At 72.3% G+C, this 113093-nt stretch carries 96 protein-coding genes and 3 tRNA genes (1 of these 99 only partly in view); 46 read left to right on the top strand and 53 right to left on the bottom strand.

Going from position 1 to position 113093, the window contains the following annotated elements:
• Positions 1 to 136, bottom strand: the start of a protein-coding gene (gene mnmA / locus EDC57_RS09060; RefSeq protein WP_123401537.1) for a tRNA 2-thiouridine(34) synthase MnmA. It extends 959 nt beyond the left edge of the window; 136 of the gene's 1095 nt are visible here — the first part of the coding sequence; its start codon is at positions 134 to 136; the stop codon falls past the left edge of the window.
• A 2-nt stretch (positions 137 to 138) separates the two neighbouring features.
• The gene (locus EDC57_RS09055; protein ID WP_123401536.1) at positions 139 to 588 is read right to left on the bottom strand and encodes an NUDIX hydrolase; all 450 of its coding nucleotides are present in this window, start codon (positions 586 to 588) and stop codon (positions 139 to 141) included.
• 134 nt (positions 589 to 722) lie between these two features.
• On the opposite strand from EDC57_RS09055, the gene icd reads away from it, so the two are divergent.
• The 3 genes from icd (at position 723) to clpA (ending at position 4858) form a co-directional block, all read left to right on the top strand.
• Entirely contained in the window at positions 723 to 1979 is a 1257-nt protein-coding gene (icd, locus tag EDC57_RS09050; protein ID WP_211331946.1) for an NADP-dependent isocitrate dehydrogenase, read from the top strand.
• 280 nt (positions 1980 to 2259) lie between these two features.
• Positions 2260 to 2577, top strand: a complete 318-nt coding sequence (gene clpS, locus EDC57_RS09045; protein WP_123401874.1) for an ATP-dependent Clp protease adapter ClpS — start codon at positions 2260 to 2262, stop codon at positions 2575 to 2577.
• A 22-nt stretch (positions 2578 to 2599) separates the two neighbouring features.
• Positions 2600 to 4858 (top strand): ATP-dependent Clp protease ATP-binding subunit ClpA, encoded by a 2259-nt coding sequence (gene clpA, locus EDC57_RS09040; protein ID WP_123401534.1) that lies wholly within the window; start codon positions 2600 to 2602, stop codon positions 4856 to 4858.
• Between the two features lie 45 nt (positions 4859 to 4903).
• Here clpA and infA read toward each other — a convergent pair whose 3' ends face one another.
• The 3 genes from infA to aat form a co-directional block, all read right to left on the bottom strand.
• Positions 4904 to 5122 (bottom strand): translation initiation factor IF-1, encoded by a 219-nt coding sequence (gene infA, locus EDC57_RS09035; protein WP_123401533.1) that lies wholly within the window; start codon positions 5120 to 5122, stop codon positions 4904 to 4906.
• 74 nt (positions 5123 to 5196) lie between these two features.
• Positions 5197 to 5949 carry an arginyltransferase gene (locus tag EDC57_RS09030; protein ID WP_245995202.1) on the bottom strand — a complete coding sequence of 251 codons (753 nt, stop codon included), beginning with the start codon at positions 5947 to 5949 and terminating at the stop codon, positions 5197 to 5199.
• Positions 5946 to 6638 (bottom strand): leucyl/phenylalanyl-tRNA--protein transferase, encoded by a 693-nt coding sequence (aat, locus tag EDC57_RS09025; RefSeq protein ID WP_123401532.1) that lies wholly within the window; start codon positions 6636 to 6638, stop codon positions 5946 to 5948. The genes EDC57_RS09030 and aat overlap by 4 nt, the downstream gene beginning before the upstream one ends.
• Before the next feature lie 108 nt (positions 6639 to 6746).
• On the opposite strand from aat, the gene EDC57_RS09020 reads away from it, so the two are divergent.
• A complete protein-coding gene (locus tag EDC57_RS09020; protein ID WP_123401531.1) occupies positions 6747 to 8189 on the top strand; it encodes an HDOD domain-containing protein in 1443 nt (480 codons plus the stop codon).
• A gap of 67 nt (positions 8190 to 8256) precedes the next feature.
• A complete protein-coding gene (locus EDC57_RS09015; RefSeq protein ID WP_123401530.1) occupies positions 8257 to 8958 on the top strand; it encodes an LOG family protein in 702 nt (233 codons plus the stop codon).
• Here EDC57_RS09015 and EDC57_RS09010 read toward each other — a convergent pair.
• Complete coding sequence (locus tag EDC57_RS09010) at positions 8945 to 10507, bottom strand: bifunctional aminoglycoside phosphotransferase/ATP-binding protein (protein WP_123401529.1); 1563 nt, start codon at positions 10505 to 10507, stop codon at positions 8945 to 8947. The two genes, EDC57_RS09015 and EDC57_RS09010, sit on opposite strands and share 14 nt — an antisense overlap.
• Before the next feature lie 83 nt (positions 10508 to 10590).
• On the opposite strand from EDC57_RS09010, the gene EDC57_RS09005 reads away from it, so the two are divergent.
• The 5 genes from EDC57_RS09005 to EDC57_RS08985 all read left to right on the top strand — a co-directional run bounded on the left by EDC57_RS09005 (position 10591) and on the right by EDC57_RS08985 (position 14942).
• On the top strand, positions 10591 to 11097 hold the full coding sequence (locus EDC57_RS09005) for a hypothetical protein (protein WP_123401528.1): 507 nt from the start codon (positions 10591 to 10593) through the stop codon (positions 11095 to 11097).
• 11 nt (positions 11098 to 11108) lie between these two features.
• Positions 11109 to 13013 carry a DNA repair helicase YoaA gene (gene yoaA / locus EDC57_RS09000; RefSeq protein ID WP_123401872.1) on the top strand — a complete coding sequence of 635 codons (1905 nt, stop codon included), beginning with the start codon at positions 11109 to 11111 and terminating at the stop codon, positions 13011 to 13013.
• Positions 13013 to 13690 (top strand): tRNA (adenosine(37)-N6)-threonylcarbamoyltransferase complex dimerization subunit type 1 TsaB, encoded by a 678-nt coding sequence (tsaB, locus tag EDC57_RS08995; protein ID WP_123401527.1) that lies wholly within the window; start codon positions 13013 to 13015, stop codon positions 13688 to 13690. Before yoaA ends, tsaB begins: the two co-directional genes overlap by 1 nt.
• Positions 13687 to 14508, top strand: a complete 822-nt coding sequence (locus EDC57_RS08990; protein ID WP_123401526.1) for a hypothetical protein — start codon at positions 13687 to 13689, stop codon at positions 14506 to 14508. Before tsaB ends, EDC57_RS08990 begins: the two co-directional genes overlap by 4 nt.
• Positions 14509 to 14591: 83 nt before the next feature.
• On the top strand, positions 14592 to 14942 hold the full coding sequence (locus EDC57_RS08985; protein WP_123401525.1) for a hypothetical protein: 351 nt from the start codon (positions 14592 to 14594) through the stop codon (positions 14940 to 14942).
• Here the strand turns inward: EDC57_RS08985 and EDC57_RS08980 are convergent, their stop codons facing one another.
• The 36 genes from EDC57_RS08980 to EDC57_RS08810 all read right to left on the bottom strand — a co-directional run bounded on the left by EDC57_RS08980 (position 14943) and on the right by EDC57_RS08810 (position 62501).
• Positions 14943 to 17786, bottom strand: a complete 2844-nt coding sequence (locus EDC57_RS08980) for a sensor domain-containing protein (RefSeq protein ID WP_170165090.1) — start codon at positions 17784 to 17786, stop codon at positions 14943 to 14945.
• Between the two features lie 320 nt (positions 17787 to 18106).
• A complete protein-coding gene (locus EDC57_RS08975) occupies positions 18107 to 18397 on the bottom strand; it encodes a hypothetical protein (protein WP_123401523.1) in 291 nt (96 codons plus the stop codon).
• 3 nt (positions 18398 to 18400) lie between these two features.
• Positions 18401 to 18652, bottom strand: coding sequence for a MoaD/ThiS family protein (locus EDC57_RS08970; RefSeq protein ID WP_123401522.1), 252 nt, complete (start codon positions 18650 to 18652; stop codon positions 18401 to 18403).
• Complete coding sequence (locus EDC57_RS08965) at positions 18649 to 19911, bottom strand: NAD(P)/FAD-dependent oxidoreductase (protein WP_123401521.1); 1263 nt, start codon at positions 19909 to 19911, stop codon at positions 18649 to 18651. Before EDC57_RS08965 ends, EDC57_RS08970 begins: the two co-directional genes overlap by 4 nt.
• Positions 19912 to 19962: 51 nt before the next feature.
• A complete protein-coding gene (locus EDC57_RS08960) occupies positions 19963 to 21813 on the bottom strand; it encodes an aldehyde ferredoxin oxidoreductase family protein (protein WP_123401520.1) in 1851 nt (616 codons plus the stop codon).
• 16 nt (positions 21814 to 21829) lie between these two features.
• Positions 21830 to 22306, bottom strand: a complete 477-nt coding sequence (locus EDC57_RS08955; protein WP_123401519.1) for a 4Fe-4S dicluster domain-containing protein — start codon at positions 22304 to 22306, stop codon at positions 21830 to 21832.
• Between the two features lie 140 nt (positions 22307 to 22446).
• On the bottom strand, positions 22447 to 22767 hold the full coding sequence (locus EDC57_RS08950) for a non-heme iron oxygenase ferredoxin subunit (protein WP_123401518.1): 321 nt from the start codon (positions 22765 to 22767) through the stop codon (positions 22447 to 22449).
• Positions 22768 to 22777: 10 nt separating this feature from the next.
• Positions 22778 to 23125, bottom strand: coding sequence for an SUF system Fe-S cluster assembly protein (locus EDC57_RS08945; RefSeq protein ID WP_123401517.1), 348 nt, complete (start codon positions 23123 to 23125; stop codon positions 22778 to 22780).
• A gap of 4 nt (positions 23126 to 23129) precedes the next feature.
• Complete coding sequence (sufU, locus tag EDC57_RS08940; RefSeq protein ID WP_123401516.1) at positions 23130 to 23573, bottom strand: Fe-S cluster assembly sulfur transfer protein SufU; 444 nt, start codon at positions 23571 to 23573, stop codon at positions 23130 to 23132.
• The gene (locus EDC57_RS08935; protein WP_123401515.1) at positions 23570 to 24829 is read right to left on the bottom strand and encodes a cysteine desulfurase; all 1260 of its coding nucleotides are present in this window, start codon (positions 24827 to 24829) and stop codon (positions 23570 to 23572) included. Before EDC57_RS08935 ends, sufU begins: the two co-directional genes overlap by 4 nt.
• Entirely contained in the window at positions 24826 to 26142 is a 1317-nt protein-coding gene (gene sufD, locus EDC57_RS08930) for a Fe-S cluster assembly protein SufD (RefSeq protein ID WP_123401514.1), read from the bottom strand. The genes EDC57_RS08935 and sufD overlap by 4 nt, the downstream gene beginning before the upstream one ends.
• A 10-nt stretch (positions 26143 to 26152) precedes the next feature.
• Positions 26153 to 26917 (bottom strand): Fe-S cluster assembly ATPase SufC, encoded by a 765-nt coding sequence (gene sufC, locus EDC57_RS08925; RefSeq protein ID WP_123401513.1) that lies wholly within the window; start codon positions 26915 to 26917, stop codon positions 26153 to 26155.
• 31 nt (positions 26918 to 26948) lie between these two features.
• On the bottom strand, positions 26949 to 28397 hold the full coding sequence (sufB, locus tag EDC57_RS08920; protein ID WP_123401512.1) for a Fe-S cluster assembly protein SufB: 1449 nt from the start codon (positions 28395 to 28397) through the stop codon (positions 26949 to 26951).
• A 14-nt stretch (positions 28398 to 28411) separates the two neighbouring features.
• The gene (locus EDC57_RS08915) at positions 28412 to 28876 is read right to left on the bottom strand and encodes an SUF system Fe-S cluster assembly regulator (RefSeq protein ID WP_123401511.1); all 465 of its coding nucleotides are present in this window, start codon (positions 28874 to 28876) and stop codon (positions 28412 to 28414) included.
• Positions 28877 to 29125: 249 nt separating this feature from the next.
• The gene (lon, locus tag EDC57_RS08910) at positions 29126 to 31531 is read right to left on the bottom strand and encodes an endopeptidase La (protein WP_123401510.1); all 2406 of its coding nucleotides are present in this window, start codon (positions 31529 to 31531) and stop codon (positions 29126 to 29128) included.
• A gap of 21 nt (positions 31532 to 31552) precedes the next feature.
• Positions 31553 to 32875: a nicotinate phosphoribosyltransferase gene (locus EDC57_RS08905; RefSeq protein ID WP_245995200.1), complete on the bottom strand. Its 1323-nt coding sequence runs from the start codon at positions 32873 to 32875 to the stop codon at positions 31553 to 31555.
• Positions 32872 to 33483, bottom strand: coding sequence for an isochorismatase family protein (locus EDC57_RS08900; protein WP_123401509.1), 612 nt, complete (start codon positions 33481 to 33483; stop codon positions 32872 to 32874). The genes EDC57_RS08905 and EDC57_RS08900 overlap by 4 nt, the downstream gene beginning before the upstream one ends.
• Positions 33484 to 33558: 75 nt before the next feature.
• Positions 33559 to 34989 carry an RtcB family protein gene (locus tag EDC57_RS08895; protein WP_123401508.1) on the bottom strand — a complete coding sequence of 477 codons (1431 nt, stop codon included), beginning with the start codon at positions 34987 to 34989 and terminating at the stop codon, positions 33559 to 33561.
• Between the two features lie 58 nt (positions 34990 to 35047).
• A complete protein-coding gene (locus EDC57_RS08890) occupies positions 35048 to 35470 on the bottom strand; it encodes an archease (RefSeq protein ID WP_123401507.1) in 423 nt (140 codons plus the stop codon).
• Positions 35471 to 35914: 444 nt separating this feature from the next.
• Positions 35915 to 36292, bottom strand: coding sequence for a DUF488 domain-containing protein (locus tag EDC57_RS08885; protein ID WP_123401506.1), 378 nt, complete (start codon positions 36290 to 36292; stop codon positions 35915 to 35917).
• Positions 36293 to 36751: 459 nt separating this feature from the next.
• A complete protein-coding gene (locus EDC57_RS08880; RefSeq protein WP_123401505.1) occupies positions 36752 to 37867 on the bottom strand; it encodes a DUF4236 domain-containing protein in 1116 nt (371 codons plus the stop codon).
• Between the two features lie 13 nt (positions 37868 to 37880).
• Complete coding sequence (locus tag EDC57_RS13400; RefSeq protein WP_211331944.1) at positions 37881 to 38114, bottom strand: DUF2188 domain-containing protein; 234 nt, start codon at positions 38112 to 38114, stop codon at positions 37881 to 37883.
• A gap of 117 nt (positions 38115 to 38231) precedes the next feature.
• Entirely contained in the window at positions 38232 to 40034 is a 1803-nt protein-coding gene (locus tag EDC57_RS08870) for a DUF262 domain-containing protein (protein ID WP_123401870.1), read from the bottom strand.
• Positions 40035 to 40182: 148 nt separating this feature from the next.
• Positions 40183 to 40965 (bottom strand): hypothetical protein, encoded by a 783-nt coding sequence (locus EDC57_RS08865; protein WP_123401503.1) that lies wholly within the window; start codon positions 40963 to 40965, stop codon positions 40183 to 40185.
• Positions 40962 to 42968, bottom strand: a complete 2007-nt coding sequence (gene pglZ / locus EDC57_RS08860) for a BREX-3 system phosphatase PglZ (RefSeq protein WP_123401502.1) — start codon at positions 42966 to 42968, stop codon at positions 40962 to 40964. The genes EDC57_RS08865 and pglZ overlap by 4 nt, the downstream gene beginning before the upstream one ends.
• The gene (locus EDC57_RS08855) at positions 42961 to 45792 is read right to left on the bottom strand and encodes a helicase-related protein (RefSeq protein ID WP_211331943.1); all 2832 of its coding nucleotides are present in this window, start codon (positions 45790 to 45792) and stop codon (positions 42961 to 42963) included. Before EDC57_RS08855 ends, pglZ begins: the two co-directional genes overlap by 8 nt.
• Before the next feature lie 103 nt (positions 45793 to 45895).
• Positions 45896 to 47395 (bottom strand): hypothetical protein, encoded by a 1500-nt coding sequence (locus EDC57_RS12650; RefSeq protein WP_148051446.1) that lies wholly within the window; start codon positions 47393 to 47395, stop codon positions 45896 to 45898.
• A gap of 3 nt (positions 47396 to 47398) precedes the next feature.
• Positions 47399 to 50518, bottom strand: coding sequence for a DNA methyltransferase (locus tag EDC57_RS08850; RefSeq protein WP_123401500.1), 3120 nt, complete (start codon positions 50516 to 50518; stop codon positions 47399 to 47401).
• 70 nt (positions 50519 to 50588) lie between these two features.
• Positions 50589 to 51992, bottom strand: coding sequence for an ATP-binding protein (locus EDC57_RS08845; protein ID WP_123401499.1), 1404 nt, complete (start codon positions 51990 to 51992; stop codon positions 50589 to 50591).
• 51 nt (positions 51993 to 52043) lie between these two features.
• Positions 52044 to 55775 carry a DUF6079 family protein gene (locus EDC57_RS08840; RefSeq protein ID WP_123401498.1) on the bottom strand — a complete coding sequence of 1244 codons (3732 nt, stop codon included), beginning with the start codon at positions 55773 to 55775 and terminating at the stop codon, positions 52044 to 52046.
• Between the two features lie 3 nt (positions 55776 to 55778).
• Complete coding sequence (locus tag EDC57_RS08835) at positions 55779 to 58898, bottom strand: AAA domain-containing protein (protein WP_123401497.1); 3120 nt, start codon at positions 58896 to 58898, stop codon at positions 55779 to 55781.
• A 10-nt stretch (positions 58899 to 58908) separates the two neighbouring features.
• Positions 58909 to 59397 (bottom strand): BREX-3 system P-loop-containing protein BrxF, encoded by a 489-nt coding sequence (gene brxF, locus EDC57_RS08830; protein ID WP_123401496.1) that lies wholly within the window; start codon positions 59395 to 59397, stop codon positions 58909 to 58911.
• Between the two features lie 376 nt (positions 59398 to 59773).
• Positions 59774 to 59849 (bottom strand) — tRNA-Asn (locus tag EDC57_RS08825).
• A gap of 71 nt (positions 59850 to 59920) precedes the next feature.
• Positions 59921 to 60541, bottom strand: a complete 621-nt coding sequence (locus EDC57_RS08820) for a LysE family translocator (RefSeq protein ID WP_123401495.1) — start codon at positions 60539 to 60541, stop codon at positions 59921 to 59923.
• An 86-nt stretch (positions 60542 to 60627) separates the two neighbouring features.
• The gene (locus EDC57_RS08815; RefSeq protein WP_123401494.1) at positions 60628 to 61167 is read right to left on the bottom strand and encodes a GspH/FimT family protein; all 540 of its coding nucleotides are present in this window, start codon (positions 61165 to 61167) and stop codon (positions 60628 to 60630) included.
• Between the two features lie 149 nt (positions 61168 to 61316).
• Positions 61317 to 62501, bottom strand: coding sequence for a pyridoxal phosphate-dependent aminotransferase (locus tag EDC57_RS08810; protein WP_123401493.1), 1185 nt, complete (start codon positions 62499 to 62501; stop codon positions 61317 to 61319).
• A gap of 57 nt (positions 62502 to 62558) precedes the next feature.
• On the opposite strand from EDC57_RS08810, the gene uvrB reads away from it, so the two are divergent.
• The 13 genes from uvrB (at position 62559) to EDC57_RS08745 (ending at position 73696) form a co-directional block, all read left to right on the top strand.
• Entirely contained in the window at positions 62559 to 64613 is a 2055-nt protein-coding gene (gene uvrB, locus EDC57_RS08805) for an excinuclease ABC subunit UvrB (protein ID WP_123401492.1), read from the top strand.
• A 57-nt stretch (positions 64614 to 64670) separates the two neighbouring features.
• Positions 64671 to 65054: a hypothetical protein gene (locus tag EDC57_RS08800; protein ID WP_123401491.1), complete on the top strand. Its 384-nt coding sequence runs from the start codon at positions 64671 to 64673 to the stop codon at positions 65052 to 65054.
• 75 nt (positions 65055 to 65129) lie between these two features.
• Positions 65130 to 65705, top strand: a complete 576-nt coding sequence (locus EDC57_RS08795) for a c-type cytochrome (protein ID WP_123401490.1) — start codon at positions 65130 to 65132, stop codon at positions 65703 to 65705.
• A gap of 119 nt (positions 65706 to 65824) precedes the next feature.
• Positions 65825 to 65901 (top strand) — tRNA-Val (locus tag EDC57_RS08790).
• Positions 65902 to 66254: 353 nt separating this feature from the next.
• Entirely contained in the window at positions 66255 to 68180 is a 1926-nt protein-coding gene (gene thrS / locus EDC57_RS08785; RefSeq protein ID WP_123401489.1) for a threonine--tRNA ligase, read from the top strand.
• A 3-nt stretch (positions 68181 to 68183) separates the two neighbouring features.
• The gene (gene infC / locus EDC57_RS08780; RefSeq protein ID WP_211331974.1) at positions 68184 to 68717 is read left to right on the top strand and encodes a translation initiation factor IF-3; all 534 of its coding nucleotides are present in this window, start codon (positions 68184 to 68186) and stop codon (positions 68715 to 68717) included.
• A 76-nt stretch (positions 68718 to 68793) separates the two neighbouring features.
• Positions 68794 to 68991, top strand: coding sequence for a 50S ribosomal protein L35 (rpmI, locus tag EDC57_RS08775; RefSeq protein WP_123401487.1), 198 nt, complete (start codon positions 68794 to 68796; stop codon positions 68989 to 68991).
• A gap of 13 nt (positions 68992 to 69004) precedes the next feature.
• A complete protein-coding gene (gene rplT, locus EDC57_RS08770) occupies positions 69005 to 69367 on the top strand; it encodes a 50S ribosomal protein L20 (RefSeq protein WP_123401486.1) in 363 nt (120 codons plus the stop codon).
• 100 nt (positions 69368 to 69467) lie between these two features.
• The gene (pheS, locus tag EDC57_RS08765) at positions 69468 to 70484 is read left to right on the top strand and encodes a phenylalanine--tRNA ligase subunit alpha (protein ID WP_123401485.1); all 1017 of its coding nucleotides are present in this window, start codon (positions 69468 to 69470) and stop codon (positions 70482 to 70484) included.
• 22 nt (positions 70485 to 70506) lie between these two features.
• A complete protein-coding gene (gene pheT / locus EDC57_RS08760; RefSeq protein ID WP_123401484.1) occupies positions 70507 to 72885 on the top strand; it encodes a phenylalanine--tRNA ligase subunit beta in 2379 nt (792 codons plus the stop codon).
• A gap of 5 nt (positions 72886 to 72890) precedes the next feature.
• Complete coding sequence (locus EDC57_RS08755; protein WP_123401483.1) at positions 72891 to 73211, top strand: integration host factor subunit alpha; 321 nt, start codon at positions 72891 to 72893, stop codon at positions 73209 to 73211.
• Positions 73195 to 73551 carry a MerR family transcriptional regulator gene (locus EDC57_RS08750; RefSeq protein WP_123401482.1) on the top strand — a complete coding sequence of 119 codons (357 nt, stop codon included), beginning with the start codon at positions 73195 to 73197 and terminating at the stop codon, positions 73549 to 73551. The genes EDC57_RS08755 and EDC57_RS08750 overlap by 17 nt, the downstream gene beginning before the upstream one ends.
• 68 nt (positions 73552 to 73619) lie before the next feature.
• Positions 73620 to 73696 (top strand) — tRNA-Pro (locus tag EDC57_RS08745).
• A 58-nt stretch (positions 73697 to 73754) separates the two neighbouring features.
• Here the strand turns inward: EDC57_RS08745 and recD are convergent.
• Genes recD through recC form a run of 3 tightly spaced genes read right to left on the bottom strand, consistent with a single transcriptional unit; the run spans position 73755 to position 82293 of the window.
• A complete protein-coding gene (gene recD / locus EDC57_RS08740; protein WP_123401481.1) occupies positions 73755 to 75581 on the bottom strand; it encodes an exodeoxyribonuclease V subunit alpha in 1827 nt (608 codons plus the stop codon).
• Positions 75578 to 79078 carry a UvrD-helicase domain-containing protein gene (locus EDC57_RS08735; RefSeq protein WP_123401480.1) on the bottom strand — a complete coding sequence of 1167 codons (3501 nt, stop codon included), beginning with the start codon at positions 79076 to 79078 and terminating at the stop codon, positions 75578 to 75580. Before EDC57_RS08735 ends, recD begins: the two co-directional genes overlap by 4 nt.
• The gene (recC, locus tag EDC57_RS08730) at positions 79075 to 82293 is read right to left on the bottom strand and encodes an exodeoxyribonuclease V subunit gamma (protein ID WP_170165087.1); all 3219 of its coding nucleotides are present in this window, start codon (positions 82291 to 82293) and stop codon (positions 79075 to 79077) included. The genes EDC57_RS08735 and recC overlap by 4 nt, the downstream gene beginning before the upstream one ends.
• Positions 82294 to 82410: 117 nt before the next feature.
• On the opposite strand from recC, the gene EDC57_RS08725 reads away from it, so the two are divergent.
• Positions 82411 to 84552: an LVIVD repeat-containing protein gene (locus EDC57_RS08725; protein ID WP_123401478.1), complete on the top strand. Its 2142-nt coding sequence runs from the start codon at positions 82411 to 82413 to the stop codon at positions 84550 to 84552.
• A gap of 20 nt (positions 84553 to 84572) precedes the next feature.
• Here EDC57_RS08725 and EDC57_RS08720 read toward each other — a convergent pair whose 3' ends face one another.
• Positions 84573 to 84944: a hypothetical protein gene (locus tag EDC57_RS08720; RefSeq protein WP_123401477.1), complete on the bottom strand. Its 372-nt coding sequence runs from the start codon at positions 84942 to 84944 to the stop codon at positions 84573 to 84575.
• A 137-nt stretch (positions 84945 to 85081) separates the two neighbouring features.
• On the opposite strand from EDC57_RS08720, the gene EDC57_RS08715 reads away from it, so the two are divergent.
• Complete coding sequence (locus EDC57_RS08715) at positions 85082 to 86944, top strand: sulfatase-like hydrolase/transferase (protein ID WP_123401476.1); 1863 nt, start codon at positions 85082 to 85084, stop codon at positions 86942 to 86944.
• Between the two features lie 3 nt (positions 86945 to 86947).
• Here the strand turns inward: EDC57_RS08715 and EDC57_RS08710 are convergent, their stop codons facing one another.
• The 4 genes from EDC57_RS08710 to lexA all read right to left on the bottom strand — a co-directional run bounded on the left by EDC57_RS08710 (position 86948) and on the right by lexA (position 88870).
• Positions 86948 to 87292 (bottom strand): hypothetical protein, encoded by a 345-nt coding sequence (locus tag EDC57_RS08710; RefSeq protein ID WP_123401475.1) that lies wholly within the window; start codon positions 87290 to 87292, stop codon positions 86948 to 86950.
• 204 nt (positions 87293 to 87496) lie between these two features.
• A complete protein-coding gene (locus EDC57_RS08705; RefSeq protein WP_123401474.1) occupies positions 87497 to 87826 on the bottom strand; it encodes a cupin domain-containing protein in 330 nt (109 codons plus the stop codon).
• Entirely contained in the window at positions 87823 to 88224 is a 402-nt protein-coding gene (locus EDC57_RS08700) for a hypothetical protein (protein ID WP_148051445.1), read from the bottom strand. The genes EDC57_RS08705 and EDC57_RS08700 overlap by 4 nt, the downstream gene beginning before the upstream one ends.
• Before the next feature lie 46 nt (positions 88225 to 88270).
• The gene (gene lexA / locus EDC57_RS08695; protein ID WP_123401472.1) at positions 88271 to 88870 is read right to left on the bottom strand and encodes a transcriptional repressor LexA; all 600 of its coding nucleotides are present in this window, start codon (positions 88868 to 88870) and stop codon (positions 88271 to 88273) included.
• Between the two features lie 130 nt (positions 88871 to 89000).
• Between lexA and EDC57_RS08690 the strand changes: the two genes are divergently transcribed.
• The 5 genes from EDC57_RS08690 to EDC57_RS12820 all read left to right on the top strand — a co-directional run bounded on the left by EDC57_RS08690 (position 89001) and on the right by EDC57_RS12820 (position 95070).
• Positions 89001 to 91394, top strand: coding sequence for a DEAD/DEAH box helicase (locus tag EDC57_RS08690; RefSeq protein ID WP_123401471.1), 2394 nt, complete (start codon positions 89001 to 89003; stop codon positions 91392 to 91394).
• On the top strand, positions 91381 to 92514 hold the full coding sequence (locus EDC57_RS08685; protein WP_123401470.1) for a ribonuclease H-like domain-containing protein: 1134 nt from the start codon (positions 91381 to 91383) through the stop codon (positions 92512 to 92514). Before EDC57_RS08690 ends, EDC57_RS08685 begins: the two co-directional genes overlap by 14 nt.
• Before the next feature lie 32 nt (positions 92515 to 92546).
• Positions 92547 to 93839, top strand: a complete 1293-nt coding sequence (locus EDC57_RS08680) for an O-acetylhomoserine aminocarboxypropyltransferase (protein ID WP_123401469.1) — start codon at positions 92547 to 92549, stop codon at positions 93837 to 93839.
• A 10-nt stretch (positions 93840 to 93849) separates the two neighbouring features.
• Positions 93850 to 94650 carry an alpha/beta fold hydrolase gene (locus EDC57_RS08675; RefSeq protein WP_123401468.1) on the top strand — a complete coding sequence of 267 codons (801 nt, stop codon included), beginning with the start codon at positions 93850 to 93852 and terminating at the stop codon, positions 94648 to 94650.
• A 270-nt stretch (positions 94651 to 94920) separates the two neighbouring features.
• Positions 94921 to 95070, top strand: a complete 150-nt coding sequence (locus tag EDC57_RS12820; protein ID WP_170165086.1) for a hypothetical protein — start codon at positions 94921 to 94923, stop codon at positions 95068 to 95070.
• A gap of 1 nt (position 95071) precedes the next feature.
• On the opposite strand, the gene EDC57_RS12815 is transcribed toward EDC57_RS12820, so the two are convergent.
• Positions 95072 to 95239 carry a hypothetical protein gene (locus EDC57_RS12815; protein WP_170165085.1) on the bottom strand — a complete coding sequence of 56 codons (168 nt, stop codon included), beginning with the start codon at positions 95237 to 95239 and terminating at the stop codon, positions 95072 to 95074.
• Between the two features lie 101 nt (positions 95240 to 95340).
• Here EDC57_RS12815 and sixA point away from each other — a divergent pair, with 101 nt between their 5' ends.
• The 10 genes from sixA to EDC57_RS08625 all read left to right on the top strand — a co-directional run bounded on the left by sixA (position 95341) and on the right by EDC57_RS08625 (position 103883).
• The gene (sixA, locus tag EDC57_RS08670) at positions 95341 to 95802 is read left to right on the top strand and encodes a phosphohistidine phosphatase SixA (protein WP_123401467.1); all 462 of its coding nucleotides are present in this window, start codon (positions 95341 to 95343) and stop codon (positions 95800 to 95802) included.
• A 6-nt stretch (positions 95803 to 95808) separates the two neighbouring features.
• The gene (locus EDC57_RS08665) at positions 95809 to 96690 is read left to right on the top strand and encodes an alpha/beta hydrolase (protein ID WP_123401466.1); all 882 of its coding nucleotides are present in this window, start codon (positions 95809 to 95811) and stop codon (positions 96688 to 96690) included.
• Positions 96691 to 96887: 197 nt separating this feature from the next.
• Positions 96888 to 98036: a hydrogenase small subunit gene (locus tag EDC57_RS08660; protein WP_245995197.1), complete on the top strand. Its 1149-nt coding sequence runs from the start codon at positions 96888 to 96890 to the stop codon at positions 98034 to 98036.
• A gap of 12 nt (positions 98037 to 98048) precedes the next feature.
• Positions 98049 to 99038 (top strand): hydrogenase 2 operon protein HybA, encoded by a 990-nt coding sequence (gene hybA, locus EDC57_RS08655; RefSeq protein WP_123401465.1) that lies wholly within the window; start codon positions 98049 to 98051, stop codon positions 99036 to 99038.
• Positions 99035 to 100174, top strand: a complete 1140-nt coding sequence (gene hybB / locus EDC57_RS08650; protein ID WP_123401464.1) for a Ni/Fe-hydrogenase cytochrome b subunit — start codon at positions 99035 to 99037, stop codon at positions 100172 to 100174. The genes hybA and hybB overlap by 4 nt, the downstream gene beginning before the upstream one ends.
• Before the next feature lie 47 nt (positions 100175 to 100221).
• Complete coding sequence (locus EDC57_RS08645; protein WP_123401463.1) at positions 100222 to 101925, top strand: nickel-dependent hydrogenase large subunit; 1704 nt, start codon at positions 100222 to 100224, stop codon at positions 101923 to 101925.
• A gap of 3 nt (positions 101926 to 101928) precedes the next feature.
• Positions 101929 to 102411 (top strand): HyaD/HybD family hydrogenase maturation endopeptidase, encoded by a 483-nt coding sequence (locus EDC57_RS08640; RefSeq protein ID WP_123401462.1) that lies wholly within the window; start codon positions 101929 to 101931, stop codon positions 102409 to 102411.
• 5 nt (positions 102412 to 102416) lie between these two features.
• On the top strand, positions 102417 to 102671 hold the full coding sequence (locus EDC57_RS08635; RefSeq protein ID WP_123401461.1) for a HypC/HybG/HupF family hydrogenase formation chaperone: 255 nt from the start codon (positions 102417 to 102419) through the stop codon (positions 102669 to 102671).
• Positions 102652 to 103161, top strand: a complete 510-nt coding sequence (gene hybE, locus EDC57_RS08630) for a [NiFe]-hydrogenase assembly chaperone HybE (protein WP_170165084.1) — start codon at positions 102652 to 102654, stop codon at positions 103159 to 103161. Before EDC57_RS08635 ends, hybE begins: the two co-directional genes overlap by 20 nt.
• Positions 103158 to 103883 carry a HoxN/HupN/NixA family nickel/cobalt transporter gene (locus tag EDC57_RS08625; protein WP_211331942.1) on the top strand — a complete coding sequence of 242 codons (726 nt, stop codon included), beginning with the start codon at positions 103158 to 103160 and terminating at the stop codon, positions 103881 to 103883. Before hybE ends, EDC57_RS08625 begins: the two co-directional genes overlap by 4 nt.
• Before the next feature lie 11 nt (positions 103884 to 103894).
• Here the strand turns inward: EDC57_RS08625 and EDC57_RS08620 are convergent, their stop codons facing one another.
• Positions 103895 to 105343 carry a nickel-dependent hydrogenase large subunit gene (locus EDC57_RS08620; RefSeq protein WP_123401459.1) on the bottom strand — a complete coding sequence of 483 codons (1449 nt, stop codon included), beginning with the start codon at positions 105341 to 105343 and terminating at the stop codon, positions 103895 to 103897.
• Positions 105340 to 106386, bottom strand: coding sequence for an NADH-quinone oxidoreductase subunit B family protein (locus tag EDC57_RS08615; protein WP_123401458.1), 1047 nt, complete (start codon positions 106384 to 106386; stop codon positions 105340 to 105342). Before EDC57_RS08615 ends, EDC57_RS08620 begins: the two co-directional genes overlap by 4 nt.
• Before the next feature lie 253 nt (positions 106387 to 106639).
• Here EDC57_RS08615 and EDC57_RS08610 point away from each other — a divergent pair, with 253 nt between their 5' ends.
• Genes EDC57_RS08610 through hypD form a run of 6 tightly spaced genes read left to right on the top strand, consistent with a single transcriptional unit; the run spans position 106640 to position 113019 of the window.
• Positions 106640 to 107587: a hypothetical protein gene (locus EDC57_RS08610; protein ID WP_123401457.1), complete on the top strand. Its 948-nt coding sequence runs from the start codon at positions 106640 to 106642 to the stop codon at positions 107585 to 107587.
• Complete coding sequence (gene hypA / locus EDC57_RS08605; protein WP_123401456.1) at positions 107580 to 107921, top strand: hydrogenase maturation nickel metallochaperone HypA; 342 nt, start codon at positions 107580 to 107582, stop codon at positions 107919 to 107921. Before EDC57_RS08610 ends, hypA begins: the two co-directional genes overlap by 8 nt.
• A gap of 1 nt (position 107922) precedes the next feature.
• Positions 107923 to 108702, top strand: a complete 780-nt coding sequence (gene hypB, locus EDC57_RS08600) for a hydrogenase nickel incorporation protein HypB (RefSeq protein ID WP_123401455.1) — start codon at positions 107923 to 107925, stop codon at positions 108700 to 108702.
• Positions 108703 to 108749: 47 nt separating this feature from the next.
• Positions 108750 to 111065, top strand: a complete 2316-nt coding sequence (gene hypF, locus EDC57_RS08595) for a carbamoyltransferase HypF (protein WP_245995195.1) — start codon at positions 108750 to 108752, stop codon at positions 111063 to 111065.
• Entirely contained in the window at positions 111056 to 111286 is a 231-nt protein-coding gene (locus EDC57_RS08590) for a HypC/HybG/HupF family hydrogenase formation chaperone (protein WP_123401454.1), read from the top strand. Before hypF ends, EDC57_RS08590 begins: the two co-directional genes overlap by 10 nt.
• On the top strand, positions 111283 to 113019 hold the full coding sequence (hypD, locus tag EDC57_RS13360) for a hydrogenase formation protein HypD (protein ID WP_342768979.1): 1737 nt from the start codon (positions 111283 to 111285) through the stop codon (positions 113017 to 113019). Before EDC57_RS08590 ends, hypD begins: the two co-directional genes overlap by 4 nt.
• Positions 113020 to 113093 lie beyond the last annotated feature (74 nt).

Below are 113093 nucleotides of genomic sequence, written 5' to 3'. Positions count from 1 at the left end.
CGCCGGCGCTGCAGCTGCCGTCCTCCTCCACCCAGTTGCGCATGAAGACGGCGTGCACCTCGTGCCCGGCGCGCAGGGCGAGCAGGGCGGCCACCGCCGAGTCGACGCCGCCCGAGAGGCCGACCACGACCCGCATGCTCAGCCCTCGATGTCGCGAAGGAGCGTGAGCGGGTGGCGTGCGCCGCGCAGGTGGTCGTCGATGCAGGCGAGCACCAGCGGGCTGCGCAGCCGGTCGGCGGCGGCCGCGATCTCGTCGCGGCGCATCCAGACCGTGCGCAGGATCCCGGCGTCGAGGGGGCGGCGCGGGGCGTCGGTGTCGAGGCTGCCGGCGAAGGCCACGCGCAGGAAGGTGCGCCCGTTGCCGGGGTGGCGCCAGCGGTAGATGCCCACCACCGCCTCCGGCCGGAACGGCCACCCGGTCTCCTCCAGGGCCTCGCGCGCGGCGGCCGCCGCCAGCGGCTCCCCCTCGTCCAGGTGGCCGGCCGGCTGGTTCAGCACGCGCCGGCCCTCCGCCTCCTCCTCCACCAGGAGGAAGCGGCCCTCGCGCTCGATGACGGCGGCGACGGTGACGTGGGGGCACCAGCGCATGGCGCGAAACATACCACAGCGGCCGCGGGGAGGCGTGGCGCCACTGCGGGATTATGCCCATATAACGTTTGCTGATGGGCGGGCCGGTGATACAATCGCGGCCTTCCGGTTTTGGGCCACTTCGGAGAGCAGCGGTGAGCTACGACAAGATCCAGGTCCCCGCCGACGGGGAGCGCATCGGCGTCCGTGACGACTTCAGCCTCGAGGTGCCGGACCGGCCCGTCATCCCCTTCATCGAGGGCGACGGCATCGGCGTCGACATCACGCCGGTGATGCGCCGGGTGGTGGACGCGGCGGTGGAGAAGGCCTACGGCGGGCGGCGTGCCATCGCCTGGATGGAGATCTACGCCGGCGAGAAGGCCAACCGCGTCTACGGCGAGGGCGTGTGGCTGCCGGACGAGACCCTGGAGGCGGTGCGGGAGTTCGTGGTCTCCATCAAGGGGCCGCTGACCACCCCGGTGGGCGGCGGCATCCGCTCCCTCAACGTCGCCCTGCGCCAGGAGCTCGACCTCTACGTCTGCCTGCGTCCGGTGCGCTACTTCCGGGGCACCCCGAGCCCGCTGCGCGAGCCCGAGAAGACCGACATGGTGATCTTCCGCGAGAACTCGGAGGACATCTACGCGGGCATCGAGTGGCCGGCGGAGTCGCCTGAGGCGCGGCGGGTGATCGAGTTCCTGCGCACCGAGATGGGGGTGGAGAAGATCCGCTTCCCGCAGACCTCGGGCATCGGCATCAAGCCGGTCTCGCGCGAGGGCACCGAGCGGCTGGTGCGCAAGGCCATCCAGTATGCCATCGACAACGACCGCGCCTCGGTGACCCTGGTCCACAAGGGCAACATCATGAAGTTCACCGAGGGGGCCTTCCGCGACTGGGGCTACGCGCTGGCGCGGCGCGAGTTCGGCGCCGAGCCCATCGACGGCGGGCCGTGGTGCCGCTTCACCAACCCGCGGACCGGGCGCGAGATCGTGGTCAAGGACGTCATCGCCGACGCCTTCCTGCAGCAGATCCTGCTGCGTCCCGAGGACTACGACGTCATCGCCACCCTCAACCTCAACGGCGACTACATCTCGGACGCGCTGGCGGCGCAGGTGGGCGGCATCGGCATCGCCCCCGGGGCCAACCTCTCCGACAGCGTCGCCATGTTCGAGGCCACCCACGGCACCGCTCCCAAGTACGCGGGCCAGGACAAGGTCAACCCCTCGTCGCTGATCCTCTCGGCGGAGATGATGCTGCGCCACCTGGGCTGGACCGAGGCGGCCGACCTCGTCCTCCGCGGCGTCGGCGGGGCCATCGCGGCCAAGACGGTGACCTACGATCTTGCGCGCCTCATGGAGGGGGCGACCCAGGTGAGCTGCTCGGGCTTCGGCGAGGCCGTCATCGCCAACATGTAGGCCCCGGCGGCGGGCCCGAGGGGGCGCCGGGCGGCGCCCCCTCGGGCGGATGCGTATCCACCCCTCCACCCGTTTCGCCGCCGGTCCGTCCCTTCGTTCCCCACCGCGCGGCCGATCCTCGGCTCGTTTCGCGCGCCTTCTCCCACCCCGGCCGGAACCGGCGCCGGCCCCGGCCGCGCCGGGCGCGTCAACTTTCCGCCCCTGCGGCGGTCCAATGGCGAGGGAACCCGCCCCGCCCGGAGGGTTGGGCGGGAACCCGGTTGGGCTAAAATCGGTGGGCATGGAGCGGCGCAAGCACCAGGGCGACGAGGGCCTCGCCGTCCAGGAGGCCAAGCCGAAGCTCAAGCGGCCACCCCTCTACAAGGTGGTGCTGCTCAACGACGATTTCACGCCCATGGATTTCGTCGTCCACGTGCTGGAGGTGTTCTTCGGGATGAGCCGGGAGAAGGCGACGCAGGTGATGCTCCACGTGCACACGCGCGGCAAGGGCGTCTGCGGCGTCTTCACCTACGAGATCGCCGAGACCAAGGTGGCGCAGGTCAACGAGTACTCGCGCCGCCACCAGCACCCGTTGCTGTGCACCATGGAGGAGGCGTGAGCCGCCTCCGGAGTCGAGAACCATGCTGAGCAAGGAGCTGGAGCTGACCCTCAACCGGGCCTTCCGCGAGGCCCGGGAGAAGCGCCACGAGTTCCTCACGGTCGAGCACCTGCTCCTGGCGCTGCTCGACAACCCCACGGCGGCCGACGTCCTGCGCCACTGCGGCGCCGACATCGAGCGGCTGCGCGGCGAGCTGACCGAGTTCCTGGAGGAGACCACGCCGCTCATCGGCCCCGGCGACGAGCGCGAGACCCAGCCGACCCTGGGCTTCCAGCGGGTGCTCCAGCGCGCGGTCTTCCAGGTCCAGTCCTCGGGCAAGAAGGAGGTCACCGGCGCCAACGTGCTGGTGGCCATCTTCAGCGAGCAGAAGTCGCAGGCGGTCTACTTCCTCAGCCGCCAGAACATCACCCGCCTCGACGTCGTCAACTACATCGCCCACGGCATCTCCAAGGTCCACGGCGAGCAGGATCGGGAGGATACCCCGGGCGGCGACGAGGAGGGCGCCTCCGAGGGGGCGGCGCGGCCGCTGGAGCAGTACGCCACGAACCTCAACGAGCTCGCGCGCCAGGGCAAGATCGACCCCCTCATCGGGCGCCGCGCCGAGATCGAGCGCACCATCCAGATCCTCTGCCGGCGGCGCAAGAACAACCCCCTCCTGGTGGGCGAGGCCGGCGTCGGCAAGACCGCCATCGCCGAGGGGCTGGCGAAGATGATCGTCGACGGCGAGGTCCCGGAGGTGCTGCGCGGGAGCACGATCTACGCCCTCGACCTCGGCGGCCTGGTGGCCGGCACCAAGTACCGCGGCGACTTCGAGAAGCGCCTCAAGGGGGTGCTGGCCCAGCTGCGCAAGGACCCGGGGGCGATCCTGTTCATCGACGAGATCCACACCGTGATCGGCGCCGGCGCCGCCTCGGGCGGGGTCATGGACGCCTCCAATCTCATCAAGCCGCTGCTCGCCTCGGGCGAGATCCGCTGCATCGGCTCCACCACCTACCAGGAGTACCGCGGCATCTTCGAGAAGGACCGCGCGCTGGCGCGGCGCTTCCAGAAGATCGACATCGCCGAGCCCTCGGTGGAGGAGACGGTGCAGATCCTCAAGGGCCTGAAGCCGCGCTTCGAGGCCCACCACGGCGTGCGCTACACCCACCAGGCCCTGCGCGCGGCGGCCGAGCTCGCCCACCGCTACATCAACGACCGCCACCTGCCCGACAAGGCCATCGACGTCATCGACGAGGCCGGCGCCCGCCAGCACCTGCTGCCGCCGTCGCGCCGGCGCAAGGTGGTGGGGGTGCGCGAGATCGAGACCGTGGTCTCGCGCATCGCGCGCGTGCCGGCCAAGACCGTCACCACCTCGGACAAGGAGCTGCTGCGCAACCTCGAGCGCGATCTCAAGATGGTGATCTTCGGCCAGGACGAGGCCATCGAGACCCTGGCCAACGCCATCAAGATGTCCCGCTCGGGCCTCGGCAGCCAGGACCGCCCCATCGGCTCGTTCCTCTTTGCCGGGCCCACCGGGGTGGGCAAGACCGAGGTCACGCGCCAGCTCGCGCGCATCATGGGGGTGGAGCTGATCCGCTTCGACATGTCCGAGTACATGGAGCGGCACACGGTCTCGCGCCTGATCGGCGCGCCGCCGGGCTACGTGGGCTTCGACCAGGGCGGGCTGCTCACGGAGGCGGTGACCAAGCATCCGCACGCGGTGCTGCTGCTCGACGAGATCGAGAAGGCGCACCCGGACGTCTTCAACCTGCTGCTGCAGGTCATGGACCACGGCACCCTCACCGACAACAACGGGCGCCGGGCCGACTTCCGCAACGTCGTCCTGGTGATGACCACCAACGCCGGCGCCGAGCAGATGAGCCGCCGCTCCATCGGCTTCGCCGAGCAGGACCACAGTACCGACGGCATGGAGGCGATCCGCCGCCTCTTCACCCCCGAGTTCCGCAACCGCCTCGACGCCATCGTCCAGTTCCGGCCCCTCGGCCGGGAGCACGTGGCGCGGGTGGTGGACAAGTTCCTCTTCGAGCTCGAGGCCCAGCTCCAGGAGAAGGGGGTCACCATCGAGGTGGACGAGGCGGCGCGGGCGTGGCTCGCCGAGCACGGCTTCGACGAGAAGATGGGTGCCCGGCCCATGGCCCGCGTCATCCAGGAGCACATCAAGAGGCCGCTCGCCGAGGAGCTGCTCTTCGGCCGCCTGAGCGACGGCGGTCATGTGCGGGTGCGGGTCGAGGGCGAGGGGCTCGGCTTCGAGATCGAGGGTGCCGCGGCGGACGTGCACTGACACGCCCGCCGCCGCCGCGGCGCGGACGCCGGTGCCGGCGCGCGCTCAGCGCAGGCGGTAGACGATGCGGCCCTTGGTGAGGTCGTAGGGGGTGAGCTGCACCACCACGCGGTCGCCGGTCAGGATGCGGATGTAGTGCTTGCGCATCTTGCCCGAGATGTGGGCCGTGACCACGTGGCCGTTGTCGAGGCGGACGCGGAACATGGTGTTGGGCAGGGTCTCGATGACCTCGCCCTCGAGCTCGATGTGATCCTCCTTCGGCATGCCTCCTCCGTCGGCTGCGCCGGCAAGGCGCGCATTATAGGTTGCGCCGGCGGAGGCAGCCAAGGGCGGCGGGCTCAGCGCGGCCCGTCGCCGCCTCGGTCGGGCGCGAGCGGAACCCAGCCGCCGGGCCCGAGCCGCTCGAGGGGCCGGAAGCGCGCCTTGTAGCCCATCTTGGCGTGGCCCTCGATCCAGTAGCCGAGATAGACCCAGGGCAGGCCCTGCTCGCGGGCGAGGCGAAGCTGTTCCAGGATGGCGAGGGTGCCGAGGCCGCGCGGCGCCAGCGCCGGGTCGTAGTAGGTGTAGACGGCGGAGAGGGCGTCGGCGGTGCGGTCGGTCACCGCCACGGCGACGAGACGCCCCGCGAGGCGGAAGGCCAGCTCCACGGTCTCGGCCCAGGGGGCGAGCAGGAGCTCGCGGTACTCGGCGGCATCGGCGCAGGCCATGGTGCCGCCGGGATGGCGCCAGGCCAGGTAGCGGTTGTAGAGATCGAGGTGCTCGGCGTCCGCGGCCGCAGGGCCGAGGGTGCGCTGCAGGTCGCGGTTGCGCTCGAGGGTGCGCCGCGCCCAGCGGCGCGGGCGGAAGGTCCCGGCCGGGACCCGCACCGGGACGCAGGCGTCGCAGCCGAAGCAGTGCGGGCGGTAGAGGAAGGCGCCGCTGCGGCGGAAGCCGAGGGCGAGCAGCCGCCCGTAGCGCGCAGGCTCCAGCCCCGGGCCCGGGTCGGTGAAGAGGTGCGTGGCCTTGCGATCCGGCAGGTAGCCGCAGGGCTGCGGGCCGGAGAGGAAGAGCGGCGCGGGCAGCAGGGCCGCGAGCTCGGCGGGGCCGGTCACGGCAGGGCCTCCCAGGTGTCCGCGGGGGCCGGCAGCGCGCAGAAGCGCTCGAGCAGGGCCGTGAAGGCGCGCCGCGGGAGCGGCTCGGCGCCGAGCCGCAGCAGGTGCGCCGAGGCCACCTGGCAGTCGATGACGGGGAAGCCGCAGCGGTGCAGCCGCGCGGCGAGGCAGGCCAGCGCCACCTTGGACGCGTCCGGCCGGCGGCTGAACATGGACTCGCCGAAGAAGACGCGGCCGATGGCGACGCCGTAGAGACCGCCCACGAGGACGCCGTCCTCCCACACCTCCACCGAGTGGGCGTGGCCGAGGGCGTGGAGCCTCCGGTAGGCCTGCGCCATCTCGGGCGTGATCCAGGTGCCGTCCTGGCCCGGCCGGGGGGCGGCGCAGCCGGCGACGACGCCGGCGAAGTCGCGGTCCAGGCTCACCCGGTAGCGCCCCGAGCGCAGCCGCTTGCGCAGGCTGCGGCCGAGATGCAGCCGCTCCGGGAAGAGCACCAGGCGCGGGTCGGGCGACCACCACAAGATCGGTTCGCCGGGACCGTACCAGGGGAAGATGCCGCGGCGGTAGGCGGCGAGAAGGGTGGCCGGCGCGAGGTCGCCGCCGGCGGCGAGGAGGCCGTTGGGCTCGGCGAGCGCCCGCTCCACATCCGGAAACCGCACACCGCCGCCCGTGCCGAGCCAGGGAATCATCGCCGGATCCCTTGCAAAGCGCCCGCCCCTTGACCACGCTTGCCATGGTAGCGCAGGCGGGGTCCCCCGGGGGCGGGCCTGCGCGCGTGGCGGGAGGAACCGGGAGGTATGGTGGCCGCAGGCACGCCGCCGCAGTACCTGGCCCCGGCGGTGCAGGCGGAGCTCGACCGCCGCGACGTCGCCTACCGGGTGGTCGCCCGCGGTGGGGCGGGTCTGGCCGCGCTGGCCGAGGCGGGGCGCGTGCCGGCGGAGCGGGCGGTGCGGGCGGTGGTGCTGGCGGACCGCGCGGGCTGGCTGCTGGCGCTCCTCCCGGTGCAGTACCTGATCGATTTCCACGTCCTGCAGACGCGGCTCGGCCGCTGGCTCTCGCCGGTGCCGGCGGGTCTGGCCTCGGCGCGCTTCGGCGACTGCGATCCCGGCGTGGTGCCGACCCTGGGTGCGCCCTACGGGCTGCCCCTGCTGGTCGAGAGCTCGCTGCAGGGCGAGGAGGAGGTCTTCCTCGAGGGCGGGCGGCGCGGTGTGGTGATCGCGGTGAGCGGACCCGACTTCGCGCGGCTGACGGCCGAGGCGCAGGTGCTGCGCTTCGCCTGGCCGCCGCGGATCTTCCGGCGGATCGCGCAGGCTCAGCCGGGCCAGCGGGTCGCCGAGGTCGCCGACTTGCGGCCGGAGCGGCGGGTCGCGGCCCTGCTCGCCCGGGTGCGCGAGCTGCCGGCGATGCCCGAGATGGGGGCGCGGCTGCTGGCGCTGCGCCGCGATCCCAAGGCCAACGCCCGGGATCTCGCCGCGGTGGTGGAGCTCGATCCGAGCCTCGCCGCGCAGGTGATGCGCTACGCCCGCTCGCCCCTCTACGGCTACCGCGGCCGCATCGAGACCGTGCACGACGCGGTGGCCCGGGTGCTCGGCTTCGACTTCGTGCTCTCGCTGGCCCTCGGCCTCGCCCTCGGCCGGACCCTGCGGGCGCCGCGGGAGGGGCCGCTCGGGCTCGCCGCCCTGTGGCGCGGGGCGGTCTACACCGCGGGGCTGTGCCAGCTTCTCGCGCCGCTGCTGCCGGCCAAGATCCGGTTGCTTCCGGGGCTCGCCTACCTCGCGGGGCTGCTGCACAACTTCGGCATCCTGGTCTGGAGCGAGCTCCTGCGCCCGGAGTACTTCCTCATCCACCGCATGATGCAGGCGCGTCCCGAGGTGCCGCTGCCGGTCCTCGAGCGGGAGGTGCTCGGCATCGGCGAGGATGCGGCCTCGCACGAGCTCGCCCACGCCCGTCTCGGGGCGCGCCTGCTCGCCCAGTGGGGGTTGCCGGAGGAGGTGGTGGTGGCGGCGCGGGAGCATCACAACGAGGGCTATCGGGGCGAGCACGCGGTGGCGGCCAATCTCGTCCTCGCCGCCGCCTCGGCCCTGCGCCGGGAGGGGATCGGCGACGCCGCCGACCAGGAGCCGCCCCCGGCGGTGCTCACGGCCCTCGGGCTCGAGCGGGCCCAGGTCCTCGAGCAGGCGGCGCGCCTGCTCGCCGCCGCCCCCGAACTGGACGCCTTCGCGCGCAGCCTCGCCGCCTGAGCGGCTTGTCCCCCGCGGCCCCCGGGCGGTATAAGGCGCCCTTTGCCGCACCGGAGGGAACGTCGCCGTGGAGGACCTTCGCACCTCGGAGACCTGGCGCATCTTCCGCATCCAGGCGGAGCTGGTGGACGGGATCGAGACCCTCAGCGGCCTGGGGCCGGCGGTCACCATCTTCGGCGGCGCCCGCCTCCCCGAGGGCTCGCCCTACTACGAGGCCGCCGTGCGCGTGGCCGAGGGGCTCGCCCGCCACGGCTTCGCCGTCATCACCGGCGGCGGGCCCGGGATCATGGAGGCGGCCAACCGCGGCTGCTACGGCCACGGCGCCCGCTCGGTGGGGCTCAACATCGAGCTGCCCCACGAGCAGCGGCCCAATCCCTACCAGGACGTGCGCCTGCAGTTCCGCTACTTCTTCGTGCGCAAGCTCATGTTCGTGAAGTACGCCCTGGGCTTCGTCATCTTTCCGGGCGGCTTCGGCACCCTCGACGAGCTCTTCGAGGCCCTCACCCTGGTGCAGACGGGTAAGATCCGCCGCTTCCCCATCGTCCTCTACGGCGCCGACTATTGGGACGGGCTGCTGGGGTGGCTGCGCGGGCGGGTGCTGGCGCTCGGCTGCATCGACGCCCGCGACCTGGACCTGGTGGAGGTCATGGACGACCCGGACGCGGTGGTGGCCCGCCTGGTGGAGCACCACGGCGCGGCGAGCCGGCGCGGGCGGGGCGACCGGCGCCGTCCGCTGCCGCCCCTGGCCGGGAAGGTCAGCCGCGGGTGAGCTCCTCCACCGCGGCGGCGAGGGCGGCCACGTCCACCGCGCGGTGGCCGTCGAGGTCGATGACGCGGTCGGCCTCGTCGGCGTGGGGCGGCTCGAGGGTGCGCAGCTGCGCCGCCAGCACCTCCAGGTCGGCGTCGGAGGCGTCGTGGCCCGAGCGGGCGCGCCGCGCGACGCGGCTGCGCAGGACCTCGGGCGGGGCGTGGAAGGCGAGGATCACGAAGGGGCAGCCGGCGGCCGCGGCCACCTCCCGCAGCCCCGCCCGCTGCGCGCGCGACAGCGCCGCGGCGTCCACCACCACGGGGAAGCGCGCCTCCAGGCCCATGGCGGCGATCTCGGCGAGGCGGGCGTAGGTGCGCCGGCTCGCCTCCGGGGTGTAGATCCCCTCGCCCGGGGCCGCCGCCGCGCGCTCCGTGGGGGCGAGGCCGAAGAGGCGCTTGCGCTCGACGTCGGAGCGCACCCGCACCGCCCCCAGGGCGGGCGCCAGCCGTCGCGCCCAGTGGCTCTTGCCGGCGCCGGAGGGGCCGCAGCAGAGGACGAGGGCGGGCCTGCGGCCCCGCGCGAGGGCGTCGGCGAGGTCGAGATAGGCCACGGCCCGCTCCTCGAGGGCGGCGGCCTCCGCCGGGGCCTGGGCAGCGCGGATGAGGGTCACCTTGGCGCGGACGTTGGCCCGGTAGGCCATGTAGTAGCGCAGCAGCCGCAGCGCCTCCCAGTCCCCGCCCGCCTCCAGGTAGGCGTCGAGGAAGACGGTGGCGAGGTCGGGGCGCCCGCGGTCGTGCAGATCCATGACCGGGAAGGCGAGGTCGGAGGCGGTGTCGATCCAGCGGAAGTCGTCGTTGAACTCGATGGCGTCGAAGACCCGCACCCGCCCGTCCACCCGCGCCATGTTGCCGAGGTGGATGTCGCCGTGGCACTCGCGCACACGCCCGTCCCGCCGCCGCGCCTCCATCACCGGCGCAAGGCGCGCGTAGGCGTCCTCGGCCCAGGCCTCCAGGCGGTCGAGGCGCTGGCGCACCGCCGCCGCCTGGCTCAGCCGTCGCATGTGGGCGAAGTTGTCGCGGACCGGGGCGTGGACCGTCTCCGGGCGGCCGAAGCGGGAGGCGGGATCCGCCACCGCCGCCCGCGCGTGGAAGCGCGCGATGTCGGCCGCCGCCTGCTCCAGCTCCGCGGGCGCGAGGGCGCCGCGGGCGAGCAGCCGGTCGAGGAGCGCCTCCTGGTCGAAGCGCCGCATCACGAGGGCGTACTCGATGGGCGTCCCCTCGCCGCCGAGGCGCGGGGCCTGCGGCGTGCCGGTGATGGGGATCACCGCCAGGTAGAGCTCCGGGGCGAGGCGGCGGTTGAGGCGCAGCTCCTCCTCGCAGAAGCGGCGGCGGCGCTCCAAGGTCGTGAAGTCGAGGAAGCCGAGATCCACCGGCTTCTTGACCTTGTAGGCGCGGTCGCCGGCGAGGAAGACCCAGGAGATGTGGGTCTCCACCAGCTCCACGCGGTCGACGCCGCCGCCGTAGGTCTGCGGCCGCAGCAGGGCCTCGACGAGTGGGGGTCTCTCCTGCATGGGGCGCAAACATACCACGGCGCGGCGGCGGCGGTCGCGCCGCGGTCGGGTACAATCGGGGCGGGCGGGAGCGGGGCGGCGTGATGGGCGTCTATCGGGTCGACGAGCTGATGGAGCAGGCGCGGCGGCTTGCCGCCGACTACCGGCGCGCCACCGGGCGGGCCCTGCCGGGGGTCAGCGCCGAGCTTGCGGTGCACGATGCGGTCCGCCTCCTGGGCCTCGAGCCGGGGCCCGCCGGCGCGGGCTGGGACGCGGAGGGCACCGGCGAGCGCGCGGGGGTGCGCTACCAGGTCAAGGGCCGCGCCATCCTCAACGAGGCCCGGCGCGACCACCGCATCGGCGAGCTGCGCCTCGGCCGCGACGACTGGGACGCGGTGCTGCTGGTGCTCATGGACGAGGACTACCACCCCACCGAGATCTGGGAGGCGGCGCGGGCGGACGTCGAGGCGGCGGTGGCGGAGGCGGCCGCGAGCGGCCGGCGGCGGCGGGGGGCGCTCTCGGTGGCGCGCTTCCGCAACATCGGCGAGCTCGTCTGGACGCGCGAGACCGGGCGCATGGGGGAGGTGTGGGACAACCGCTCGGCGCCGTGACACCGGCCGGCATGGCGGCGCTCTTCGCACCCGACGGCCCCCTGGCCGGGGCTGTTGCGGGTTTCGCGCCGCGGCCCGGGCAGGTGGAGATGGCCGAGGCGGTGGCGGCGGCGCTGCACGCGGGCGGCACCCTGCTCTGCGAGGCCGGCACCGGCACCGGCAAGACCCTGGCCTATCTCGTGCCCGCCGTCGAGAGCGGGCGGCGGGTGCTGGTCTCCACCGGCACCCGCGCGCTGCAGGAGCAGGTCTTCCGCCACGAGCTTCCGCGTGTGCTGCGGGCGCTCGGGCGCGGCGCGCGGGTGACGCTGCTCAAGGGCCGGGCCAACTACCTCTGCCCGCATCGGGCCGCCGTCGCCCTCGCGGAGCGGCACTTCCTCGACCGCGAGGGGGCCGAGGCCCTGGCCGCCATCGAGGGCTGGGCCGCCCGTACCCGCGAGGGGGACATCGCCGAGGTGGTGGGGGTGGCGGAGGACCACCCGCTGTGGGCGCGGGTGACCTCCACCGCCGACAACTGCCTCGGCGGGGACTGCCCGGAGCTTGGGCGCTGCTTCGTGCAGCAGGCCCGCCGGCGGGCGCAGCAGGCCGACCTGGTGGTGACCAACCACCACCTCGTGGCCTCGGATCTCGCCCTGCGCCGCGAGGGCGTTGCCGACCTGCTGCCCGAGGTGGACGGCTGCATCGTCGACGAGGCGCACCAGTTCCCCGACGTGGTGGCGGAGCGGCTGGGGCAGGCGGTGTCGGGGCGGCAGCTCGCGGAGCTGGCGCGCGACGCGCGCGGCGAGGCGGTGCGCGAGGCTCCCGGCGAGGGCGAGGTGGAGGCCTGGGCGGGGCGGCTCGAGGCGCAGGCGCGGGCGGCCGCGGCGCGGCTTGCCGGGCGCGGGCGCATGGCCTGGGAGGATGCGCTGGCGACGGGGTTCGGCGAGGACCTGGACGCCCTCGGCGAGACCCTGCGCGGCCTCGCCGCGGTGCTGGAGGCGGCGGCGGACCGCGGTCCGGGGCTTGCGCGCTGCAGCGAGCGGGCGCGGCGGCTGGCGGGGCTCGTCGAGGGGCTGCTCGCGCCGGACGAGGGGGATGCGGTGCGCTGGGTGGAGACCCGGGCCGGCTTCGTCTGCCACCGCACCCCGGTGGCGGCAGGCTCGGTGCTGGCGCCGCTGGCGGCGGCGCTGGCCCCGGCCTGGGTGTTCACCTCCGCCACCCTCACCGTGGACGGCGGCTTCGCCCACTTCGCCGGCCGCCTCGGGCTCGAGGACTACGAGGCCCGGATCTGGCCGAGCCCCTACGACCACGCCCGCCAGGCCCTGCTCTGCGTCCCCGAGGGGATGCCGGATCCGGGGCGCGATCCCGCGGGGCACACCGAGGCGGTGGTGGCGGTGGCGCAGCGGGTGATCGAGGCCGCGGGCGGGCGCACCTTCGTGCTCTTCACCAGCCACCGGGCGCTGCGGCAGGCGGCGGCGCGGCTGCAGGCGCGGGTGCGCCATCCGGTGCTGGTCCAGGGGGACGGGCCGCGGGCGCGGCTCGTGGAGCGTTTCCGCGAGCTGGGCGATGCGGTGCTGCTGGGCACCAGCACCTTCTGGGAGGGGGTGGATGTCAGGGGGCCGGCCCTGTCGGCGGTGGTTATCGACCGCCTGCCCTTCGCCTCCCCCGAGGATCCCCTGGTCCAGGCGCGCGCCCGGGCGCTCGCGCGGGCCGGCGAGGACCCCTTCCGCGCCCTCCATCTGCCGCGGGCGGTGATCGCCCTCCGCCAGGGGGTCGGGCGACTGGTCCGCGATCCCGCCGACCGCGGCGTGCTGGTGATCTGCGACCCGCGCCTGCTGACGCGCGGCTACGGGCGGGTGTTCCTGCGCAGCCTGCCGCCGATGCCGCGCACGCGCGCGCTCGCGGAAGTGGAGGCCTTCCTCGCGCGAGAGGGGGCGTGATGCGGCTGCTGGCGCTGGAGGGCGCCACCGAGGTCCTCTCGGTGGCCCTGTGGGAGGACGGCGAGGTGGCGGTGCGGCGGGTGGCGGGGCCGCGCGAGCACGCCCGCCGCCTGCTCGTGCTCTGCGATGCGCTGCTCGCGGAGGCAGGGTGGCGGCCGGCCGATCTCGACGGCCTCGCCGTGGGCCGCGGGCCGGGCGCCTTCACCGGCGTGCGGGTGGCGGTGGCGGCGGCGCAGGGGATCGCCTTCGGCCTCGACCGGCCGGTGGCGGCGGTCTCCACCCTTGCGGCGCTGGCCCGGGGCGCGGCGCGGCGGCATCGCACCGGGCGGGTGCTCGCCGCGCTGGATGCCCGCATGGGCGAGGTCTACTGGGGGGCGTTCGAGGTCGGCGGGGACGGCGGCGTGACGCCGGCCGGCCCCGAACGGGTGGGCCCGCCCCGGGCGGTGCCGCCGCCCCCGGGGGCAGGCTGGCTCGGCGCCGGGCCCGGCTGGGCGGTGTGGGGCGAGGTGCTGGCGGCGGTGTGCGGCGGCGCCGTGCACGCGCAGGATCCGCAGGCGCTGCCCGATGCCTGCGACGTGGCGGCGCTGGGGGCGCGCATCCTCGCCGCCGGTGGCGGCGTGGCCCCCGAGGCGCTGGTGCCGGTATACCTTCGCGACCGGGTGGCGAGCCCGCCGTGAGGGGGCGCGGGGCGGGCGCGGGTCGGGCCCTGGGCGCGGCGCTCGCGGCGTCGCTGCTCGCGGCGCCCGCGCCGGCGGCGAAGCCGCCGGCGGGGCGGGTGTCGCTGGAGGCGGCCGCCGGCGCCTTCGTCTGGCGCGAGGAGGACGCGCACGGCCGCCGCATCCTCGAGGAGCGCGGACCGGTCCTCTCCCTGGCCCTGGTGCACGACAACCTGGGGCGGGGGGCGCCGGGGCTCATCTTTCACGCGCGGGCGGCGCTCTGGGGGGGCGAGGTGGACTACGACGGCGAGACCCAGGACGGCACGCCCCTGGTCACCCGCACCGGCTACCGCGGCTGGGAGGTGGCGTACGGGATCGGGCGGCGCGCGGCGCCGGGTCCGCGTCTGCGGCTGGATCTGATGGCGACGGCGGGCTACGCGGGCTGGCGGCGGCGGCTCGGCGACGGCGTCGACGCGCGGGGTCGCAGCGCGGTGGGCTACGTGGAGCGCTACCGCGTGCCCTGGGTCCGCCTCGCCGCCGGGGTGGGTGTCCCCGGCGGGCCGTGGCTGCGTCTTGGGCTGCGGCGGGATCTGGAGGTGGCGGAGACGGTGGGGTCCCCCTTCGACGTGCGCCTTGCGCCGAGGCCGCGGACGGTCCCCTTCGTCGGCCTGGAGCTTGCGCCGGCGGGCGGCCGGACGGCGCTGCGCCTCTCGTGGGAGGGGCGGCGGTGGGATGCCTCGGCCCCTGCCGCGAGTGGGGTCGGCCCGGTGTTCCAGCCGCGGGTGGAGGGCGGGGTCTGGGTGCTCGCCCTGCGCCGCCGCCTCGGCCCCGCACCCTGATCCGGGTTCAGCGCCGGTTCATGGGCGGGGGCGCATCCTCCCGGGCAGTCCCGTGGGCAGGGCCGCAGGCTCGGGAGGTGGGCATGAGCAGGGGCTTGGCGAAGCGGATCGGGATCCTCGCCGCGCTGGCGCTCCCCGTCGCCGCGCCGGCGGGCGCGCAGGCCGGCGTCGTGGTCTCGCGGGTGGTGGTGGTGCCGGCGGCGCCGGTGGTGGTCTACCACCCCCCCGCGATCCGCTGGGGGCACGGTGGTCTTCACCGTCACCGCGGCCGCTTCGGGGGCTGGCACCGGCCGTGGCCGCGGCGTGTGTACCGGGCGCCGTCGGTGGTGCGCCGATGGCACCGCGACGGCGGGTTGGTGCTGCGCTACCGTGCCTACGACGACCGCGGCGGGGTGCGTCTGCGCATCGAGATCGCCGAGCGCTGGCGCGACTGATCAGGTGTCGAGGCCGACGCGGCCGCGGTGGAGTACCCCCGCCACCACCTCCGCCGTCGCCGGGCGGCCGATGAGGTAGCCCTGGCCGAGGAGGTCCTCGTAGCGCTGGAAGAAGGTGAGCTGGTCGGGGCGCTCGATGCCCTCGGCCGCCACCTGCAGGCCGAGGTGGCGGCCGAGGGCCACCGCGGCGCCGCAGGCCGCCGCCGCCGTGGGCTCGTCGTGGAGGCGGGCGACGAGGCGCTCTGAGATCTTCAGCTTGGTCACCGGCATCCGGGCGAGCACCTCGAGGGCGCTGGAGCCGCTGCCGTAGTCGTCCACCACCGCCTGGACCCCGAGGGCGCGCAGCTCCCGCAGGCGCCGCTCGGCGAAGGCCGGATCCTCCATCAGGGCCGATTCCTGCAGCTCCAGCTCCAGGCGCGCGGGGTCGGCGCCGGTGCGCTGGAGGGTCTTGCCGAGCCAGTGCACGAATTCGGCGTCCCGGAACTGGCGGTCCGAGAGGTTGACCGCCATGCGCAGCTCGCTGAGGCCGTCGCGCTGCCACTCCGCCGCCTGCCGGCAGGCGCGCTGCAGGACCCAGCGGTCGAGGGGGCCGGCGAGGTGGCCCTGCTCGGCGACGGGGACGAAGACCTCGGGCGGGATCAGGCCCCGCGTCGGGTGCTGCCAGCGCACGAGGGCCTCCACCGCCACCAACCGCCCGTCGCGCAGCCGGGCCTGAGGCTGGTAGGCGAGGACGAACTCCTGCCGCTCGAGGCCGAGGCGCAGCTCCTCGCGCAGTCGCATGCGGTCGGCCACCTCGGCGGTGAGGTCGGGGGTGTAGAACTGGTAGTGCCCCGGTCCCTCGCGCTTGGCGCGGTACATGGCGAGGTCGGCGTACTTGATCAGGGTGTCCGGATCCTGGTGGTCCGCCGGGTAGACCGCGATCCCGAGGCTCGGGGTGATGCGGATCTCGTGCTCGCCCACGTGCGCCGGGCGGGACACGGTGCGGATGATCTTCTGCGCCAGGGCGGCGACGTCGTCGAGGCGGCTGATGCGCTCGAGGATCATCACGAACTCGTCGCCGCCGATGCGGGCGATGGTGTCGCCCTCGCGCAGGCAGCCCCGCAGGCGCCGCGCCACCAGCTTGAGGACCTCGTCGCCCACGTCGTGGCCGAGGGTGTCGTTGATCTCCTTGAACTGGTCGAGGTCGAGGAAGAGCACCGCCACCATCTCGCCGCCGCGGCGGGCGCGCTGCAGCGCGTGGAACAGGCGGTCGCGGCAGAGGATCCGGTTGGGCAGTCCCGTCAGGGGATCGCGGTGGGCGACCCGCTCGAGGTCCTCGCGGCGGGCGAGCAGCGCCCGCTCGACGCTCTTGCGCGCGGTGATGTCGATGCCCACCTCGAGGACCAGCGGCTGGCCGTCCGGGTCCGGGAAGGGGTGGCTGTGGATCTCGAACCAGCGTCCGTAGGGGTCCTGGGTCTCCCAGGTGACGGGCTGGTCGGTCTCGAAGACGGCGAGGGTCGGCACCCTGCCGTCGGCCTGCGCCGCACGCCAGGGGAAGAGATCGGCGTAGCGCCGCCCGGCCGCCTCGCCGAAGCGCTCCCGGAAGTGGCGGTTGCCGTAGCGCACGGTGCCGTCGGGGGCCACCAGGCAGACGTAGGCCGGCAGCGCCTCCAGCACCTGCACCAGGCGCCGCCACTCGCCCCGCAGCGCCTCCTCGGCGGCGGCTTCGCGGGTGACGTCGCGGGCCACGGCGACGATGCCGCGGAAGGAGCCGTCCTCGTTCCAGAGCGGGGCGGCGCTGACGTGCAGCCGGCGCACGCCGCGGCCCGGGACCTCGTGCTCGCGTTCCACCTCGAGGGGCCGCCCGCTGCGGCGGACCTCGTCCACCGGCACCGGGGCGCGGGCGGTCCCGGCCTGCGGGTCCATTGCGTCGAGGCCGAGGGCGTGGGCGCGCCGGTTGGCCCATTCCACCCGCCGCGCCGCGTCCAGCACCACCACCGGGTCGGGGAGCCGCTCGAGGGTCTCGCGCAGCAGCCGCACCTGCGCCTTGAGGGCGTCCTCGCTGCGCATGCGCGCAAGCTCGGTGCCCGCCCGGCGTGCGGTCAGGCGCACCAGCGCCATCGCCCGCTGCGGATCGGCCACGGCGCGGCGCCCGAGGGCGAGGAGCAGGCCGATGACCTGACCGTGCTCGTCCTCGATGGCCTGGCCCAGGGCCGCGCGGGCGGCGCCGACGAGGGGGTCGTCGGGGAAGGCCTCGGCGGCGCCGTCGGAAAGCGCGAGCTCGCCGCAGGCGAGGATGCGGGCGAGCACGCCGCCTTCCTGCGGCGGCTGGGGCAGGGCGGGCTCCGGATCCCCGTCGCGGCTCGCCGCCGCCAGCAGCTGCAGGCGGGGGGCGCCGCCGTTGTCGAGGGCGGCGATGAGCACCCGGTCCAGCTCCAGGGTGTCGGCCAGGTACCACACCGCCGTGTGGAGGAAGCGGCGGCCGGCCTGGGCGCTCACCCCCTCGGCCGCCTGCACCAGGGCCTCGTCGCGGCGCCGTCGCTCGGAGACGTCCTCGGCCAGCGCCAGGTAGTGGGTGATGCGGCCGCTCTCGTCCCGCACCGGGGTGATGACGGTGGCCTGCCAGTAGAGGGTGCCGTCACGGCGGCGGTTGCGGAACTCGCCCTCCCAGGTGCCGCCGGTGGCGATGGTGCGCCAGAGCGCCTCGTGGACCGTGGGCGGGGTCTCGTCCGACTTGAGGATGCGGGGCGTGCGCCCGAGGAGCTCGGCGGTGCGGTAGCCCGTCATCCGCTCGAAGGCGGGGTTGGCGTAGAGGATGCGGCCGCGGGTGTCGGTGAGGAGGACGCCGCGGGGCAGGGACGCCACCGCGCGCCCGACGAGGGCGTGCAGCGCGCCGGGGGTAGGCGGGGCCGGACGGGCGGACGGGCGCGCCGCCGCCGCGGGCTCACGCGCCGCCGCGGGCGACCCCGACGCCGTCCCCGCGGCCTCCGTGGTCCCCGCCCGTCCGTGGTGTCCGCATCCTTCTGTGCCGTGGTACGACACCCGTGTCCTTTGCACGCCCGCGCGTGCCCGACCGACAGCCTCCATCGAAGCATACTATACAATTTGGTCGATACAAAATATACAACCGCTCATGTGCTTTGCGCGGATTTCTTGAGCGGAACGTGAAAAGGCGGCACTCCGCGTCAGCCGCCGCCGCGGCGGAAGTGCAGCTCGAAGCGGGCGAGGAAGCGGGCGCGTGCCGCCTCGTCGAGGGCGTGCAGGCCGAGCTCCACCTCGAGCGCCGGCAGCGCGATCGCGCCGAGCCGCAGCGGCGGCAGGTCCCGAAGCCGGACCGCCACCGTCCCGCCCTCGGCGGCGACCACGAAGCCGTCGGCGGCGGCGCGGACGGCCCCGGTGCCGGCCATGCCCTCGAGGAGGCGGCGGAAGGCGGCGCGGTCGATGCTCATCTGGCGCCGCCAGACCGGACCGGGCACGGGTCAGCCTCCGGCGATGGGGGGCCAGACGGCCAGGGTCTCCCCTGCCCGCAGGGGGCGTCGGCCGCGCTCCTCGGGGGGCACGAAGACGCCGTCCACGAGCACCAGGTGGGTCAGTGCGGCGGGGAGCCGCAGGCGGTCCAGCACCGCCTGCACCGTCTCGCCCTCCGGCACCTCGAGCTCGACGGCGTGGTCGCGCGCGCCGGCGGGGAGGTAGTCCGAGAGGGTGGCGTAGAGCTTGGCGGTGATTCTCATGGCGCGGCGATGGCCTGGGTGCGGGCGACGTAGGCCTCGGCGACACGGGTCGGGTCCCGCAGCAGCCGGTCGCGCCACGGTCCGAGACCGACGCGGGTCTGGATCAGGCCGCGCAGGATGCCCACGTGCTCGGTCCAGCCCACGGCGAGGGCGCCCACGAGGCGGTCGCCCGCAAGCTGCAGCTTGAGGTAGCGGAAGCGGCCGGGCTCGGCCAGGACCGCGGTCTCGCCCCCCTCGACGCCCTCCCAGCGGCCGAAGGAGGCGGTGATGAGACCGAGGGTATCGAGCACGTTCATCACCAGGCTGCCGCCGTAGCGGGTCTCGATCCCGGCCATGTTGCGTGCGGCGACGCGCCCGTGCTCCACGGCGGTGGGCTGGATGGCGTGGACGGAGAAGCCGCCGGTGGAGAAGTCGCGTCCCTGGGCGACGTCGCCGGCGGCGAAGACCCCCGGAAGCGACGCCGCCAGGTGCTCGTCCACGAGGATGCCCTGGTCGGTGTCGGCGAGATCGCGCACCAGCTCCGTGTTGGGGCGCACGCCGGTGGCGCAGATGAGCAGATCGGCGTCGAGCACGCGGGGCGTGCCGCGGTCGTCGATGTGGACCTGCAGCGGGTGCCCGCCGCCGTCGGCCGCCACCGCGGTGACGCGGGCGCCGGTGAGCACCGTGATGTCCTTGCGCTCGCACCAGGCGCGGATCATCTCGGCGCCGGCATCGTCCATCATCCGCGCCAGCATCCGCGGCGCCATCTCCACCACCGTGAGCTGCACGCCGCGGGTGGCCAGCGCCTCCATGATGATGCAGCCGATGAAGCCCGCGCCCATGAGCACGACCCGCGCCCCGGGGCGGGCGGCGGCGGCGATGCGGCGGGCATCGTCCAGGGTCCAGCAGTGGACCACGCGCTCTCCCTCGAGGCCGGGGATGGGAGGGCGCACCGGCGTGCTCCCGGTGGCGAGCAGGAGCCGGTCCCAGTCCAGGGTGCGGCCGGAGGCGAGGCGCAGGGTGCGCGCCGCCGGGTCGAGGGCGACGGCCTCGTCCTCGAGGCGCTCGATGCCGAGGCGGTCCCAGTGCGCGGGGTCCTTGCGCAGCCAGGTGCCGCGCTCGTCGATGAGCCCGGTGAGGACGTAGGGCAGCGCCATGCGGGCGTAGGGCGGTCCGGGCTCGCGCCCGATGAGCGTGATCGCGGCCGCGGGGTCGAGGCGGCGCAGGGTCTCGGCCGCGACCACCCCGGCCGGTCCGGTGCCGACGATGACGTGTCGCATGGACGGTCCTCCGGGGCCGCGGGGCGGCGGAGGCCCCGCGGCCCGCTCAGCTCAGAGCCCGAGACGCTGGCGGGTCTCGGTCGTGGGGACGCCGTCCTCGCCCCAGCCGCGGACCCGGTAGTACTCCGGCAGCATCTTGCCGAGCTCGTTGACCTTGCCCTTGGCCGGGCCGCTCCGGGCCGGCTCCTCCAGCAGCCGCCGGGGGAGGGTGTCGTCCTTGGCCGTGAGCCCGGCGCGGAGGTTGAACTCGCGCTCCAGGTTCCAGATGCGCTCGCCGGTCTCGGCCAGCCGCTCCACCGTCCACTCGCCCTCGCAGGCGGCGTCGATCTGGGGGGCGATGTCCGCCAGGGTCCAGGCGAAGGAGGTGAAGAGGCACAGGCCGGTGGAGTCCCAGGCCGCGGTCGCGTCCTGGAAGGCCTTGACCAGCTCCGCCTTGCCGTCGGGGCTGAGGGGGTCGGTCTTGTGGGGGATGCCGAGCACCTCGGAGGCGACGGTGTAGCTGCGCAGGTGGCAGGCGCCGCGGTTGCTGGTGGCGTAGGTCAGCCCCATGCCCTGGATGCCGCGCGGGTCGTAGGCCGGGAACTCCTGCCCCTTGACGGTCATGGAGAGCTCCGGGTGGCCGTACTTCTCGCACAGGCGCCGCGAGCCGAGCCCGATCTCGCGTCCGAAGCCCTCGCCGTGGGCGGTCAGCTCGGCGAGACGCGCCAGCGCCTCGGCCGAGCCGAAGCGCAGCTCCAGCCCGCCCGTGTGCTCGGTGGTGAGGACCCCCATCTCGTAGAGCTCCATGGCCGCGGCCACGGTGGCGCCGAAGGAGATGGGATCCATGCCGTGCTCGTTGCAGATGAAGTTGGCGTAGGTCAGGGCCTCGAGGTCGTCGACCCCGGTGTCCGCCCCCAGCGACCAGGCGTTCTCGTACTCGAGCCCGCCCGAGGCGCCCCAGTACTCGGGCTTGTTCTTGACCGTGAAGTGGTTGGGGTCGATGCGCGAGATCCGCCCGCAGGCGATGGTGCAGGCGAAGCAGGCGGCGTTGCGCACGAGGTTGGGCTTGCCGTCGGTGGGGCGCGGCTCGTGCATGGCCTCGCCCGAGATCTTCGGCGCCCCCTCGAACTGGACCTCGCGGGCGTTGCGCGTGGGCAGGGCCCCCACCTCGTTGATGACGTTCATGAGCACCTGGGTGCCGTACTTGGGCAGCCCCTGGCTCGTGACCGGGTGCTCGGCGAGCACCTTCTTCGCCGCCGCGGTGGCCTCCAGGAAGCGCTGCGGATCCTTGATCCCCGCGACCCCGAGGGTGCCGCGCACGGCCACCGCCTTGAGGTTCTTCGAGCCCATCACGGCGCCGACGCCGGAGCGGCCGGCGGCACGGTGCAGGTCGTTGACGACGCAGGCGAACAGCACCTGGTTCTCGCCCGCGCGTCCGATGGCGGCGACGCGGATCTGGGGGTCCTGGTGGCGCTTCTGGATCGCCTCCTGGGTGTGCCAGACGGAGCCGCCCCAGAGGTCGCCGGCGTCGACGAGCTCGGCGTGGTCGTTCTCGATGTAGAGGTAGACCGGCTTCGGGGCGCGGCCCTCGAAGATGATCATGTCCCAGCCCGCCATCTTGAGCTCGGCCCCGAAATAGCCGCCCGAGTTGGAGCAGGCGATGGCGCCGGTGAGGGCGCCCTTGGTGATCACCGAGTAGCGCCCGCCGGTGGAGGCGATGGTGCCGGTGAGCGGCCCGGTGGCGAAGATGAGCTTGTTCTCCGGCGAGAGGGGGTCCACCTTGGGATCCACCTCCTCGAAGAGGTACTTGGAGGCGAGGCCGCGCTGGCCGAGGTACTGGGCCGCCCAGGCCATGTTGAGGGGCTCGGCGGTGCAGGTGCCCTCGGTGAGGTTGACGCGCAGGATCTTTCGCTGCCAGCCCATGGTGCGATCCTCCCTCTCAGGCCTGGGGCTGGGCCGCCGAGGCGCGCGCCGCCCACTGGCGCATGCGCTCGAGCCCGGTCCATTCGGCGTCGATGTAGGTGATGGCGGCGGTGGGGCAGGCCGCGGCACAGGCCGGGTCGCCGCCGCAGAGGTCGCACTTGATGACCTTGCCGGTGTCGGCGCGGTAGTTCACGGTGCCGAAGGGGCAGGCGATGGTGCACACCTTGCACCCCACGCACAGGCTCGCCACCACCTCCTTGGCGCCGGTGGCGGTGTTGACGCGGATCGCCTCCACCGGGCAGGCCTGCATGCACCAGGCCTCGGCACACTGGGTGCAGGTGTAGGGCACGAAGCGGCCCTCGTCGTGGAAGGCGAAGACCTTGATGCGCGAGCGCGCCGGGTTCATGACGCCGTCGTTGCGCAGCGAGCAGGCGAGCTCGCACTGCAGACACCCCGTGCACTTGCCGGGGTCGATGTGAAGGGATCGCAGCATGATGGTCGTACTCCTCCTCCACCACACCGGCCGGCGGGGCCGGCGTCGGTCGTTCTCGGGATGGCCTGCGCCCCGGATCGGGGCGCTCAGGGAAGGATAGCAGGGGGTCGGGCGGATGCGAGGCGGGGGGCGGGCGGGGCCTAGGCGGCGTCCTCGTCGTAGACCTGGATGCGGCCTTCGTGGACGCGGACCTCGAAGGTGCGCAGGTCCTCGTAGGCCGGCGGGGCGAGCACGGCGCCGGTGCGCAGGCAGAAGCGCGCCCCGTGGCGCGGGCAGATCACCTCGTCGCCCTCGACCCGGCCGCCGTCGAGCGGCGCGTAGTCGTGGGTGCACAGATCCTGGATCGCGTAGTAGCGGCCGTCGATGTGGTAGACGGCGACGCGCTCCTCGGCGAGGTCCACCACGCGGCAGCGCCCCGGGGGGATCTCGCCCTCGGCGGCCACATCCACCCAGCGTCCCATGGCGTCCCCCTCAGAAGAAGCCGAGCTGGAGCCTCGCCGACTCCGACATGCGGTCCTTGGTCCACGGCGGGTCCCAGACCAGCTCTACGCGCACGTCGCGCACCCCGGGCACGGCCCGCACGTGGGAGGCCACCATGTCGGGGAAGGTCTGGGCCACCGGGCAGCCGGGGGCGGTGAGCGTCATCTCGATGTAGACGTCGCCCTCGGGGGAGACCTCCAGGGTGTAGATGAGCCCGAGATCGTAGATGTTGACGGGGATCTCGGGGTCGTAGACGTTCTGCAGCGCGGCGACGATGTCGCTCTCGAGCTGCGCGGGATCGACCCTGGGCTGCTGCGGGGCCTTGCCGTTCTCGCTCATGGTCTCACTCCGTGCTCACGGGCTGCTCGGTACCCTTGAGGGCGGCCTCGAGGGTGTGCCAGGCGAGGGTGGCGCACTTGACCCGCATGGGGTAGTCGCGCACCCCCGCGAGGACCGCGAGCTTGCCGATCTCCTCGCCGCTCCCCTCGCCGGTCACCACCTTGTGGAAGCCCTCGAAGAGGCGGTGGGCCTCGGCCACGGTGCGGCCCTTGAGCGCCTCGGTCATGAGCGAGGCCGATGCGGTGGAGATGGCGCAGCCCTGGCCCTCGAAGGCGATGTCGCGGATCACGCCCCCCTCGTCCACGTCCAGGTAGAGGGTGATGCGGTCGCCGCAGAGCGGGTTGTGGCCGTCGGCGCGGCGGTTGGCGTGCGCGAGGCGGCCGAAGTTCCGCGGGCTGCGGTTGTGGTCGAAGATGACCTCCTGGTAGAGGGCGCGCAGGTCGTTCATAGGCCGAAGAGCTCCCTTGCCCGGTGCAGCGCGGCGACGAGGCGGTCCGCCTCCTCGAGCGTGTTGTAGAAGGCGAAGGAGGCGCGCGCCGTGGCCGGCACGCCGAAGTGGTCCATCACGGGCATGGTGCAGTGGTGCCCGGCGCGCACCGCCACCCCCTCGTGATCGAGGATGGTGCCGAGGTCGTGGGCATGGATGCCCTCCACCACGAAGGAGATCACCGCCGCCTTCTCGGGCGCGGTGCCGATGATGCGCAGGCCCGGCACCTCGGCGAGGCGCGCCGTGGCGTGCCGCAGCAGGGTCTGCTCCCAGGCCGTGATGCGCTCCATGCCGATGCCCTCGAGGTACTCGATGGCGGCGGCGAGCCCGACGGCGCCGGCGATGTGCGGGGTGCCGGCCTCGAAGCGGTGGGGCACGTCATGGTACTCGGTGCGCTCGAAGGTGACGACGCGGATCATGTCGCCGCCGCCCTGCCACGGCGGCATCGACTCCAGCACCTCCAGGCGCCCGTAGAGGGCGCCGATGCCGGTGGGGCCGAAGACCTTGTGCCCGGAGAAGGCGTAGAAGTCGCAGCCGAGGGCCTGCACGTCCACCGCCATGTGGGGCACGGCCTGGGCGCCGTCGACGAGGGTCGGGATGCCGCGGGCGCGCGCCGCCGCCACCATCTCCGCCACCGGGTTGATGGTGCCGAGGGCGTTGGAGACGTGGACCACGGCGAGGAAGCGGGTGCGCTCGCCCAGGAGGCGGTGGAAGGCCTCGAGGTCGAGTGCGCCGCGCTCGTCGATGGGCACCACCCGCAGCCGCGCGCCGGTGGCCTCGCACACCATCTGCCAGGGCACGATGTTGGCGTGGTGCTCCATCTCGGTGACGAGGATCTCGTCGCCGGGGCGCAGGCGGGGACGGACGAAGCTCTGGGCGACGAGGTTGATCCCCTCGGTGGCGCCGCGCACGAAGACGATCTCGCGCGGGTCGGCGGCGTTGAGGAAGCGCCGCACCGTCTCGCGCGCGCCCTCGTAGGCGGCGGTGGCGCGCTGGCTCAGGGTGTGCACGCCGCGGTGGACGTTGGCGTTGTCGCGGCGGTAGAAGCGGTCCACGGCCTCGATCACCGCCCGCGGCTTCTGCGCCGTCGCCGCGTTGTCCAGGTAGACCAGCGGCCGGCCGTGGACCTCCTGGTGCAGCACCGGGAAGTCGCGGCGCACGCGCTCCACGTCGAGGATGGGGGCCCCGGCCTCGGGGATCGGTCGGACCGTGTTCATAGCAGCTCCTCGATGCGCTCGCCGGCGGGCATGTGCCGGATCAGGGTGCGGTCGAGCCGGCGCCGGATCGCCGGCAGGGGGATCCGTTCCAGCAGCTCCTCGGCGAAGCCGTAGGTGAGCAGGATCCGCGCCGAGGCCTCGTCGATGCCCCGCGAGCGCAGGTAGAAGAGGGCGCGGGGGTCGATCTGGCCCACCGTGGCGCCGTGGCTGCAGCGCACGTCGTCGGCGTAGATCTCGAGCTGCGGGCGGGCGTCGGCCTCGGCCTCGCCCGACAGCAGCAGGTTGTGGTTGGCCTGCTCGGCGTCGGTCTGCTGCGCACCCGGGTGGACCACCACGCGGCCGGTGAAGGCGGTGCGGGCGCGGTCGTCGAGGATGCCCTTGTAGAGCTCGCGGCTGGTGGCCTCCGGGGTGCGGTGCTCGATGCGGGTGTGGTGGTCGGCGTGGTCGCGCCCGCGCAGGACGGTGAGGCCGTCGAGCTCGCAGCGCGCGCCCTCGCCCTCGAGATCCACGAGGATCTCGTTGCGGGTGATGCGCCCACCGAAGGTGGCGGTGAAGGCCGCAAGCCCGCTGCCCGCCGCCTGGCGCACCCGGGTGCGCGTGTAGCGGTAGCCGCGCTCGGGCTCCTGGATGCGGTAGTGGGCGAGGCGGGCCGCCTCGGCGAGGACGACGTCGGTGACGACGTTGGTGTAGGCGGCGCCCTCGGCGAGGCTCACGTGGTGCTCGATCACCGTGGCGCGCGCGCCTCGGCCGAGGCGCAGGAGGTTGCGCAGGTGGGCGGCGCGGGCCTCGCCCGTGGCGATGTAGAGGACGTGGACCGGGGCCTCGAGCGCCACCCCGTCGTCGAGCTCCAGCACCAGCCCGTCCGTGGCGAGGGCGAGGTTGAGGGCGGGCAGGGCGTCACCCTCGGCGTCCGCCCCGAGGGCCGCGACGAGGCTCTCCGGGGCGCTGTCGGCGAGGCTTGCGAGCGGGGCGACGCGCACGCCCGCCGCGCCTCCGAGGTCGCTCAGGGCCGGCACCAGGCGGCCGTCGGCGAAGACCAGGCGCGCCCCGTCGAGGTCCTCGATGCGCCAGGGGGCGAGCTCGATCTCCGCCCCGCCCCCCTCGGCGACGAAGGCGAGCTCGGCCTGCGCCAGCGGGCGCAGGTCGGTGTAGCGCCAGTCCTCGTCGCGCGGGGTCGGCAGCCCGCGCTCGACGGCACGGTCGAGGGCGCGGCGGCGCAGCGCGGCCAGCTCCGGGTGCGCCGCCCCCGGCAGGCGCCCGGCCAGCGCCTCGTGGGCGGTGCGGGCGCGCTCGATCAGCTTCGGCTCGCTCATGACCGCCCCCTCAGGCCCGCGCCGCCTCTTCCGGCCCCTTCTCCAGCCAGCCGTAGCCGCTGGCCTCGAGCTCGTGGGCGAGCTCCGGGCCGCCCGAGCGCACGATCCTGCCCTCGGCGAGGACGTGGACGCGGTCCGGGTGGATGTAGTCGAGCAGGCGCTGGTAGTGGGTGATGACGATGAAGGCGCGCTCGGGCGAGCGCAGGCGGTTGACCCCGTCGGCGACGATCTTGAGCGCGTCGATGTCGAGGCCCGAGTCGGTCTCGTCGAGGATCGCCAGCCGCGGCTCCAGCAGCGCCATCTGGAGCATCTCGTTGCGCTTCTTCTCGCCCCCCGAGAAGCCCTCGTTGACCGAGCGGTAGAGGAAGTCCTCCTTCATCTTGAGCGCCGCCATCTGGGCCTTGACCGCGCTCAGGAAGTCCATGGCGTCGAGCTCCGGCAGGCCGCGGTGCTTGCGCACGGCGTTGACCGCGGCCTTGAGGAGGAAGACGTTGCTCACCCCCGGGATCTCCACCGGGTACTGGAAGGCGAGGAAGACGCCCTCGCGGGCGCGCTCCTCCGGCGGCAGGGCGAGCAGGTCCCGGCCGTCCAGCTCGACCCGCCCCGCGGTGACCTCGTAGCCCTCGCGCCCGGCGAGCACGTGCGAGAGCGTGCTCTTGCCGGCGCCGTTGGGGCCCATGATGGCGTGGACCTCGCCGGCCTTCACCTCGAGGTCGAGGCCGCGAAGGATCTCCTTGTCCTCGACCCGCACGTGCAGGTTCTCGATCTTCAGCATCTCGTCGCGCTCCCGTATGGCAAGGGGAAAGTCAGCCCACGCTGCCCTCGAGCTTGAGCCCCAGCAGCTTCTGCGCCTCCACCGCGAACTCCATGGGCAGCTCCGCCAGCACCTCCTTGCAGAAGCCGTTGACGATCATGGAGACGGCGTCCTCGGGGCTGAGGCCCCGCTGCAGGCAGTAGAAGAGCTGGTCCTCGGAGATCTTGGAGGTGGTGGCCTCGTGCTCCACCTGCGCGGTGGGGTTGCGGATCTCGATGTAGGGGAAGGTGTGGGCGCCGCACCGCTCGCCGATGAGGAGCGAGTCGCACTGGGTGTAGTTGCGCGCCCCCTCGGCGCTCTTGAGGATCTTGACCAGCCCGCGGTAGGTGTTCTGCGCCCGGCCCGCCGAGATCCCCTTGGAGATGATGGTGGAGCGGGTGTTGCGGCCGATGTGGATCATCTTGGTCCCGGTGTCGGCCTGCTGCAGGTTGTTGGTGAGGGCCACGGAGTAGAACTCGCCCACCGAGTTGTCCCCGCGGAGGATGCAGCTCGGGTACTTCCAGGTGATGGCGGAGCCAGTCTCCACCTGGGTCCAGGAGATCTTGGAGTTGGCGCCGCGGCAGTCGCCGCGCTTGGTGACGAAGTTGTAGATGCCGCCGCGGCCCTCCTTGTCGCCCGGGTACCAGTTCTGCACCGTGGAGTACTTGATCTCGGCCCCCTCCAGGGCGATGAGCTCCACCACCGCGGCATGCAGCTGGTTCTCGTCGCGCATGGGCGCGGTGCAGCCCTCGAGGTAGCTCACGTAGGCGCCCTCGTCGGCGATGATGAGGGTGCGCTCGAACTGGCCCGTGTTGGAGGCGTTGATGCGGAAGTAGGTGGACAGCTCCATGGGGCAGCGCACGCCCTTGGGCACGTAGACGAAGGAGCCGTCGGAGAAGACCGCCGAGTTGAGGGCGGCGAAGAAGTTGTCGGTGTAGGGGACGACGCTGCCGAGGTAGCGCTCCACCAGCTCCGGGTGCTCGCGCGCGGCCTCCGAGAAGGAGCAGAAGATGATGCCCATCTCGGCCAGCTTCTCCTTGAAGGTGGTGGCCACCGAGACGCTGTCGAAGACCGCGTCCACGGCCACGCCCGCGAGGCGCTCCTGCTCGGCGAGGGGGATGCCCAGCTTCTCGTAGGTGCGCAGCAGCTCCGGGTCCACCTCGTCCAGGCTCTTGGGCCGGTCCTTGGGCATCTTGGGCGCGGCGTAGTAGCTGATGGCCTGGTAGTCGATGGGGGCGTGGTGGACCTTGGCCCAGCGCGGCTCCTCCATGGTCAGCCAGTGGCGGTAGGCCGCGAGGCGGAAGTCGAGCAGGAACTGCGGCTCGCCCTTCTTGCGCGAGATGTGGCGGATGACGTCCTCGTCGAGCCCCGGGGGGAGGCTCTCCTGCTCGATCTCGGTGACGAAGCCGTGCTTGTATTCCTGCTGGACGAGGGCGTCGATCTCGCGGGTGCTGCTGGACATGGCTCTCCTCCGGTTCAGCCGGCGGGGCAGGAGGCGCCCGGGGCGGCCCCCTCGATGCGGACCTCGAGGCCCGGCCGGCGCGCCTGCACCATCTCGGCCAGGGTGATCCCGTCGAGCGCGCGGCGGATCGTGCGGTTGATCCACTGCCAGTTGCTGCGCACCGAGCAGTGCGGCTCCTGGGCGCAGTGGCGGTCGTCGGCGCTGCACTCGGTCAGGGCGATGGGGCCCTCCATGGCGTCGATGATCTCGGTGACGGTGATCGCCTCCGGCGGGCGGGCCAGGCGGTATCCGCCCTTGGCGCCGCGGCGCGACTCCAGCAGCCCCTCGCGGGCGAGCAGCTTGAGGATCTTGCTCACGGTCGGCTGGGCGATCTGGATCGCGGCGCTGATGTCGCCGGCGTTGCGGGGCGTGGCCGGGTCGCGCGCCAGGTGGCACATCACCACGATCCCGTAGTCGGTGAGCTTGCTCATGCGCAGCATGGGGCTGCTCCGGTGAAATATGGGACCAATATAGTCCCGTATGAACCGCTCGGGCAATCCCCCCGGCAACGCGGCCTGCGGGGGGTTGCGTGATCCTGAGCGGAATGCTAAGGTATGCCGCGACACCGGGATGGTCAACCATCCGCTGTCACCGATACCCGGAGCTTCTCCTTCCCCTCCCCCACGTTGCGGGTATCGGCCTCTGCGGGGCGCCGCGCGCGGCGCCCCTTTTCTTTTGCGCGGGGAGGATCAGGGGGCGGCGAAGGCGAGGGCGGCCACCTCGGGGTAGCGCCGGACGAAGTGCACCTCGAGGCCCTCGCGCAGATGCGCCGGCAGCTCCTCCCACTCCCCGCGGTTGGCCTGCGGCAGGATCACCGCCCGCATCCCGGCGCGGCGCGCGGCCAGGACCTTCTCGCGGATCCCGCCCACGGGCAGGACCTCGCCGGTGAGGGTGAGCTCGCCGGTCATGGCGAGCCCGCGGGCCATGCGCCGGCCGCGGGCGAGGGAGAGCAGCGCCGTGGCCATGGTGATGCCGGCGCTGGGGCCGTCCTTGGGGGTGGCGCCGGCGGGCACGTGCAGGTGGATGAAGGCGCTGTCGAACCAGCCCGCGGGCACCCCCAGCGCGTCGGCGTGGGCGACGACGTAGCTGTAGGCGATCTCGGCCGATTCCCGCATCACCTCGCCGAGCTTCCCGGTCAGGCGCAGGCCGCGGGCGCGCCCGTGCACGCGGGTGGCCTCGATGCTGAGGGTGGCGCCGCCGAGGGGCGTCCAGGCCAGCCCCACGGCGACCCCCGGCGCGAGGCGGTGGCGGGCCTCGCGGAACGGGCGCGGGCCGAGCCAGTCCTCGATGTCGGCCGCGCGCACGCGGATCGGCCCCGCCCCCTCGTCCTCGACGAGGCGGACCACGGCCTTGCGCACGATGCGGCCGAGGCGCTTGTCGAGGCCGCGCACGCCGGCCTCGCGGGCATAGCCCTCGACGATGGCCCGGATCGCGCCGTTGCTGATGCGCAGCCGCCCCGCGGGCACGCCGGCGCGGGCGAGCTGGCGCGGCCAGAGGTGGCGCCGCGCGATGCGCACCTTCTCCTCCGTGAGGTAGCCGGGGATGCGCAGGATCTCCATGCGGTCCAGGAGCGGCCCCGGCAGGGTGTCCAGCTGGTTGGCGGTGCAGACGAAGAGCACCGAGGAGAGGTCGAAGCGCAGGTCCAGGTAGTGGTCGAGGAAGGCCTGGTTCTGCTCCGGGTCGAGCACCTCCAGCAGGGCCGCGGCGGGGTCGCCCTGATAGGAGGCGCCGATCTTGTCGATCTCGTCCAGCATCAGCACCGGATTGGCGGTGCCGGTGCGGCGCAGGGCCTGGATGATCTTGCCGGGCATGGCGCCGATGTAGGTGCGGCGGTGGCCCTTGATCTCGGCCTCGTCGCGCATGCCGCCGACGCTGAAGCGGAAGAAGCCGCGCCCGAGGGCCTCGGCGATGGAGCGGCCGATGGAGGTCTTGCCCACGCCGGGCGGGCCCACCAGGAGCAGGATCGAGCCCGTGACCTCGCCCCGCAGCGCGCCCACGGCGAGGAACTCGACGATGCGCTCCTTGACGTCCTCGAGCCCTTCGTGGTCGCGGTCGAGGATGCGCCGCGCCGCGGCGAGGTCGAGGCGGTCCTCGGAGCGGCGCCCCCAGGGCAGGGCCGTGACCCAGTCCAGATAGTTGCGCGTGACCGCGTACTCGGGCGAGCCGAGCTCGAGCACCGCCAGCTTGTCGAGCTCCTCCTCGACGCGGCTGCGGGCCTCGTCCGTGAGCTCCAGCCCCTCGAGGCGGGCGCGGAAGCGCTCGATCTCGGCGGTGCGGTCGTCCTTGGCGAGGCCCAGCTCCTGCTGGATCACCTTGAGCTGCTCGCGCAGGAAGAAGCGGCGCTGCTGCTCGCCGAGCTTCTCCTCCACCTGCTTGCGGATCTGCGCCTGCAGGCGCGCCACCTCCAGCTCCTTGCGCACCAGCACCAGGACCCGGCGCATGCGCTCGAGCAGCGGCAGCGTCTCGAGCACCTGCTGCAGCTCCTCGGGCGGGGCGGTGGTGATGGCGGCGGCGAAGTCGGCGAGGGCGGAGGGCTCGTTGGGGCCGAAGCGGTTGAGGAAGTACTTGAGCTCCTCGGAATAGAGGGGGTTGAGGGGCAGGAGCTCCTTGATCGCCTCGATGATGGCCACGGCGTAGGCGCGAAGCTCCGTCTCCTCGCCCCCCGCGGGCTCCTCCGGGTAGTCCACCTGGGCGCGGTAGGGCGGCCGCTCGGCGAGCAGCCGCCGGATGCGGAATCGGCGCAGGCCCTCGGCGATGAACTGGATCTTGCCCTCGGCCCGCATGGGCCGGTGGATGCGGGCCACGGTGCCCACGGCGGCGAACTCGCCGGGGCCGGCCGCATCCGGCCGCGCCGTCGCCACCCGCACCAGCCCCAGCACGCGCTGCGGCGTCTCGCCCACGCCCTGGATGGTCTCCAGCCAGGGCGCCTCCTCCACCACGATGGGCAGGGTCTGGGCGGGGAAGAAAGGGCGGTCGGGCAGCGGCAGCAGCAGCAGCTCGCCCGGGAGGACGTCGGCGGCGACCGCAAGGCCCCCCTCGGCGGCCACCGGCTCGCCGGTGCCGGCGTCGATGACGCGCGGGGTCTCCTCGTTCATGGCCGATGCACGCCCCCCGTCTCAGTGGGCCTCGCGGTCGAGGGCGTCGGCGAGCCGCCGAAGCGCCGGCGCCACCGCCACCGGGTAGGGCGCCGGCGCCTCGAGGTCGCGCACCCCCTCGGGCAGCGCCGCGAGCTGCGCCCGCGCCCGCGCCCTCGCGGCGGCCAGGTCCGTCGCCGCCAGCCGCCGCCCGCCGCGCATCGCCGGCGCCAGCAGCGGCTCGCCCTCGGCGGCCTCGTCGGCAAGCGTGAGGAGATCGCCCGCCATGCGCCCGTCGGCGTGGCGGCGGTAGACCTGCTTGCGCCCGGGCCAGGTGGCCTTGCCCTCGGAGCGCTTGCGCCGCGGCCGCCCGGCGTACTCTTGCAGCTTGTAGGCGCAGTCGAGATAGGGGGCGTCGGCGGAGGTGTCCATGCGCGTGCCGACGCCGAAGCCGTCGATGGGCGCCTGCGCCGCGAGCTTCGCCAGCGCGTACTCGTCGAGGTTGCCGCTGGCGAAGATGCGCGTCTCGGCGAGGCCGCCGGCGTCGAGGATGGCGCGGACGCGGCGGGCGTGCTCGGCGAGGTCGCCGCTGTCGATGCGCACGGCGCGGATGCGGATCCCCTCGGCGGCGAGGCGCGGCGCCAGGGCCACCACCTTGCGCGCGGCGGCCTCGGTGTCGTAGGTGTCGATGAGGAGGACGACGTTGTCCGGCTGGGCGCGGGCGAAGCGCTCGAAGGCCTCCTCCTCGGTGGCGTGGGCCTGGATGAAGGAGTGGGCCATGGTGCCGTAGACGGGGATGCCCCAGAGGCGCCCGGCCTCCACCGTGGCGGTGCCGTCGAAGCCGGCGATGTAGCAGGCGCGCGCCGCCAGCAGCCCGGCCTCGGCGCCGTGGGCGCGGCGCAGCCCGAAGTCCACCAGCAGCCGCCCCGGGGCGGCGAGGACGCAGCGGGCGGCCTTGGAGGCGATCAGGGTCTGGAAGTGGAGGAGGTTGATGATGCGGCTCTCCACCAGCTGCGCCTGGGGCAGGGGGGCGGTCACGCGCAGGATCGGCTCGTCGGCGAAGCACACCGTCCCCTCGGGCATGGCGTCGACGTCGCCGGTGAAGCGGAAGGCGGCGAGCCAGTCCACGAAGTCGGCGCTGAAGCGGCCGCTGTCGCGCAGCCACTGCAGCTCGGCCTCGCCGAAGCGCAGCCCCTCGAGGTAGTCGAGGACCTGTTCGAGGCCGGCGGCGAGGAGGAAGCCGCGCCGCGGCGGCAGGCGGCGGACGAAGAACTCGAACGAGGCCGTCTCCGTCAGCCCCCCCTCCAGGTAGGCCTGGAGCATGGTGAGCTGGTAGAGGTCGGTGAGCAGCGGCGGCGTCTTCAAGCGGCGCCCTCCAGCGCGTCCAGCGTGAGGAAGCGTGCGCCCGCCTCGCGCATGCGCCGCTCGGCCTCGGCGCCGTCGCCCGGGCGCACGTTCACGGCGCGGATGGCGTCGCCCAGGACCCAGGTCTCGAAGCCCTCGCCGAGCGCGTCGAGCACGGTGTTGAACACGCAGTAGTCGGTGGCGAGGCCGCCGACGAAGACCCGCCGCACGCCGCGCCGGCGCAGCCGCTCGGCGAGATCCGTCCCCTCGAAGCCGGAGTAGGCGTCGCGCTCGGGGGTGTCGGCCTTGGAGATCACCTCCGTGCCCTGCGGCAGGCGCAGCCCCGGGGCGAAGGCCGCGCCCTCGGTCCCGGCCACGCAGTGGGGCGGCCACGGCCCCCCCTGGTCCCGGAAGGAGCAGTGGTCGGCGGGGTGCCAGTCGCGGGTGGCGAAGACGGGCAGCCCCGCGGCGGCAAATTGCTCCGCGTACCGGTTGAGCACCGGCACCACCTGGTCGCCGGCGGGCACGGCGAGGGCGCCGCCGGGGAGGAAGTCGTTCTGCACGTCGACGACGATGAGGGCGTCGCCCTCCTGCAGGCGGACGGCCTGGGGTTCCTCGCGCTCGCTCATGGTCCGAACCTCCGTGGTCTCGCCCCGGGGGCATTGTCGCAGAGCCGCACCCCTGCGGTCACCGCCGCCCCAGGGTCAGCCCTTGATGCAGATGAGGGGCTCGAGGCGCGCCACGCGCCGGGCGAGGCCCGCCCGCTCCGCCGCCTCCACCACCGCGTCCACGTCCTTGTACGCCCCCGGAGCCTCCTCGGCGAGGCCGCGCAGCGAGCGCCCCCGCAGGAGGATCCCGCGCGCGGCCATCTCCTCGATCAGGCTGCGCCCCTGCCAGCGGCGGCTGGCCTGGCGGCGGCTCACGCGGCGGCCAGCGCCGTGGCAGGCCGACTGGAAGGCGCCCTCGCCCGGGCCGGGGCGGCCGGCGAGGACCCACGAGGCGGTGCCCATGGTGCCGCCGATGAGCACCGGCTGCCCCACGGCCGCGAACTCCGGCGGCAGCCCCGGGCTGCCGGGGCCGAAGGCCCGCGTCGCCCCCTTGCGGTGGACGAAGAGGGTGCGCTCGACCCCGTCCACCACGTGCCGCTCCTCCTTGCAGGTGTTGTGCGAGACGTCGTAGAGCAGCGTGATCCGGGCCGCGGGGAGGACGTCGGCGAAGACCTCGCGCACCAGATGGGTCAGGATCTGGCGGTTGGCGAGGGCGCAGTTGATGGCCGCGCGCATGGCGCCGAGGTACTGCGCGCCCACCTCCGAGCGGATCGGGGCGCAGGCGAGCTCGCGGTCGGGCAGGGCGATGCCGTGGCCCGCCGCGGCGCGGGCCATGCGCGGCAGGTAGTCGGTGCCGATCTGGTGGCCGAGCCCGCGGGAGCCGCAGTGCAGGCTCACCACCACGGCGCCCTCCTCGAGACCGTAGGCGCGGGCGGCCTCGCGGTCGTGGATCGCGCCCACCCGCTGGACCTCGAGGTAGTGGTTGCCCGAGCCCAGGGTCCCCATCTCGGGGCGCTGGCGCGCCTTGGCGCGGGCCGAGACCGCGTCCGGGTCCGCCCCCGCGACGCATCCGCCCTCCTCGACGCGGGCGAGGTCGGCCGCCTCGCCCCAGCCCTCGGCCACGGCCCAGCGCGCACCGCCTCGCAGCATCGCCTCCATGGCCTCGTCGTCGAGGCGGATCCGCCCCCCCACCCCGACCCCGGCCGGGATGTGGCGGAAGAGGGCGTCTGCGAGGCGCTCGCGCACCGGCGCCAGGGCCTCCTCGTCGAGGCCCGTGTGCAGCGTGCGCACGCCGCAGGAGATGTCGAAGCCGACCCCGCCCGCCGAGACCACGCCGCCCTCGTCGGGATCGAAGGCGGCCACCCCCCCGATGGGGAAGCCGTAGCCCCAGTGGGCGTCGGGCATGCAGTAGCTGGCGCCGACGATGCCCGGCAGGGTGGCGACGTTGGCGGCCTGCTCGAGCACCTTCTCGTCCATGGCCGCGAGCAGTTCGCGGTCGCCGAAGAAGACCACCGGCACCCGCATCCGCCCCCGCGGCGGGTGGCGCCAGACGCACTCGGCGAGCGGTTCGAGCGATCGCAGCTCCATCACGAGACCTCCCGCGGACGGGTCCTTTGTGGGGTCGGCGGGTGCCCTTTTCGAGACCTCAGACGTCCACCACGCACTGCGCGCGCCAGCGCCCGTCGGGCTCGCGGCGCACGGCGAGGGCGGTGAAGGTCGGGCCCTTGACCTCCACCGCCGGGCGGTGCCGGTCCGGGTCCACGGGCTCGCCCCAGGCGCGCCCCCGCAGGCGGGTGCCATCCTCGATGGCGACCTCGAAGCGGCCGAAGAGCATCCGCCGCAGGGCCATCTCCGAGACCAGGGCCCCGAGCCAGGCGTAGAGCAGGTACTCGAGGTCGGACTCCTCGAGGGTGATCTCCACCGCCTCCCGCGGCCGCACCCGGGCGGGGTCGGTGATCACCGCGACGAGGGCGAGGGCGGCGTGGGCGAAGGCCTCCTCCGGGGTCGCCCCCCAGCCGCGCACGCCGATGTCGGCGCCGTGGTCGAAGTGCTCCCAGGCCGGTTCCATGGCGTCGATGCTGGCACGGGCGGGGGCAAAAAAAAACCGGTACCCGAAGGGTGGGAGGGTACCGGCAAGCTACCACCAAAGGAGGATGGAGGAGTCACACAAGCCGTCGCGTTGGCGCGCATTATACGCCTTGCATGCTGCGATGCAACACCAAGAGCCCGGATCATGCAAAAGAATTTCTTGCCCAACATGTAAGCGCATGTTGCGAAAGGCATGGCCTGCGCCCTGCGGAGATGCCACGGCCGGATCCGGCATGCTGCAGCGCAGCAGCACGGCGGCGCGCAAGGCGGGAACGCGGCGGCCCGGCGCGCGGGGCGTTGCGCCGGCGTATCCGCGGGGGTGCTGCGGCCGCGCCGAGGCGGGGGGCGCATCGCCCGGGCCGGCCCGGACCGTGCCGCCTGCGTCACGGCGCCGGACCCGCCCATCGGCGCGGGCCCGACCCCCTCAGCCCGAAGGGTCCGCCGCCGGCCGCCGGCGCAGCCGCGCCTCGAGGAAGGCCCTGAGGGCCACCGCGTTGTTGCGCTCCGTGTCCCGCGCGGCGAAGAGCAGCGTCACCGGACCCTCGCGGGCGAGGGCAAGGAGCCGATCCACCGCCTCCGGCCTCGCCTCGAGCTCGGCGTGATAGCGGCGCACAAACCGCGCCCAGCGGGCAGGGTCGTGGCCGTACCAGCGGCGCAGGGCGTCCGACGGCGCCACCTCCCGCAGCCACAGATCCACCGCCGCCGCCTTCCGCGCAAGCCCCCGCGGCCAGAGCCGATCCACGAGGACCCGGACCCCGTCCCCGGGCCCCGGCGGCAGGTACACGCGCCTCGTCCGGATCATGCGTGCCGACGCCGCCCCTTTACCGCGCGCGCCCCGCGGGGACGCGCCCGCCACGGCGAGCATAGACCCAGCGCGGCGTTTCGGCTCCGGGGCAGGGGGCAGGGGGCGGAAGGAGAAAGGCCTGGCGGGGAAGCCGGGCCTTGGTGGGGGCCGGCTCCCCGGGACGCGCTCGACGATTCCGCCGGGAGCGGAATCGGACGCACGCAGTGCGCCCGAAGGGCCGCGGCCAGGGAGGGCCGCGGTCAGCCGCCGAGAGGCGGTGAGAGCCTGGCTTGGACAAACGAGAAAGGCCTGGTGCGGGTTGCCAGGCCTTCTATTTCAGGAATGGCTCCCCGCTTGCAACCCTCTTCATAACCACTCTCCACCGCCAGGATATCACCTAACCAGTTGATACACAATATCTTTTCAAAGAGCGGCACATCCCCGAGGGGGCGGAAACGGCGTTGATGCGGATTTCCGCTACAGTCCCAACCGGGCCGCCACGTCCTCGTAGTCCGGGTCCTCGGCGTAGAGCTTCTCGAGCTCGCTGTGCGCCCGCCGGCGCTGGCCGAGGTTCTCGTAGACCAGGGCCCGTTCGTACCGGAGCGCCCGGAGCAGTTCCTCGGACCGGCCTTTCCTCCGGCGCAGGGCGCCCGTCAGGGTCTCCCGCGCAGCAATCAGGAGCCCGAGCCCACGCAGGGCCCTGGCCTTGTAGAGCAGCAGAGCGGTGTGGACCGGCGTCTCGTTCTCGATGCCTTCGGCCAACCGCACGATCTTCCGGCAGACGTTGACGCTCGCCGTCCGTGGCTCGCGCCCTTCGGGCGTGCCTTCGGCACGTCCAAATCGGCTCTCCTGCCGATTTGTCTTGTCGCCCGGGCGGGCGTCCAACAGCAGCTCCGCGAGGGACAGCTTCACCACCACGTCGTCGGGTTCGAGGCGCAGCAAGCGCTCCAGGCAGGCAATCGCATCCTCCCAGCGCTCCTGACGCTGATAGACCTCCACCAGGCCCAACAGCACGCCGCGGAGATCCGGCCCCACATGCGCGGACACCTCGTCTGTGATGGGGAGACTCATGGTGGCGGAGATGCCGTACTTGGAGAAGTAGGTTCCCAATCGGCGGTACTTCTCGGCGGCCGTCGCCAGATAGTTCGCGGCCTCGATCAGCCGCTCCTGCTTGAGCGCCAGGAAACCGGCGAGGTACGCGCCGTCGGCCAGGTGAGTCGCCTGTTCAAGGTGCTGAAGCGCCTTGTCCTCATTCCCCAGCACCAACTCCCGGCACCCGTCCACCAGGGCCTCCTCGTCGTCCGGCGTGATGAGCCGCTTGAAGAAACCCAGCGTCAGCCGGTCTTCCGGGCGGACCGTTGGGACGGCCGGAGCGGAGTAGGACGCGCTTCTCCTACCGCTGGACCTCCCGCTCGGAAGCGTGGTCGTGTAGAAAAGGCCTGTTCCCGGGATGCCCACCGTGGCCCGCTTGCCCCTCGGACCGATGGTGAACTTCGCCCCGCGCGGCCCGAACGAAAGAGAGCCGCCCGACTTGCTCAGGTTCAGGGTCACGCCCGGTGCGATCCTGATTCGTCTCCAGAAGCGGAAGCTCATCCGGAACGTCCTGTTATCCTTCGGGCGGATACGGATCCTTGCCGTATGTGTGTTCCGTCTGGATCGTACCGTCCTGCTTGTGAATGATCACCTGTCCAAGCGCCTGCTTCTTCGCCAATTCCTTGGCACGGGCTATGGCCTCGGCCTTCGTATCGTGGCTGCTGGACGCCCTTGACGCATTTTCTTCTTTGACGTTCCAGCCGCCGTCGGTCCGAGGAGTCACATGGTAAGTCTTACGTCTTGGCATTGTTTCACCTCCATGCATGTCGTTCCCTCAAGGCGCATCCTGTTTCCCCCGCAGGCGGTGCCGTTTTGATCGACCCAGTGCATTCGGCTGCTATTGGTGGGATTGATATCGGGAACGCTATTCGGCATTTGGCACCTCCGACCCATCCGTATTCACGTCCTTGACTGCGGAGACCACATCCACGTTGATCCCGTAGTGCTTTCCGAGCTTTTTTAGGACCGTCTTGTGATTTGCCTTCAGTTCGGTGGGAGTCCATTTTTCACTTCGCAGGACACGAAGGGAATTGGTGCAGGTGTCTATGTTTTTCTCAAAGTACCTTTTGCGCTTCTCTGAGTAATCCAGTCGCCCTTGCGACGAGTTCTTGCGCCGGGTTATGAGTACAAGGTTACCGAGCTTGTCGGTCCACTCGTTTCGCTCTTCTTCTGAAAAATCTTTGACCCACTGGCTGTCTTCCGTTGGGTTTTGCGGCAGAACATGCTCGACAGACAGGGTCTCGAAATGCATCCGCTGGTCGTGGTTCTGGTAGAGGTAGTCAAGTTTCAGAAGCAGATATCGGGCAAATCGCCGGCCATATACCGCTCCGTCCAACATTCGGACGAGCGATCCTTCATCAATGTCGAAAACGTCGGTGGAAAAAAGGTCGTCCACAGTGTTGGCGTCATCGATTGCCTGGATGATCTTGTTCATCGCAGCGATACGGTCCGTGGGAGTGTACTGGCAAATCCAGTCGGCCGAGAACTTGTTATCGAGGCGTTTCAAGAACTCCAGAATGCGGTCGTATTTAAACTTGTCGAAATACCTGAGCAAAGGCGGGACCCAGTCCGTTGCAGGCAGCCCCGTGAGCATGACCTTGATAAGGTTGTCGAACTCGAAGCTGCCGCCGGTTTCGTCGTAGTTTTGGCCGCCCAGCAAGGTCCGATACTGCCCCAGGTATCGCTCGATCAGCTCAAATGTCTCGCGCCCTTTCTTGAGGAGCACGGGTTTTTTCTGACCTGTCGCCTTGTCCCGCTCCTTGGGGTTGTAAATCTTGTCCTCGAACTCCTGAAGAAGACTCAGCCGCGCCTTGTCCTTCACCAGGATGGTCCGCACGTGGTTGAGGAATCGATCAAAGTCATCCCCAAGCTCGCTTTCCGCCTCCTCCCACATTTTGGCGTACTTGACCTTCTCTTCCTCGCTCTCCAAGGCCCCGAGATTCATGGACTTCAGGATGTCGCTGTTGCGAAGGGGGATGCCCCGATCGTTAAGGATCATGAACAACCGGAAGGCATCTTCAAGGTCTTCGGTCGAGACGTAGATGAGAAGCACCTTGTTGAGGAGAAACTGGAGCAGGTCTTCGGGCTTCGTGTTCGGGTTCTCGCGGAAGAACCCGCGGATCTCGAGGATGGCGGCGGCCATGTTCCGCACGGATACGTCTCCTCCCTTGGAAACCATACGCTTCAGGTCATCCTCTCGGTTCGTGCCGCCGTCGGCCTTGACGAACTCATCGATGAACTTTTGCACCTCATCACGTATGGCGAACACTAGGCGGGTTCGTTCCGGAATGACCTTGTATTTGCTGGCTTTCTGATAGATGCACTTCTGGCAGTCGTCCTTGGCGTCGGGGTCCTCCGCCAAATCTCGCAGCACGGCAAAAAGCATGAGCAACGTCGCCATGCGCTGCTGCCCGTCGAGAAGGTCGTTTTCGTCAAACTCCTGTCCGCTATCCGGCGCTGCGGGCTTGGACTGGAACACGAACGAGCCCAGGAAATACTCGAAATCGGGCTTTTCCGTCATGGCAAAGGTCACGTCATCAAGAAGGTCGGCAATCTCTTCCCGGCCCCACACGTAGGGACGCTGGTACTCGGGAACCCGGAACCACATCCGGGAAAAGATATCCTTCACCAGAATCTTCTCGCTCTTGATCTCGCCTCTTGACGGCATGTTCACACCTCTCTGGTTTCCTGGTTCGTATTCAGCCGTACCCGGCCAGCACATTCTGTCAGCATTCTCGGCCCACCAATTCTCTCGGCAAACATATCGAGAATTTCATAGAAGCGAATCAGATCATGGAGTCGATGATCCGAAAGCGTCATGATCCGCCTCCCTTCGCCGCTGGCAGGCTTTCCGTGCGGAGCATGATCAAGTCCTGGTCAAGGCCGTGTCGCAGCACATCGAGCCGTCCGGATACCGCGACCAGGTGGTCTGCGGATATTGGGCTGAGACGGAACGGGAACAGGCTCGTGGAATCGAGGACCGTTCTCAGAGCCACCGAACCGTTGGGATGAGCGTGCAAGAAGGCCTCGGCCAACCAGGCGATAACCTCCACCTGAGCTATGGCGAGTGAAAGCCCAGCGGTATAGATGCCTTTTTCCGATGTTTCCTTCAGGACCTCCCAATCGACGAAGCTCCGCAGCACCCGTCGTGCCGCTCTGGATACCGTGTCGCGTTCCCCATATTGCTCCCGCACACGGCGCTGTACCTGGCTGGCTGCGGCCGTTCCCTGGAGCCTGAGCAGTCGCCCCACATGGGCCGCTACGGCCCCCCAGAACGGATAAACCGCCATGGCCAGGCCCCAGTGGACCGCGATATGGTCCTCACGCGGCAGGTGTGAGAGAAGCTTGAGGCCTTCCCGCTGAAGGGGATGGAGGTCGCGCGGGGGGCGGACCCAGATCTTCATCAGAATGGTGATCACCTTCTCCCGATTGCCGCGTTTGGCATTCCCGCCGACAGACAGCTTGTCTTCGAGCAGCTCTTGGAGGGCGTTGTAGATGGACGCCTCGTCGTTTCCGGCAAGCACCAGGTTGGCCGTTCTCTCCAGCCATTCAAGACGGACCCGCTGGCTGAAACCGATCTGGGTCAGGCGACTGTTCATCGGTCCCTCCTATCGATCTGGACAAGAGGGACGAGCAGTTCCTCGACACTAATGCCTCCATGACCGACGAGGGTTTCACCCGCCCGCACGAAAGCAGCCCGGTTCGGAGCGATGAGGGCGAGGTAGTCCTCTGGGAGGCCCACCGAGGGCCACTCCAAGGACTCCGGGAATCGCTCCTTGATTTGAGCCCTGAGCCTGGGATCGGAGTAGACACGCACGCGCTCGCCGCGCAGGTCCGCAACCGCCCCTTCGGCAGGCCGTCCTGCGCCTTTCGCCTCGATGTTGCCGTGGTCCGAGGCAAGGTAGACCTGGAAACCGCGGTCATGGAGCAGGCCGAGAAGGTCCCGCATGAAACCCTGCCTGGCCCATTGCCGAACCTGGTTGTGCATCCCCGCTGCACCCAGCTCCATGCCGTGCATGATCCGGTCGACCTTGTCGATGACCAGTCCGACGACACGTAGCCTGGGCCGGCTCAGTAGCTCGGAGACCTCGTCCATGTCCCCGTCGCCCAGCCCCTTGGCGTAAGCTACCTCATGCTGCGTCAGCCCCTGATCGACCCAGAACTGCGTCCAAAGGCCCGGCTCCTTGTCTGTGGTATGGATACTCGCCGGGAAGTAGATCGGCGGCTTGCCGGCAAAGGCGGCCTGACGGGAAACCGAGGTGATGGTGGGAATCCAAGCGAAAACGGCGTTCTCACGGAACCGCAGCTTCGAATCCAGCTCTCCGAGCACCTCGCGCAAGGCGATCCATTGGTCCAGGGCGAGGCCGTCCACCAGCAGAAAAGCGATCTTCGTGCGCCGGTCGTCTCCGAGGCTTCGGGCGAGGAACCGCGGGATGTGATGCAGCATCACCGGCGGCGCGGGCGGAAGGTTGATCAGGCTCGCGTAGCGCTTCACCACCCAATCGGTGAGCGCAGAATCGATCCGGGATCTCAATGCCTCCAGGCGCTCCCGGTATTCTTCCGGCAGGGTGGTGTCCGGCTCCAGCTCCAAAGCGACGAGTTCCGCCCAACGGTAGGCGAAATGGAGCCACTCCCCATAACGCGCCTGCACCGTGGGGATCGTCTTCTCGATGGAATCCAGCAGCCCCTCCATGCGGCGGCGACGGTTCTCCACGGGGGAGACTTTGATGCCGTAAGCCACCCAGGTCTTGGCGAGCGCTTGCGATTGCTCGTGAGGAACCGGCTGGAGCAAGCCCTCGAGGAAAAGGTTGTCGATGTAAATGCGGACATCGTGGTGGTCGAAAGGCAAAAGCGTCGGTCCTGGGAACTCGAAGCCGTAGTCCGCCGCGTCCTCGTGGACGGCATCGTCCTTCGGCTTTGCGAGCGAATCCAGGAACACCGGCCAGCGCTCCTGCAGGAACGCAAAGAATGCTTGCGCGTCCGGAATGATGGCTTCCAGAGGCCAATCCTCGAACAGGCCGTTTTGACGAAGCACCTGGATAAAGCGCTCATCGAGGATGGCCGGGATTCGTTGTCCGCGGTAATGACGACGCAGCAAGACCCGGAGTAGGTCCGATGGCTGCTTGATGAGTTCCGGAGCGATCTCGAACACATGACGAAGGACGAACTCCTTCGTAGCGTTGTCGCCGAGCTGCCCCGGCGCGTGCCTCAATTGCGCATCGAACAAGGCGTCGAGATCAGCCCGGTCGAGCGCCGCGACCACGGGATAGCTGAGATTCGGGAAGAGATCGCCCAGGTTGAACGAGAGCTTGCGGCCAGCCTGCAGCAGGTCGTAGGGCAAGGCATCGAGATCGCTCGAAGGCGATCTCAGCACCACCACCAGATCGGTTTCCTCGCCGCGGTCCCAGCGGGAGCGGAACTTGGATTCGTAGGCATAGCGAAAGGCGACATGATCCTCGAACGGGATCAGCTCAAAGCCCCGTTCCCGGATCCCTTCGAGGACACCTTCTTCAAGGAGCAGGCCGTCCGGATCCGCGACCAGGGTAAGCCGGGCGACCTGGGGTGTGAACTCACTCAGGATTTGGTCACGCCAACTACCCATGGGCGCCTCCCTCCACGCGGACGAGAAGCAGGGGCGCCATTTCCGGCAAGATCTGGGCCCTGCGCTCGAGTTGTTCCCTGAAGCGTTCTTCCTCCTGTTCCAAGAGACTCAGGCGATGGTTACGGACCTGGGGCAGTCCGATGCGCTCGATGGCTCTGCGTCGCGCAGCGAAGGCGTACTCGCCCTTCTCACGCTCCCGAGCAAGACGCTCCCGGTGAGCCTGCACCAGCTCGTCGTAGATCGTCTTCCCCTGTCGTTCCGCCGCCTCCTGCAGTCGCTCGAAGGCTTGATGAGAGGTCTCGACGTCCAAATGCCGCAGGATCGTGGGCTTCGTTACCACCAGTTGATCCCAGATGTGCCGGGCAGTCGGCGCGAACACCCGACCGTCGTCGGCCAGGAACAAAGGCATGATCCGGCGGCGGTTCCAGTCGGCGGTCGAGATCGAGATTCGCCAGAGTGACCAGAAACCCATGATCTCTGGGGCAAGGTTGGTAAGCGTGATGACCGGGACCGGTTGTCCAGGGGCAAAGGGAGGTAGGCGCATGGCCAGCCCACGCACCTTGGGATCTTCCAGCGTCAAGTGGCGGCTCAGAGGCTTCTCTTCAGCCTCCTTGCTGGTGAAGACGACATTGGTCAGTCGCTCGCCGTTGGGCCAAGTGAGATCCCAGGCGCCGTTCTTCCTCTCAGCCTTACCGCCGTGAGCCTGCAGGTAGCTTACCGTCATGCGCTCCACCCAATGCGGGAGCGGGTGGGACAGCAGCCGCTGGGCCTCACGAGGGTCCAGGTCCTCGGTAGAGCCGAGCACGGAGGCGCTCTGTCGGGACTCCCAGGCCTGCTCCTGGATGTTTTTCAGGACCTCGTCGACCTTCGTCTCCACCACATCAGGGTTGAGGATGGCCTCCACATACAGATCATCGAAGATCTGGCCCGCCTGGGCCGAGTCGAGCACGTCACCGGTCTTGTCGATGCCGAACTCTTCGAAGATGACCGCCAGTTTCTCCTCCAGGACCTCGCGGACACGGTGTTCGACCGAGTCCTCGAACACGAAGTTGATGGCGCGCACCGTATGGGTCTGGCCGATGCGGTCCACCCGGCCGATGCGTTGTTCCAGGCGCATCGGGTTCCAGGGGATGTCGTAGTTGATGACCACATGACAGAACTGGAGGTTGAGACCCTCACCACCGGCGTCCGTCGAGATGAGGATGCGGGCATCCTTGGCGAATGCGTCCTGGACCCGCTTGCGCTCCTCCATGTCCATGGAGCCGTTGAGACACACCACCTCGAAGCCACGCTCGGTCAGGAACTCGTACAGCATCTCCTGGGTCGGCACGAACTCGGTGAACACCAGCACCTTGAGATCCGGGTCGCCTTCCTCAGCCTGGAGACGGTAGATCCAGTCCAGGAGCGCTTCGGCCTTGGCGTCCGGGCCTTGGGCTTCGCAGCGTCTTGCCGCTTCCAGAAGCAGCTTCACCTCGGCCCGTTCATTCTTCAGGGCCTTGAGCCGGGTCTTGAGCAGCGTGTCCATCTGCTCCTGGCCGTCCAGGTCGGCCCAGTCCTCCTCGCTGAGCTGCGGGAAGAGTGTGAGCTGTTCCTGTGGGGCCTCGAGCGCTTCGAGGCGCCGCTCCAGGGTGGTGCGGATGGCGCGGGTGCTGGAGACCACCAGGCGCTGCATCAGGATCATGAGGAATCCGATGTAGCTGCGCTTTTCGCGCATGGCCTGGTTGTAGCCCTCGCGCACGTATTCGGTGACCGCCTCGTAGAGCAGCCGTTGATCCCGGTGGCGATCCTCCCAGGAGACCGGTGCCAGCTCCGTGCGCCGGGGTTTGAAAAGCGGCTTGCCCTCCGCGTCGATGGCGCGGCGCTTCTCCGTGCGGATGACGTAGGGCTGTACCCGCTCCTTGGTCACGCTGCTCACGTCGGGGAAGGCCTGGGCGTCGACCAGGGAGATCAGCCGGTGGAAGGCATCGGTCTTACCCTGGTGCGGTGTGGCGGAGAGCAGGAGCAGGTAGGGCGCGGCCTCGGCCAGCCCCTGGCCGAGCTTGTAGCGGGCCACCTGGTCCGTGCTTCCACCCAAGCGATGGGCCTCGTCCACGATCACCAGGTCCCAGCCGGCGGAGATCAGGTCCTCGAAACGCTCCCGGTTGTACTCGGCCACCTGCTGCCTCGACCAGCCGCGCCGGCCGTCCAGGGGTTTCACAGAGTCCATGGGGCAGACCACCTGTGGATGGCTCTGCCAGAGGTTGTCCTCCCGGGCGATGCGGCGGTAGGCGGAGAAGTCGCTCGGGATGAGGAGGCGGAACTCCTCCCCGAAGTGGGTGCGCATCTCCGCCACCCATTGGGTCACCAGGCCCTTCGGGGCGATCACCAGCGTCCGCCTCACCAGGCCCCGGAGCTTGAGTTCCCGCATGATGAGACCTGCCTCGATGGTCTTGCCGAGGCCCACCTCGTCCGCCAGGAGATAGCGCACGCGGTCGTTGGAAATGGCCCTGGAGAGAGCCCGAATCTGGTGTGGCAACGGGATGACGGAAGATTCGATGGGCGCAAGCAGGACGTCCTGGGTCAGCGCATCGGCGACCCGCGCCGCCGCGGCGAGATAGGTCAAGTGATGAGTGCTGAGGACTGAGGACTGAGTAGGTGAAAGAGCTGAAGCATCGACGCGGATGATCGAATCGGTTGATGGAAGCCAGACGCGGAAAAATGCATTGCCCCACAGGACAGACTTCTCAATGATCCTGCCCAATACTTGGTGTGGATGGACGAGTACCCAATCGCCCTCGGCAAATGGCTGCTTATTGAAAGATGATGAACGCGTCGCTTGGCTCATCCTTCTTCAGTTCCACCTGGTTTGTACACGGTTTCTTGACACTTTCTTAGTTGACTTCCCTATCGAATCCTGCCGCATTTGATCCGCTTTCATCGCTCAATAGTCACCACTCTTCATCTTCACCGGGGAGAGACGCCGCCTTCGCTTCGAGCCTCGATATCAACGGCGCGGTCCACTTATAAGCCCTCAAAGACTCGATAACACTGTCGAAATCTTTCCTGCCCACCCAACTCTTGGGACTGCCAACGTCTACCGATGCTACAATCTCAGCGACAATCTGCTCACGTTGCTTCTTGTTGAGATGGGCAAGGGCAGAGAGGACTCTATTCAAATGACGATCCTTAAAGCGAATTTCGTTTTTCTCATTGGTGAACGTCTCGAGTGCAATACCCCGAACAACGTCTAACGGCCAAGATGCCCCATCTTGCGACAGCTTCTCAAGAAATGCACAAGCTGAAAAAGCTCTGCCATCAGCAGCTTGGAGAATGTTCCGGCCGAGCTCCACCTGCTGCTCTTCGTTGAGGGCCGCAGCCTGGCCGGGCCCGTTCGAAACAATCAGTTCAATCGCTGGGTTTTGCTTCGGCCAAGTATATGATTGCAACGCATTGATCAAGTTCTGGAAACAAGTTTTCGTGCTCAATGACGCGGACCGTAGCTCGCTTGAAGACAAGCGCGATACGCGCTCGGTGAAACGCTGCTTCTGGCGTTTTGACAACGCGCCATCATTGTCGAGACGCTCAAGATACGTAAGGACACTGGAACGTGTGCCAGACTCGGCTAGGATCGAGCCAACCAACGAATCTTGCGCACGTTTGCCGATCTCTCTGAAGAGGTCAGCAATACTACATACACGCATCAGCGTCTTCGGAAATCGGTTAACCTTGTCATGCCATTCATCATGTGAGAATACACCAACTCCGACCTCCATAAGCATCGCACGGCAAAACCATATTCCACGTCGGAAGAAGATGGCCATCGATGAATCATCTGCCAACTTCTCCAGTTCTTCCCAGTAATTGTCTAGTAACCAGCCATGAATGCTCTCGTCCAGCCTTGGGATAATATCCTTGGTGAATGCCGTAACTGCCGTTTGCTGGTCGTCCAAATAACTTCGATTCTCCAGCAGACTCTTAAGCAACTGTTTGCCAAACCCATGCCGTAGCTTGACTGCCTTGGACAACACGTGTTCAACCACAACTGCCGCAGCATGTGACACTTGCTCCTGCGATGGGGCTTCCTCGTAAGGATGGCCGTAAAGACAGCGCATCTCGTAGACGTGGTTCAGGATTGTGTGACCAGAATCAGATAAGAAGCCGTACTCGTGAGCTTTGTCCAAAACGAATTTATCTACGGACTTGTGCTCACGCTCTTTTTTTTCGATATCACTAACGATTCTGCCCGCAGCACTGTCGCGTTTTTGCGCCTCACGGAAGCGTCGCTTCAAGGATTCCGCACATGCCAGCCATATCATCACGTAGGCGGCTCGGAGTGCGCCAGCCTTCCCCGCTTTGACAGCTTCATCGAATAAAGGACGATCTTCGTCGGCAAGAATGTTTCGCGCATATTTACTTAGATCCACTGTTTGGCGATTCGCGGCACACATGGTTTACTCCTCTCCCATCCTCGTGAGCGCCTGGTCGTACCACATGAGGAGCTTGGGGTCCTCCTGAAGGACGTTCTCGGGGATCTTGCGCGCCACGGCGATAATGGTGGCGTAGTCGCGCTCCTGCCATGCCTTCTTGAAGCCGGCGCGGACGGCCTCGAGGCGGAACACCTTCAGGCGCCTCGAGCTGGACTCGCGGTACTCCTCGAACTCGCGCAGCAGGGCCCGCTCGCGGAGCTTCTCCAGGTCGCTGGCCTTGTTGGGGTCCGGGACGTACCAGCGGTCCTTGGCCTTGGCCCGGAGGCGCTCGTCGTCCTTGGGCAGGTTGCGCAGCTCCTTGAAGTTGCTGGAGAGGTAGCTGTGGATCTGGCTCGGCACCTCGCCCTTGCCGTCGTAGCGGAGGAAGTTCTGTTCCAGCAGCTCGGAGAGCTCGAGTGGTTTCTCGTGCTTCTGCCATCCGCCGATCTCCTTGAGGAACTGCGGATGGAGCTCCTGGAAGGTCTGCGGCTTCCTGGTGAGCTGCTGCTTGAGCCATTGGATGGCGGAGGCCTCATCAGTGGCGAAGAGCTGGAGTTGCAGGACCTCCTTCACCTTCATGCGCTTCTTGTCGTACTCCGCCACCTGCTCGGGCAGGAAGTACATCCCGTCGCGCTCCGGGAAGCGCTGGGCGAGACCGGCGTAGAACTCCGCCGCGGAGAGAGGCACCGTCACGCCCCGCTGGACGTGGAAGGCCACCATGCGGTCGAAGAGCAGGTAGTTCTGCCGCTCGGCGATGACCTCCGCCTTGCCGTCCTTGGAGACGAACACCGGAAGCTGCTTCAGGTGCGTGCGGACGAAGTCCCAGACACCTTCCTCGGTGCCGGCCGTCAGCTTGAACCGTTCCTCAAGGCCACCGTTGGGTTTGTAGGCGGAGATTATAAGGTCTTGCTTGACTGCGCTTGCCGAAGTGTATTGTTTGAATGATCCCTGCTTTTTATCTAGCGTTCGCACGTCGGCGATGACGAAGCCTGCCGTTTGCAGTGCTTCCTGAATGCTGTTCCAGACGCTGTTCTTGGAGTTGTGAAACTCCACGGTCATCCAGCGGCCTGGCTTGAGCACCCGGTAGTATTCCTTGAAGCACTCGGTCATCAGCCGCTGGTACTCCGGCAAGCCTTTGCCCTGGACTTTGTTCTCGATCGCCTCATGCCTGTTGTTGGTGAAACTCCTCAGCCAAGCCTCCCATAGGAAGCTCAGCTCGGAATACATGAGATTTCCCCCAAATGGTGGGTCTACGAACACATAGTCAACCGATTCTGCATTACATATAGCGCTTGTAGTCGATTGTGTGCTGATGGCTACGACTGCATTGCCGGGAAGCTCCCACTTCATAGATAACAGCCGCGACTCAAGGCTCGTGTAGGCGGGAATCTCTGGAACCGTGGAGGAGACATACAAGGTCCCCTTAGTTCCAGCGTTGATAAAACCCCCGCCTCCATGGAAAAAGTAGCTAAAAGCGATACTCGCAAGTCGAGACGTTATTCGCTCTGCCGCTGTCTTTGTGAAGAACAGCCGTAACCGCAGTTTAGCCTCTGAGATACGATGCATTCTGTGGACAAAAGAAGCAATCCCCCACAAATTCCGCTTCGTATAAAAATGATGCACGTGGGTGAGGCCGTGTGACACCTTCGGCTGCTCGGTGTTGTATCCCTCCGGCATCCGGTCGGTCGGGAACCAGTAGGGAATGTCCAGCGCCTCGAGTTTCTCGATGAGCGCCAGGTCGAAGGCGTCGGGCGTCTTCTCAAAGCGCTTCTTGCCCACGCTGTAGTTGATCAGCACCGGCACCTGCTTGGCCTGGCGGATGGCCTGGCCGATGGCCTTGTCGTAGCGGGTCACCCAGGCGCGGTCCATGTTGCGCTTGGTGAGTGTGGCGCCGCAGTGGGGACAGGGAAACTCGCTGTGCACCTTGCCCGCTTCCTTGTCCACCGCCGCTTCCCAGAAGACCACCTCCCGCGTACACTCGGGACAAACAAACACATCCGACCAGACGGTGTAATTCACAGTGCCGAGGACTGAGGACTGAGGGCTGAGTAAGGCGCGGATCTCCTCGACTGTCTTGCAGGCCTTGAGCTTGCCGGCCCACTCATCGCTCAGTCCTCGCTGCTCAATCCTGGAGGACGCTGTGTGCAGCGTCCGATACATCCAGCCGCATTCCTCTTCCACCTCTTTCAGGATGCGTTTGGCTTCGCGCTCGAAGGCCGGCACATCCACCGGCGTGTTGTAGTTGTAGGCGATGAAGGTGGCCGCAGGCGACAGGTCGTTGTGGACGGCACGCCGGGCGCCGAGCCTTGAGAAGGGCTTCCAGACCGGGCGCCTTCTGCCAAACTCATCCGTTTCTTCCTCCTGCTGGTAGATGACGCCTTGCTCATCCACCTTGTAGCCAAGCGACTCCACCGTCTTGCGGTCACCACAAAGTTGCGCCGCAACGCCGGTCATCCCGGTTCCGGCAAAACCATCGAAGACCACGTCGCCCGGCTCGGTATAGTGCAGGATGTACCGCATGATCGCCTTATGCGGCACCTTGGTGTGGTAGGAGTGCGCGTTGTAGATGGGATCGTTCTTCCCCTCTCTTACGTCCGCTGCGAATGGCTCCTTGCTGTAAGGCACGTTCGGATCATAGGGCTTGCCGTAGTGCTTGATGAAGTTCGCGATGAAGGGGTTCGGACACGCCGTGTAATACGGAGGATCGGAGAGGTTCAGGATGTCCTCGATCTCCCCGTGCGGGAAGCCGACCTCGTCCTTGTAAAGCGTCAGAAGGTCGCGCGTCGTGCGTCGCGCGTCGGTATCCGATGACGCTAGACGCTGGACGCGTGACGCTTGACCCATGCGTTCCGCCAATTCCCTGATTCGCCTTTCGTCTCCAACCGGCCAATGCTGAAGAGACTTGAGACGCTGAATCGCGTCTTCCACCGTGGTAAAGGGCACACCGCCGAGCTTGGCGTGGAGTTCCGTAAGCATATCGCGCAAGAGGCCAAGGAAGTGCTCCCGCCGCGCCTCGTCGGAGTCGAATGTCTGGCCAAGGCATTCGACCGGTCCCTGGTTCCTGGTTTTGAATTCCTGGTGTTCAAAAAGGTCTGGGCAATTCATGCGAACTTCACTCCTTTATTGGCTGAATAAGGCAAAATGAGGCCGCCTTATTTCCGCCTTATTCCCCGCCTTATCCATTGTCTTGTCTCACCAATGACCAGGCAGATCCCCGGCCATGCCCCGACGACGACACCAAGCCCAGCTTCTTCAGATGCAAAAGCTCCTCGCGAAGCCTCCGGTCAGACGGCGGATTCTCCAACCTGGAACGAATCTCACGCAGGGGCATAGACGGTTTTTTGGACAAGACGTGCAGGATCTCCCGCTGTCGTTCGGTGAGGTCATGCGCTACGCGGTGCGGGGCGATGTAGCCGCTGGGCAAAAAGCGCACCCAAACGCTGCCGGCCTGTTCGCCGAACTCGGGCTCCGGGTGCCCCGCCTTGACGCAGAGCTCGACGATCTTCTGTGTGCCTCGGCCCCAGCGCTCGATGACACCGCGCAGGTAGAACACCTTGGCGATCAGCGGATTGCGCGGCTTTGACGGGTGGTCCCGCTTGAGATCATCAGGTGTAAGCCCGGCGGGCAACGTGCCGTCGCTCCAGATCTCCAGGCGATCATCGTAAATCGCCAGGCTGACTGCCCCACCTGCAATGGTGTAGTCCCTGTGGCAGAAGGCGTTCACCAGCGCTTCCCGCAAGGCCTCCAGCGGAAACAGCGGCTCATCCTCCCGCTCGAACAGGCCGGGCACGATCCGGCCGGCCACCGGAAGGTGGCGGCGCAAAAACAACATGGCCTCGTCGAGCAGGGCAAAGGCGTGACCTTCGATCTGGCGCTGGTCGAGAAACTCCGACTTATTCACCCCGCGGAAGCGGGCCATGCGCAGCTGGCATTGGGGATAATCGGGCAGGAAGCGGGTACCGAAGAGCACCACCGCGGCGTTGTTCAGTCTGCCCTCTTTAAGCAGCCCCAGGCGGTTCAGGATGTCGGGCACATCATTGCCCGTTGACTCCGGCAAGCGTCCGGCGGCGATGCCCAGACGCACAGTGCGCAAGACCTCCTCTTGGTCCAGGTCAGTTGGGCCGTATCCTTCGGCAAGAAGTGTCTCCCAGCGCGTGCGGCTGTCCGGGCGCTCGGCCAGAAGCTGATGGTAGGTTTCCTGGGGCATCACGGAGGTGGTGGGGCCTACCCGCTGATAGGGCCGGCCGTCGAAGACATAGGGGCGCCGGACGGGATCCGGCAGCGCCTCCAGCATCAACACTTCCTTACCGTTCCCGAGGTCAATGCGGGCCTGGGTGATGGTGGCCGGAGGCTCGAAGCGCCGAAGCCAGTCGGCCAGCTCACGTAGCGTCTTGTCGGAGATCGCCTGCCCGACGATGCGCCCCTGGGGCGTGACGCCGAACAGCACACGTCCACCGCTGCCGTTGAGCATGCCGCAGAGCGTTTCCATCGCCCGGCGTAGCTGGGCCGTGGATTTCTTGAATTCTGAAATCTCAGACTCTCCGCGAGCAACCAGCGTTTTCAGCTCGTTCAGATCCATTTCCAATTCTTGCGTTTTTCATTCGTGTCTATGCGTGTTCATTCGTGGTTCCTACTCCAACACGATCCTGACCTTGCCGGGCTCGTTGCCCTTGGTGAGTTCATCGAGGTATTCCTCAAAGCGTTTCTTCATCTCCGCGGGCGTCGCGGGTGAGCCGCCCTTGAGAAGCGCTGCGCGCAGATCCTCGGTCTTCACCGCGACCTTGACCAGCCCGGAGAGCACCTCCTGCAGGGCGTGAATGAAATCCTGGCCCAGCGCGTCGGGCAGCTTCCGTTCCTTGAGGAAGGCGTCCACCAGCTTCCTGGGCTCGGGCTTGAGCAGGTCGAGGTTGCCGCGGGTGGTCGGGTCCTCCAGGTTGGCCAGCAGCGTCTGGGTCCAGTCGTCGAGGAGCTTGTCCAGCTCCGTGTCCAGATGCTCGAGCACCGTCGCTGCAGGTGCGGCCACGCCCTCCGTGCCGGGCCGGAAGGAGCAATGCGGGCAGACCGGCGATGCGTCGAGGTCCTGCTCGGTGAGCGCGAAGCAGCTCTTCAGGCCGGCCAGGCGGTTCTGGAAATCGGTCAGGTGCTGGCGCGGCATCAGGTCGATGGTGGAGAGCCTCGAGAGGGTTTTGAGCCGCTCGTCTCCCATCAGCGCGCTCTTGCGCTTGTCCTCGTTCACGCCCAGGCGGGCCCGGGTGTGCATGGCGAGATAGGCTTGCACGTAAGACTTCTTGAGGTCGGTGAGCTTGCGCAGGGTCTGCTGGCGGAAAGCGCTGGACGTGCGCTGGGCCGGGTCCGACACTTGCGCGAGCACCGCATCTCGCGTCGCCTTCATCCGCTCCACCCATTCGTGGTTCGTGGGCAGCACCGCCTCGGCGGTGGAGAGATAGGAGGCTACCGGGCCCAGGTCGCTCACCAACTCCTGCAGGGACTCGATCTCCGAGAGGGCCGAAAGATTGTCTTCGTGACGCTTCACCTCCTGGGCGTCGTAGCGGAAGTTCTTGAGCTTGCCGGGCGAGGAGTAGGCCTGGAGGGATTCCAGGAAGGTCTTGGTCTGGTCGAGGCGGTCGCGCAGTTGGGCTGCTTCCTCCTCGGCGAGCAGGTTCCTGCCCCAGAACGGCAGGCCGCTTTGCAGACTCTGCTGGACCAGGACCAGCTTCTCCACCACCGCGGAGATGGCTTTCTGGAGCTGCTGGACCGGCTCTTCCTTGCCCTGGGTGACGAGCTGTGCCATGCCCGGCGTGAGTCCGAGCAGCTCGAAGAGCGCCTTGAGGCCGGGCAGGTTCCAGTCCTTGGGCCGCTCGATATGCTTGAAGACGACCAGGTCCTTCATCGGCGTGGCGGCGAGCTGCGGCAGCCCGGTGGCGTCGAACGTCTTGCCGGGAATCGAAAGCACCAGGTCACCGGAGTAGACCAGCGCGGCCAGGACCACGACAGCCCATTCGCGCTCCAGACGGTAGCCCTTGTCCGGTGCGAAGTACTCAACGCCGTAGACCTCCTGGATCAGCTCCGAGCGGTTGACCACCTGGCCATGCCCCTTCTTCTTGAGGATGTTCAGGATGTGCTTCGCGTACTTGGAGCGGTACGGATCGAGCCGCTCGCCATCGAGGAGCTCCAGGGCGTAGAGCACGGCGGTCGCCTGCTTGGTGCGATTCTGTCCGGCGATGGCGCGCAGGGCGTCCTGGGCTGCCTGCTCGCGGTTTTGGCCCGTGATGAGCACCGAGAAGTACGGATACTCGGGCGCCTGGTCCTGAAAGTGTGCGGACAGGACGATGCCGGCGATGGTGTTCACCAGGTCGCGGAAGTTGATCCGCTCATGGGAGGCGAGCCCGGACAGCTCGCGGATGGACTTGCCTTTGGCCCATTCGACCAGCGACTTGGTGCGTCCCTGGTAGGTCACCTCGAAGGCATCGGTCATGTGCTTCTGCAGCCAGCCCACCAGGTCCCGCAGGAATCCGGTAGCCTTGGACTCGTAGGTAGCCTTGGCGTGGCCGCTCGAGGTGGACGCGAGGTCCAGCGCCGCGGCGTAGTTCGTCAGCGCGGTCCGAAACTCTTCGTCCGTGTTGGTCAGGCGAAGGAACACTTCATCGGCCTTCTTTTCGTCCTTGAAGTGCGGTGGATCGAACGGCTGGATGAAGTAGAGGTAGAAATCACGAGGCGGTACCGCCGTCGAGCGCTCGTTGGGAGCGCCGAAGAACAGGTAACCTTGCCTTGCCGCCTTGTGCTCCAGCCATTCCAGCTCGTGCTGCCAGATCTTGTAGCCGGTGACGTAGGTCTGATCGGTGCACTCCATGACCCGTTTCAGGGCCTCGTAGTAGTAGCGGTCGAGCTGGGAGGCATCGAGGCTCTCGGCGCGCTTCTCGATGAGCGCGTCGAAGTCGTCGGTCTTCTTGAGATCCAGGTAGAACTGCCGGTTGTCCGGGTTGGAGGAGATGAACTGGCCGCTCACCGTCTTGTGGATCTCGCGCAGGACCGTTTCCACCTGGGACAAGAGGTCGTCGGCCGGGTCTCCGCCCAGGTCCTCGATGCCGGGCTGGTAGAGACAGAGCGCGTCGCGCAGCTCTTCGGCCGTGGCGCCCAGGGGTGCGTAGATGTCTCCGGTCGTCAGCCGGTGGACCGAGAGCGCGTGGATGATGCGGAGCGCCATGGGCTTGTACGCCGGCCGGGTGAAGGCCTGCTCGATCCGGGATTCCAACACCTGGCTGCAATCGATCACAGCTTTCACATCTGGAATGGCACGGAAGGCCGGGTTGCTCCGCAATGTGTTCCAGTAGCTATCATAGGAAAGCAGGCCGGGCTGATCGTCGGGCACATCTTTATCGAGGAGCCCCTTCATGGCCAGCGACAGGGTCTTGAGCACCTCGCGCTTCTCCACCGCCGTGACGCGCTCGAAGGTGTCGATGTAGTCGGGATGAACCGGAAAGAGGCGGACGAACTCGTCCATCCGCTCGTTCATGTGGCCGTAGAACTTGGCGAACGGTGTGAGGTACTCGCGGATCTTGGCCTGCTGCTCGCCGGTCTTCTTGAGCAGGCGCTCGGCGACGACGAACTTCACGTCCTTGCGGGCGATGAGGATCTGTTCGAAGCGGTCCTTGACCCGGCGGAGTTGATCGGCCACGAAGGCGAAACGGGGGCTGTCGAAGATGGCCTCCTGCACACCCGCCATGAAGCGGAAGCGCAGGTCCTTGCAGACCTCGCCCACCTCACGGAGGAAGTTGAGGTCGAGGATCAGCTCCTGGTCCTTGCGGGTGCGCAGATAGTCCAGCAGCTCATCCACGACCAGGAGCAGGCCATGGTCCGGATACTCCTGGTGGAACGCGGCCATCATCTCCTCGAAGGCCCGCTTGTTGTTGGGGACCTGGCTGGCATCCGGGAAGGTGTAGGTCACGCCCATGGCGGCCAGGTGCTCTTCCAGCTCGCCGACGAGGATGTCCCGCAGCGACATGGTGGTGGCCCCGATCTCGGTGCGGACCACCTTGAACTTGCCGGCGATCGCTCTTGCTGCTTGTGCCACCTGTGCGTTGCCCAGGGCGGAAAGCAGGTCCGCGTGCTCGGCGATGCTGGAGATCACCGACATCAGGTGTGACTTACCGGTGCCGTAGTTGCCCACGACAAGCAGCCCCTTGTTATCGACGGGCTGGTCGAACTGAAGCTGGCGGATCACAAGGCCGGTCAGCTTCTCGGCCATCTCGTCGGAGATGACATAGGTGCTGACCAGCTGGCGGGCAGCTGCGGCCTCATCGGCATCCCGTAGCTGGACTACGGACTCGATGGGCTCGAATTGGATCAGGTCTCCATATTTCATGGTTTACTCCACGGGTTCTGTGTGTCGGCATTTCGGGTAGTTTGAGCAGCCCAGGAACGCTCCGTAGCGGCCGTTGCACTCGCGCAGCGTACCGCTGCATCCGGGCTCGGGGCAGGGGATGCTACCCGTCGCCCGTGTGCCTCTGCGCCGTTCTCCGCCGCGCGTTCCGCCGGCACCGCGACGGCGGGCATCGATCTTGCCGTCGCAATCGGGGTCCTCGCACTCGAACCAGATGCCGTACCGCCCGTCCCTCCACACCGTCGGTCCGCCGCACTTCGGGCACTCCGGATTGGCGGCAGCGGCGAAGGCCGGCGCGTCCTCCTCGCGGCGGCCGGCCGGTGGGCTGAGGAAGCGGCCGAGCTGCCGGCACGCGGCCGGGCTCTTGAGGCGCAGCATGCTCTCCGAAGTGTCGCGGTGGGAGAGAATGTTGAGCGAGCCGTGCCACAGGATGCGGCCGTCGAGGATCGCGACCTTTTCATGCATACGCGCGCGCAGGTCCACGGTGACACCGATCTCGCGCAGGCCGCGGACCACCTCGCTCACCTCGGCAGTGCCCCCGACGCCGAACTCCTCCGCAGGACGGGTGACCACGCGCACCCGCACGCCGCGCGCGACCGCTGCCCGCAGCGCCTCGGCCCAGCGCGCCGTGCCCGGGCCGGTCGCGAAGGGGGAGAGGATCACGATCGACTTGGTGGCGCGCTCCAGGTCCCGAGCGAAGGCCGGGTAGAAGGTTCCCTCCGTGAAGACCCCGGCCGTCCCCTCGTGCAGATCGAATCCGGCGGGCAGCACCTGGTGCAGGCCGTCGATCCAGTCGCGCTCGGCCAGCGGGAGCAACATGCCGAGGTTGAGGGCCTCGCCATGGGTCTCGAAGTGCTCGATCAGCCCGTGCACGAAGCCGCCGCGCGGCGCCTTGGCGCGCAGGTACTCGAAGTTCCCGACGAGGACGACGTGGTGCCGCGCGCGGCTCACCGCCACGTTGAGCAGCCGCGCGCCGTCCTCCTCGATCCGCGTCGCCCGCAGGAAGCGGCCCAGCCTCACGCCGAGCGAGTCGGTAAAGTCGAGCAGCATCACTCGCTTCTCGTTGCCCTGAAAGCGGTGGACGGTGGCTGCGATCCCTACAGCGCGCTCTCCGAGGCGGTCGTCGAGCAGGGCCTGGATCAGGCGCGCCTGCGATGCGTAGGGCGCCACCGCGCCCACAGCCTCGTTGGGTTCGCCGGCTGGCGGGAGAAAGCCGGTCTCGGCCAGGTGCAGGACGATGTTCCGTACGAGCAGCGCGTGGAAGAGGTTGTACCGGGAATAGGTTCCCACACGGAGGGCGGTCCACGGATGAAACTGCGTCGTGTCCACGTAGAGGAGCGGTGCCGTGCCGAGCGGGAAGTCGCCGCCGCCTCGGCCTGCGGCGGGATCGGTGCGCAGCGGACGGTCAGCGTAGAAGAGGTCGTTGATCACCGCGCAGATCGGCTCGCGCATCCGGTACTGGATGCCAAGGGCGACCAGGTGTGGCGTCGGCTGGCGCTTCGCCAGGCGCTTGGGAATGCCGGCCTTCTCGAAGACGTCGCACTTGAGCCACTCCTCGGCGAGCGGACCGTCGGAGATCACGATCGGCGGGAGCTGGCGGAAGTCGCCGGCGACGGTGACAGAGGAGGTACCGAGCCCTGCCACGTAGTAAACGAGCGGCGGCATCAGCATCGACGCCTCGTCGATCACGACGGCGTCGAACTGGCGAGGCAGGCCGCTGCCGAGGTAGGTGCGGTAGACCGTGGTCGCGAGGATCCGGCAGCGGCCGAGCACCTCCTGCTCGAGGGTGGCCAGTTCGCGATCGATGGTGGCGATGCGTTCGTGGATCTCCCTCAGGCGCTCGCGCACGGTCTGGAGACGATCGCGGATCGCCGGCTCGGGCGGATGATGAGCGATGCTCGTCAACAGGGTGTTGACCTCCGCCTGGAGAGCCGCGATCTCGGTGTCGAGCTTGGGGATGTCCGCGGCGAGCGCGCGGGCCGCCTCGGTCGCCGCTTGGGCCTGCCGCTCCGCCGCCGCCCGCTCGCGCTCCAGTCGCTCTGGATTGAGCCCGGAGAAGAAGCGCCGGATCGCACCCATCCTCCGGGCCCGCTCTAGGTCAGCCGCAAGCTTCGCCGCACGCTCACGGTGGCTGTTCGCCTCTCGCTCCCGCGCGTCGATCGTGGACAGCGCAGTCTCGCGCGCCCGGCTGCGGGCCTCGAGGGTCTGGCGGGCCTGCGCCACCGTCTCGAGGTCCCGGAGCGCAGCCGCGAGGGAGCGCTCTTCGGCCTCGAGCGAGGCGGCTTCGCGAGTGATGGCGTCCTTCTCGCTGTGAAGCCCCTCGCCAAGCCGGGCGACGATCTCATCGAGGATCACCTGGGAGCCGAATCGGCAGCGCAGCTCCTCTTTTACGACCGGTCCCTGCCGGATTACGAGGCCCTGGTGGAACTCAGGCTCGCCCTTGAGACGTTCAGCCACTCGCTCGAGCGCGGTGTCGACGGCGATGTTCGTGTTGGAAACGAGGAGCACTGAACGCCCCGCACGGTAATGGCCCTCAACGATGCGTGCGAGCGTCGTCGTTTTGCCTGTGCCGGGCGGACCCCAGACGAAGGTCGTATCGCTGCCGAGCGAGCGGCGCAGGGCACTCATCTGATCCGCGTTCAGCGCACCGTCGCTCGTCACGCTCGGGTGCGGCTCCACATCGGCCGTGTCCGGCGGGGCCTGTCCGATCGCGCGCTCTGCGGCCGACCGGCAATGCTGGACCTCGCCGCTCTGGACCTTCTGGAGTCGCTCCATGAGACGCTCGATGAGGAACGCGTCATCGGCGACCAGCCGCGCGGCCGCGATCCTGAGTCCGAGATCCTGCTCGAGAGCGACCAGTAGCACGCCGTCCTTGAGCGACACGATGACGCCACGCACGTCCTCTTGGCCGACCGCGACCCGCACAGGTGTGTCGTCACGTAGATTCAGGTCCTCGGTTACCACAAAGCTGTAGAGCCACGACCCTTCGGCCTGGCCGACGCGCTCACCGCCACGCAGCTCGACCTGAGTGCCCCCCCCTTTCTTCTTGATAGCGGCAATCTCTAGATCCAGTGCCCTGATCATTGATTGCAGCACACTGCTCATGCCGCGATCCCTATCTTCTCTTCCCGCTCCCTGGGTCCAGATTCACCACCAGAAAATCACGAAGCGGGTAGCAGCGGTATTCGGGGTGATCCGGGACAGCGTAGGTCATGTGACCATCCACGATAGATCCGCTCCAGGCGGCCACGATCGTCTTGTTCCGGGACAATCCCTGAAGCAGACGCAAAGGGTCCTGCTTCAGGTGGACATCGAAAAGGATCTCGATGTTGTCAAGCAAAACCAGCTCGCCTGTGGCTTCACCCACGATTTCGCCCAAGAGCCTTGGAGCCTGCAGAGCCCGTTGGCGTGCGCTTAGGTCCAGCATCCGGCGAGACAGCTCGAGATTGACGTTGACGAGCGGTGCGGAGGTCGAGGCCGACACCTCCTGCAACGCGGACGTCTTCCCGCTTCCCGCCGGGCCCACCATCAGGATCAGGCGGTGATAGAGGGAGCACACCTCGCCGATCTTTCGCAGGACCTGATCCGCCAAGGGCTCCGCCATCGGGGATGTGCTCCTTGCTGTCTCGGTGCGTTCCTTCTGCTTCCGGGGCCGGTGGTTTGCGGCCGGCGGAGGCCGCCGGCGGCGGCGACAACGGTAAGGATGGCATGGCCTTGCGGGGGCGGCCAACAGGCGGGCGCGGACCGTGTGGGATGCCGGAGCCCGCGGGGCAGGCGCCGGGGGGGCGCCGGGCCTTGGTGGGGTCTGGCTCCCGGGGACGGGCTCGAAGATTCCGCCGGGAGCGGAATCGGACGCACGCAGTGCGCCGGAAGGGCCGTGGCCAGGGATGGCGGCGGTCAGCCGCCGAGAGGCGGTGAGAGCCTGGGTCGGACAAACGAAAAAGGCCTGGTGTGGGTTGCCAGGCCTTTTGTTTCGGGAATGGCTCCCCGGGACGGGCTCGAACCGCCGACCCGCTGGTTAACAGCCAGCTGCTCTACCAACTGAGCTACCGGGGAACGGTGCCGCTTGCGAGCGGGCCGCTATCGTAGGGCAAGGCGTGAGGGGGGTCAACCGTCGTCCCGGGTCCTCAGCGCGCGGTGGCGAGGCGCAGGGCGAGGCCGGCGAAGAGCAGGGCCGAGAGCCGGTTGAGGGCGAGGCCCGCGCGGGGTGTGCGGCGCAGCCAGGCGCCGATGCCGCCGGCGAGGAGGGCGACGGCGCCGAAGACGAGGATGGTGGCGAGGATGAAGAGGGCGCCGAGGGCGAGGACCTGGGGCGCCACGGGGCCGCGGGCGGGGTCGGCGAACTGGGGCAGGAAGGCGAGGAAGAACAGCGTCACCTTGGGGTTGGTGACGTTCATGACAATGCCGCGCAGGTAGAGGGCGCGCCGGCGGGGGCCGGCGAGGGCCGGGGTGGCGGCCGGGTGCGCGGCGTGCCAGGCCTGCCAGGCGAGCCAGAGGAGATAGGCGGCGCCGGCGAGCTTGAGGGCGGTGAAGGCGGCCGTGGAGGCGGCGAGGAGGGCGGCGAGACCCAGGGCGACGGCGCCGGTGTGCACCAGCAGGCCGGTGCAGAGGCCGAGGGTGACGAGCAGGCCGGCGCGGGCGCCGTGCTGGGCCGACTGGGCGAGGACGAAGAGGTTGTCGGGCCCCGGGGCCAGGGCGAGGAGCACCGAGGCGGCGAAGAAGGCGAGCAGGGCGGCAGGATCCGGCATGGGCGTCTTCCTTGCGGTGCAGGCGCCAGGGGGCGTCCCCGCGGGCAAGGATAGGCCGCTGCCGCCGGCGGGGGGAAGGGGCGGGGTCAGGCGGTGCCGGCGCAGGCGGAGGGCGCGGCCTCGGCGATGCGGGGGCGGCCGGTGTTGGAGAGGACGATGCGCCGGGGCGGGACGTCGGTGGCGGGGCAGGCGGTGAGGGTGGCGTTGGTGCCGGGGGACGTGCCGTCGGGGCGGTAGGCGATGCGGCGGCGGGCGAGGCTCGAGCGCAGGGTCAGGCCGGCGAGGCGGCCGTGCGCCGAGAGCAGCGGCTCGCCGGCGTCGTGCTCGCGGTCGCGGTCGGTGTCGACGAAGACGATCCAGCCCCGTTCCCAGTGCGGCTCGGCGAGGCAGGCGGCGCCGTCGGCGGAGGGGCAGAGGACCACCTGGCCGCGGCGCTGGACGGCGGCGGCGCGGGCGGCGTGGAGGTCGGCGAGGAGGTCGTTGAGGGCGGCGGTGACGCGCTCGCCGGCGACGAGGTCGGCGAGCGTCGGGACGACGCCCGCGGTGACGAAAGCGCCGACGGCGAGGGCGACGAGCGCCTCCTGGAGGGTGTAGCCTGCGCCGCGGCGAGAGGCCCGGCCGTCCATGGCGGCTCCTCGCGTCCCATGCGATGCCCGCCGGAAGGCTACGACGCGGGCCGCGACGGGGCCATGGCGGATCGGCGAGGGTTTGTGTCAGCCGACGCCGACGCGGGATGTCGGGCGGGGCGCGGGCGGGTGCCCGCGCCTCCGGCGGGTCAGGCCAGGGCCTCGGCCATGCGCGCCAGGGCCTTCTCGAGGTTGTCCATGCTGGTGGCGAAGGAGAGGCGCACGTAGCCCGGGGCGCCGAAGGCGCTGCCCGGCACCACGGCGACGCCGGCCTCGTTGAGCAGGTACTCGGCGAGGGCCACGTCGTCGCCGACGCCGTCGATGCGCTCGATGGCCCCGGCGACGCTGGGGAAGCAGTAGAAGGTGCCGTCCGCGGGGCGGCAGGTCACGCCCGGGATGCGGTTGAGCGCCTCCACCACGAAGTCGTGGCGCGCCTTGAAGGCCTCCAACATGACCCCGATCGAGGACTGGTCCCCCTCGAGGGCGGCCTGCGCCGCCACCTGGGCGATGGAGGTGGGGTTGGAGGTGGATTGGGACTGGATCTTGGTCATGGCCGCGATGAGCGGCTGCGGCCCCGCGGCGTAGCCGATGCGCCAGCCGGTCATGGCGTAGGCCTTGGAGACGCCGTTGAGGACGACGGTGCGCTCGTAGAGGTCGGGGCAGGCGTTGAGGATGTTGGAGAAGCCCTCCTCCGACCACTGGATGTGCTCGTACATGTCGTCGGTGGCGACGAGCACGTGCGGGTGGCGGCGCAGGACCTCGCCGAGGGCGGCGAGCTCCGCCCGCGTGTACATCACCCCCGTGGGGTTGGAGGGGCTGTTGATGACCACGAGGCGGGTGCGTTCGGTGATGGCGCCTTCGAGCTGCTCGGGGCGGATCTTGAAGTCCTGCTCGATGCCGGCCTCGACGATCACGGGCCGGGCGCCGGCAAGGAGCACCATGTCCGGGTAGGAGACCCAGTAGGGCGCGGGGATCACCACCTCGTCGCCCGGATTGAGGAGGGCCTGGGCGAGGTTGTAGAAGCTCTGCTTGCCGCCGACGGAGACCAGGATCTGGGCGGGCTCGTACTCGAGGCCGTTGTCGCGGCGGAACTTCTCCACGATGGCCTTCTTCAGCCCTGGGGTGCCGCCCACCGGGGTGTATTTGGTGAAGCCGTCGCGGATGGCCTGGATGGCGGCCTCCTTGATGTGGTCCGGGGTGTCGAAGTCGGGCTCGCCGGCGCCGAGCCCGATGATGTCCCTGCCCTGGGCGCGCAGCTCCTGGGCGCGGGCGGTGACGGCGAGGGTCGGCGAGGGCTTGATCGCCTGGACGCGGTCGGACAGTTGCAGCTTCACTGGCGTCTTCCTATGGTGAGGAACCCGAACGGCGGTCGCCCATCTTATAGTGACGCCATGCAGCACGAAAAGCCCGCCGCCCGCCCCTTCGAGCTGGTGGCCGACTTCGAGCCCGCGGGGGATCAGCCCGCCGCCATCGAGGCCCTCGTGCGGGGGCTCGAGGACGGGCTCGCGCACCAGACCCTGCTCGGTGTGACCGGGTCGGGCAAGACCTTCACCATGGCCAACGTCATCGCCCGCGTGCAGCGGCCGACCCTGATCCTCGCCCCCAACAAGACCCTGGCGGCGCAGCTCTACGGCGAGATGCGCGCCTTCTTCCCCCGCAACGCGGTGGAGTACTTCGTCTCCTATTACGATTACTACCAGCCCGAGGCCTACGTCCCCAGCACCGACACCTACATCGAGAAGGACGCCTCCATCAACGAGCACATCGAGCAGATGCGCCTCTCGGCCACCAAGGCCCTGATGGAGCGGCGCGACGTGGTGATCGTGGCCACGGTCTCGGCCATCTACGGCCTCGGCGACCCCGAGGCCTACCACGGGATGGTGCTGCATCTTCGCCGCGGCGACCTCGTCGACCAGCGCGCGATCCTGCGCCGGCTCGCCGAGCTCCAGTACCGGCGCAACGACGTCGCCCTCGAGCGCGGCACCTACCGCGTGCGCGGCGACGTCATCGACATCCACCCGGCCGAGTCCGAGCGCGAGGCGGTGCGGGTGGAGCTCTTCGACGAGGAGGTGGAGGCGCTGCGCCTGTTCGACCCGCTCACCGGCGAGGTGCTCGCCGACCTGCCCCGCTACACCGTCTACCCCAAGACCCACTACGTCACGCCCCGCGCCACCATCGAGGCCGCCGTGGCCGCCATCGGCGAGGAGCTCGAGGCCCGCCTCGCCGAGCTGCGGGCGGCCGGCCGCGAGCTCGAGGCCCAGCGCCTCGAGAGCCGCACCCGCTACGACATGGAGATGATGCTCGAGCTCGGCTACTGCGCCGGGATCGAGAACTACTCCCGCTATCTCTCCGGGCGCCGGCCGGGCGAGCCGCCGCCGACGCTGCTCGACTACCTGCCGCCGGATGCGCTCCTCATCGTGGACGAGAGCCACGTCACCATCCCGCAGCTCGGCGGCATGTACCGCGGCGACCGCTCGCGCAAGGAGACGCTGGTGGAGTACGGCTTCCGCCTGCCCTCGGCGCTGGACAATCGGCCGCTGCGCTTCGACGAGTTCGAGGCCCGCGCGCCGCAGGCCATCTACGTCTCCGCCACCCCGGGGCCCTACGAGCTCGCCCGCTCGGGCCAGGTGGTGGAGCAGGTGGTGCGGCCCACGGGGCTGGTGGACCCGGAGGTGGAGGTGCGCCCGGCCTCGACCCAGGTGGACGACCTGCTGTCCGAGATCCGCGAGCGCGTCGCCCTGGGCGACCGCGTCCTCGTCACCACGCTAACCAAGCGGATGGCGGAGGACCTCACCGAGTTCCTGCACGAGCACGGCGTGCGCGTGCGCTATCTGCACGCCGACATCGACACCGTGGAGCGGGTGGAGATCGTCCGCGACCTCCGGCTCGGCGCCTTCGACGTCCTCGTCGGCATCAACCTCCTGCGCGAGGGTCTGGACCTGCCCGAGGTGTCGCTGGTGGCCATCCTCGACGCCGACAAGGAGGGCTTCCTGCGCTCGGAGGGGTCGCTGATCCAGACCATCGGCCGGGCCGCCCGCAACGTGCGCGGCAAGGCCATCCTCTACGCCGACACCGTCACCGGCTCCATGCAGCGGGCGATCGCCGAGACCGAGCGGCGCCGGCGGCGGCAGCTCGCCTGGAACGAGGCCCACGGCATCACCCCGCGCAGCATCGAGAAGGCGGTGGCCGACATCATGGAGGCGGCGCGCCCGGGGGCGCCCGGGCCGGCCCGCCGCGCCGACGCGGTGGCCGAGGAGGCGGCGCACTACCGCGAGCCGCCGGAGGTGCTCGCGCGGCGCATCCGCGAGCTCGAGGAGCGCATGTACCGCCACGCCCGCGACCTCGAGTTCGAGGAGGCGGCGCGGCTGCGCGACGAGATCCGCCGCATCCGCCGCTTCGGCCTCGGCCTGCCCGACGAGGACGCGCCGCGCGCGGCGGGGGCGTGAATCCGACCGCGGCGCCGGGTTGACGGACGGGCTGGTCCTGGGTCACCCTCGGGCCTCATGGGGAAGGGGAAGACGCGGCGGCCGCTGCGGTTCTGGCTCGTCCTCCTGGTGGCGGCCTGGGTCCTCGTGGCGGGGCGGCCCTGGTGCGAGGTCGCCCATGCCGCGCTGCCGCACGTCGAGAGCGGTCTCGTCGCCGGCAGCGGTGCGCACTGCGACGTCGGCCTCGACGGCGGCTGGGTGCCGGCCCTCGCCGGCAAGGGCCAGGACGGCGGCGGCGCCTGGGCCCCGGTGCTGCCGCCGGCCGTGTTCCCCCTTGCCCTTGCGGGCGGCGGCGTCGCGCCGCGGCTGCTCAGGCGCCTGGTGCGTCGGCGCCGCCGAAGGCCGCTCTATCTCCTCCTGCGGCGCCTGCGCCTTCCGCCCGCTCCGCTCCTCCACGCCTGATCGAAGCGCATCGGGAATCGTCCTGCGCGGTCCTGCGGGGCCGCGCGAGTGGAGCACATCGTGGAGGATTGCGACATGAAGCGTGGAGCGAACAGGGGCGCCCGGGTGGCGGGCATCGTCTTCGTCGTTGGACTTGCGGCCGGGGCTGCGATGGCCGGGGGCGGCCATGGGGGCGGTCACGGCGGGGCCATGGCGGAGGGGCACGGCGCCATGGGCGGGCATGCCCACGACCGCTGGGTGGATCCGCCGGCGGAGTACGCCGGCCGGCGCTGGGACCGCTGGGACGATGCCGCCCTCGCGGCCCGGGGGCGGGAGATCTTCCAGCGCAACTGCGCCGTCTGCCACGGCAGCGACGGCCGCGGCACCGGGCCGATGGCGGCCAGCCTGCAGCACAAGCCCGCCGACCTCACGCGCCATTTCCACGGGGGCACCGGCACCAAGGGCGATGCCTACCTCTTCTGGCGCGTGAGCGAGGGGGGCACGGTGGAGCCCTTCCGCAGCTCGGGCTCGGCCATGCCCGCCTTCAAGGGCATGCTCAGCGAGGCCGAGCGGTGGGCGGTGCTGACCTACGTCCACCAGGCCTTCCACCGCGGCCGCACCGCCGCGGCGCAGGAAGCGCGCGGCCACGGAGACGGGGACGGCCATTCCTGAGGCGCCGGGGGCGGCCCGCGGGCCGCCCCCGTGCCGGCGGCGGCCCGCGCCGGGGCGCTGCCGGGCCCGGATCCGGCTTGCCATGGATGCCGCCCGCGGGTATCTTTTAGCGCCGCTGCAGGCGCGTAGCTCAGCTGGTTAGAGCACCACCTTGACATGGTGGGGGTCGTTGGTTCGAGTCCAATCGCGCCTACCAACCGCAAAGGGCTGCGCATCGGGCGCAGCCCTTTTTTCGTTGGCGCAAGGCCTGCGCGGGGGCGGCCGGGATCACACCCGGACGTCGGGCGGGGCGATGCCGCGGCGGGATCCCTCGGGGGGCCGCCGGCGGGACGCGGGTCCATCCGGGAAATGCCGCAGGAACAAGCGGTTAGAGACGCGCCTTGGGTCCGCGCGGTTTGACACGGGGGCGGCCCGGTGCTAGCCTGCGCCGCGGCTTGGCGCGCTGGGGGGCGCGATGCAGGGCGCCCTTTCCGGGGCCTGCGGGCACTGCGCGGCAGTGCCCTTTTTCGTCGGGCGCGGGGGGCGCCCGGGGACGAGAGGAGGTGTCGGATGCCGGTGGTGACGTTGCCGGACGGCAAGCGGCTCGGCTTCGATGCGCCGGTGACGGTGCGCGAGGTGGCCGAGGCCATCGGGCCGGGGCTGGCGCGGGCGGCGATCGCGGGGCGCGTCGACGGCCGCCTCGTGGACCTCTCGCACGTCATCGACCGCGATGCCGAGGTGGCCATCGTCACCGAGCGCGACGAGGAGGGGCTGGAGATCATCCGCCACTCCACGGCCCATCTGCTCGCCCAGGCGGTGAAGTCCCTCTATCCGGAGGCGCAGGTCACCATCGGGCCGGTGATCGAGAACGGCTTCTACTACGACTTCGCCTACGCCCGCCCCTTCACGCCCGAGGACCTCGAGGCCATCGAGCGCCGCATGGGCGAGCTCGCCGCGGCGGACATCCCGGTGGAGCGCCAGGTGATGCCGCGCGAGGAGGCGATCCGCTTCTTCGAGGAGATGGGGGAGCGGTACAAGGCCGAGATCATCCGCGACATCCCCGAGGGCGAGGAGATCTCCCTCTACCGGCAGGGGGACTTCGTGGATCTGTGCCGCGGCCCGCACGTGCCGAGCACCGGCCGGCTCAAGGCCTTCAAGCTGATGAACGTGGCCGGCGCCTACTGGCGGGGCGATGCGCGCAACGAGATGCTGCAGCGCATCTACGGCACCGCCTGGCGCGACCGCAAGGAGCTCAAGGCCTACCTGCACCGGCTGGCGGAGGCGGAGAAGCGCGACCACCGCAAGATCGGCCGCAAGCTCGACCTCTTCCATTTCCAGGAGGAGGCGCCGGGGATGGTCTTCTGGCACCCGCGGGGCTGGACCGTCTACCGCATCGTCGAGCAGTACATCCGCGACAAGATCCGCGGGCGCGGCTACCAGGAGGTGCGCACGCCTCAGATCGTGGACCGCTCGCTGTGGGAGCGCTCCGGGCACTGGGCGAAATTCCGCGCGGACATGTTCACCACGCGCTCGGAGGACCGCGAGTACGCCATCAAGCCCATGAACTGCCCCTGCCACATCCAGATCTTCAACCAGGGGCTGAAGAGCTACCGCGACCTGCCGCTGCGCCTCGCCGAGTTCGGCTCCTGCCACCGCAACGAGGCCTCGGGCACGCTGCACGGGCTGATGCGGGTGCGCAACTTCGTGCAGGACGACGCCCACATCTTCTGCACCGAGGACCAGATCCAGGACGAGGTCTCGGCCTTCGTGGACCTGCTCTTCGAGGTCTACCGCGACTTCGGCTTCGACGAGGTGATCGTCAAGCTCTCCACCCGGCCGGAGCAGCGGGTCGGCTCGGACGAGGTCTGGGACAAGGCCGAGAAGGCGCTGGAGGAGGCGCTCGAGGCCAAGGGCCTCGACTGGACGCTGCAGCCGGGCGAGGGCGCCTTCTACGGGCCCAAGATCGACTTCTCGCTGCGCGACTGCCTCGATCGGGTATGGCAGTGCGGCACGATCCAGGTGGACTTCTCCATGCCGGGGCGCCTCGGCGCCGAGTACGTGGCCGAGGACGGCAGCCGCCGCACGCCGGTGATGCTGCACCGGGCCATCCTGGGCTCGCTCGAGCGCTTCATCGGCATCCTCATCGAGCACCACGCGGGCGCCCTGCCGCCCTGGCTCGCCCCGGTCCAGGCGGTGGTGCTCACGATCACCGACCGCCATGCCGCGTGGGCGGCCGAGGTGCGCGAAGCCCTTGAAAAGCGGGGTTTCCGCGTGGAGGCCGACTTGAGGAACGAGAAGATCGGCTATAAAATCCGCGAGCACTCGATTCAGCGCATCCCCTATCTCCTCGTGGTGGGGGACCGCGAGGTCGAACAGGCGGCCGTGGCCGTGCGCACGCGCGACGGCGAGGACCTGGGGACGATGTCCCCGGATGCGTTCTCCGCCCGTCTCGCCGAGGACGTTGCGCGGCTCGGCCGCGTTGCTTTGGAGGGCTGAGATATCGCTGCCGACGACAAGCCGCTGCGCCTGAACGACGACATCAACGTCCGTGAGGTGCGGCTGATCGATCCCGACGGAAAGCAGGTCGGCATCGTGCCGACCGACGAGGCACGCCGCATCGCCGAGGAGGCGGGGCTGGACCTGGTGGAGATCGTCCCGGATGCGCGGCCGCCGGTCTGCCGCATCATGGACTACGGCAAGTGGCGCTTCGAGCAGAGCAAGAAGCGCGCCGCCGCCCGCAAGAAGCAGCGGCAGATCCAGATCAAGGAGATCAAGTTCCGGCCGGGGACGGACGAGGGCGACTACCAGGTCAAGCTGCGCAACCTCATCCGCTTCCTCGGCGACGGCGACAAGGCGAAGGTGACGCTGCGCTTCCGCGGCCGCGAGATGGCCCATCAGGAGATCGGGCTGCGGCTGCTGGAGCGGGTGGAGCGGGACCTCGCCGAGTACGGCACCGTCGAGCAGTATCCCAAGCTCGAGGGGCGTCAGATGGTGATGGTGATCGCCCCCAAGAAGCGCCCCCAGCAGGGCTGAGGGGCGCCGGGGCGGCCGGGCCGGTGGCATTTGCCTGGGCCGCCCGCAACAGAAACCTGCGTCGAGAGGTGAAAAAATGCCGAAGCTGAAGACCAACCGCGGGGCGGCGAAGCGCTTCAAGCGCACCGCCACGGGCCGCTTCAAGCGCGCCCAGTCGCACCACAACCACATCCTCACGAAGAAGAGCCCCAAGCGCAAGCGCCAGCTGCGCAAGACGGCGCTCATCGCCGACGCCGACGTGCGCGCCGTGCGCCGTCTGCTGCCATACGCCTGAGGGAGGGGGGACGATGCCTCGAGTCAAGCGTGGCGTGACGGCGCGGGCCCGTCACAAGAAGGTCCTCAAGCAGGCCAAGGGTTACTACGGCGCCCGGCGGAAGGTGTTCCGGGTCGCCAAGCAGGCGGTGATCAAGGCGAGCCAGTACGCCTACCGCGACCGCAAGCAGCGCAAGCGGCAGTTCCGCGCCCTCTGGATCGTGCGCATCAACGCCGCGGCGCGCGAGTGCGGGCTGTCCTACAGCCGCTTCATGGACGGGCTGCGCAAGGCCTCCGTGGCGCTCGACCGCAAGGTCCTGGCGGATCTCGCCGTGCACGACCGCGAGGCCTTTGCGGCCCTGGCGGAGAAGGCCAAGGCCGCCCTGGCGAACGGCTGAGCCGGCGGCCCCCGCGGGGGGCATGGCAGGCACGGCGCGGGGGAAGGGCCTTGGGCCTTTCCCCCGCGTCGCGTTTCCGGGCACTGCAACGGGGGAGACCGTGGAAGAGCTGGAGCGCATCGTTGCCGAGGCCCTGGGGCGGATCGGGCAGGCGCAGGACCTGGCCGCCCTCGACGCCGTCCGCGTCGCCTATCTCGGCAGGAAGGGGCGGCTGACCGAGTACCTCAAGGGCCTCGGGCGGCTCGGCCCCGAGGAGCGCCCGCGCGCGGGGCGGGCGGTGAACGAGGCCAAGGCGAGGCTGCAGGAGGCGGTCGAGGCGCGGCGCGGCGCGCTGGAGGAGGCGGCGCTGCAGGCGCGCCTGGCGGCCGAGCGGATCGACGTCACCCTGCCGGGGCGGGGGCAGTCGCCGGGGGGGCTGCACCCGGTGACGCGCACCCTGGAGCGCATCGAGGCCCTCTTCCGCAGCATGGGCTTCGAGGTCGCCGAGGGTCCCGAGGTGGAGGACGACTACCACAACTTCGAGGCCCTCAACATCCCGCCCGAGCATCCGGCGCGGGCCATGCACGACACCTTCTACTTCGACGCCCGCACCCTGCTGCGCACCCACACCTCGCCGGTGCAGATCCGGGTCATGGAGCGGCAGCCGCCGCCGGTGCGCATCATCGCCCCGGGGCGGGTCTACCGCTGCGACTCCGACGTCACCCACAGCCCCATGTTCCACCAGGTGGAGGGGCTGCTGGTGGACGAGGGGGTGAGCTTCGCCCACCTCAAGGGCGTGCTGCACGAGTTCGTGCGCCACTTCTTCGAGCGCGAGCTGGCGCTGCGCTTCCGCCCCTCCTACTTCCCCTTCACCGAGCCCTCGGCGGAGGTGGACATCCAGTGCGTGATCTGCGGCGGCGGCGGCTGCCGCGTCTGCGGCGGAAGCGGCTGGCTGGAGGTGCTCGGCTGCGGGATGGTGCACCCGGCGGTGTTCCGCCACGTGGGGATCGACAGCGAGCGCTACACCGGCTTCGCCTTCGGTCTCGGGGTGGAGCGCTTCGCCATGCTGCGCTACGGGGTGGACGACCTGCGGCTCTTCTTCGAGAACGACCTGCGCTTCCTGGAGCAGTTCCGGTAGACGGCGCCACGGGTGGGAAGGCATGCGATTCAGCGAACGTTGGCTGCGTGAGTGGGTGGACCCCGACCTCGACACGGCGGCCCTGGCCGAGCGGCTGACCATGGCCGGGCTCGAGGTGGGGGCGGTGGAGCCGGCGGCCCCGCCCTTCGAGGGGGTGGTGGTGGGGCGCGTGCGGCGGGTGGCGCCGCATCCGGACGCCGAGCGGCTGCGCGTGTGCGAGGTGGACGACGGCGGCCCGGAGCCCCGGCAGGTGGTGTGCGGCGCCCCCAACGTGCGCGAGGGCCTGCACGCGCCCTTCGCCCGCGTCGGCGCGCGCCTCCCGGAGGGGGTCCGGATCCGCCGGGCGAAGCTGCGCGGCGTCGCCTCCGAGGGCATGCTGTGCTCGGCGCGGGAGCTGGGGCTTGCCGAGCAGTCGGACGGCCTCATGGAGCTGCCGGCGGATCTCGCCCCGGGCACCGACCTGCGCGAGGCGCTGGCCCTGGACGACCGCTGCCTCGAGATCGAGCTGACCCCCAACCGCGGCGACTGCCTCGGCATCGCCGGGATCGCGCAGGAGGTGGCGGCGCTCACCGGGGCGCCGCTGCGCGCGCCCGCCATCGAGCCGGTCCCGGCGGCCATCGAGGATGCGCTGCCGGTGGAGCTGCTCGACGCCGAGGGCTGCCCTCGCTACGTGGGGCGCATCGTCCGCGGCGTCGATCCCGCCGCCGAGACGCCGCTGTGGATGCGCGAGCGGCTGCGTCGCAGCGGCATCCGCAGCCTCGGGCCGCTGGTGGACGTGACCAACTACGTCCTGCTCGAGCTCGGCCAGCCCATGCACGCCTTCGATCTTGCGCGGCTGCGCGGCGGCATCCGCGTGCGCCGCGCCGAGGCGGGCGAGCGGCTGCGGCTGCTGGACGGGCGCGAGGTCGCCCTCGACCCGGAGGTGCTGGTGATCGCCGACCACACGGGGCCGGTGGCGCTCGCCGGGATCATGGGCGGGGAGGCGAGCGGCGTCGGGCCCGAGACCCGCGACGTCCTCCTCGAGAGCGCCTTCTTCGCGCCGCGGGCGATCCTCGGGCGCGCGCGCCGCTACGGGCTGCAGACCGACGCCGGCTACCGCTTCGAGCGCGGCGTCGATCCCGAGCTTCAGCGCACGGCCATGGAGCGGGCGACGGCGCTGCTGCTGGAGATCTGCGGCGGGCGCGCCGGGCCGGTGATCGAGGCCGTCGCGCCCGAGCACCTGCCGGCCCGCCCGCGCGTGCGCCTGCGCCACCGCCGTCTCGAGCGGGTGCTGGGCGCTGCGGTCCCGGCGGGCGAGGTGGAGGCGATCCTCGAGCGCCTCGGCATGGAGGTCACGCCCACCGGCGAGGGCTGGGAGGTGGTGCCGCCGAGCCGCCGCTTCGACATCGCCATCGAGGAGGACCTGGTCGAGGAGGTGGCGCGGGTGCGCGGCTACGACCGCGTGCCGGAGGCGCTGCCGGCGATGCCGGCGGCGATGCTGCCCTGCCCCGAGGGGCGGGTGGCGCTTGCGCGCGTGCGCGCGGCGCTGGTGGATCGCGGCTACCAGGAGGCGATCACCTTCAGCTTCGTGGACCCCGCGGTGCAGGCGGTGCTCGACCCGGGGCGCGCGCCGCTGCGGCTCGCCAACCCCATCTCCTCGGAGATGGCGGTGATGCGGACGACGCTGTGGGCGGGGCTGCTGGGGGCCCTGCGGCACAACCGCAACCGCCAGCGCGAGCGGGTGCGCCTGTTCGAGGTGGGCCTGCGCTTCCTCCCCGGCGAGGAGGGGCTGGTGCAGGAGCCGATGGTGGCCGGGGTGGCGGCGGGGGACGCCCTGCCGGAGCAGTGGGGCGAGCCGAGGCGGCCGGTGGACTTCTACGACGTCAAGGCGGACGTGGAGGCGCTGCTTTCGTTGACCGGCTGGAATCAGGAAGTTATGTTTGTCCCCGAGCATCACCCGGCGCTCCACCCCGGCCAGTCGGCGCGCATCGAGCGGGCGGGGCGCACGGTGGGATGGATGGGGGCCCTGCATCCCGCGGCAGAACGGGAACTCGACCTCAAGGGGGGGGCGATCCTCTTCGAGCTTTCGCTGGCGACGCTGGAAGAGACGGGGATTCCGCGGTTCCGCCCCATCTCGCGCCATCCGGCCATCCGGCGCGACCTGGCCGTGGTGGTGGACGAGGCGACCCCGGCGGCGGCGGTGGCGGGGGTGGTGCGCGAGGCCGCCGGCGAGCTCCTGGTGGGGCTCACCGTGTTCGACGTCTACCGCGGCAAGGGCATTGAACCGACGAAGAAAAGTCTGGCCCTGGGCTTGACCCTGCAGGCGCAGGCGCGCACGCTCAAGGACGAGGAGGTGGATGCCGTCATGGAGAGGGTGACGCGGCTGCTGGGGGAGCGGCTCGGGGCGGCGCTGAGGGACTGAGGTCGATGGCACTGACGAAGGCGGACATGGTGGAGCGGCTCTTCGAGGAGGTCGGGCTCAACAAGCGCGAGGCCAAGGACTTCGTGGAGGCCTTCTTCGAGGAGATCCGCTCGGCGCTGGAGGCGGGGCGGTCGGTCAAGCTCTCGGGCTTCGGCAACTTCGACCTCCGGGACAAGAACGAGCGCCCCGGCCGCAACCCCAAGACCGGGGAGGAGATCCCCATCAGCGCCCGTCGCGTGGTGACCTTCCGCGCGGGGCAGAAGCTCAAGCAGCGCGTCGAGGCCTACACCGGCGGCGAGGACGAGCGCGATGCTGGAAGCCGGTAGCGACGACGACCTTCCGCCGATCCCGGCGAAGCGCTACTTCACCATCGGCGAGGTGGCCGAGCTCTGCCGCGTCAAGCCGCATGTGCTGCGCTACTGGGAGCAGGAGTTCGAGCAGCTCAAGCCGGTCAAGCGCCGCGGCAACCGCCGCTACTACCAGCGCCAGGACGTCATCGTCATCCGCCAGATCCGCAGCCTCCTCTACGACCAGGGCTTCACCATCGGCGGCGCCCGCCAGTGGCTCGCGGGCGAGGCCGGGCGGCGCGATCTCGAGCAGAGTCGGCAGATCGTGCGCCAGCTCCGCCAGGACCTCGAGGAGGTCCTGCGCATCCTCAAGGGCTGAGGCGGTTTCACAACCGCGGGGCGGATCAGTTATCATGGCCGCGCCCGCTCGCCGGGCCCTTTCCCACACGGGGCGTAGCGCAGCCTGGTAGCGCACCTGAATGGGGTTCAGGTGGTCGGAGGTTCAAATCCTCTCGCCCCGACCAACGAAATCGGAGGATTACGCGGCCGCCCCGGGGGCGGCCGTTTCCGTCGGCGCGGATGTCACTGCGCCGCCGCCTGCGGCCAGAGCGCGTCGCGCAGCCCGGAGCTGCGCCGGGTCGGGGTCGCCGCCGCGGCCGCGACCACCTCGGCCGGACCCCAGACCTCGACCGCCTCCCGCGCGCGGGTGATGCCGGTGTAGAGGAGCTCGCGGGTCAGGACGCGCGTGGGCCGCTCCGGCAGGATCAGCAGCACCCGCGCGAACTCCGAGCCCTGGCTCTTGTGCACGGTCATGGCGTAGACGGTCTCGTGGGCGGGCAGCCGTGCCGGGGCGAAGGCCCGTGGCGGGCCGCCGTCGGGGGCCGGGAACCAGACCCGCAGGGTGCCGTCGTCATCGGGCAGGACGACGCCGATGTCGCCGTTGAACAGCCGCAGGGTGTAGTCGTTGCCGAGGACCATGACGGGGCGGCCCGGGTACCAGGCCCGGTCGGGGGGGACGAGGCCGGCACCCGCGAGGGCGGCCTCCACCACGCGGTTGATTCGGCGGGCCCCGGCGGGCCCCTCGCGGTGGGCGCAGAGCACGCCCCAGGCGGTGTAGGCCCGCAGGACGTCGAGGGGATCGGCACCCGGGCGCGCCCGCGCGAGGGCGGGTTCGAACAGCGCCGGGGCGCGGCGGGCGAGGGCCTCGTCGCGGGCGCGCAGGTCGGGCGTGTCCCGCCAGCGGACGGCGGGGTCCCGGGCGCGCAGGGCGGCCGTCACCGCCGCCGTGTCGCCGGACTGCACCGCGCGGGCGAGGGCGCCGATGCCGCCGTCGTCGCGGAAGCGGTGGCTGTGCCGCAGGAGCACGATGCTGTCCTGCAGCGGCCCCGGCGCCGGGGATGGGCCGGCGGGCACGGGCTGCCCCGTGGCCTCGCGGAGGGTGTCGGCGAACCCCGGCGTGAAGCCCGGCGCCGGCCCGCAGAGGTCCGCGAGCACGCTGCCCGCCTCCACCGAGGCGAGCTGGTCCTTGTCGCCCAGGAGGAGCAGGCGCGCATGGGGCGGCAAGGCGTCGAGGAGCCGGGCCATGAGGGCGACGTCCACCATCGAGCTCTCGTCCACCACCACCACGTCGTGGGGCAGCGGGTGATCGGGGCCGTGGCGCGGGCGGCGCGTCAGCGGGTGCAGGCCCAGCAGCCGGTGCAGCGTGTGGGCCTCCTCGGGCAGGACCGCGGCCACCTCCGCCGGGAGCGCGCCCGCGGCGCGCAGGGCGCGCACCGAGTCCTGCATGCGCGCCGCGGCCTTCCCGGTGGGGGCGGCGAGGGCGACGCGGAGGCGCGGGCCGCGGTGCTCGGCGAGCAGCGCCAGGACGCGCGCCATGGTGGTGGTCTTGCCGGTGCCGGGGCCGCCGGAGAGCACGCACAGGCCGCGCAGGAGGGCGACGGCGGCGCCGACCCGCTGCCAGTCCACGGTCGCCCCGGGGGGCGGGTCCGGGAAGCGCTCCTCGAGGCGCCGGCGCAGCCAGGCCGCCTCGGGGGCGTCGGTGCGCGGCGCGGCGAGGGCGGCGAGGCGCTCGGCGATGCGGCGCTCGTAGGCCCAGTAGCGGTAGAGGTAGAGGCGGCCTGCGTGGTCGAGGATCAGGGGGCGGGCCTCGCCGGGGGCGCCGACGTGGGGGTGGGCGCGCAGCCGTGCCGTCCACTCCGCCAGCGGCGGCGGACGCCAGTCTCCGGCATCGCCGCCCCGGGCGGCGAGGGCGGTGAGGTCGAGGCAGACGTGGCCGAGGCCGGTGGCCTGGCTGGCGAGGGCGAAGGCGGCGGCGACGGCGTCGTCGTCGGCGCCCAGCGTGCGGGCGAAGTGGACGTCGAGGTCGCGCACCCGCCCCGCGTCCAGCCAGCGCTGCAGCAGCCGGCTCATGCCGCACCGTCCCCGCGGAAGCAGGCGTCGAGGGCCTCCACCAGCGGCCGCGGCGGGCGGTCGGCGAAGACCCCGCGGCGTGGTCCCGTGGCGGGGTCCATGCCCCGCACGAAGAGGTAGAAGACGCCGCCGAAGTGGCGCGCATAGTCGTAGCCGCGCAGCCGCCGCGCGAGGTGGCGGTGCAGGGCCACGGTGTAGAGTAGGTACTGCAGGGTGTAGAGGCGCTCGTCCATGGCGCGCGCGATGCGCTCGGGGGTGTAGTCCTCGGCGGTGGGGCCGAGGCGGTTGGACTTGTAGTCGACGATCCAGTAGCGGCCGTCGGCCTCGAAGACGAGGTCGATGGCGCCGGTGAGGTAGCCCTGCAGCGGCGCCCATGGCAGCCCGGCGAGGCGCTCGGCGAGGCGGCGGTGGGGCGCGGCGCCGTGCGCCCGCAGGACCGCGGCGAGGCGGGCGGGCTCCACCCGCGCCGGGAGGTGGAAGACCATCTCGTCGCTCCGCCGCGCGCGCGGCAGGCCGGCGAGGCGCAGGCCGGCGTCGTCGAGGGCGGTGGCGAGGGTGCGCTCCACCGCGTCGGCGAGCACCGGGGTCCAGGAGGTCTCGAGGCCGAAGGCCCGCAGCCGCTCGGTGCACAGCCGCTCCAGTGCGGCGCGGTCCGCGGCGGCGAAGTCGTGGGCCTCGAACACGGCGTGGAGGCAGCTCCCGGGCACGGCGCCGCGGGGGAAGGCGTGGATGCCCTCGCCGCCGTCCTCGGCCGCGGGGGCGGCGGGTTCGGGGTCGTGGTCGGCCACCGCCTCGACCCCGGCGGCGATGGCGGTGAAGCTGGTCAGGCGCGGTCCCGGATCCACCGCCGGCGGGGTGCGCGCGGCGAGGGGCTCGGCGGCGGTCTCCGCCGGGGGCGCGGGCGGCGCCTCGGGCGGCGGGCCGCGCAGGACGACGATGTCGGGGCCGGCGAGATCGGCGGGGCCGGCTGCGCCCTCGGCGATGTGGCGGAGCGGGCTCCAGCGCTGTTGCGACCGCGGCGGCGGCACCCACCAGGCGATCTCGCACAGGCAGGCGGCGCGGGTCAGGGCCACGTACTGCAGCCGCAGCAGCTCGGCGCAGCGCTCGTCACGGATCCGTTCCTCCCACGCACCGTCCGGGTCGGGGACGAGGACCGCCCGCCCGTCCTCGTCGTGGGCCGCGGCGAGCGGCTCCCGCACCGGCCCCAGACCGCCGTTCAGGAAGGGGCAGAAGACCACCGGGAATTCCAGGCCCTTGCTGCGGTGGATAGTGAGGATCTGCACCAGCTCGCCCTCGCTCTCCAGGCGCAGCTGGTGCACCGGGCTTGCCGGGACGAGGCCGTGGACGCGCTCGGCGAGCCAGTCGAGGAGCCGTTCGGGGCGGGCCCCGCGGGCGTCGGCCTCGGCCTCCAGGAGCTCGGCGAGGTGGCGCAGGTTGGTCATGGCGCGCTCCCCGTCGGGTCCGGCGAGGAGGCGGGCGGCCCCGCCGCGGCGGGCGAGGAGGGCGCGGAACATGGGCATGAACCCGCGTTCGCGCCAGAGCCGCCCGAGCTCCGCCGCCTCCTGCACCAGGTCGTCGTATTCCCGCGCCGGGAGCGCGTCGAGCTGGCAGGCGTCGAGGCCGAAGAGCGGCGTGAGCAGGGCCGCGCGCAGGGCGCCGTCGTCGGCGGGGGCGAGGACCGCGGCGAGGACGCGCAGCAGCATGCGCGCCTCGGCACTCTCGAACACCGAGGCCTGGGTGGCGCAGGCGGCGGCGATGCCGGCGCGCGCGAGCGCCCGGCGCATGGTCTCGGCCTGGGCGTTGGAGCGGGTGAGCACGGCGATGTCCCGGGCCGCGAGGGGGCGGCGCGCGCCGTCGCGGCCGACGAGGACGGCGCGCCCGGCCGCGCCGAGGGCGAGGAGCTCGCGGATGGCGGCCACGGTGACGGCGGTGGCGGCGCGGTCGCGAGGCGCGCCCTCCACGACCCGCAGGCGCAGCGGCGCCGGCTCCTCGCCGTCCACGAGCAGGCGCAGGGGGGGATCGGCGGTGGCCTCCGCCGGGGGATAGGCGATGGGGACGGCGCCGAAGGGATCGGTGATGCGGCCGAAGAAGGCGTTGAAGGCGGCCACCAGGCGCGGGGTCGCGCGCCGGTTCACGGTGAGCGCGTAGCGGCGGTCCACCGCGCCGGCGGCGGCGAGGTAGGTGTGGACGTCGGCGCCGCGGAAGGCGTAGATGGCCTGCTTGGGGTCGCCCACGAGGAAGACCGCGCGGCCCCGCCCCCCGCCGTAGATGCGGCGGAGGATGGCGTACTGGATGGGGTCGGTGTCCTGGAACTCGTCCACCAGGGCGACGGGAAAGCGCTCGGCGACGGCGCGGGCCAGGGCCTCGCCCCGGGTGCGGTCCTCGAGGGCGCGCTGGAGGCCGCGCAGCAGGTCGTCGAAGGCGCGCCGGCCGTCGGCCTCGAGTCTTGCCGGGAGCTCGCGCCAGACCGTCCTCAGGGCCTCGACGAGGAGGCCGGGGACGCGCCGCGCAAGCGCCTGCCGGAGCTCCTCGGCGGCCTCGGCGTAGGCCTCCATGCGCCGGAAGAGGGGGTGGTCCGGGGGCGTGCCCCCCTTGCGCGTGCAGCGCGCCAGGTGGGCGGCGCGGATCGCGGCGAGGTCGTCGTCGAGGGGCGGGGGCCGGTCGCCGCCGAGCGCCGCGCGCAGGGCCTCGAACCCGCGGCGGATCCGGTCGCGGCTGTTGAGCCGGCAGTCGCCCGCGAGGAAGGCCTCCAGCACGGCGCCGGCGGAGTCGAGATCGGCCGCGGCCTCACGCACCGCCGCCCAGGCCTCGTCCCGGTGCGCGAGGAGGGGGCCGAGATCGGGCCCGTCGCCGCCGTGCCACCCCTCGGGGACGCGGAGGTAGGGCTTGGGCAGCAGGTCCCGCAGCGTCCGCTGCAGCGCGGCGGGGTCCGGGCAGACCTCGGCGAAGGCCTCCAGGAGATCGGGGGGCAGGGGGGCGATACGTCGGCGCCAGAAGTCCTCCAGCACCGCCCGCACGTCCTCGGCGGTGTCCTCGTCCAGCTCGGCATCCAGCGCGGCGCCGCCGGTGAAGGCGTGCTCCGCCAGCACCTGCTGGCAGAAGGCGTGGATGGTGTGCACGGCGGCGAGGTCGAAGTCGCGCACCGCCCGCTCCAGGCGCCCGGCCGCGGCCTCGAGACCGGGGTCGCGGCGCAGGCGGGCGAGCAGGCGCGCCATGGCCTCGTCCTCCGGCGCACCGCCGCGGCAGGCCTGCCAGAGCCCCACGAGGCGGGCGCGGATGCGCTCGCGCATCTCGGCGGTGGCGGCGCGCGTGAAGGTGATGGCGAGGATCTGCTCCGGGCGCAGGCCGCACTCGGCGACGAGCCGGACGTAGAGGGTGACGAGGCTCCAGGTCTTGCCCGTGCCGGCGCTCGCCTCCACCAGGTTCCACCCGGCGACGGGCACCTCGAGGGGGTCGAAGGGAGCGGGGCGCTGCGTCGGCTGCGCGGACCGGCTCATCGCACCCCCTCCAGGCCGGCGAGCAGGATCCCGAGCAGGCCGGGGGGATGCGCGAAATCCAGCTCGTCGGCCTCGCGCCCCTCGCCGAAGACGAGGCGCAGGGCCGGATCGTCGCGGGCCGCGGTGACGTAGTCGCTGCCCTCCCAGGCCGTGGCCGGATCCCGCGCCGTGACGTGGGGCAGGCCCGCCTCGCGCAGCGCATCGGCGACCTCCGCGAGCCACACCACGGGCACGAAGGGCACGGGCTTGCGCAGGGCCTGGGCGGCGAGCGCCCCCAGGGCCTGCAGCGCCGCCGCCGCGGTCCCGGCATCCGTGGGCGCGAGCCGGGCGAGGCTACCGTGGGCGACGAGGTGCGTGGGCGGGGCCGGCTCCCCCTGCGTCGCGAGGACGGCGCCGGCGAGCAGGTGCAGCACCCAGTGCTCCACGAGGTGGTGGGCGCGCAGCCGCCCGGCGAGGAGCACCAGCCGCCCGTGCTCGCGCAGGTCGTCGAGGACGCCGCGCACGCGCAGGGGCCCCGCTTCCAGGTCCACCGGCAGCGGCGGACGCGGCGGACGCGCGAGATGGGGCGCGGCCTGGGCCCAGAGCGCGGCCAGCTCGCCATGGGCACGCCCGGCCGCGAGCGCGGCGGCCGCCTCGCCGTGGGGGAGGAGGCCGAGGCCGGAGAGCAGGGCGCGTGCCTCCCCGGGGTCGGGCGGGGCGCCCTGGCGCAGGGCCCGCCGCAGCAGGACCGCGCGCAGGCGCTGGCGTTGCCGCGGGTCGGGAAGGAAGGGCTCGCGGGCCTCGAGCACCTCCGGCGCGGTCTCGAGGCGCACCCCGAGGCGCTCGCGCAGGAGGAAGTCCACCGGGTGGCGGAGCAGCCGGGCGAAGGCCTGCGGGGTCAGTTCCGGCTCCTCCGGCGCCGGCAGGGGCGCCGGGAACAGCCGCCGCTCGGGGGGCGTGGGGTCCGGCTCCCGGGCGACGAGGCGGCGGGCGCCCTCGCACAGCGTCGCGTCGTGGCTGTAGAGGGGGCCGTCCGGGCGGAAGTAGTCCGGATGGAAGGGCTGGAGGCGGTGGACGACGGTGATCCGCCGCAGGCCCTCCTCGCCGTGGAGGCTCCGCACCAGGTCCATGAGCTCGGCGAGGACCACGGAGGGCGGGCGGGGGCTGTCGTCGCGCTCGTCGCGGCCCACGTAGCTGAGATGGAGGGCGTCGCGGGCGCTGAGGAGGGCGTCGAGGAACAGCCCGCGATCCTCGGCCCGGGGGTCGGGGTCGCCGCGGCGGGGGTGCGCCCGCGTGCGGTCGAGGCCGTCGTCGGCGCGCACGCGGGGGAAGTCGCCGTCGTTGAGGCCGAGCAGGCAGACGACGCGGAAGGGCAGCCCGCGCAGCGCGCGCATGGGGCCGACCACGACGCCGCGGGCGAGGCGCGGGCTGCCGCCGCGGGGGCGGGCGAGGCGCCGGCGCAGCTCGCTCTCCACGACGGCGAAGGGGACGGGGCGGTCGAAGCCGGCGGCCTCGGCGTCGGCGGCGAGCGCCTCCACCGCCTCGCAGAGGCTGCGGTGCTCGCTCTCGTCCGCCTCGCCCGGGGCGAGGAAGCGCGCCACGACGTCGAGCAGGAAGCCGCGCCACGCCGCCGGCGGCCTCGGCTCGGCGAGCGCCGCGCCGAGTGCGCCGAGCGCCTCCACGAACCGGCACAGCAGGCCCAGCGCCTCGGCGTCCTGGCCCTCCACGTCGTCGCAGGGGACGAGTCCGTCGTAGAGGCGCTCGCCCTCGCCCGGCAGGGCGTAGCCGAGGAGGAGGCGGCGCAGGCCCTCGGCCCAGGTATGGGTCTCCACCGCGGGCAGGCCCTCGGCGGCGCGGTGGGCGCCGTCGCGCCCCCAGCGCACCCCGGCGCTGCGCAGCCAGTGCCGCAGCAGCGGCAGCTGGCCCTCCCCGAGCCCGAGGCGCCGGCGCACGGGGGCGATCTCGAGGAGGTCGGCGATGCGATCCACCTCGAAGCGGCTGCGGGCCGCCTCCAGCAGCCCCAGGAAGCCGGTCACCAGGGGCGCGCCGTCGGCGGCGGCGCGCTCGGCGACGGTGTAGGGGATGCGCCCGGCGGCGCCGAAGACCGCCTCCACCAGCGGGGCGTAGGTGGCGAGATCCGGCACCAGCACCGCGACGTCGGTGGCGGCGAGGTCGGTCTGGCGCGCGAAGAGGTCGAGAAGGCGGTCGTGGAGGGCCTCCACCTCGCGCAGGGGGCCGTGGCAGACGTGGATCTGCAGCGACTGCGTCTCCGCGAGCCGCTGGGGCTCGCCGGCGGGGGGGCGCAGGTCCAGGATGTCTCGCTGGATGCGTCCGAGCAGGGTCGCCTCCGACGGGGCCTCGAAGTGGTCCTCGTCGTGCACGTCCCTCGCCCAGAGGGCGTCGAGGAAGGCCTGGACCTGCTGCCCGAGGGAGGCCAGCAGCGGGTGGCCGCTCTCGGCGTGGGGCAGGGGGCGGCCCTCGGCGGCGCGGCGGGCGAGCAGCCGCTCGGGCACCACGTCGCCCCAGTAGGCGCGGCAGGGGTCGAGGACGTAGAGGGCGACGGGGATGTGGCGGGCGAGGCCCTCGAGGAGGTCGAGGTAGCCCGGCGAGAGCGCCGGGAGGGCGAAGAGGTCGAGCCGCGGCGGCAGCCCGGGCGGCGGCGCGTCGGCCGCGAGCCGCTCGAGGCAGCGGCGGAGCAGGCACGGCCAGTGGGGCGCGCCGCGGGGGGCGATGCGGCGCCAGAGGCGGGCCTGCCAGCGCAGCACCGGGTCGTCGGGCGCCTCCGCGGCGCTGTCCCAGCGCAGGATCCAGTCCGGCCGGTGGGTCTGGTAGACGTCGAGGACGGCGGCGAGGCGGCGCGCCAGCGCCAGCCGCTGGCGCGGGTCCCGTCCGGCGCGCGCGAGGTAGCCGGCGAGCGGCTCGAGCCCCGCGAGGTCGCCCTCGAGGGCGGCGAGCACACGCCAGGTGAGGGCCTCGGTGTCGTAGCCGGTGCGCGCGGGGACGTCGCCGAGGAGGCGGGCGAAGAGGGTCCATGCGAACTCCGCCGGGAGCAGGAGCCGGAGGTTGGCGGCGATGCCCAGGTGGTCGGCAAGGCGCAGGGCGAGCCAGCGCCCCACCGCGGCGTTGGGCACCACCACGGTGTCGGGGGTGAGGGCATCGCCGCGGGGTAAGGCGAGCTCCGTCGCGAGCCGCGCCGCGAGCCGCTCCAGGCGGTTGCCGTGATGGACCGTGAGCAAGGGGCGCCTCCGTGGCCCGGGTGTGGCGCACATGATGCCCGCTCACGGGCTCACCAGACGAGCCCCGGCCGCGCGGCGGCTACAATGGCGGGCCTTGCGGTGGAGCGGGGGAGGGCGATGGCGGCTGGATTCGGGAGGAGAGGGCGGCTCGGCGGCGTCTTCGGGGCGCTGGCGGCGCTGGCGCTGGCCGGGTGCGCGGCGCCGGGGCCGGCGCGGCTGGAGCCGGCGGCGGCGCGGCCCGGCGAGACGGTGCGCGTGACCGTGCCGGGGGTGCGCGCGGGGGCCCGGCTGTGGCTGGAGCCGGCGGCGGGCGCCGGAGGGCCGCGCTTCGGCAACGAGGGCCTCGGCCCGGGCGAGGGGGTGAACTTCGGCGGCCAGCGCCGGGCGGCGGTGGAGGGCGACTGGCTCTACGTCGCGGACTGGTTCGCGGGGCTGCGCATCTACAGCCTGCGCGATCCGGCGCGACCGCGCCTGGTGACCACCTTCCACACCCCCGGCTCGGCCAAGGGGGTGGCGGTCCGCGACGGCATCGCCTACGTCGCCGACGACGACCGCGGCCTGTCGGTGGTGGACGTGCGCAACCGACGGCGGCCGCGGCTGCTGGCGCGGCTGGCGCTGCCTGGGCTCGCCTACACCCCGGTGCCGGCGGGGCAGCGCCTCTATCTCGCGGCGCACCGGGCCGGGCTGCACGTGATCGACGTCACCGATCCCGCCCGCCCGCGCCTCGTCGCCACCCTGGACACCCCGGGCAAGGCCTGGTCGGTGGCGGTGCGGGGGACCCTGGGCGTGGTCGCCGACGCCGAGGGCGGCGTGCTCACGCTGGACCTCTCGGACCCGGCGCATCCGCGCCTCCGCGGCCGCTACCGCCACGAAGGGCTCGACGCCGAGGACGTGGTGCTGGCCGGGACGCTGGCCTACGTCGGGACCTACGACGACGGCGTGCTGGTCCTGGACCTCGCCGATCCCGCCCGCCCGCGCCTGCGGGGGCGGCTGGCGATGCCGGGGCCGGCGCGGGGGCTGGCGCTCGCCGACGGCCGCCTCTACGTCGCCGACTGGGATGCGGGGCTGCGCGTCTACGACCTCGCCGACCCCGCGGCGCCGCGGCTCCTCGGTGTCCTCGACACCCCGGGCATGGCGTGGGGCGTCGCCCTGCGCGGGACGAGCGCCTACGTCCTGGACTGGTGGGCGGGGATGCTCGCCGTCGACGTGGGCGAGCCGGGGCGGATGCGGGTCACCGACGGCTACCCGCGGGGGGCGGAGGTGCGGGGGCTGGCCCGCAGCGGACGGTGGCTGCTGGCTGCGGCGGGCCACGGCGGTCTGCTGGTGTTCGACGTGCGCAACCCCCTCAACCCCACCTGGGCGGGTTCCATGCTGGCCGCCGCCGGGGTGGCCGACGTGGCCGCGGCCGGTGGGCGGGTCTGGGTGGCGCTGGGCGGCCTGGGCGTGGGGGAGGTGGACTTGTCCGATCCCTATGCCCCGGCGCTGCGGGGATGGCATCCCGTCGGCATGCCGGTCCGACGCGTGTGGAGCGACGGACGCTGGGTGGCGGCCGGCGATCCGGCGGCGGGGCTGGTGGTCCTGCGCGCCGGTGCGGCGGACGGCCCCGCGCTGGCGGTGGCCGGTCCGTGGCGGGATGCGGCGGTGGCGGCCGGGGTCCTCTACTGGATCGGGGCCGACGGGCGGCTGCAGGGGCGGCGCCTCGACGGCGGCCCGGCCGACGCGGATGTCCCGGCGGCGGCGGGATTGGTGCGCCTCGCCGCGGAGGGCGGGCTGCTCTGCGCCCTCGCGGAATCGGCGGAGGTGGCGTGCTGGCGGCGCGCGGCGGCGGGGGGGTGGTCCCCGGCCGGGCGGCTCGTGGTCCCCGGCGCGCGGGCGCTCGCGCTGGCGGGACCGGTCCTGCACGTGGCGGGCGCGGGTGCGCTGGTGACCGCGGCGGTGGGGGCGGACGGCCTCGGGCCGGCGCGGCGCCAGCCGCTGGCGGCCGCGGTGGACCGGCTGGCGGCTGACCCGGAGGCGGTCTACGGCGCGCCGGCGCCGGAGGCGGTGGCGGCCCTGCGGCCGCTGCCGGACGTCTCGGCGCGGGCCGCTGGCGGGGTCTTCCGCCTGACGCTGCCGGCGGACCTGCCGCCGGGGCGCTATCTGCTGCGGCTGGCGGACGGGCGGGGTGCGCGGGAGGTCGGGACGCTGCGCGTGGCGGCCGGCATGGGCGGGCCGGTGCGCGGGGCCGAGGGGCTGCGGGGGCGTCTGCCGGCGCGCTGAGGGCACGGGGGCGCAGGGGCTCAGTCCTCGCCGAAGAGGCGCCGCACGGCTTCCGCCGGGTCGGCCGCCGCATCCGGGGCGTCCGCGGCGTCGTCCTCGCCGAAGAGCGCGGCCAGGCGCCGGCGTGCCGCGCCGTCGTCGGGGCGGGGGGCGTAGGCCCCGGGGCGCGGCGTGAAGTAGCCGCAGAAGTTGGCCCGCGTCTTCTCCGCCACCGGCTCGGCCACGGGCTCGCGGCATTGGCCCGCGGCCGCCGGGTCGTACAGGGCGCACATGCGGCAGACGTGGAGCTCGGCGCGGCAGGCGGGGCAGGCATCGCGCCGGCCGAGGCGCGGCCCGATGCCGTCGAGGGCGGTGCCGCAGCGCCAGCAGACGAGCTTCGCTTCCCGTGTCATCGCCCGCGTCTCCCGCCGGTGCCGTCGCCTCCCATCCTGCCCGCCGGCGGCGCTCCTGTCATCCCCCCGCGCCGCCGCGTTGCGCCGGCGGGTCCCCTCTGGCAGGATCGGCGGCCGTCGCGGCGGGAGTCGGGGACATGCCACGGGATCGCGGGTCGTTCATGGGGGCGCGGGGGCGGCTGCTGCGCTGGAGCGGCTGGTTCCTGTTCGGCGTCTCGGGCCTGCTCTGGATCGAGAGCCTCTGGTATCTCGCCGAGGTGCTGGGCGGGTCCGGCGCGCCCGCCTCGGCGCGGGAGTGGGCCTTCGTCCTCGCCATTGTCCCGGCGCACCTGACGGGCCTGGTCTTCCTCCTGCTCTGGCCGCCGCTGGCGCTTGCGGCGCTGCTCACGGGGCGCCGGACCGCGGTGCTGGCGCTGGGGGTGGCGCTGGGGACCGCGGCCGCCGCCTTCGTGGGCGTGGACGCGGTGGTCTACCGCCTCTACCGCTTCCATCTCAACGGCTTCGTGTGGGAGATCCTCACCGGCGGGGCGGCGGGGCGGATGCTGCCGCTGGGCAGCGGCACGGTGGCCGCGGCGGCGGGTGTGGTGGCGCTGCTGCTGCTGCTCTGCGCCGGGCTTGCGGCGGCGGTGTGGCGGGCGCTCGGGGCCGGCAGGCTGCGCCGGGGGTGGACGGTGGCGGGGGCGATGGCGGCACTGCTGCTCGCCGCCAACGCCTATCACGCGGTGGCCGACGCCCGCGGCGATGCGGCCATCACCCGCCACGGGCGGCTCCTTCCGGTGGTGGCGCCGGCCACCGCGCGCAAGTTCCTGCGCGAGCGGTTCGGGATCGAGCCGCCGCGGGGGGCGGCGCTGGCCGCGGCCGGCGGCACCCTGCGCTATCCCCTCGCGCCGCTGCGCTGCCCGGCCGACGGCCCCGCCCCCGACATCGTCGTGGTGGTCATCGACAGCTGGCGCTTCGACATGCTGGACCCGGAGGTGACGCCCAACCTCTGGCGCCTCGGCCGGCAGGCCTGGGTGTTCACGGATCACCTGAGCGGCGGCAACGCCTCGCGCTACGGGGTCTTCAGCCTCATGACCGGGCTCGTGGCGAGCTACTGGGACCCGATGAAGCGGGCCCAGCGCGGCAGCGTCCTCTTCGACGCCCTCCGTGCGCGCGGCTACCGCATCCTCGCCTACGGCAGCGCGGGCCTCGCAAGCCCCCCCTTCGATGCCACCGTCTTCGCCAACGTGCGCGACCGCATCACCCTGGAGATCCCGGGCCGCTCGGTGGCCGAGCGCGACCGGCGCATGACCGAGCGCTTCCTCGCCGAGCTCGACCCCGACGACCCGCGCCCCCTGTTCGCCTTCCTCTACTACGACGCCCCCCACGGCAAGGACTACCCGCCGCAGCCGCCGGCGCCGTTCCGGCCGGTGTGGGCGCGCATCGACTTCCTCGCCCTGGGACCGGACTTCGACCCCGTCCCCTACCGCAACCGATACAAGAACGCCATCTGGTACGACGACCGCCTCGTGGCGCAGGTGGTGGAGGCACTGGAGCGCCGGGGGCGGCCGCAGGTGGTGGTGGTCACCTCCGACCACGGCGAGGAGTTCAACGAGACCGGGGGCAACTTCTGGGGCCACAACAGCAACTTCTCGCCCTGGCAGGTGCAGGTGCCGCTGCTGGTGCGCTGGCCGGGCGGGACGCACCGCGTGTTCACGCATCCCACCAGCCACGTGGACCTGCTGCCCACCCTCCTGGGCGACGCCCTCGGCTGCACGAGCCCGCCGGGGAGCTACGCCAACGGGCGGCCCCTCATCGACACCTCGCCGCGCCCCTTCCGGGTCCTGGGCAGCTGGGGGCGGATCGCGGTGGCGAGCGGCGGGCGCGTCTTCGTCTCGGAGCAGATGCGGCCGCTGGAGGCCTACGACTACCGCACCTGGCGGCCGCTGCCGCAGGCGCGGCCGGACGGGGCCGTGATGGCGGCGGCGCTCGCGGAGATGTCGCGCTTCCTCGCCCGCTGAGCCTCAGCGGTAGCGGGCGGCGGCCTCGGCGCGGGTGAGGAAGAACCCGAGGGCGTCGACGAAGCCGGCCTCGATGGCCGCGGTGACGGCGAGGACGCAGCCGCGGGCGTCGCGGCGGGTGACGTAGCGGGCCGGGAGGCCGTCGAGGATGTGCAGGGGGGCGGGGCGGCCGTCGGCGAAGCGGGCGAGGAAGACCTCGCCGGTGTCGCGGTCGCGGAAGGCGGGGCGCAGGCCGGCGCCGGCGGCGCGCTCGGAGGTGCCGCAGGAGCCGGCGTAGCGTCGGCTCTCGCGCGCCAGCCGATCGACGCTGAGCTCGTCGGCCCGATGCCTGGCTGCGGGTGCGCCCATGCCCTCGCCCTCGCGCCAGTCCCGCCTCTTCTGTCGGCCGCCCGGGTCCATCGCTTGAGACCCCCTGCCACCGCCCCGAAGGGTACGCCTCCATTGGGCGCGGGGCCGGCTGAACCGGCCCTGAATGGCGCGCGATCATGCGCCAAGGCGGGCGGTTTGGCAAGCCCCCGCGGGTCCCCCGGTGGGGGTAGCCAGGACGGGGGATCAGGCCGGCGGCGGGGCCATCACGGTGAGGACCAGGGCGGGCTCGGGACCGGGGTTGCGCAGCCCGTGGACCACCCCGGCGGGGGCCACCGCCACCTCGCCGGGGCCGAGCTCGCGCCGGGTCTCGCCGAGCTGCACCTCCACGCGGCCCCGCAGGACGCAGTAGAGCTTGTCGTTGCCGGCGTGGGCGTGCGCCTTCTGCGCCTGGCCGGGCAGGAGCCCGTAGTAGTCGCAGACGAGGTGCGGCGAGGACCAGAGGTTGCGCTTGGCCAGCCGCGCCTCGTCGTAGGCCGCATCGCGGTCGGGGTGGTGGAAGCCGCCTTCACTCATGGTCTCTCCTCCAGGGGTCGGTCCAGGACCTCCAGCCGTTCCGTCTCGGCCAGGGTCACGATGCGCCCGTCGACGGTCTCGAACGCGCGGGCGCGGATGGCCCCGCGCCGGGCCCGGTAGGTGGCGACCTCGCCGGTGGCGCCGTTGACCACCCGCACCAGCAGCACCTCCTGACGGGCGCGCCACTGGTGGTAGCCGATGGCGGTCCCGATGAGGAGGGTGAGGGCGACGAAGGTCCAGGCCGCCTGCCGCCAGGGGAAGACCTCCGCGGGCCGGGGGCTGCGCTGCTGCCGCCCCACCGCGGCGGCGCGGGTGCGGGCGCGCACGACGGCGTAGACGATGGCCGCGACCGCGACGGTGACCAGAAGCTCGCGGAACATGGCCGCGTACGTTACCACGAAGGCGCCGCCGCGTGGCCGTGGCGCGGCGCGGACCGGGGCCGGGTCAGTAGCGCCGCATCAGGCCCACCACCACGCCCTGGATGCGCACCCGCTCCGGCGCGTAGCGCAGCGGCGCCATGGCCGCGTTGGCGGGGTGGAGGACCACCTCCCCCGGGCGCTGCTCGATGCGCTTGAGGGTCGCCTCGGCGCCGTCGATCAGGGCCACCACCACCTCGCCGTTGCGGGCGTGCTCGCGCGCCTCCACCACGACCCAGTCGCCGTCGAGGATCCCGTCCTCGATCATGGAGTCGCCGCGCACTTCCAGAACGTAGCAGGGGCGCGCGGTGCGCAGTGCGGGGGGCACCGGGACGCGGCGCGGGTCGGCGACGGCCTCGATGGGGCGGCCGGCGGCGATGCGGCCGAGCAGCGGCAGCCCCTCCGCCTCCGCCAAGGCGCGCGCGCTGAGGCGCAGCCCGGGGCGCCCCCGCGGCGGCTCCAGCCAGCCCGCCGCGACCAGCGCCTGCACGTGGCGATGCAGCGCGCCGCGCGAGCGCAGGCCGAGCTCGGCGCAGAGCTCGTCGAGGGTCGGCGGCGGCGCGCCCGCGCGGGCGCGGGCGAGGAGCCGCTCGAGGATCTCCCGCCGGCGTCCCCTGAGGTCGTGCATCCCTTGTCCGTTCTCCCCGTGTTCTCTATGATCCTACCAGAGAACGGAATGAGAACACGCGCGCCGGGCCGCCGCCGATGCCGCGTCCTCGGGGCGGGTATCGCGGGGCGGCGCCCGCGGAGGATCGCCCATGTCCGCGCCCGCCGAGCAGCTCGCCGCGCCGGATCCGGTCTCGCGCCTGGCGGCGCGGCTCGGCCGGCGCTACCGCGACCGCATCACCGCCGCCGTCACCCTGCCGCCGCGGCCGGCGCGCACCGCACCCCTGCCGGGCGGGCTCGACCGGCGCCTGGAGGCGGCGCTTGCGGCGCGCGGGATCCGCGCCCTCTACAGCCATCAGGCCGAGGCCTGGGCCCACGTGGCCGCGGGGCGGCACGTGGTGGTGGCCACCCCCACGGCCTCGGGCAAGTCCCTCTGCTATCACCTGCCCGTGCTCCAGGCGGTGCTCGGCGGGGGCGCCCGGGCGCTCTACCTCTTCCCCACCAAGGCCCTGGCCCAGGATCAGGTGGCGGAGCTGCTCGCCCTCGACGAGGCGGGCGGGCTCGGGGTCCGCGCCGACACCTTCGACGGCGACACCCCGGGCGATGCCCGCCGCGCCATCCGCACCCGCGCCGACATCGTGGTCACCAACCCGGACATGCTCCACCAGGGCATCCTGCCGCACCACACCCGGTGGGCGCGGCTGTTCGAGGGGTTGCGCTACGTGGTGGTGGACGAGCTGCACGTCTACCGCGGGGTCTTCGGCTCGCACGTGGCCAACGTGCTGCGGCGGCTGCGCCGCATCGCCCGCTTCTACGGTGCGGAGCCGGTCTTCATCCTGTGCTCGGCCACCATCGGCAATCCGCGCGAGCTCGCCGAGCGCCTCGTGGGGGCGCCGGTGGAGGCGGTGACCGAGAGCGGGGCGCCGGCGGGGGCGCGCCACCTGCTGCTGTGGAACCCGCCGGTGGTCAATCCCGACCTCGGGATCCGCGCCTCGGCCCGCTCCCAGAGCACCCGCATCGCCCGCGCCGCGGTGCGGGCGGGGCTTCGCACCATCGTCTTCGCGCGCACGCGCCTCATGGTGGAGATCCTCACCCGCTACCTGAAGGACGTCTTCGACCGCGATCCGCGTCGCCCGCCGCGGGTGGCGGGCTACCGCGGCGGCTACCTGCCGACGGCGCGGCGCGCCACCGAGCGGGCCCTGCGCGAGGGCGCGGTGCACTGCGTCGTGGCCACCTCGGCGCTGGAGCTCGGCGTCGACATCGGCGGCCTCGACGTGGCCGTGCTCAACGGCTATCCCGGCAGCGTCGCCGCGGCCTGGCAGCGGCTCGGCCGCGCCGGGCGCCGGGGGCGGCCCGCCCTCGGGGTCCTGGTGGCGGGGAGCGACCTCCTGGACCAGTACGTGATCCGCCACCCGGAGTTCTTCCTGGAGGCGAGCCCGGAGCGGGCGCGCATCGACCCGGACCAGCTCCTGATCCTGCTCGACCACGTCCGCTGCGCCGCCTTCGAGCTGCCCTTCCGCGACGGCGAGCGCTTCGGCGGGGTGGACGTGGGCGAGCTGCTGGCCTACCTCGAGGCCCAGGGCGTGCTTTACCGCGAGGGCGGGCGGTGGCACTGGATCGCCGACAGCTATCCGGCCAACTCGGTGAGCCTGCGCTCGGTGGCGGAGGGCAACTTCGTGGTCGTGGACGAGAGCGCCGACGGCGGCCGGGTCATCGCGGAGGTGGACTACGCCAGCGCCCCCGTGACCCTCTACGAGGGGGCCATCTACCTGGTGCAGGCCCGCCCCTACCAGGTGGAGCGCCTCGACTGGACGGGGCGCAAGGCCTACGTCCGGCCGACCCGCGCCGACTACTACACCGAGGCCATCGACTACGCGCGGCTGCGCATCCTCGACCGCTGCGCGGCCGCGCGCTGGGGCGCCGCCGTCGCCGCCCACGGCGAGGTCCACCTCGTCCGCCGCGTCGCCGGCTACAAGAAGATCCGCTACTACAGCCACGAGAACGTGGGCTACGGCGAGGTCCGGCTGCCGGACCAGGAGATGCACACCACGGCGGCGTGGTGGCAGCTCGACCCGGAGGCCCTCGAGCGCGCCTTCGCCTCGCGCGACGAGGCCCTCGACGGCTTCCTCGGGGCTGCCTACGCCCTCCACCACGTGGCCGCGCTGCACCTCATGGCCGAGCCGCGCGACCTCGGCCGCGCCGTGGGCGACGGCGAGGCCGGCTGGTGCTCGGTGGTGGGGGCCGACGGGCGGGGCGGCATCCGCGGCGCCGACGGGTCGGCGCTGGAGGCGGGGGCGCTCGCCCGCTTCCGGCCCACGGTCTTTCTCTACGACGCCTATCCCGGCGGGATCGGCCTGTCGGAGCCGCTGTACGAGGCGCGGGCGCAGGTGGTGGCGGGGGCGCTGGCGCTGGTGCGCGAGTGCGCCTGCCGGGCCGGCTGCCCGGCCTGCGTCGGCCCGGTGCTGGCGGGCGACGAGGCCGGGGTGCGCACGCCGCGGGCGGCGGCGCTGCGGGTGCTGGAGCTGCTCGCCGGTGACGGACCTTAGCGCGCGGCTGGCGCGGCTGCGCCGCGAGGCCGGCGCGCCGCGGCCGGCCCCCCTCGGGGGGCTGGCGGAGCGGGAGCGGCGGCGCCGCGCCGCCGCCGAGCGGGCGCTGGCGGCACGGCTCGGGGCGCGGCAGCCGGCACCCGGGCTGCTCGCGCTGGAGGCCCGCCTGCCGCTGCCGCGGGCGCTCGCCGCGGCGCCGCTCGAGGCGCTGCCCGAGGCCGCAGGGGTGGCGCCGGACGAGCTCGTCTTCATCGACACCGAGACCACGGGGCTCGCCGGCGGGAGCGGCACCGCGGTCTTCCTCCTGGGGCTTGCGCGCATCGAGGGCGGGGCGCTGCGCCTGCGCCAGCTCCTGCTCACCGCCTTCGCCGGCGAGGCCGCGCTCTACGAGGCGGCCGCACCCTGGCTCAGGGGGGCGGCGCTGGTGAGCTACAACGGGCGCAGCTTCGACCTGCCGCTGATCCAGGCGCGGGCCCGCCTCGCCGGGGTGGCCCTGCCGGCGCACCGCGGCCACATCGACCTCCTCCACGGGGTGCGCAGGGCCTGGGGCCATCGCCTCGCCGACTGCCGCCTGGCCCGCGTGGAGGCCGAGATCCTGGGGCGGCCGCGGCGCGGGGACCTGCCGGGCAGCGAGGCCCCGGCGGCGTGGCTCGCCTGGCTGCGCCTCGGCGAGGCCGCGACCGTGGCCCGCGTCGTCGCCCACAACCGCCGCGACGTCGCGGTGCTCGCCGAGCTCCTCGCGCGCCTGGCGCACGCCCACCGCGCACCGCACCGCCACGGCGCCGATGGGGTGGGGGTGGCGCGGGCGCTGGCCCGCGCCGGGCGCCTCGCCGAGGCCTGCGCGGTGATCGCCGCCGCCGAGGGCGTGGCCGCCATGCGCGAGCGGGCGGAGCTGCTGCGCCGCGCCGGCTGCACCGAGGCGGCGCTCCCCCTGTGGCGGCGGCTGGCGGCGGTGGGGGATGCCGGCGCCGTGGAGCGGCTGGCCAAGTACCACGAGCACGTGCGCCGCGACTTCGCCGCCGCGCTCGCCTGGGCCGAGCGGCTGCCGCCGGGGCCGGCGCGGGCGCGGCGCTGCGCCCGCCTGCGCCGCCGGCTCGCGGCCGGAGGCGGGTCGCGCTAGAGTAGGCGGCCTCGACCGAGGGAGGGGGAACGATGGGGGGTCCCAACTATCCGCGCTTCGACACCCTGACCCTGCACGCCGGGCAGCGGCCGGACGGCGACTTCGGCGCCCGCGCCACGCCCATCTACTTCACCACGTCGTTCGTCTTCCGCGACACCGACCATGCCGCGGCGCTGTTCAACGCCGAGCGCCCGGGGCACGTCTACTCGCGCATCTCCAATCCCACCACGGCGGTGCTCGAGGAGCGCATCGCCGCCCTCGAGGGCGGCGTCGGCGCCGTCGCCACGGCGAGCGGGCAGGCGGCGCTGCACCTCGCGGTGGCGACCCTGATGGGCGCGGGCGGGCACATCGTCGCCTCGCGCTCGCTCTACGGCGGCTCGCACAACCTGCTCGCCTACACGCTGCCGCGCTTCGGCATCGAGACCACCTTCGTCGACCCCCGCGATCCGGAGGCCTTCCGCCGCGCCATCCGCCCCGAGACGCGCCTGGTCTTCGCCGAGACCATCGGCAACCCGGGCCTGGAGGTGCTGGACATCCCGGCGGTGGCGGAGGTGGCGCACGCGGCGGGGCTGCCGTTGCTGGTGGACTCGACCCTCACCACGCCCTACCTGCTGCGCCCCCTGGAGCACGGGGCGGATATGGTGCTGCACTCGGCGACCAAGTTCCTCGGCGGGCACGGCGTGGCCATCGGCGGCCTGCTGGTGGACGGCGGCACCTTCGACTGGGAGGCCTCGGGGCGCTTCCCGACCCTGACCGAGCCCTACGAGGGCTTCCACGGCCTCGACTTCGCCGAGGAGTACGGGCCGGCCGCCTTCATCGCCCGCGCCCGCCGCGAGGGGCTGCGCGACTTCGGCGCCTGCATGAGCCCGGTCAACGCCTTCCACATCCTGCAGGGGCTGGAGACCCTGCCCCTGCGCATGGCGCGCCACGTGGACAACGCCCGCCGCATCGTCGAGTTCCTGGCCGGCCACGAGGCGGTGGCGTGGGTGCGCTACCCCGAGCACCCCGACCATCCGGACCGGGCGCTGGCGGCGCGGCTGCTCCCGCGCGGGGCCGGGGCCATCGTCAGCTTCGCGATCCGCGGCGGGCGCGAGGCAGGGCGGCGCTTCATCGAGCGGCTGCGCCTCTTCTCGCACCTGGCCAACGTGGGCGACGCCCGCTCCCTGGTCATCCACCCCGCCAGCACCACCCACCACCGCATGGACCCCGCGGCGCTGCGCGAGGCCGGCATCGACGAGGGGCTCATCCGCCTCTCGGTGGGGCTGGAGGATGCGCAGGACCTGATCGAGGATCTGGCCGCCGCCCTGCGCGCGGCGCAGAAGTGAGGAGGGCACCATGGAGCTGAGGGTCGAGGGGCGGCGGGTCCACGTCTACACCGGCGGGCGGCCGGACGACCCCGCGCGGCCGGCCGTCGTGCTGCTGCACGGCTCCGCCCAGGACCACACGGTGTGGCTGTGGCAGAGCCGGTACCTCGCCCACCACGGCTGGCGCGTGCTCGCGGTGGACCTGCCGGGGCACGGGCGCTCCGAGGGGCCGCCGCTGCCGCGCATCGAGGACCTGGCGGGGTGGACGGCGGCGCTGCTGGAGGCCGCCGGGGCGGGCCGCGCGGTGCTGGCCGGGCACAGCATGGGCTCGCTGGTGGCGCTGGAGACGGCGGCGACGGAGCCCGACCGGGCCGCCGCGCTGGTGCTGGTGGGGACCACCTTTCCCATGGCGGTCAACGAGGCGCTGCTCGCCGCGGCGCGGGCCGACGACCACGCCGCCCTGGACATGGTCAATCTGTGGGGCCACGGGAGCGCCATGCACCTGGGCGGCCACCCGGTGCCGGGGATGTGGATGCTGGGGGCGGGGATCCGCCTCCTGGAGCGGGCCGCTCCGGGGGTGCTCTACACCGACCTCGCCGCCTGCAACGCCTATGCGGCGGGGCTGGAGCGCGCGCGCCGGGTGCGCTGCCCGGTGCTGGCGATCCTCGGCGGCGCCGACCGCATGACCCCGCCGCGTGCGGCGCGGCCGCTCCTCGACGCCCTGCCGGGGGTGCGCGAGGTGGTGGTCCCGGGGGCCGGGCACATGCTCATGGTGGAGGCCCCGGACGCGGTCCTCGACGCGCTGCGGGGCTTCCTCGCCGAGGCGGCCTAGGGCGGCGTGCCGCAGGCGCGGCGCCGACGAACCGTTCCCGGCAGCGGGAACCGGCTCCCGGAACCGGCAAGGCGGGCGGCGGGAGGTTGCCGCAGGCGGTCGCGGCGGGATGGCGCACGGGCCTGATCCTGCTGGATCCGGGTGCGGTCCGGCGGCCTTGGCGCAGGATTTGCTTATGATATGCTGAGGACGGTCCTCAGGGAGGCCAGGGACGGGGGCGGGAGGCCGCGCGCCGCGGGGCGCAATCCGCAAGGCACGGGGGGCAAGACCATGCTGTTCGGGCTGCTGATGCTCTGGCTGGGCGTGGCCATCGGTCTCTTCCTGGGGGCGCTGCTGGGTGCGGGCGGCGGGGCGCGCCGCGCAGAGGACGTCCCCCCGGCGCGGGGCGCCGAGATCATCCCGTTCCGCGCCCGCGGCTGACTCAGAAGCGCTCTCGGCCGTCCCATACGCTGGCGGCCCGCCGCCGGTCGGCAAGCCTGCGCCGCGGCGTCTTGTCCGGCTCGTAGCGCACCATGGCGCGCCGGTCCGGGTTCTCGCGGCGCTGGTAGCGCCGCCGCTCCGGTCCCTGGTAGCCCCCCTTCTCCTCCATCGCCTTCGCTCCGTTCCGGCCTGTCGCCCCCAGTCTAGGCCACGCCCGCGGCGGCCGCGAGGCGGGGCTAGAATTGGGGGCGGCGGAGGGGGAGGCGTGTCATGCTCTACCTGGTCCAGCACGGGCGGGCGAAGAGCGAGGCGGAGGATCCGCAACGGCCCCTCACCGAGGCCGGCGCCGCGGAGGTGCGGCGGGTGGCCGAGGCGGCGGCACGCATCGGGGTGCGCCCGCGGCGCATCCTGCACAGCGGCAGGCTCCGGGCGGCCGAGACCGCGGCGATCCTCGCCGAGGCGCTGGCGCCGCCGGAGGGGACGGCCGAGCAGCGCCACCTGGGGCCGCAGGCCGACCCCGCCCGCATCGCGGCCGAGCTCCACGACGAGCGCGACGTCATGATCGTGGGCCATCTGCCGCATCTCGAGCGGCTCGCGGCCTACCTGGTCACGGGCGCGCCGGAGCCGGCCGTGATCCGCTTCCGCAACGGCGGCATCGTGGCCCTGGCGCGCACCGAGGAGGAGGATCGGCGCGTGATCGTCTGGACCCTCTATCCGGGGCTCTGCGCCTGAGCGGGGATGGGCGGGCCGGTCTATCGCGGCTACGACCGGGCGGCCCTGGACGCCCAGTACGACGCGCGCGCCGCGGTGCCGGAGCACGGGGCGTACTTCCGCCGCTGGGAGGCGGCGAGCGCGGCGGCGCGGGCGCGGCTGCGGGCGGAGCGGGACCTGGCCTACGGTGCGTGCCCCCGCTGCGAGCTCGACTACTTCCCGCCCGCAAGGACGGGGGCGCCCCTGCTGCTGTTCGTCCACGGCGGCTACTGGCGAAGCCTCGACAAGGACCTCTTCTCCTTCCTCGCGGTGCCGTGGGTGGAGGCGGGCGCGGCGGTGGCGCTGCCGCGCTACCCGCTGGCGCCGGAGGCGCCGCTCGACGAGATCGTGGCCGCGGTGCGCGAGGCGGCGCTGTGGCTGTGGGAGGGTGCGGCGCGGCTCGGATTCGACCGCGGGCGCATCGTGGCGGCGGGGCACTCGGCCGGCGCTCACCTCGCGGCGATGCTGCTCCTCACCCCCTGGCAGCAGCACCCGGGGGTGCCGGCGGAGCTGGTCCGGGGCGCCCTGTGCCTGAGCGGGGTCTACGACCTCGAGCCCATCCGCCTCTCCTACCTGGAGGCGGACCTGCGGCTCGCGCCCGAGGACGTGGCGCGGCCGAGCCCGCTGCACCTCGCCGCGGGGGTGCCGCCGCGGTGGCTGGTGCTTGCCGTGGGCGGCGCCGAGAGCGACGAGTTCCGCCGCCAGCAGTCGGCCTTCGCCGACGCCGCCCGCGCCGCGGGTCACCGGGTGCAGGCGGTGGAGGTGCCGGGCCGCCACCACTTCTCCATCGTCGAGACCCTGGCCGATCCCGCCTCGCCGGTGAGCGCGCTGCTGCGCGGTCTGCTCTTCGAGGCGCCGGAAACGCCGTGACCACCTCCGCGGCCGGATCGGAAGGCCTCTGAGCAGGCGCGATCCGGCGGCGCCCTCCAACGACTGCGGCAAGTCCCCGTTTTTGCGTGGGCGCGCGGCGGCGCGCCGCATTGGCACGGATCTTGTTCCGCGATGGGCTGGAGCCATGCCCGGCCCCGGCGTCCGGGTCGGCATCTGCGGAAACGGGGGAGACAGCGGTGAACATCGAGGAGCTCATCGAGCGCACGGATCTCGGTGCCGCGGCGGCCGCGCGCATCGGCTGCTCGCGGCGCGATTTCATGAAGTTCATGGGCACCCTGGCCGGGACCATGGGGCTCACCACGGCGGGCTTTGCGCGCATGGTGGAGGCGGCGGATGCGCCGCGCCGGCCGCCCGTGATCTGGCTCTCGGGCCAGGAATGCACCGGCTGCACCGAGTCGTTGCTGCGGGCGGAGCACCCCACCCTGGAGGCGCTGATCCTGGACACCGTCTCCCTGGATTACAGCGAGACGTTGTGCGCGCCCGCCGGGCACTGGGCCGAGAAGTCCAAGCGGGACTCCATGAAGACCAACTGGGGCAAGTACGTCCTCGTCATCGAGGGGGCCATCCCCACGAAGGACGACGGCGTCTATTGCAAGATCGCGGGCAGGACCATGCTGGAGCACGTGCGCGAGGCGGCCGAGGGGGCGGCGGCGATCCTCGCCATCGGCTCTTGCGCCTCCTGGGGCGGGATCCCCTCCAGTGGGCCGAACCCCACCGGGGCCCGCGGCGCGCCCCAGGTCCTCGCCGGCAAGACCGTGATCACCATCCCGGGCTGCCCGCCCAACCCGTACAACTTCCTCTCCACCGTCCTCTACCTGCTCACCTTCGGCAAGGCCCCCGAGCTCGACGCCTACGGGCGTCCGCGCTTCGCCTACGGGCGGCTGATCCACGAGAACTGCGAGCGTCGGGCGCACTTCGATGCCGGGCGCTTCGCCCGCCAGTTCGGCGACGAGGGGCACCGCAAGGGCTGGTGCCTCTACAAGCTCGGCTGCAAGGGGCCGGAGACCTACGCCAACTGCCCGCAGATCCTCTTCGGCGACGTCGGCGTGGGCAGCTGGCCGGTGGGCACGGGCCACCCCTGCTTCGGCTGCACCGAGCAGGGGGTGGGCTTCACCAAGGCCATCCACGAGCTCGCCGAGGTCAAGACCTACGCCCCGCCGGCCACCTTCCCGCGCGTGGACGAGCCCGTGGGCGAGGGCGTCACGCCCACCGCGGCGGCCCTGCTCGGCGCGGTGGGCGGGGTCGTGGTGGGGGCCGCGGCGATGGCCACGCGCCGGCTCGCCGCGGCCGAGAAGCCGCAGGACGGGCAGGACGGCGAGGCCTGAGGAGGGCGGGGGATGAAGCGACGCGACTTCCTCAAGGCGGCCGGCGGGCTGGGGCTTGCCGGGGCCGCCGCCCCGGCGGCGGCGCGTCCCAATCTCGAGCCGATCCCGGACGGCTACGCCATGCTCTACGACTCGACCCTGTGCGTCGGCTGCAAGGCCTGCATGGCGGCGTGCAAGCGGATCAACGGCATGCCGCCCGAGCCCATGGGCGAGGAGACGCAGTGGGACGCCCCGCGCGACCTCTCCGGCAGGACGCGCAACGTCATCAAGGTCTGGAAGCGGGGCGCGGCGCGCAACAAGGACGACGAAGAGGACGGCTACGCCTTCGTCAAGCGGCACTGCCTGCACTGTGTGGACCCGAGCTGCGTCTCGGTCTGCCCGGTCAGCGCCATGCGCAAGGACCCGAAGACCGGGGTGGTGACCAACGACCCCGACGCCTGCATCGGCTGCCGCTACTGCGTCTACGCCTGCCCCTTCGACGTGCCCAAGTACGAGTTCCACGAGCCCTACGGGCGGATCCAGAAGTGCGAGTTCTGCAACCAGCCCGGGGTGGCGCGCCTCGACCAGGGGCTGCTGCCGGGCTGCGTCGAGGTCTGCCCCACGGGGGCGTCGCTCTTCGGCACCCGCGAGGAGCTGCTCGCCGAGGCCCGGCGCCGGCTCGCCCTTAAGCCGGGTGAGCCCTACCGCTATCCGCGCGAGCGGGTGGGGGCCGGGGTCGGGCACGTGCGCCCGGCGCCGCGCTACGTCCAGCACATCTACGGCGAGAAGGAGCTCGGCGGCACGCAGGTGCTCTACCTCACGGGGGTGCCGCACGAGTACCTCGGGCTGCCGCGGCTGCCCGAGCGGTCCTACGCCTCCATCTCGGAGACCGTGCAGCACACCCTCTACAAGGGCTTCGCCGCGCCCGTGGCGGCCTTCGCGGGGCTGGCCTGGATCGTGCGGCGCAACGTCGAGCGGCGCGGCGAGGTGGGCCGCGACGACGGCAGGGAGGAGGAGCGATGAGCGAGGCACGTCCCGTCGGCGGCCGTCTGCTGACGATCCCGACCCTGGTGCTGGCGGCGCTGGCCGCGGTGGCCGGCCTCATCCTGGCCAAGCGCTTCGCGCTGGGCCTGGGGGCGGTGACCCACCTCAACGGCGGCTACCCGTGGGGGCTCTGGGTGGTGGCGGACATCGTCATCGGCACCGCCTTCGCCTGCGGCGGCTACGTGGTGGCCTTCACCGTCTACGTCCTCAACAAGGGGCGCTACCACCCGCTGGTGCGCCCGGCGCTGCTGGCGAGCCTGCTCGGCTACGGCCTCGGCGGCGCCGCCGCGTTCATCGACATGGGGCGCTACGGCAACTTCTACAACATGTTCCTGCCCTGGCAGGTGAACGTGAACTCGGTGATGCTGGAGGTGGGCCTGTGCGTGTTCACCTACGTGCTGGTCCTCGCCGTCGAGTTCCTGCCGGTGGTGGCGGAGGCGGCGCGCTGGACGCGGCTGCGGCGGCGGCTCGAGCGCTGGCTCTTCCTCTTCATCGCCCTCGGGCTCGTGCTGCCGACCATGCACCAGTCCTCGCTCGGCTCGCTCCTGATCTCGGCCGGGTACAAGATCCACCCCCTCTGGCAGTCGATGGCGCTGCAGCCGTTCTTCGCCCTCCTGACCGCGATCCTGATGGGGCTCGCGATCGTGATCTTCGAGTCGGCGATGGCCGCGGCGGGGCTTCGGCACGAGCTGGAGAAGCCGCTGCTGACGGGGTTCGGGCGCGGCGCGCTGGGGCTCACGGTGGCCTACCTCGCGCTGCGCCTCGGGGACCTGGCGATGCGGGGCGCGCTGGGCGATGCCCTGGCGGGGGATCTGCGCGGCAACCTCTTCCTGCTGGAGACGGCGCTGTTCGTCTTCCCGGTGGTGGTGCTGGCCGGGCCGCTGGGGCGGCGGGCGCCGTGGCTGTTCCTCGCCGCCCTCTCGCTGGGGCTGGCCGGGGCGCTCTACCGGCTCAACGCCTTCCTCATCGGCTTCCTCGCGAGGCCGGGCTACGTCTACTTCCCGTCCGCGGAGGAGATCCTGGTCACGGTGGGGCTGGTGGCCTTCGAGATCCTCGTCTACCTGGTGGCGGTCAAGCGGCTGCCGGTGCTGGCGGCGCCGGCGCGGGCCGCCTGAGGCCGGGGACGGGGCGGTTCCACGTCTTCATCGGGGGAGAGCACAACGTGTCGACTCGCATCACCATCGATCCGGTCACGCGCATCGAGGGACACCTGCGCATCGACTGCGAGGTCAAGGACGGCCGGGTGGTCAAGGCCTGGGCCTCGGGGCAGATGTGGCGGGGCATCGAGAAGATCCTGATCGGGCGCGATCCGCGCGATGCATGGATCTTCACCCAGCGCATCTGCGGCGTCTGCACCACGGTGCACGCCATCACCTCGGTGCGTGCGGTGGAGAACGCCATCGACCTCGAGGTGCCGCTCAACGCCCAGTACATCCGCAACATGATCATCGCCGCGCACGGCATCCACGATCACATCGTGCACTTCTACCACCTGGCGGCGCTGGACTGGGTGGACATCACCTCGGCCCTCAAGGCCGATCCGCGCAAGGCGGCGCAGCTTGCGGAGAGCCTCTCCGAGTGGCCCGGCAACAGCGTCCACGAGATGCGCCGCGTCCAGGACAAGCTCAAGGGCTTCGTCGCCAGCGGCCAGCTCGGCGTCTTCGCCAACCACGCCTGGGGCCACCCCGAGATGCGGCTGCCCCCCGAGGTGAACCTGATCGCGGTGGCGCACTACCTGCAGGCGCTCGAGTACCAGCGCATCGCCAACAAGATCGTCTCCACCCTCGGGAGCAAGACGCCGCACATCCAGAACCTCGCCGTGGGCGGCGTGGCCAATCCCATCAACCCGGACTCGCAGTCGACGCTCACCATCGAGCGGCTGATGCTCATCAAGGCCGCCATCGACCGGCTGCACGACTTCATCCATCAGGTCTACCTCAAGGACGTCGCGGTGGTGGCCGCCCATTACCTGGACTGGGCCGGCCACGGCAGCGGCGTCACCCACTACCTCTCGGTGCCGGACCTGCCCCTGGACGGCAAGGGCACCCGCTTCGCCATGCCGGGCGGCTACATCCGCGGCGCCGACCTGGAGGGCGGCTTCACGCCCATCCGCAGCTTCGGCGACGCCGCCTTCCGCGACAGCGTCGCCGAGGCCGCCCGGCACGCCTGGTACCGCGACGAGGGGCCGCTGCACCCCTGGGAGGGGCGCACCGAGCCGCAGTACACGGACTTCCAGGACGAGGGCAAGTACTCCTGGATCAAGTCGCCCACCTTCCGCGGCGACCCCGCGCAGGTGGGGCCGCTGGCCAACGTGCTGTGCATGTACGCCGCCGGCCACGAGGGCGCGCGCCGCTACGTGGGCGAGCTGGTGCAGACCGTCGCCGCGCTCACCGGCAAGGACGTGCCCCTCTCGGCGCTGCACTCCACCCTCGGGCGGCATGCCGGGCGCGTGGTGCGCACCGCCATCCTCTACGACAACCTGGTGGCGCAGTGGCGGCTGCTCATGGACAACATCGCCCGTGGCGACCACGACACCTTCAACCCCCCGTCCTTCCCGAAGGGCGAGGTGCGCGGCTTCGGCTTCCACGAGGCCCCGCGCGGGACCCTCTCCCACTGGGTCGTGATCGAGGACGGCAAGATCCGCAACTACCAGTGCGTGGTGCCCACCACCTGGAACGCCGCGCCGCGCAACGCCGATGACGAGCCGGGCCCCTACGAGGCGGCCCTGGTGGGCACCCCGGTCCGGGATCCCGAGCAGCCGCTGGAGGTGCTGCGCACCGTGCGCAGCTTCGACCCCTGCCTGGCCTGCGCGGTGCACCTGCACGACCCGGCGACGGGGCGCGCGGTGCAGGTCAAGGTCAGCTGAGCCGTGGCGGTCCTGGTCCTCGGCATCGGCAACCTGCTGCTCTCGGACGAGGGCCTCGGCGTGCACGCGGTGCGCGCCCTGGAGCGGGACTGGGTGCTGCCGGCCGACGTGGAGGTGGTGGACGGCGGCACCGCGGGGATGGAGCTCCTGGACCTCATGGCGGGGCGCGAGCACGTGGTGGTGATCGACGCCGTCAAGGCCGAGGGCCCGCCCGGGTGCGTGCTGGTGCTGCGGGACGAGGCCGTGGGGGCCTACTTCCGCGGCCCCATCTCGCCGCACCAGCTCGGGCTCTCGGACGTGCTGGCGGCGCTCGCGCTGTGCGAGCAGACGCCGCGCGGGCTCACCCTCGTGGGCGTGGTGCCGGCCTCGCTGGAGACGGGGCTCGCCCTCTCGGAGCCGGTGCGCGAGGCGCTGCCGCGGGCGCTGGCCGAGGTGGTGGCGGAGCTGCGCCGTCTCGGGCGCGAGCCGGTGCATCGCGCGGCCTGAGCGCCATGTGCCTCGCCGTGCCGTCGCAGGTGGTGGCCGTCGGGGAGGGCACCGCGGTGGTGGAGGCCTTCGGCCGGCGGCGCGAGGTGAGCCTGCTGCTGCTCGACGCGCCGGTGGTGCCGGGCGACTATGTGCTGGTGCAGGCGGGGGGCTTCGCCTACGAGAAGGTGGAGCCGAAGCGGGCCCGTGAGGCCCTGGCGGAGATCGAGGCCCTCCTCGGGGAGGGCGGGGAGGCACCGGATGGAGCCGTCGGCTGGTAGCGTCGGTGGGCCCGGGCCGCTGCTGGAGCGGGTCTTCGAGCGCATCCACCGCGAGTCCATGCAGGGTCTGCCGCTGGTGAACCCGGCCCTGCGGGTCAGGGCGGTGGGCTTTCGCCGTCTCGCCGATGCGGGGCGCTGGGTGGGGGTCCTGGTGACGCCCTGGTTCATGAATCTCATGGTCCTCTCGGACGGCACCCGTCCCCTGCCCGAGGCGGCGACGGGGGAACGGGTGACCCTGCGCTTCCCCTCCGGGGCGTACCGCTTCACCGCGGGCGAGGTGGAGGAGGTGGGGCGCTACCTCTTCTGCTCCCTGGCCTCGCCCGTGCACTGCTTCCCGGACGCGGAGACCGCCGAGCGCACGGCGGCGGAGGTGATGGAGCTGCTGCTGCGCGCGCCCGAGGGGGCGCAGGAGGCGCCGGCGCCGGATCCCGGGCGCCGCGGCCTCCTCGGGCTCGGGCGCTGCGCGCGCCGGGCGGAGGCCGGCGCGTGAGCCTCGTCCACGTCCTCGCCCTCGGCTTTCTCGTCGGCATGCGCCACGCCGTGGAGGCCGACCACGTCGCCGCCGTCGCCTCGCTCGCCACGGGCAGCGCCAGCCGGCGCGAGACGGTGTGGAAGGGCGTACTGTGGGGGGTCGGCCACACGCTGACCCTGTTCGCGGTGGCGGTGGCGGTCCTGGCGGGCGGGGCGACGCTCACCGAGGAGACGGCGCAGCGTCTGGAGCTCGCCGTGGGGGTCATGCTCGTGCTCCTCGGCCTCGACGTCCTGCGCCGGCTCGTGCGCGAGCGCGTCCATTTCCACGCCCACGCCCACGAGGACGGGCGGGTGCACCTGCACGCCCACGCCCACCGCGGCGAGGCAGGGCCCCACGACCCCGCGCGCCACGTCCACCGCCACCCCGCGGGGCTGCCGCTGCGGGCCCTGGCGGTGGGGATGATGCACGGCATGGCGGGCTCGGCGGCGCTCCTGGTGCTCGCCGCCGGGGCGGTGGGCGGCACCGCCCTCGGGCTCCTCTACGTGGCCGTCTTCGGCCTCGGCTCCATCCTCGGCATGGGCCTGCTCTCGGCGGCCATGAGCGTGCCGCTGGCCTGGTCGGCCCGCGCCCTCACCTGGGCCCACAACGGCGTGCAGGCCGCCATCGGGCTCCTCACCCTCGGGCTGGGTGCCCGCATGGTCTGGGAACTGGGGGTCGCGGGGGGTGCGCTGCTGCCCTGAGCGGCGGCCCCTCAGTGCACGGTGCAGACCATGCAGGGGTCGAAGGAGCGGACCACGTGCTGCACCGCCACGGGGTCGGTCTCGCCGGGCCGCACCGGGGCGCCGACCAGGGCCTGCTCCAGCGGGCCCGGCACCCCGGCGGCGTCCCGCGGCGAGAAGTTCCAGGTGGTGGGGGCCACGATCTGGTAGTTCCGGATCCGTCCGCCCGCGACCTCGATCCAGTGCCCGAGACCGCCGCGGGCGGCCTCCACCAGGCCTGCGGCGCGCCCGTCCGGCACGGACGGGGCCGGCGCGATGAAGGGTGCCTCGGGCTCCAGCGCCTGGGCCCAGCGCTCCATGGCCGGCACCAGGCGGGCGCACTCCAGGAGCCGTCCCAGCACCCGCGCGAGGACGTGGGTCCCCTCGCGCACCAGGTCCAGCGCCAGGGGGTGCCCGGCGAGGGCCTGGCGGGCGATCGCGCCCACCTCCACCGGGCTCCCCGCAAGCCGCGGCGCCTTGCACCAGGTGTAGCCCCCGGGGGCCTCGGGGTCGGGCTCGGTGGTCCCCTCCGCCGGCGGGAGCGGGGCGGCGCCGCGGCGCAGCCAGGCGTGGCTGTGATCCTCGGTGATGGCGTCGGGATCGAGGGCCTCGGGGCGGCCGTCCCGCAGGAGACCTGCGGGAAAGAGGGGGCCGTCGGTCCCGGGGTAGGCGCCGTAGCTCATGAGCGGCAGACGGATGCGGCCGAGCCCGTCGAGGCCGAGGTCCTCCGCGGCGGCGAGCAGGCGCAGCAGGTCGCAGCGCTCGGGTCCCTCGGCCGCGAGCCGGGCGCGCAGGGCGGCGACGCCGTCGAGGGCCTCCACCGCCTCCAGGGGCGCGCCGAAGAGCTCCGCCTCCAGGAAGGCGCGCACCTCGGCGAGGATCTCCAGCAGGCGCAGGCGCTCCGCGGCGCCGACGGCGCGCGTGCTGCCGCCGGGCTGGAAGGCCAGGGTGTGGGGCCAGCGCCCGGCGAGCAGCCCCACCACGTGCAGGAGCCGTGCCCGCGCCGCCAGCATCGGCGGGCGGGCGCTGCCGCCGGCGGCGCGGAAGCGCGCGGCCACGGACCCGTGCCACGGGCGGTCGCGGTAGACCGGCCGCGCCAGGTCCGGCATGAAGAAGAGGTAGAAGTGGGTGAGGTGGTCGGCGAGGTTCTCCGCCGCCAGCACCAGGTTGGCGGCGTGCAGGCCGTTGGGCGGGGGCTCGATGCCGGCCAGCGCCTGCAGCGCGGTGACCGCGGCCATGGACTGGGCCACCGAGCAGATGCCGCAGACGCGGGGGGTGATGGCCAGCGCGTCGAGGGGCTCGCGCCCGAGCAGGATGCGCTCGAAGCCGCGGTAGAGGGGGGAGCTGACGCGGGCGCTGCGCACGACGCCCTCGGCCACCTCGAGGCGCACCTCGAGATCGCCCTCGACGCGGTTGAAGGGGCCGACGATGAGCCGCGTCACCGGCGCCGCCTCCCGCCCGGCGCCTTCGCCGCGGACCCGTCCGGGGCCGCGCGCGGCCGCGTCCGCGGCGCCACCAGGACGCGGTCGGCGTGGGCGTTGACGCGGATCCGCTCGGGGGTGGCGGCCTTGGCGAGGGAGGCGAGGGCGACGAACCAGGCCTTGGGCATGTCCAGCGGCAGGCCCACCGGGATCCCGGCGATCTTGGGGGTCGAGAGGAAGCCGTGGCCGGGGTCGGCGAAGTCCGGCTCGGTGCAGCGGATGCAGGCGTAGCCGCCGCGGGTGCAGGAGCCCTCGCCGTTCCACAGCCGGAGGTTGCAGTCGGCGTGGGCCTGGGTGCCCTTGCAGCCCAGATGCTCCATGAGGCAGCCGCCCTGGCCGGGCCGCTCGGCGCTGGCCTTGAACTCGTAGAACTCGTTGCGGTCGCAGCCGTGGTGGGCGAGGCGGGCGGCGTAGAAGCGCGGGCGGCCGAGCTCGTCCAGATCCCCCGCGCCCAGCTCGCCGCGGGCGATGAGCGCCAGCGTGGTCAGGACCCAGCCCGGATGGGTCGGGCAACCGGCGACGTTGATCACGGGCAGCCCCGCGCGCGAGCGGAAGCCCGCCCCCAGGAGTCCCCCGGGCTCCTCCCGCTCGTACTGCAGCCCGCAGGCCTCCAGCTCGTTGGCCCCGGCGGCGCTGATGCCGCCGAAGGCGGCGCAGGTGCCCACCGCCACCACGTGGCGCGCCCGGCGCGCGATGCGCTCGATGCGCTGGCGGGCGGGAACGCCGCCGAGGCGGTGGAAGAGGCCGCTGCCGTGGGGCCCGCGCAGGACCGCGCCCTCCACGCAGAGGATATCCACCACGGTCTCGCCGCGCGCCGCCCCGTCCAGGAGGGCTGCGGCCTCGCTGCCCGTGGCCTCGCTCAGGGCCGGGTGCCAGAGGACCTCGATCCCGTGCAGCGCCAGCGCGCGCTCCAGGTCGGGGCGTTCGGCGCAGAGCAGCGATAGGGTGCAGCCGCCGCACCCGCCCGACTGGATCCAGAGCATGCGCAGCGGGGCCGACGTCATGGGTGCGCAGGGCCTCTCCACCGTGGGGTTGGGGCGAATCTAGCGCGCCGCGGGGGCGGCGGCAAACCGCGGCCCCGGCTGGACGGCGAGCGGAAGAGCGTTTTTCAGATTGCCATGCCGGGTGGAAGCATGCTATCCAGTCTGCCGCCGGGGACGAGGTGGAAAGGGCTGTTTCATCAGGTGGTCAGCGGCTGTCCAGGGGGTGGCACCGTTCTTGAATCCCGGGGATGCCGGTCGTGCAGGGGAGGGGACGGTGCCGGGTCCGGCGGCAGGCGAGCTGGTGGTGCGGCCGGGGGCGAGGGAGCCCGTCGTCTACTGCCCGCCCTTGGGCGGCGGGCGGGGGCTCGCGGGGCTCGCCCCGGAGGCGGCGCGGGCGCGGGTGGAGCGGCTCTTCGCGGTCTGCGGCGCGGGCCAGGGGGTGGCGCTCGCCGCGGCCTGCGATGCCGCGGCGGGGGCGCCGTGGGCGGTGCGGCCGGCCTCCCCGCGGCAGCATCTGGAGTGGCTGCGGGCGCTCGCGCTGTCGCTGCTTGCGGCATGGCCGCGCAGGCTCGGTCTCGCCCCGGAGGCGGCGCTGGCGCGGGCGGTGCTGGAGGCGGCCGATGCGGGGGCCGTGGCCGGGCGGCTGCGCGGACCGCTGGTGCTGGAGGCGGTCCGGCGGACCGGCGAATGGCCGGCGCATGGACCCCTCGCGGCGCTGGGCGAGGCGCTGGAGGCGGAGGCGGCGCCGCCGGCGGCGGAGGCCGCCTGGCCGCGGTTCGGGCGCGCCGAGGCCGAGCGGCGGCTCGGCGGCGCGGTGCCCGCCCAGAGCGGGCCCCTGGCCCGGCAGCGCGCCGCGGCGGGGGTGCGGCGACGCCTGCTTGCGGCGGGTGGCGGGGTGGCGGCGCGGGTGCTGGCGCAGGCGGTGGAGCTCGCCCGCCTCGCGGTGGAGGGGCCGTGGCCGCAGGCGGTGGCGAGCTGGCGGCTCGGACCGGGGCGGGGCGTGGCCCTCGTGGAGACGGCGCGGGGGCTGCTGGTGCATGAGGTGGCGCTTGCGGGCGGGCGCATCCGCCGCTACCGCATCGTCGCCCCCACCGAGGGCAACCTGCATCCGCGGGGTGCGGTGGCGGCGGCGCTGGCCCGTCTCGGGCCGGCGGCGGCGGGGCGGCTGGTGGCGGCGGTGGACCCCTGCGTCCCGTGGCGGATGGAGCAGGCCGATGCATGAGATGGCGCTGTGCGAGAGCCTGCTGCAGCTCATCGAGGAGCAGCAGCGCCGGCACGGCTTCCGCCGCGTGCGACGGGTGCGGCTGGAGGTGGGGCGGCTCGCCGGGGTCGAGGTGGAGGCGCTGCGCTTCGGCTTCGACGTGGTGACCCGGGGCAGCGTCGCCGAGGGCGCGGCGCTGGAGATCCTGGAGCCGCCGGGGCGGGCCTGGTGCATGGCCTGCGAGGCGGAGGTGGAGATTGCGCACCGCTACGATCCCTGCCCGCGCTGCGGCGGCTACGGCCTCGGCGTGCGCGGGGGCGATGCGATGCGGGTGCTGGACCTGGAGGTGGACTGAGATGTGCGGCGTCTGCGGCTGCGGCGAGGGCGAGGTGCGGATCGAGGGCGAGGCCCACGGGCATGACCACCACCACGGACCCGGGCACGGCCACGGGCCGGCGCATGCCCACGCCCCGGGGCTGGATCCGGCGCGCATGCTGCGCATCGAGCAGGACCTGCTGGCCAAGAACGACGCCTACGCCGAGGCCAACCGGCGGCGGCTCGCGCAGCTGGGGGTGCTCGCGCTGAACCTCGTGTCGAGCCCGGGGGCGGGCAAGACCACGCTGCTGGTGGAGACGCTGCGGCGGCTGGCGGGGCGGGTGCCGGCGGCGGTGATCGAGGGCGACCAGGAGACCAGCGCCGACGCCGACCGCATCCGCGCCACCGGCGTCCCCGCGGTGCAGGTCAACACCGGCAAGGGCTGCCATCTCGACGCCCACATGGTGGGGCACGCCATGGCGCGGCTGCCGCTCGCGCGCGGCGGCGTCCTCTTCATCGAGAACGTGGGCAACCTCGTGTGCCCGGCGGCCTTCGACCTCGGCGAGGCGGCGAAGGTGGTGATCCTGTCGGTGACCGAGGGCGAGGACAAGCCGCTCAAGTACCCGGACATGTTCGCCGCCGCCCGGCTCATGCTGGTGGGCAAGGTGGATCTCGCGCCGCACGTGGACTTCGACGTCGAGCGCGCCGTGGACCACGCCCGCCGCGTCAATCCCGGCATCGAGGTCCTGCGGCTGTCGGCGCGCACCGGCGAGGGGATGGAGGCCTGGATCGCGTGGATCGAGCGGCGGCTGCAGGGCTGAGCGCGGCGACCGATGCCGCCCCCGCCCGGCGGGCGGAGCGGCTGCGCGTGCGCGGATCCGTCCAGGGGGTCGGGTTCCGGCCCCACGTCTGGCACCTGGCGCGCGAGCTGGGCATCGCGGGCTGGGTGCGCAACGACGGCGACGGGGTGCTGATCCACGCCGAGGGTGCGGGGGAGGCCCTCGACCGCTTCGCCGCGCGGGTGGTGGCGGAGGCGCCGTCCCTGGCCACGGTGGCGGCGCTGGAGCGCCGGCGGGCGCAGCCCGAGGGGCACGAGGGCTTCGTCATCGCGGCGAGCGGCCCGGGCCGGGTGCGCACCGGGATCCCGGCCGACGTCGCCACCTGCCCCCGGTGCCTGGCCGAGCTCTTCGACCCCGCGGACCGCCGCTACCGCCACCCCTTCATCAACTGCACCCAGTGCGGGCCGCGCTTCACCATCACCGGGGCGCTCCCCTACGACCGGGCGCAGACCTCCATGGCCGCCTTCCCCATGTGCCCGGACTGCGCCGCCGAGTACCGCGATCCGGGCAACCGCCGCTTCCACGCCCAGCCCAACGCCTGCCCCCGCTGCGGCCCCCGCCTGCGGCTGGTGGGCGCGGACGGGGGCGAGACGGGCGGCGATCCCGTGGCCGCGGCCTGGGCGCTGCTGGAGGCGGGCGCCATCGTCGCGGTCAAGGGCCTCGGCGGCTATCACCTCGCCTGCCGCGCCGACGATGCCGGCGCGGTGGCGCGGCTTCGCGCGCGCAAGCGCCGCCCGGCGCGGCCCTTCGCGGTGATGGTGCTCAACGCCGCATCCGCCGCGCGCTGGGCGGAGGTGGACGCGGCGGGGCGGCGCTGGCTGGAGGACCGGCGCCGGCCCATCGTGCTCCTGCCCAAGGCCCCGGGCTGCGACGCCGAGCTTGCCGGTGTCGCGCCGGGGGTGGCCTGGCTCGGGGCGATGCTGCCCTACACCCCGGTGCACTATCTGCTCTTCCACGAGGCCGCGGGGCGGCCCGAGGGGACGGCGTGGCTCGGGCGGCCGCTGCCGCTCGCGCTGGTGATGACCTCGGCCAACCCGGGCGGCGAGCCGCTGGTGATCGGCGACGAGGAGGCCCGCGAGCGCCTCGCCGGCATCGCCGATGCCTTCCTCGTCCACGACCGCGTCATCCTCGTGCGCGCCGACGACAGCCTGCTGCGGCCGGAGCCGGACGGGGCGCGGCTGCTGCGGCGGGGGCGGGGGTGGACGCCGGAGCCGGTCCCGCTCGGCGCCGGCGGCCCTTCGGTGCTCGCCCTCGGCGCCCACCTCAAAAACGCGCCCTGCCTGACCCGCGGCGAGGAGGCCTTCCCGGCCCAGCACGTGGGCGATCTCGACAGCCGCGCCGCCCGCCTCGCCCTCGCCGAGGCGGCGACGCACCTGATGCGGGTGCTCGCGGTGCGGCCCGAGGCGGTGGTCCACGACCTGCACCCGGACTACGCCAGCACCGCCCTCGCCCGCCGGCTCGCGGCGGAGCTGGGGGTCGGCTGCTGGGCGGTGCAGCACCACCACGCCCACGTGGGCGCCGTCTGCGCCGAGCACGGTGCCGCGGGCCCGGTGGTGGGGATCGCCGCCGACGGCGTCGGGCTCGGCACCGACGGCGCGGCCTGGGGTGGGGAGCTGCTGTGGGTGCATGGGGCGCGCTGGCGCAGGCTGGGGGCGCTCGTGCCGCTGCCGCTGCCGGGGGGCGACGCCGCCGCGCGCGAGCCCTGGCGGATGGCGGCGGCGGTGCTGCATCGCCTCGGGCGCGGCGGCGAGATCGCGCGGCGCTTCCCGGGCCCGGCGGCGGAGGCGGTGGCGGCGATGCTGGCGCGCGGCGTGCGCTGCCCGCCGACGACCAGCCTCGGGCGGCTCTTCGACGCCGCCGCGGCGCTGCTCGGGCTGTGCCTTCACAGCAGCTACGAGGGGCAGGCGGCGATGGCGCTGGAGGCGCTGGCGCGGCGGGCGGTGCCGCGGCCGCCGCTGCCGGACGGCTTCCGCACCACCCCGGCGGGCCTCGACCTGCTGCCGCTGCTCCAGTGGCTCGCCGGGCGGCCGGCGCGGGACGCGGAGGCGGCGGCGGTCTTCCACGCCACCGTGGCCGAGGCGCTGGCGCGGTGGGCGGCGGCGGCGGCGCGCGAGGCGGGGGCCGGCACGGTGGCCCTCGGCGGCGGCTGCATGGCCAACGCGCTGCTCGCCGCGGCGCTGCGCGCGCGGCTCGAGGCGCAGGGGCTTGCGGTGCTGGAGGCGCGGGCGGTGCCGGCGGGCGACGGCGGGCTCGCCCTCGGGCAGGCGTGGATCGTGCGCGACGCCCTGCGGCGCGGGATGGAGCCGGGGCCGGTGGTCCCGGAGGGGGGATTCGCATGTGCCTAGCGGTGCCGGCCCGGGTGGTGGAGCTGCTGCCCGGGGAGGAGGCGATGGTGGACATGGGCGGGGTGCGGCGGCGCATCTCGGTGGCCCTGGTGGAGGGGATCGAGGTGGGCGACTACGTGGTGGTCCACGTGGGCTACGCCCTCTCGCGCCTGGACCCCGAGGAGGCGGAGCGGACCCTGGCCCTCTTCGCCGAGATGGGCGAGGCGGGAGGGGTGGCGTGAGCGGCCCGCGCCCGGACGCCCTGCGCTTCGTCGAGGCCTTCCGCGACGGCGGGCTGGCGCGGGGGCTCGCGGAGGCGATCCGGCGCGAGGCCGACCCCGGCCGGGTGTACCGCTTCATGGAGTTCTGCGGCGGCCACACCCACGCCATCGCCCGGTACGGGGTGGAGGATCTGCTGCCGGAGAACATCCGCATGATCCACGGACCGGGCTGCCCGGTGTGCGTCCTCCCGGTGGGGCGGGTGGCGCTCGCGATCGAGCTTGCCGGACGCGAGGGCGTCACGTTGTGCACCTACGGCGACATGCTGCGCGTGCCGGGCCCGGACGGCGACAGCCTCCTCAAGGCCAGGGCGCGCGGCGCCGACGTGCGCATGGTCTACTCGGCCGCCGACGCACTCGCCATCGCGCGGCGCGAGACCGCGCGCGAGGTGGTCTTCTTCGCCATCGGCTTCGAGACCACCACGCCGCCCACGGCGCTGGTGATCCGCCAGGCCGCCGCCGAGGGGCTCGCCAACTTCTCGGTGCTCTGCAACCACGTGCTCACGCCCTCGGCCATGCGGGCCATCCTCGAGGCGCCGGAGGTGCGCGAGTTCGGCCGCGTGCCCATCGACGGCTTCGTCGGTCCCGCCCACGTGAGCACGGTGATCGGCACCGAGCCCTACCGCTACTTCGCCGAGGAGTACCGCAAGCCCGTGGTGGTGGCGGGCTTCGAGCCCCTGGACGTGATGCAGGCGGTGCGGATGCTGGTGCGCCAGGTCAACGAGGGGCGGGCCGAGGTGGAGAACGAGTACGCCCGCGCCGTGCGTCCGGAGGGCAACCGCAAGGCTCAGGAGCTGGTGGCGGAGGTCTTCGAGCTGCGGCGCAGCTTCGAGTGGCGCGGGCTGGGGCTGGTGCCCTACAGCGCCCTGCGCATCAAGGCCGCCTACGCCGCCTTCGACGCCGAGCGCCGCTTCGCCCTGGAGGCGCCGTCGGTGCCGGACCACCGCGCCTGCGCCTGCGCGGCCATCCTGCGCGGGGCCCGCCACCCGCGCGACTGCCGCCTCTTCGGCACCGTGTGCACGCCGCAGACGCCGGTGGGCTCCTGCATGGTCTCCTCCGAGGGGGCGTGCGCGGCGTATTACACGTACGGGCGGTTTCGCCCCTCCCCGTCCCTCCCCACGCCCCCGGAGGGGGAGTGGCGTGGGGAGGGGGGCGAAGGTGCCGCTGCGCGGCGTTCGGGTTCTCTGGAGCGCGCCCCTCCCCGTCCCTCCCCACGCCCCCGGAGGGGGAGTGGCGTGGGGAGGGGGGCGAAGGTGCCGCTGCGCGGCGTTCGGGTTCTCTGGAGCGCCCCTCCCCGTCCCTCCCCACGCCCCCGGAGGGGGAGGGGCGTGGGGAGGGGGGCGAAGGTGCCGCTGCGCGGCGTTCGGGTTCTCTGGAGCGCCCCTCCCCGTCCCTCCCCACGCCCCCGGAGGGGGAGTGGCGTGGGGAGGGGGGCGAAGGTGCCGCTGCGCGGCGTTCGGGTTCTCTGGAGCGCCCCTCCCCGTCCCTCCCCACGCCCCCGGAGGGGGAGGGGCGTGGGGAGGGGGGCGAAGGTGCCGCTGCGCGGCGTTCGGGTTCTCTGGAGCGCCCCTCCCCGTCCCTCCCCACGCCCGTGCCGGGGGAGGGGCAGGGGGAGGGGCAGAGGAAGCGGCGCGTCTCCTCCTCCCCCGCGCAGCGGGGGAGGCCGGGAGGGGGCGCCGTGGGGTGACGAGGCATGAGGCGCAGCGACTACGGGCGACCCCTGGACCTGCGGCGCGGTGTGGTGGAGATGGCCCACGGCGGCGGCGCGGAC

This window comes from Inmirania thermothiophila (assembly GCF_003751635.1).
Classification (GTDB): domain Bacteria; phylum Pseudomonadota; class Gammaproteobacteria; order DSM-100275; family DSM-100275; genus Inmirania; species Inmirania thermothiophila.
Note: the sequence above shows the minus strand (reverse complement) of the source record. Positions and strands in the feature narration are given on the sequence as shown.

What these genes read in the sequence shown, in the direction of transcription:
- EDC57_RS09055 (WP_123401536.1), bottom strand. Translation starts at nt 588, where the DNA reads ATGCGCTGGTGCCCCCACGTCACCGTCGCCGCCGTCATCGAGCGCGAG.
- clpS (WP_123401874.1), top strand. Translation starts at nt 2,260, where the DNA reads ATGGAGCGGCGCAAGCACCAGGGCGACGAGGGCCTCGCCGTCCAGGAG.
- clpA (WP_123401534.1), top strand. Translation starts at nt 2,600, where the DNA reads ATGCTGAGCAAGGAGCTGGAGCTGACCCTCAACCGGGCCTTCCGCGAG.
- infA (WP_123401533.1), bottom strand. Translation starts at nt 5,122, where the DNA reads ATGCCGAAGGAGGATCACATCGAGCTCGAGGGCGAGGTCATCGAGACC.
- aat (WP_123401532.1), bottom strand. Translation starts at nt 6,638, where the DNA reads ATGATTCCCTGGCTCGGCACGGGCGGCGGTGTGCGGTTTCCGGATGTG.
- EDC57_RS09020 (WP_123401531.1), top strand. Translation starts at nt 6,747, where the DNA reads ATGGTGGCCGCAGGCACGCCGCCGCAGTACCTGGCCCCGGCGGTGCAG.
- EDC57_RS09010 (WP_123401529.1), bottom strand. Translation starts at nt 10,507, where the DNA reads ATGCAGGAGAGACCCCCACTCGTCGAGGCCCTGCTGCGGCCGCAGACC.
- EDC57_RS09005 (WP_123401528.1), top strand. Translation starts at nt 10,591, where the DNA reads ATGGGCGTCTATCGGGTCGACGAGCTGATGGAGCAGGCGCGGCGGCTT.
- yoaA (WP_123401872.1), top strand. Translation starts at nt 11,109, where the DNA reads ATGGCGGCGCTCTTCGCACCCGACGGCCCCCTGGCCGGGGCTGTTGCG.
- tsaB (WP_123401527.1), top strand. Translation starts at nt 13,013, where the DNA reads ATGCGGCTGCTGGCGCTGGAGGGCGCCACCGAGGTCCTCTCGGTGGCC.
- EDC57_RS08985 (WP_123401525.1), top strand. Translation starts at nt 14,592, where the DNA reads ATGAGCAGGGGCTTGGCGAAGCGGATCGGGATCCTCGCCGCGCTGGCG.
- EDC57_RS08970 (WP_123401522.1), bottom strand. Translation starts at nt 18,652, where the DNA reads ATGAGAATCACCGCCAAGCTCTACGCCACCCTCTCGGACTACCTCCCC.
- EDC57_RS08965 (WP_123401521.1), bottom strand. Translation starts at nt 19,911, where the DNA reads ATGCGACACGTCATCGTCGGCACCGGACCGGCCGGGGTGGTCGCGGCC.
- EDC57_RS08960 (WP_123401520.1), bottom strand. Translation starts at nt 21,813, where the DNA reads ATGGGCTGGCAGCGAAAGATCCTGCGCGTCAACCTCACCGAGGGCACC.
- EDC57_RS08955 (WP_123401519.1), bottom strand. Translation starts at nt 22,306, where the DNA reads ATGCTGCGATCCCTTCACATCGACCCCGGCAAGTGCACGGGGTGTCTG.
- EDC57_RS08950 (WP_123401518.1), bottom strand. Translation starts at nt 22,767, where the DNA reads ATGGGACGCTGGGTGGATGTGGCCGCCGAGGGCGAGATCCCCCCGGGG.
- EDC57_RS08945 (WP_123401517.1), bottom strand. Translation starts at nt 23,125, where the DNA reads ATGAGCGAGAACGGCAAGGCCCCGCAGCAGCCCAGGGTCGATCCCGCG.
- sufU (WP_123401516.1), bottom strand. Translation starts at nt 23,573, where the DNA reads ATGAACGACCTGCGCGCCCTCTACCAGGAGGTCATCTTCGACCACAAC.
- EDC57_RS08935 (WP_123401515.1), bottom strand. Translation starts at nt 24,829, where the DNA reads ATGAACACGGTCCGACCGATCCCCGAGGCCGGGGCCCCCATCCTCGAC.
- sufD (WP_123401514.1), bottom strand. Translation starts at nt 26,142, where the DNA reads ATGAGCGAGCCGAAGCTGATCGAGCGCGCCCGCACCGCCCACGAGGCG.
- sufC (WP_123401513.1), bottom strand. Translation starts at nt 26,917, where the DNA reads ATGCTGAAGATCGAGAACCTGCACGTGCGGGTCGAGGACAAGGAGATC.
- sufB (WP_123401512.1), bottom strand. Translation starts at nt 28,397, where the DNA reads ATGTCCAGCAGCACCCGCGAGATCGACGCCCTCGTCCAGCAGGAATAC.
- EDC57_RS08915 (WP_123401511.1), bottom strand. Translation starts at nt 28,876, where the DNA reads ATGCTGCGCATGAGCAAGCTCACCGACTACGGGATCGTGGTGATGTGC.
- lon (WP_123401510.1), bottom strand. Translation starts at nt 31,531, where the DNA reads ATGAACGAGGAGACCCCGCGCGTCATCGACGCCGGCACCGGCGAGCCG.
- EDC57_RS08900 (WP_123401509.1), bottom strand. Translation starts at nt 33,483, where the DNA reads ATGAGCGAGCGCGAGGAACCCCAGGCCGTCCGCCTGCAGGAGGGCGAC.
- EDC57_RS08895 (WP_123401508.1), bottom strand. Translation starts at nt 34,989, where the DNA reads ATGGAGCTGCGATCGCTCGAACCGCTCGCCGAGTGCGTCTGGCGCCAC.
- EDC57_RS08890 (WP_123401507.1), bottom strand. Translation starts at nt 35,470, where the DNA reads ATGGAACCGGCCTGGGAGCACTTCGACCACGGCGCCGACATCGGCGTG.
- EDC57_RS08885 (WP_123401506.1), bottom strand. Translation starts at nt 36,292, where the DNA reads ATGATCCGGACGAGGCGCGTGTACCTGCCGCCGGGGCCCGGGGACGGG.
- EDC57_RS08880 (WP_123401505.1), bottom strand. Translation starts at nt 37,867, where the DNA reads ATGAGCTTCCGCTTCTGGAGACGAATCAGGATCGCACCGGGCGTGACC.
- EDC57_RS13400 (WP_211331944.1), bottom strand. Translation starts at nt 38,114, where the DNA reads ATGCCAAGACGTAAGACTTACCATGTGACTCCTCGGACCGACGGCGGC.
- EDC57_RS08870 (WP_123401870.1), bottom strand. Translation starts at nt 40,034, where the DNA reads ATGCCGTCAAGAGGCGAGATCAAGAGCGAGAAGATTCTGGTGAAGGAT.
- EDC57_RS08865 (WP_123401503.1), bottom strand. Translation starts at nt 40,965, where the DNA reads ATGAACAGTCGCCTGACCCAGATCGGTTTCAGCCAGCGGGTCCGTCTT.
- pglZ (WP_123401502.1), bottom strand. Translation starts at nt 42,968, where the DNA reads ATGGGTAGTTGGCGTGACCAAATCCTGAGTGAGTTCACACCCCAGGTC.
- EDC57_RS08855 (WP_211331943.1), bottom strand. Translation starts at nt 45,792, where the DNA reads ATGAGCCAAGCGACGCGTTCATCATCTTTCAATAAGCAGCCATTTGCC.
- EDC57_RS12650 (WP_148051446.1), bottom strand. Translation starts at nt 47,395, where the DNA reads ATGTGTGCCGCGAATCGCCAAACAGTGGATCTAAGTAAATATGCGCGA.
- EDC57_RS08850 (WP_123401500.1), bottom strand. Translation starts at nt 50,518, where the DNA reads ATGAATTGCCCAGACCTTTTTGAACACCAGGAATTCAAAACCAGGAAC.
- EDC57_RS08845 (WP_123401499.1), bottom strand. Translation starts at nt 51,992, where the DNA reads ATGGATCTGAACGAGCTGAAAACGCTGGTTGCTCGCGGAGAGTCTGAG.
- EDC57_RS08840 (WP_123401498.1), bottom strand. Translation starts at nt 55,775, where the DNA reads ATGAAATATGGAGACCTGATCCAATTCGAGCCCATCGAGTCCGTAGTC.
- EDC57_RS08835 (WP_123401497.1), bottom strand. Translation starts at nt 58,898, where the DNA reads ATGAGCAGTGTGCTGCAATCAATGATCAGGGCACTGGATCTAGAGATT.
- brxF (WP_123401496.1), bottom strand. Translation starts at nt 59,397, where the DNA reads ATGGCGGAGCCCTTGGCGGATCAGGTCCTGCGAAAGATCGGCGAGGTG.
- EDC57_RS08820 (WP_123401495.1), bottom strand. Translation starts at nt 60,541, where the DNA reads ATGCCGGATCCTGCCGCCCTGCTCGCCTTCTTCGCCGCCTCGGTGCTC.
- EDC57_RS08815 (WP_123401494.1), bottom strand. Translation starts at nt 61,167, where the DNA reads ATGGACGGCCGGGCCTCTCGCCGCGGCGCAGGCTACACCCTCCAGGAG.
- uvrB (WP_123401492.1), top strand. Translation starts at nt 62,559, where the DNA reads ATGCAGCACGAAAAGCCCGCCGCCCGCCCCTTCGAGCTGGTGGCCGAC.
- EDC57_RS08800 (WP_123401491.1), top strand. Translation starts at nt 64,671, where the DNA reads ATGGGGAAGGGGAAGACGCGGCGGCCGCTGCGGTTCTGGCTCGTCCTC.
- EDC57_RS08795 (WP_123401490.1), top strand. Translation starts at nt 65,130, where the DNA reads ATGAAGCGTGGAGCGAACAGGGGCGCCCGGGTGGCGGGCATCGTCTTC.
- thrS (WP_123401489.1), top strand. Translation starts at nt 66,255, where the DNA reads ATGCCGGTGGTGACGTTGCCGGACGGCAAGCGGCTCGGCTTCGATGCG.
- rpmI (WP_123401487.1), top strand. Translation starts at nt 68,794, where the DNA reads ATGCCGAAGCTGAAGACCAACCGCGGGGCGGCGAAGCGCTTCAAGCGC.
- rplT (WP_123401486.1), top strand. Translation starts at nt 69,005, where the DNA reads ATGCCTCGAGTCAAGCGTGGCGTGACGGCGCGGGCCCGTCACAAGAAG.
- pheT (WP_123401484.1), top strand. Translation starts at nt 70,507, where the DNA reads ATGCGATTCAGCGAACGTTGGCTGCGTGAGTGGGTGGACCCCGACCTC.
- EDC57_RS08755 (WP_123401483.1), top strand. Translation starts at nt 72,891, where the DNA reads ATGGCACTGACGAAGGCGGACATGGTGGAGCGGCTCTTCGAGGAGGTC.
- EDC57_RS08750 (WP_123401482.1), top strand. Translation starts at nt 73,195, where the DNA reads ATGCTGGAAGCCGGTAGCGACGACGACCTTCCGCCGATCCCGGCGAAG.
- recD (WP_123401481.1), bottom strand. Translation starts at nt 75,581, where the DNA reads ATGAGCCGGCTGCTGCAGCGCTGGCTGGACGCGGGGCGGGTGCGCGAC.
- EDC57_RS08735 (WP_123401480.1), bottom strand. Translation starts at nt 79,078, where the DNA reads ATGAGCCGGTCCGCGCAGCCGACGCAGCGCCCCGCTCCCTTCGACCCC.
- EDC57_RS08725 (WP_123401478.1), top strand. Translation starts at nt 82,411, where the DNA reads ATGGCGGCTGGATTCGGGAGGAGAGGGCGGCTCGGCGGCGTCTTCGGG.
- EDC57_RS08720 (WP_123401477.1), bottom strand. Translation starts at nt 84,944, where the DNA reads ATGACACGGGAAGCGAAGCTCGTCTGCTGGCGCTGCGGCACCGCCCTC.
- EDC57_RS08715 (WP_123401476.1), top strand. Translation starts at nt 85,082, where the DNA reads ATGCCACGGGATCGCGGGTCGTTCATGGGGGCGCGGGGGCGGCTGCTG.
- EDC57_RS08710 (WP_123401475.1), bottom strand. Translation starts at nt 87,292, where the DNA reads ATGGGCGCACCCGCAGCCAGGCATCGGGCCGACGAGCTCAGCGTCGAT.
- EDC57_RS08705 (WP_123401474.1), bottom strand. Translation starts at nt 87,826, where the DNA reads ATGAGTGAAGGCGGCTTCCACCACCCCGACCGCGATGCGGCCTACGAC.
- lexA (WP_123401472.1), bottom strand. Translation starts at nt 88,870, where the DNA reads ATGCACGACCTCAGGGGACGCCGGCGGGAGATCCTCGAGCGGCTCCTC.
- EDC57_RS08690 (WP_123401471.1), top strand. Translation starts at nt 89,001, where the DNA reads ATGTCCGCGCCCGCCGAGCAGCTCGCCGCGCCGGATCCGGTCTCGCGC.
- EDC57_RS08680 (WP_123401469.1), top strand. Translation starts at nt 92,547, where the DNA reads ATGGGGGGTCCCAACTATCCGCGCTTCGACACCCTGACCCTGCACGCC.
- EDC57_RS08675 (WP_123401468.1), top strand. Translation starts at nt 93,850, where the DNA reads ATGGAGCTGAGGGTCGAGGGGCGGCGGGTCCACGTCTACACCGGCGGG.
- EDC57_RS12820 (WP_170165086.1), top strand. Translation starts at nt 94,921, where the DNA reads ATGCTGTTCGGGCTGCTGATGCTCTGGCTGGGCGTGGCCATCGGTCTC.
- EDC57_RS12815 (WP_170165085.1), bottom strand. Translation starts at nt 95,239, where the DNA reads ATGGAGGAGAAGGGGGGCTACCAGGGACCGGAGCGGCGGCGCTACCAG.
- sixA (WP_123401467.1), top strand. Translation starts at nt 95,341, where the DNA reads ATGCTCTACCTGGTCCAGCACGGGCGGGCGAAGAGCGAGGCGGAGGAT.
- EDC57_RS08665 (WP_123401466.1), top strand. Translation starts at nt 95,809, where the DNA reads ATGGGCGGGCCGGTCTATCGCGGCTACGACCGGGCGGCCCTGGACGCC.
- hybA (WP_123401465.1), top strand. Translation starts at nt 98,049, where the DNA reads ATGAAGCGACGCGACTTCCTCAAGGCGGCCGGCGGGCTGGGGCTTGCC.
- hybB (WP_123401464.1), top strand. Translation starts at nt 99,035, where the DNA reads ATGAGCGAGGCACGTCCCGTCGGCGGCCGTCTGCTGACGATCCCGACC.
- EDC57_RS08635 (WP_123401461.1), top strand. Translation starts at nt 102,417, where the DNA reads ATGTGCCTCGCCGTGCCGTCGCAGGTGGTGGCCGTCGGGGAGGGCACC.
- hybE (WP_170165084.1), top strand. Translation starts at nt 102,652, where the DNA reads ATGGAGCCGTCGGCTGGTAGCGTCGGTGGGCCCGGGCCGCTGCTGGAG.
- EDC57_RS08615 (WP_123401458.1), bottom strand. Translation starts at nt 106,386, where the DNA reads ATGACGTCGGCCCCGCTGCGCATGCTCTGGATCCAGTCGGGCGGGTGC.
- hypA (WP_123401456.1), top strand. Translation starts at nt 107,580, where the DNA reads ATGCATGAGATGGCGCTGTGCGAGAGCCTGCTGCAGCTCATCGAGGAG.
- hypB (WP_123401455.1), top strand. Translation starts at nt 107,923, where the DNA reads ATGTGCGGCGTCTGCGGCTGCGGCGAGGGCGAGGTGCGGATCGAGGGC.
- EDC57_RS08590 (WP_123401454.1), top strand. Translation starts at nt 111,056, where the DNA reads ATGTGCCTAGCGGTGCCGGCCCGGGTGGTGGAGCTGCTGCCCGGGGAG.